This window comes from Bacillus sp. SYZHCR11 (genome assembly GCF_057196865.1).
Genome location: NZ_JBXUND010000003.1, coordinates 56,117 through 171,459 on the forward strand (window position 1 = coordinate 56,117; position 115,343 = coordinate 171,459).

At 47.1% G+C, this 115,343-nt stretch carries 114 protein-coding genes, 2 pseudogenes and 1 other annotated feature (2 of these 117 running past the window's edge); of the genes and pseudogenes, 83 read left to right on the plus strand and 33 right to left on the minus strand.

Annotated elements, in window-relative coordinates:
- The 3 genes in view from AC2CGA_RS12090 to AC2CGA_RS12100 are tightly spaced (at most 41 nt apart) and all read right to left on the minus strand, a layout consistent with a single transcriptional unit that may run on beyond the window.
- On the minus strand, positions 1-683 hold the 5' portion of the coding sequence (locus AC2CGA_RS12090; RefSeq protein WP_003152306.1) for a carbohydrate ABC transporter permease. The gene continues 232 nt to the left of window position 1, outside the view; only the first 683 of its 915 coding nucleotides appear in the window; the start codon lies at positions 681-683; its stop codon lies off the left edge, out of view.
- Positions 680-1,957: an ABC transporter substrate-binding protein gene (locus AC2CGA_RS12095; RefSeq protein ID WP_048368210.1), complete on the minus strand. Its 1,278-nt coding sequence runs from the start codon at positions 1,955-1,957 to the stop codon at positions 680-682. The genes AC2CGA_RS12090 and AC2CGA_RS12095 overlap by 4 nt, the downstream gene beginning before the upstream one ends.
- 41 nt (positions 1,958-1,998) lie before the next feature.
- A complete protein-coding gene (locus tag AC2CGA_RS12100) occupies positions 1,999-3,024 on the minus strand; it encodes a LacI family DNA-binding transcriptional regulator (protein WP_046559987.1) in 1,026 nt (341 codons plus the stop codon).
- A gap of 200 nt (positions 3,025-3,224) precedes the next feature.
- Between AC2CGA_RS12100 and AC2CGA_RS12105 the strand changes: the two genes are divergently transcribed.
- On the plus strand, positions 3,225-3,407 hold the full coding sequence (locus AC2CGA_RS12105) for a sporulation protein Cse60 (RefSeq protein ID WP_003152309.1): 183 nt from the start codon (positions 3,225-3,227) through the stop codon (positions 3,405-3,407).
- Positions 3,408-3,442: 35 nt separating this feature from the next.
- Here the strand turns inward: AC2CGA_RS12105 and opuD are convergent, their stop codons facing one another.
- Both opuD and AC2CGA_RS12115 read right to left on the minus strand, forming a co-directional pair.
- Positions 3,443-4,978, minus strand: a complete 1,536-nt coding sequence (opuD, locus tag AC2CGA_RS12110) for a glycine betaine transporter OpuD (RefSeq protein ID WP_003152310.1) — start codon at positions 4,976-4,978, stop codon at positions 3,443-3,445.
- 177 nt (positions 4,979-5,155) lie between these two features.
- Positions 5,156-6,421, minus strand: coding sequence for a BaiN/RdsA family NAD(P)/FAD-dependent oxidoreductase (locus tag AC2CGA_RS12115; RefSeq protein ID WP_003152311.1), 1,266 nt, complete (start codon positions 6,419-6,421; stop codon positions 5,156-5,158).
- Positions 6,422-6,626: 205 nt separating this feature from the next.
- Between AC2CGA_RS12115 and AC2CGA_RS12120 the strand changes: the two genes are divergently transcribed.
- Positions 6,627-8,264, plus strand: a complete 1,638-nt coding sequence (locus AC2CGA_RS12120) for a putative polysaccharide biosynthesis protein (protein WP_003152313.1) — start codon at positions 6,627-6,629, stop codon at positions 8,262-8,264.
- A 56-nt stretch (positions 8,265-8,320) separates the two neighbouring features.
- Positions 8,321-9,040 (plus strand): pseudouridine synthase, encoded by a 720-nt coding sequence (locus AC2CGA_RS12125; RefSeq protein ID WP_007408795.1) that lies wholly within the window; start codon positions 8,321-8,323, stop codon positions 9,038-9,040.
- A gap of 127 nt (positions 9,041-9,167) precedes the next feature.
- Here the strand turns inward: AC2CGA_RS12125 and AC2CGA_RS12130 are convergent, their stop codons facing one another.
- Positions 9,168-9,389 (minus strand): DeoR family transcriptional regulator, encoded by a 222-nt coding sequence (locus AC2CGA_RS12130; RefSeq protein ID WP_003152337.1) that lies wholly within the window; start codon positions 9,387-9,389, stop codon positions 9,168-9,170.
- 282 nt (positions 9,390-9,671) lie between these two features.
- Here AC2CGA_RS12130 and AC2CGA_RS12135 point away from each other — a divergent pair, with 282 nt between their 5' ends.
- Both AC2CGA_RS12135 and AC2CGA_RS12140 read left to right on the plus strand, forming a co-directional pair.
- Positions 9,672-10,376: an ABC transporter ATP-binding protein gene (locus AC2CGA_RS12135; RefSeq protein ID WP_057080653.1), complete on the plus strand. Its 705-nt coding sequence runs from the start codon at positions 9,672-9,674 to the stop codon at positions 10,374-10,376.
- Positions 10,373-11,533, plus strand: coding sequence for an ABC transporter permease (locus AC2CGA_RS12140; RefSeq protein ID WP_015387835.1), 1,161 nt, complete (start codon positions 10,373-10,375; stop codon positions 11,531-11,533). The genes AC2CGA_RS12135 and AC2CGA_RS12140 overlap by 4 nt, the downstream gene beginning before the upstream one ends.
- 32 nt (positions 11,534-11,565) lie before the next feature.
- Here the strand turns inward: AC2CGA_RS12140 and AC2CGA_RS12145 are convergent, their stop codons facing one another.
- Positions 11,566-12,870: an NCS2 family permease gene (locus tag AC2CGA_RS12145; RefSeq protein WP_349686261.1), complete on the minus strand. Its 1,305-nt coding sequence runs from the start codon at positions 12,868-12,870 to the stop codon at positions 11,566-11,568.
- Between the two features lie 95 nt (positions 12,871-12,965).
- On the opposite strand from AC2CGA_RS12145, the gene pepV reads away from it, so the two are divergent.
- Entirely contained in the window at positions 12,966-14,357 is a 1,392-nt protein-coding gene (gene pepV, locus AC2CGA_RS12150; protein WP_025853330.1) for a dipeptidase PepV, read from the plus strand.
- A 37-nt stretch (positions 14,358-14,394) separates the two neighbouring features.
- Here pepV and cysK read toward each other — a convergent pair whose 3' ends face one another.
- Entirely contained in the window at positions 14,395-15,366 is a 972-nt protein-coding gene (cysK, locus tag AC2CGA_RS12155) for a cysteine synthase A (RefSeq protein WP_014305602.1), read from the minus strand.
- 89 nt (positions 15,367-15,455) lie between these two features.
- Here cysK and thpR point away from each other — a divergent pair, with 89 nt between their 5' ends.
- From thpR to AC2CGA_RS12175, 4 genes are all read left to right on the plus strand, one after another.
- On the plus strand, positions 15,456-16,007 hold the full coding sequence (gene thpR, locus AC2CGA_RS12160; protein ID WP_003152349.1) for an RNA 2',3'-cyclic phosphodiesterase: 552 nt from the start codon (positions 15,456-15,458) through the stop codon (positions 16,005-16,007).
- A gap of 26 nt (positions 16,008-16,033) precedes the next feature.
- Positions 16,034-16,960: a hypothetical protein gene (locus tag AC2CGA_RS12165; RefSeq protein ID WP_044053536.1), complete on the plus strand. Its 927-nt coding sequence runs from the start codon at positions 16,034-16,036 to the stop codon at positions 16,958-16,960.
- 52 nt (positions 16,961-17,012) lie between these two features.
- The gene (locus tag AC2CGA_RS12170; protein ID WP_003152353.1) at positions 17,013-17,942 is read left to right on the plus strand and encodes a YegS/Rv2252/BmrU family lipid kinase; all 930 of its coding nucleotides are present in this window, start codon (positions 17,013-17,015) and stop codon (positions 17,940-17,942) included.
- A gap of 271 nt (positions 17,943-18,213) precedes the next feature.
- Positions 18,214-19,011: a phosphotransferase family protein gene (locus AC2CGA_RS12175; RefSeq protein WP_003152355.1), complete on the plus strand. Its 798-nt coding sequence runs from the start codon at positions 18,214-18,216 to the stop codon at positions 19,009-19,011.
- On the opposite strand, the gene AC2CGA_RS12180 is transcribed toward AC2CGA_RS12175, so the two are convergent.
- Complete coding sequence (locus AC2CGA_RS12180) at positions 19,012-19,290, minus strand: YtzH-like family protein (protein ID WP_003152357.1); 279 nt, start codon at positions 19,288-19,290, stop codon at positions 19,012-19,014.
- Positions 19,291-19,475: 185 nt separating this feature from the next.
- Between AC2CGA_RS12180 and trmB the strand changes: the two genes are divergently transcribed.
- The 3 genes from trmB (at position 19,476) to AC2CGA_RS12195 (ending at position 22,809) form a co-directional block, all read left to right on the plus strand.
- Positions 19,476-20,129, plus strand: a complete 654-nt coding sequence (gene trmB / locus AC2CGA_RS12185; RefSeq protein WP_003152359.1) for a tRNA (guanosine(46)-N7)-methyltransferase TrmB — start codon at positions 19,476-19,478, stop codon at positions 20,127-20,129.
- A gap of 58 nt (positions 20,130-20,187) precedes the next feature.
- Positions 20,188-21,033 carry a YtnP family quorum-quenching lactonase gene (locus AC2CGA_RS12190; RefSeq protein WP_003152361.1) on the plus strand — a complete coding sequence of 282 codons (846 nt, stop codon included), beginning with the start codon at positions 20,188-20,190 and terminating at the stop codon, positions 21,031-21,033.
- Positions 21,034-21,111: 78 nt separating this feature from the next.
- Complete coding sequence (locus AC2CGA_RS12195) at positions 21,112-22,809, plus strand: NAD-dependent malic enzyme (RefSeq protein WP_003152363.1); 1,698 nt, start codon at positions 21,112-21,114, stop codon at positions 22,807-22,809.
- A 55-nt stretch (positions 22,810-22,864) separates the two neighbouring features.
- Here AC2CGA_RS12195 and AC2CGA_RS12200 read toward each other — a convergent pair whose 3' ends face one another.
- Positions 22,865-23,182 (minus strand): PepSY domain-containing protein, encoded by a 318-nt coding sequence (locus AC2CGA_RS12200; protein WP_003152366.1) that lies wholly within the window; start codon positions 23,180-23,182, stop codon positions 22,865-22,867.
- 158 nt (positions 23,183-23,340) lie between these two features.
- On the opposite strand from AC2CGA_RS12200, the gene AC2CGA_RS12205 reads away from it, so the two are divergent.
- Complete coding sequence (locus tag AC2CGA_RS12205; protein WP_043867352.1) at positions 23,341-24,414, plus strand: M42 family metallopeptidase; 1,074 nt, start codon at positions 23,341-23,343, stop codon at positions 24,412-24,414.
- Positions 24,415-24,812: 398 nt separating this feature from the next.
- Here the strand turns inward: AC2CGA_RS12205 and AC2CGA_RS12210 are convergent, their stop codons facing one another.
- Positions 24,813-25,259, minus strand: coding sequence for a YtoQ family protein (locus AC2CGA_RS12210; protein ID WP_003152372.1), 447 nt, complete (start codon positions 25,257-25,259; stop codon positions 24,813-24,815).
- Between the two features lie 197 nt (positions 25,260-25,456).
- Between AC2CGA_RS12210 and AC2CGA_RS12215 the strand changes: the two genes are divergently transcribed.
- From AC2CGA_RS12215 to motS, 12 genes are all read left to right on the plus strand, one after another.
- Positions 25,457-25,780: a thioredoxin family protein gene (locus AC2CGA_RS12215; RefSeq protein ID WP_003152373.1), complete on the plus strand. Its 324-nt coding sequence runs from the start codon at positions 25,457-25,459 to the stop codon at positions 25,778-25,780.
- 15 nt (positions 25,781-25,795) lie between these two features.
- Positions 25,796-26,605, plus strand: a complete 810-nt coding sequence (locus AC2CGA_RS12220) for a DUF1444 domain-containing protein (protein WP_012118213.1) — start codon at positions 25,796-25,798, stop codon at positions 26,603-26,605.
- 14 nt (positions 26,606-26,619) lie between these two features.
- Positions 26,620-27,225 carry a YtpR family tRNA-binding protein gene (gene ytpR / locus AC2CGA_RS12225; RefSeq protein ID WP_003152375.1) on the plus strand — a complete coding sequence of 202 codons (606 nt, stop codon included), beginning with the start codon at positions 26,620-26,622 and terminating at the stop codon, positions 27,223-27,225.
- A gap of 167 nt (positions 27,226-27,392) precedes the next feature.
- Positions 27,393-29,993 carry a DNA translocase FtsK gene (locus tag AC2CGA_RS12230; protein WP_139885361.1) on the plus strand — a complete coding sequence of 867 codons (2,601 nt, stop codon included), beginning with the start codon at positions 27,393-27,395 and terminating at the stop codon, positions 29,991-29,993.
- Between the two features lie 240 nt (positions 29,994-30,233).
- A complete protein-coding gene (gene murC / locus AC2CGA_RS12235; protein ID WP_003152377.1) occupies positions 30,234-31,532 on the plus strand; it encodes a UDP-N-acetylmuramate--L-alanine ligase in 1,299 nt (432 codons plus the stop codon).
- A 155-nt stretch (positions 31,533-31,687) separates the two neighbouring features.
- A complete protein-coding gene (locus AC2CGA_RS12240; RefSeq protein WP_007408777.1) occupies positions 31,688-32,110 on the plus strand; it encodes a DUF948 domain-containing protein in 423 nt (140 codons plus the stop codon).
- Positions 32,111-32,142: 32 nt separating this feature from the next.
- Positions 32,143-32,556, plus strand: a complete 414-nt coding sequence (locus AC2CGA_RS12245) for a YtxH domain-containing protein (RefSeq protein ID WP_003152380.1) — start codon at positions 32,143-32,145, stop codon at positions 32,554-32,556.
- A gap of 25 nt (positions 32,557-32,581) precedes the next feature.
- Positions 32,582-32,908: a bacillithiol system redox-active protein YtxJ gene (ytxJ, locus tag AC2CGA_RS12250; RefSeq protein ID WP_003152382.1), complete on the plus strand. Its 327-nt coding sequence runs from the start codon at positions 32,582-32,584 to the stop codon at positions 32,906-32,908.
- 235 nt (positions 32,909-33,143) lie between these two features.
- Entirely contained in the window at positions 33,144-34,220 is a 1,077-nt protein-coding gene (locus tag AC2CGA_RS12255; protein WP_003152383.1) for a bifunctional 3-deoxy-7-phosphoheptulonate synthase/chorismate mutase, read from the plus strand.
- Positions 34,221-34,499: 279 nt separating this feature from the next.
- The gene (gene ccpA / locus AC2CGA_RS12260; protein ID WP_003152385.1) at positions 34,500-35,504 is read left to right on the plus strand and encodes a catabolite control protein A; all 1,005 of its coding nucleotides are present in this window, start codon (positions 34,500-34,502) and stop codon (positions 35,502-35,504) included.
- Between the two features lie 68 nt (positions 35,505-35,572).
- Positions 35,573-36,388, plus strand: a complete 816-nt coding sequence (motP, locus tag AC2CGA_RS12265) for a flagellar motor protein MotP (RefSeq protein WP_003152386.1) — start codon at positions 35,573-35,575, stop codon at positions 36,386-36,388.
- The gene (gene motS, locus AC2CGA_RS12270; protein WP_003152387.1) at positions 36,378-37,067 is read left to right on the plus strand and encodes a flagellar motor protein MotS; all 690 of its coding nucleotides are present in this window, start codon (positions 36,378-36,380) and stop codon (positions 37,065-37,067) included. Before motP ends, motS begins: the two co-directional genes overlap by 11 nt.
- A 9-nt stretch (positions 37,068-37,076) precedes the next feature.
- On the opposite strand, the gene AC2CGA_RS12275 is transcribed toward motS, so the two are convergent.
- From AC2CGA_RS12275 to AC2CGA_RS12285, 3 genes are read right to left on the minus strand one after another with little or no spacing between them, the layout of a single operon-like run.
- Positions 37,077-38,243: an acetoin utilization protein AcuC gene (locus AC2CGA_RS12275; RefSeq protein ID WP_014305595.1), complete on the minus strand. Its 1,167-nt coding sequence runs from the start codon at positions 38,241-38,243 to the stop codon at positions 37,077-37,079.
- The gene (locus AC2CGA_RS12280) at positions 38,240-38,884 is read right to left on the minus strand and encodes an acetoin utilization AcuB family protein (RefSeq protein ID WP_014305594.1); all 645 of its coding nucleotides are present in this window, start codon (positions 38,882-38,884) and stop codon (positions 38,240-38,242) included. The genes AC2CGA_RS12275 and AC2CGA_RS12280 overlap by 4 nt, the downstream gene beginning before the upstream one ends.
- A 24-nt stretch (positions 38,885-38,908) precedes the next feature.
- Positions 38,909-39,541 carry a GNAT family N-acetyltransferase gene (locus AC2CGA_RS12285; RefSeq protein ID WP_003152390.1) on the minus strand — a complete coding sequence of 211 codons (633 nt, stop codon included), beginning with the start codon at positions 39,539-39,541 and terminating at the stop codon, positions 38,909-38,911.
- A gap of 158 nt (positions 39,542-39,699) precedes the next feature.
- Here AC2CGA_RS12285 and acsA point away from each other — a divergent pair, with 158 nt between their 5' ends.
- The 3 genes from acsA to sr7p all read left to right on the plus strand — a co-directional run bounded on the left by acsA (position 39,700) and on the right by sr7p (position 43,259).
- On the plus strand, positions 39,700-41,418 hold the full coding sequence (gene acsA, locus AC2CGA_RS12290; RefSeq protein WP_003152391.1) for an acetate--CoA ligase: 1,719 nt from the start codon (positions 39,700-39,702) through the stop codon (positions 41,416-41,418).
- Between the two features lie 53 nt (positions 41,419-41,471).
- Positions 41,472-41,704: a binding site (T-box leader), on the plus strand.
- 50 nt (positions 41,705-41,754) lie between these two features.
- A complete protein-coding gene (tyrS, locus tag AC2CGA_RS12295) occupies positions 41,755-43,020 on the plus strand; it encodes a tyrosine--tRNA ligase (RefSeq protein ID WP_003152392.1) in 1,266 nt (421 codons plus the stop codon).
- Positions 43,021-43,139: 119 nt separating this feature from the next.
- Positions 43,140-43,259 (plus strand): small protein SR7P, encoded by a 120-nt coding sequence (gene sr7p / locus AC2CGA_RS12300; RefSeq protein ID WP_003152393.1) that lies wholly within the window; start codon positions 43,140-43,142, stop codon positions 43,257-43,259.
- A 40-nt stretch (positions 43,260-43,299) separates the two neighbouring features.
- Here the strand turns inward: sr7p and AC2CGA_RS12305 are convergent, their stop codons facing one another.
- From AC2CGA_RS12305 to AC2CGA_RS12315, 3 genes are all read right to left on the minus strand, one after another.
- Complete coding sequence (locus AC2CGA_RS12305; RefSeq protein WP_003152394.1) at positions 43,300-43,623, minus strand: AzlD domain-containing protein; 324 nt, start codon at positions 43,621-43,623, stop codon at positions 43,300-43,302.
- Entirely contained in the window at positions 43,620-44,351 is a 732-nt protein-coding gene (locus AC2CGA_RS12310) for an AzlC family ABC transporter permease (RefSeq protein WP_003152395.1), read from the minus strand. Before AC2CGA_RS12310 ends, AC2CGA_RS12305 begins: the two co-directional genes overlap by 4 nt.
- A gap of 72 nt (positions 44,352-44,423) precedes the next feature.
- Entirely contained in the window at positions 44,424-45,230 is an 807-nt protein-coding gene (locus AC2CGA_RS12315) for a TrmB family transcriptional regulator (protein WP_003152396.1), read from the minus strand.
- A 222-nt stretch (positions 45,231-45,452) separates the two neighbouring features.
- Between AC2CGA_RS12315 and AC2CGA_RS12320 the strand changes: the two genes are divergently transcribed.
- From AC2CGA_RS12320 to AC2CGA_RS12335, 4 genes and pseudogenes are all read left to right on the plus strand, one after another.
- Entirely contained in the window at positions 45,453-46,322 is an 870-nt protein-coding gene (locus AC2CGA_RS12320) for a cation diffusion facilitator family transporter (protein WP_014305589.1), read from the plus strand.
- Positions 46,323-46,493: 171 nt separating this feature from the next.
- Positions 46,494-46,544, plus strand: a pseudogene (locus AC2CGA_RS12325) (hypothetical protein); the annotation flags it as partial.
- A gap of 47 nt (positions 46,545-46,591) precedes the next feature.
- On the plus strand, positions 46,592-46,837 hold the full coding sequence (locus tag AC2CGA_RS12330) for a hypothetical protein (protein WP_063174662.1): 246 nt from the start codon (positions 46,592-46,594) through the stop codon (positions 46,835-46,837).
- A gap of 178 nt (positions 46,838-47,015) precedes the next feature.
- Positions 47,016-47,768: an SGNH/GDSL hydrolase family protein gene (locus AC2CGA_RS12335; protein WP_139885360.1), complete on the plus strand. Its 753-nt coding sequence runs from the start codon at positions 47,016-47,018 to the stop codon at positions 47,766-47,768.
- A 15-nt stretch (positions 47,769-47,783) separates the two neighbouring features.
- On the opposite strand, the gene AC2CGA_RS12340 is transcribed toward AC2CGA_RS12335, so the two are convergent.
- The 3 genes from AC2CGA_RS12340 to AC2CGA_RS12350 form a co-directional block, all read right to left on the minus strand.
- Positions 47,784-47,912, minus strand: a complete 129-nt coding sequence (locus AC2CGA_RS12340) for a hypothetical protein (RefSeq protein WP_003152400.1) — start codon at positions 47,910-47,912, stop codon at positions 47,784-47,786.
- A gap of 146 nt (positions 47,913-48,058) precedes the next feature.
- The gene (locus AC2CGA_RS12345) at positions 48,059-48,568 is read right to left on the minus strand and encodes a type 1 glutamine amidotransferase domain-containing protein (RefSeq protein WP_003152401.1); all 510 of its coding nucleotides are present in this window, start codon (positions 48,566-48,568) and stop codon (positions 48,059-48,061) included.
- Positions 48,569-48,722: 154 nt separating this feature from the next.
- Complete coding sequence (locus AC2CGA_RS12350; protein WP_003152402.1) at positions 48,723-48,950, minus strand: hypothetical protein; 228 nt, start codon at positions 48,948-48,950, stop codon at positions 48,723-48,725.
- A 236-nt stretch (positions 48,951-49,186) separates the two neighbouring features.
- Between AC2CGA_RS12350 and hmpA the strand changes: the two genes are divergently transcribed.
- Together hmpA and AC2CGA_RS12360 are read left to right on the plus strand one after the other, a co-directional pair.
- Positions 49,187-50,377, plus strand: a complete 1,191-nt coding sequence (gene hmpA, locus AC2CGA_RS12355; RefSeq protein WP_139885359.1) for an NO-inducible flavohemoprotein — start codon at positions 49,187-49,189, stop codon at positions 50,375-50,377.
- 259 nt (positions 50,378-50,636) lie between these two features.
- Positions 50,637-51,194 carry an SMI1/KNR4 family protein gene (locus AC2CGA_RS12360; protein ID WP_015387850.1) on the plus strand — a complete coding sequence of 186 codons (558 nt, stop codon included), beginning with the start codon at positions 50,637-50,639 and terminating at the stop codon, positions 51,192-51,194.
- A gap of 137 nt (positions 51,195-51,331) precedes the next feature.
- Here AC2CGA_RS12360 and AC2CGA_RS12365 read toward each other — a convergent pair whose 3' ends face one another.
- Both AC2CGA_RS12365 and rpsD read right to left on the minus strand, forming a co-directional pair.
- Entirely contained in the window at positions 51,332-52,702 is a 1,371-nt protein-coding gene (locus tag AC2CGA_RS12365) for an aldehyde dehydrogenase (protein ID WP_014305579.1), read from the minus strand.
- A 340-nt stretch (positions 52,703-53,042) separates the two neighbouring features.
- The gene (gene rpsD, locus AC2CGA_RS12370) at positions 53,043-53,645 is read right to left on the minus strand and encodes a 30S ribosomal protein S4 (RefSeq protein ID WP_003152406.1); all 603 of its coding nucleotides are present in this window, start codon (positions 53,643-53,645) and stop codon (positions 53,043-53,045) included.
- A gap of 290 nt (positions 53,646-53,935) precedes the next feature.
- Between rpsD and AC2CGA_RS12375 the strand changes: the two genes are divergently transcribed.
- Positions 53,936-55,684 (plus strand): sensor domain-containing diguanylate cyclase, encoded by a 1,749-nt coding sequence (locus tag AC2CGA_RS12375; protein ID WP_015387851.1) that lies wholly within the window; start codon positions 53,936-53,938, stop codon positions 55,682-55,684.
- Between the two features lie 34 nt (positions 55,685-55,718).
- Here AC2CGA_RS12375 and AC2CGA_RS12380 read toward each other — a convergent pair whose 3' ends face one another.
- A complete protein-coding gene (locus AC2CGA_RS12380; RefSeq protein ID WP_003152408.1) occupies positions 55,719-56,201 on the minus strand; it encodes a GAF domain-containing protein in 483 nt (160 codons plus the stop codon).
- Positions 56,202-56,326: 125 nt separating this feature from the next.
- Here AC2CGA_RS12380 and refZ point away from each other — a divergent pair, with 125 nt between their 5' ends.
- Entirely contained in the window at positions 56,327-56,950 is a 624-nt protein-coding gene (gene refZ, locus AC2CGA_RS12385; protein WP_007408038.1) for a forespore capture DNA-binding protein RefZ, read from the plus strand.
- On the opposite strand, the gene hisJ is transcribed toward refZ, so the two are convergent.
- Complete coding sequence (gene hisJ, locus AC2CGA_RS12390) at positions 56,940-57,752, minus strand: histidinol-phosphatase HisJ (RefSeq protein WP_014305577.1); 813 nt, start codon at positions 57,750-57,752, stop codon at positions 56,940-56,942. The genes refZ and hisJ overlap by 11 nt on opposite strands.
- A gap of 195 nt (positions 57,753-57,947) precedes the next feature.
- Between hisJ and ezrA the strand changes: the two genes are divergently transcribed.
- Positions 57,948-59,639: a septation ring formation regulator EzrA gene (ezrA, locus tag AC2CGA_RS12395; protein ID WP_003152411.1), complete on the plus strand. Its 1,692-nt coding sequence runs from the start codon at positions 57,948-57,950 to the stop codon at positions 59,637-59,639.
- Between the two features lie 113 nt (positions 59,640-59,752).
- Here ezrA and brnQ read toward each other — a convergent pair whose 3' ends face one another.
- Complete coding sequence (gene brnQ, locus AC2CGA_RS12400; RefSeq protein WP_003152412.1) at positions 59,753-61,093, minus strand: branched-chain amino acid transport system II carrier protein; 1,341 nt, start codon at positions 61,091-61,093, stop codon at positions 59,753-59,755.
- 193 nt (positions 61,094-61,286) lie between these two features.
- Here brnQ and AC2CGA_RS12405 point away from each other — a divergent pair, with 193 nt between their 5' ends.
- The 5 genes from AC2CGA_RS12405 to AC2CGA_RS12425 all read left to right on the plus strand — a co-directional run bounded on the left by AC2CGA_RS12405 (position 61,287) and on the right by AC2CGA_RS12425 (position 67,297).
- Positions 61,287-62,432: a cysteine desulfurase family protein gene (locus AC2CGA_RS12405; RefSeq protein ID WP_057080663.1), complete on the plus strand. Its 1,146-nt coding sequence runs from the start codon at positions 61,287-61,289 to the stop codon at positions 62,430-62,432.
- A gap of 3 nt (positions 62,433-62,435) precedes the next feature.
- Complete coding sequence (thiI, locus tag AC2CGA_RS12410; RefSeq protein ID WP_349686259.1) at positions 62,436-63,641, plus strand: tRNA uracil 4-sulfurtransferase ThiI; 1,206 nt, start codon at positions 62,436-62,438, stop codon at positions 63,639-63,641.
- 80 nt (positions 63,642-63,721) lie between these two features.
- The gene (locus tag AC2CGA_RS12415) at positions 63,722-63,943 is read left to right on the plus strand and encodes an alpha/beta-type small acid-soluble spore protein (RefSeq protein ID WP_007408043.1); all 222 of its coding nucleotides are present in this window, start codon (positions 63,722-63,724) and stop codon (positions 63,941-63,943) included.
- A 148-nt stretch (positions 63,944-64,091) separates the two neighbouring features.
- Positions 64,092-65,678, plus strand: a complete 1,587-nt coding sequence (gene mbcS, locus AC2CGA_RS12420) for an acyl-CoA synthetase MbcS (protein WP_014305574.1) — start codon at positions 64,092-64,094, stop codon at positions 65,676-65,678.
- 23 nt (positions 65,679-65,701) lie between these two features.
- The gene (locus AC2CGA_RS12425; RefSeq protein WP_210601966.1) at positions 65,702-67,297 is read left to right on the plus strand and encodes an amidohydrolase; all 1,596 of its coding nucleotides are present in this window, start codon (positions 65,702-65,704) and stop codon (positions 67,295-67,297) included.
- A gap of 16 nt (positions 67,298-67,313) precedes the next feature.
- Here AC2CGA_RS12425 and AC2CGA_RS12430 read toward each other — a convergent pair whose 3' ends face one another.
- Positions 67,314-68,120: an NAD kinase gene (locus AC2CGA_RS12430; RefSeq protein ID WP_003152418.1), complete on the minus strand. Its 807-nt coding sequence runs from the start codon at positions 68,118-68,120 to the stop codon at positions 67,314-67,316.
- Between the two features lie 181 nt (positions 68,121-68,301).
- Here AC2CGA_RS12430 and sppA point away from each other — a divergent pair, with 181 nt between their 5' ends.
- The 14 genes from sppA (at position 68,302) to AC2CGA_RS12500 (ending at position 80,860) form a co-directional block, all read left to right on the plus strand.
- Positions 68,302-69,309 (plus strand): signal peptide peptidase SppA, encoded by a 1,008-nt coding sequence (gene sppA / locus AC2CGA_RS12435; protein WP_003152419.1) that lies wholly within the window; start codon positions 68,302-68,304, stop codon positions 69,307-69,309.
- Between the two features lie 13 nt (positions 69,310-69,322).
- Complete coding sequence (locus tag AC2CGA_RS12440) at positions 69,323-69,814, plus strand: RDD family protein (RefSeq protein WP_007408048.1); 492 nt, start codon at positions 69,323-69,325, stop codon at positions 69,812-69,814.
- 77 nt (positions 69,815-69,891) lie between these two features.
- On the plus strand, positions 69,892-70,581 hold the full coding sequence (locus tag AC2CGA_RS12445; RefSeq protein ID WP_003152422.1) for a DUF2953 domain-containing protein: 690 nt from the start codon (positions 69,892-69,894) through the stop codon (positions 70,579-70,581).
- A gap of 12 nt (positions 70,582-70,593) precedes the next feature.
- On the plus strand, positions 70,594-71,034 hold the full coding sequence (gene ytfJ / locus AC2CGA_RS12450) for a GerW family sporulation protein (RefSeq protein WP_003152423.1): 441 nt from the start codon (positions 70,594-70,596) through the stop codon (positions 71,032-71,034).
- A gap of 115 nt (positions 71,035-71,149) precedes the next feature.
- Positions 71,150-71,653 (plus strand): thiol peroxidase, encoded by a 504-nt coding sequence (gene tpx, locus AC2CGA_RS12455; protein WP_007408050.1) that lies wholly within the window; start codon positions 71,150-71,152, stop codon positions 71,651-71,653.
- A gap of 61 nt (positions 71,654-71,714) precedes the next feature.
- Entirely contained in the window at positions 71,715-72,701 is a 987-nt protein-coding gene (locus tag AC2CGA_RS12460; protein ID WP_015387858.1) for a class I SAM-dependent methyltransferase, read from the plus strand.
- Positions 72,702-73,012: 311 nt separating this feature from the next.
- Positions 73,013-74,200, plus strand: a complete 1,188-nt coding sequence (locus tag AC2CGA_RS12465; RefSeq protein WP_003152426.1) for an acetate kinase — start codon at positions 73,013-73,015, stop codon at positions 74,198-74,200.
- A gap of 99 nt (positions 74,201-74,299) precedes the next feature.
- Complete coding sequence (locus AC2CGA_RS12470) at positions 74,300-74,812, plus strand: MogA/MoaB family molybdenum cofactor biosynthesis protein (protein ID WP_003152427.1); 513 nt, start codon at positions 74,300-74,302, stop codon at positions 74,810-74,812.
- Positions 74,813-74,963: 151 nt separating this feature from the next.
- Positions 74,964-76,175: an argininosuccinate synthase gene (locus tag AC2CGA_RS12475; protein WP_003152428.1), complete on the plus strand. Its 1,212-nt coding sequence runs from the start codon at positions 74,964-74,966 to the stop codon at positions 76,173-76,175.
- On the plus strand, positions 76,172-77,548 hold the full coding sequence (gene argH / locus AC2CGA_RS12480) for an argininosuccinate lyase (RefSeq protein WP_139885354.1): 1,377 nt from the start codon (positions 76,172-76,174) through the stop codon (positions 77,546-77,548). The genes AC2CGA_RS12475 and argH overlap by 4 nt, the downstream gene beginning before the upstream one ends.
- 74 nt (positions 77,549-77,622) lie before the next feature.
- Positions 77,623-77,751 carry a hypothetical protein gene (locus tag AC2CGA_RS12485; RefSeq protein ID WP_088037449.1) on the plus strand — a complete coding sequence of 43 codons (129 nt, stop codon included), beginning with the start codon at positions 77,623-77,625 and terminating at the stop codon, positions 77,749-77,751.
- Between the two features lie 138 nt (positions 77,752-77,889).
- Complete coding sequence (locus AC2CGA_RS12490) at positions 77,890-78,657, plus strand: SDR family oxidoreductase (protein ID WP_003152431.1); 768 nt, start codon at positions 77,890-77,892, stop codon at positions 78,655-78,657.
- Positions 78,658-78,717: 60 nt separating this feature from the next.
- Positions 78,718-79,404: a metal-dependent hydrolase gene (locus tag AC2CGA_RS12495; protein WP_003152432.1), complete on the plus strand. Its 687-nt coding sequence runs from the start codon at positions 78,718-78,720 to the stop codon at positions 79,402-79,404.
- Positions 79,405-79,543: 139 nt separating this feature from the next.
- A complete protein-coding gene (locus AC2CGA_RS12500) occupies positions 79,544-80,860 on the plus strand; it encodes a CBS domain-containing protein (RefSeq protein ID WP_003152433.1) in 1,317 nt (438 codons plus the stop codon).
- Between the two features lie 28 nt (positions 80,861-80,888).
- On the opposite strand, the gene AC2CGA_RS12505 is transcribed toward AC2CGA_RS12500, so the two are convergent.
- Complete coding sequence (locus tag AC2CGA_RS12505) at positions 80,889-81,191, minus strand: YtpI family protein (protein ID WP_003152434.1); 303 nt, start codon at positions 81,189-81,191, stop codon at positions 80,889-80,891.
- A 116-nt stretch (positions 81,192-81,307) separates the two neighbouring features.
- On the opposite strand from AC2CGA_RS12505, the gene AC2CGA_RS12510 reads away from it, so the two are divergent.
- Positions 81,308-82,249, plus strand: coding sequence for a DHH family phosphoesterase (locus AC2CGA_RS12510; RefSeq protein WP_003152435.1), 942 nt, complete (start codon positions 81,308-81,310; stop codon positions 82,247-82,249).
- Positions 82,250-82,266: 17 nt separating this feature from the next.
- Here AC2CGA_RS12510 and AC2CGA_RS12515 read toward each other — a convergent pair whose 3' ends face one another.
- From AC2CGA_RS12515 to ytrH, 3 genes are all read right to left on the minus strand, one after another.
- Positions 82,267-82,458, minus strand: coding sequence for a YtzJ family protein (locus AC2CGA_RS12515; RefSeq protein ID WP_003152436.1), 192 nt, complete (start codon positions 82,456-82,458; stop codon positions 82,267-82,269).
- A gap of 105 nt (positions 82,459-82,563) precedes the next feature.
- Positions 82,564-83,067 (minus strand): sporulation membrane protein YtrI, encoded by a 504-nt coding sequence (gene ytrI, locus AC2CGA_RS12520; protein WP_003152437.1) that lies wholly within the window; start codon positions 83,065-83,067, stop codon positions 82,564-82,566.
- A complete protein-coding gene (ytrH, locus tag AC2CGA_RS12525; RefSeq protein WP_017418353.1) occupies positions 83,064-83,405 on the minus strand; it encodes a sporulation membrane protein YtrH in 342 nt (113 codons plus the stop codon). The genes ytrI and ytrH overlap by 4 nt, the downstream gene beginning before the upstream one ends.
- A 142-nt stretch (positions 83,406-83,547) precedes the next feature.
- On the opposite strand from ytrH, the gene dnaE reads away from it, so the two are divergent.
- The 7 genes from dnaE (at position 83,548) to AC2CGA_RS12560 (ending at position 93,861) form a co-directional block, all read left to right on the plus strand.
- Entirely contained in the window at positions 83,548-86,886 is a 3,339-nt protein-coding gene (dnaE, locus tag AC2CGA_RS12530; RefSeq protein ID WP_139885353.1) for a DNA polymerase III subunit alpha, read from the plus strand.
- Positions 86,887-87,025: 139 nt separating this feature from the next.
- Positions 87,026-88,258: an NADP-dependent malic enzyme gene (gene ystJ / locus AC2CGA_RS12535; protein ID WP_003152440.1), complete on the plus strand. Its 1,233-nt coding sequence runs from the start codon at positions 87,026-87,028 to the stop codon at positions 88,256-88,258.
- A 327-nt stretch (positions 88,259-88,585) separates the two neighbouring features.
- Positions 88,586-89,458, plus strand: a complete 873-nt coding sequence (accD, locus tag AC2CGA_RS12540; protein ID WP_014305570.1) for an acetyl-CoA carboxylase, carboxyltransferase subunit beta — start codon at positions 88,586-88,588, stop codon at positions 89,456-89,458.
- Positions 89,443-90,420: an acetyl-CoA carboxylase carboxyl transferase subunit alpha gene (gene accA / locus AC2CGA_RS12545; protein ID WP_003152442.1), complete on the plus strand. Its 978-nt coding sequence runs from the start codon at positions 89,443-89,445 to the stop codon at positions 90,418-90,420. The genes accD and accA overlap by 16 nt, the downstream gene beginning before the upstream one ends.
- Before the next feature lie 190 nt (positions 90,421-90,610).
- Positions 90,611-91,570, plus strand: coding sequence for a 6-phosphofructokinase (pfkA, locus tag AC2CGA_RS12550; protein ID WP_003152443.1), 960 nt, complete (start codon positions 90,611-90,613; stop codon positions 91,568-91,570).
- Between the two features lie 39 nt (positions 91,571-91,609).
- Positions 91,610-93,367, plus strand: a complete 1,758-nt coding sequence (pyk, locus tag AC2CGA_RS12555) for a pyruvate kinase (protein ID WP_139885352.1) — start codon at positions 91,610-91,612, stop codon at positions 93,365-93,367.
- A gap of 110 nt (positions 93,368-93,477) precedes the next feature.
- Positions 93,478-93,861, plus strand: a complete 384-nt coding sequence (locus AC2CGA_RS12560) for an FxsA family protein (protein ID WP_012118168.1) — start codon at positions 93,478-93,480, stop codon at positions 93,859-93,861.
- Between the two features lie 32 nt (positions 93,862-93,893).
- Here the strand turns inward: AC2CGA_RS12560 and ytvI are convergent, their stop codons facing one another.
- A complete protein-coding gene (gene ytvI, locus AC2CGA_RS12565) occupies positions 93,894-95,009 on the minus strand; it encodes a sporulation integral membrane protein YtvI (RefSeq protein WP_003152446.1) in 1,116 nt (371 codons plus the stop codon).
- A 97-nt stretch (positions 95,010-95,106) separates the two neighbouring features.
- On the opposite strand from ytvI, the gene AC2CGA_RS12570 reads away from it, so the two are divergent.
- From AC2CGA_RS12570 to coaE, 12 genes and pseudogenes are all read left to right on the plus strand, one after another.
- On the plus strand, positions 95,107-95,571 hold the full coding sequence (locus AC2CGA_RS12570) for a DUF441 domain-containing protein (protein WP_003152447.1): 465 nt from the start codon (positions 95,107-95,109) through the stop codon (positions 95,569-95,571).
- A gap of 124 nt (positions 95,572-95,695) precedes the next feature.
- A pseudogene (locus AC2CGA_RS12575) lies at positions 95,696-95,832 on the plus strand (peptidoglycan-binding domain-containing protein); the annotation flags it as partial.
- Between the two features lie 162 nt (positions 95,833-95,994).
- Entirely contained in the window at positions 95,995-96,405 is a 411-nt protein-coding gene (locus AC2CGA_RS12580; protein WP_015387862.1) for a YjdF family protein, read from the plus strand.
- Between the two features lie 739 nt (positions 96,406-97,144).
- Positions 97,145-98,263: a citrate synthase gene (citZ, locus tag AC2CGA_RS12585; RefSeq protein WP_014305566.1), complete on the plus strand. Its 1,119-nt coding sequence runs from the start codon at positions 97,145-97,147 to the stop codon at positions 98,261-98,263.
- 160 nt (positions 98,264-98,423) lie between these two features.
- Entirely contained in the window at positions 98,424-99,695 is a 1,272-nt protein-coding gene (gene icd / locus AC2CGA_RS12590; RefSeq protein ID WP_003152454.1) for an NADP-dependent isocitrate dehydrogenase, read from the plus strand.
- Between the two features lie 45 nt (positions 99,696-99,740).
- Positions 99,741-100,679, plus strand: coding sequence for a malate dehydrogenase (gene mdh, locus AC2CGA_RS12595; protein WP_003152455.1), 939 nt, complete (start codon positions 99,741-99,743; stop codon positions 100,677-100,679).
- Between the two features lie 215 nt (positions 100,680-100,894).
- Positions 100,895-101,614 (plus strand): response regulator transcription factor, encoded by a 720-nt coding sequence (locus tag AC2CGA_RS12600; RefSeq protein WP_003152457.1) that lies wholly within the window; start codon positions 100,895-100,897, stop codon positions 101,612-101,614.
- Positions 101,607-103,346 (plus strand): two-component system histidine kinase PnpS, encoded by a 1,740-nt coding sequence (gene pnpS, locus AC2CGA_RS12605; RefSeq protein ID WP_015387864.1) that lies wholly within the window; start codon positions 101,607-101,609, stop codon positions 103,344-103,346. The genes AC2CGA_RS12600 and pnpS overlap by 8 nt, the downstream gene beginning before the upstream one ends.
- A 246-nt stretch (positions 103,347-103,592) precedes the next feature.
- Entirely contained in the window at positions 103,593-106,232 is a 2,640-nt protein-coding gene (gene polA, locus AC2CGA_RS12610; protein WP_014305564.1) for a DNA polymerase I, read from the plus strand.
- Positions 106,233-106,256: 24 nt separating this feature from the next.
- Entirely contained in the window at positions 106,257-107,087 is an 831-nt protein-coding gene (gene mutM / locus AC2CGA_RS12615) for a DNA-formamidopyrimidine glycosylase (RefSeq protein WP_015387866.1), read from the plus strand.
- A 136-nt stretch (positions 107,088-107,223) separates the two neighbouring features.
- The gene (gene ytaF / locus AC2CGA_RS12620) at positions 107,224-107,856 is read left to right on the plus strand and encodes a sporulation membrane protein YtaF (protein ID WP_014305562.1); all 633 of its coding nucleotides are present in this window, start codon (positions 107,224-107,226) and stop codon (positions 107,854-107,856) included.
- Positions 107,857-107,871: 15 nt separating this feature from the next.
- Positions 107,872-108,465, plus strand: a complete 594-nt coding sequence (gene coaE / locus AC2CGA_RS12625; protein ID WP_349686256.1) for a dephospho-CoA kinase — start codon at positions 107,872-107,874, stop codon at positions 108,463-108,465.
- A gap of 38 nt (positions 108,466-108,503) precedes the next feature.
- Here coaE and AC2CGA_RS12630 read toward each other — a convergent pair whose 3' ends face one another.
- Both AC2CGA_RS12630 and AC2CGA_RS12635 read right to left on the minus strand, forming a co-directional pair.
- A complete protein-coding gene (locus tag AC2CGA_RS12630) occupies positions 108,504-109,346 on the minus strand; it encodes an aldo/keto reductase (protein ID WP_014305560.1) in 843 nt (280 codons plus the stop codon).
- A gap of 59 nt (positions 109,347-109,405) precedes the next feature.
- Positions 109,406-110,605: an MFS transporter gene (locus AC2CGA_RS12635; protein WP_014305559.1), complete on the minus strand. Its 1,200-nt coding sequence runs from the start codon at positions 110,603-110,605 to the stop codon at positions 109,406-109,408.
- A gap of 183 nt (positions 110,606-110,788) precedes the next feature.
- Between AC2CGA_RS12635 and AC2CGA_RS12640 the strand changes: the two genes are divergently transcribed.
- The 6 genes from AC2CGA_RS12640 to dnaI form a co-directional block, all read left to right on the plus strand.
- On the plus strand, positions 110,789-111,175 hold the full coding sequence (locus AC2CGA_RS12640) for a winged helix-turn-helix transcriptional regulator (protein ID WP_003152469.1): 387 nt from the start codon (positions 110,789-110,791) through the stop codon (positions 111,173-111,175).
- Between the two features lie 207 nt (positions 111,176-111,382).
- Positions 111,383-112,405 carry a glyceraldehyde-3-phosphate dehydrogenase gene (locus AC2CGA_RS12645; protein WP_015387868.1) on the plus strand — a complete coding sequence of 341 codons (1,023 nt, stop codon included), beginning with the start codon at positions 111,383-111,385 and terminating at the stop codon, positions 112,403-112,405.
- A gap of 238 nt (positions 112,406-112,643) precedes the next feature.
- The gene (speD, locus tag AC2CGA_RS12650) at positions 112,644-113,024 is read left to right on the plus strand and encodes an adenosylmethionine decarboxylase (protein ID WP_003152471.1); all 381 of its coding nucleotides are present in this window, start codon (positions 112,644-112,646) and stop codon (positions 113,022-113,024) included.
- Positions 113,025-113,272: 248 nt separating this feature from the next.
- On the plus strand, positions 113,273-113,731 hold the full coding sequence (gene nrdR, locus AC2CGA_RS12655; RefSeq protein WP_003152473.1) for a transcriptional regulator NrdR: 459 nt from the start codon (positions 113,273-113,275) through the stop codon (positions 113,729-113,731).
- Between the two features lie 111 nt (positions 113,732-113,842).
- The gene (dnaB, locus tag AC2CGA_RS12660) at positions 113,843-115,252 is read left to right on the plus strand and encodes a replicative helicase loading/DNA remodeling protein DnaB (protein ID WP_003152474.1); all 1,410 of its coding nucleotides are present in this window, start codon (positions 113,843-113,845) and stop codon (positions 115,250-115,252) included.
- Positions 115,253-115,276: 24 nt separating this feature from the next.
- Positions 115,277-115,343, plus strand: partial view of a primosomal protein DnaI gene (gene dnaI, locus AC2CGA_RS12665; RefSeq protein ID WP_069473534.1) — the 5' portion only. 869 nt of this gene lie beyond the right edge of the window; the window shows 67 of its 936 coding nt (coding positions 1-67); its start codon is at positions 115,277-115,279; the stop codon falls past the right edge of the window.

A 115,343-nucleotide genomic window follows, 5' to 3' on the forward strand; every position in this document is an offset into this window, starting at 1 on the left:
ATGTTGATGGTGACAGCCGGCATCAATAATGGCAGGGTGATGGTGAAAAACGGCTGAAGACCTCCCGCGCCATCCATTTTTGCAGCTTCATAATAATCTTTCGGAATGCTTTGCAGCCCCGCCAAATATACAATCATCGCAATGCCTGCGTATTGATACGTGTTAATCATGACGATAATCCACGGGTTTGCCGCAGGGCTTGCCAAGGCGTTGACAGGACCGATTCCCAGTGCGCCCAGTACATCATTCAGCGCACCCCCGTCATATGAGAAAATAAAATACCAAATGTATCCCATAATCAGCGGACTGATAATGACGGGCAGGTAGACGATCGTTCTTGTGAGCGCCTTCATTTTTAAGCTCTGATTCAAAAGCAGCGCATATAAAAGTCCGAGCATATTCTGAAAAAAAGTGCTTCCGATGCCGTAAAGCAAAGTGTTTTTCACAATAAGCCACGTGTCCGGATCTGTAAAAAGCCTTTTATATTGAGTGACCCCCACCCATTGATACGTCTGTGAGAAGCCGTTCCAGTTTGTGAATGTGATAAAAGCGCCTTTGACAAAGGGAAAAATCATGAAAATAAAAACCGTGGCAAGAGCGGGAACGTACATCCACCACAGTGACGCGGGTTTTACCGGCTTTTGATGCTGAAATCCTTGGGTTTCTCTTGCAAGATCACTCATTCTTTGTCAGCTCCTTGTGAATCAGATTGAAGACGGAGCCGCTTATATTCCCTGCCGAGTTTCGCCGAAATTTCCGCGGGGGTTAAGATATCGGCCGTCAGCTCCTGCCCGGCTGTCCCCATCACATCCCACATTCCGTTCGGCAAATAAAGGCGGTCAAAATAAGGCTGCACCTTAATATGCTGATAGCGCTTATAGTCATTTGCGTAGAAAATGTCCGTTTGCACATTCACTAATCCGGCCGGAAGCGAGGTCGCTTCGGCAATTGATTTCGCATGCTCGGGACGGGCCATAAATGCGATGAACTGTTTCGCTTCTTCAAGCCGCGGGGAATCCTTGAATGCCGCCAGCGTGTAACGTTCGCCTCCGATCCAAACCGGCGCGTCTCCCTTGTGGACGGCCGGGGTCGGTATGATGCCGACTTTTACCTTCGGATTGATTTGAGCGACGTCTTGGCCGAGGGTGCCGCCCTGCAGCGTAAAGGCGATTTTGTTTTGCGCCATCAGTTCAATGAGCTGGGACCGTTTTGCCGTCACGGCATCTATATTGAGCAGGCTTTCCTTTTGCATCTCTTTCAGTTTGTCAGATAAATAGGTGAAGTGTGTCCAGCGGAAGGTTCCGTTTAACAGCTGTTTTTTGTAACGGTGTGCGGGATCTGTGATGAGAAGCGGTGCGGCGAATTGATCGTAATATTGGGCAAATGAGCTTTTCTCATAGCCGGCAAACCAGAAGGGGGTGACTGTTCCGCCGCTTTTTTCTTTAATCTGTCTCAGTGCCTTCATAAAATCATCCATTGTTTCCGGCGGTTTGATTCTGTATTTTTCCAACATTGTGCGGTTGTAGGCCAGTCCGTCCTTTGCCTGATTCAGAGGGAAGGCGTATATTCTGCCTTTGGCGTCTTTGAGCATGCTGTTTAAATTCGGATCGAGCCGCTTCGTCCAAGACATGCCGCTGAGGTCGGCGGTATATTCTCCGTAGCGGATTTTAGCCCAGCCGTGTGTGTCGAAAAGATCGGGCATGTCACCGGCTGCCATTCTGACCCTCATCATATTTTCGTAGTCATTGCCTGGGAAATGAACGTTTACTTGAATGTCCGGATGTTCTTTTTGGAATGAATCAGCCAACTTTCTGAATACGGCGCGTTCGCTGTCTGAGGATATTGTGGAATAGACTGTCAATGTTTTCTGCTTTTCTCCGGCGCCGCTCTGTTCTGCCGAGCAGCCGGGAAGTATCATGCAAGTAAAAGAAAGAAACAAAGCCAGTAAGCGTTTCATCTTTTCCTCCTTTAAATATGATATAAACGCTGCGGGACATGTCACCTCCTTTCTTGTGAGCCGCAGCTTTGTCTGACAATCAATGAAGTGGGGAGCGTCACGGCCAGCGGGACGGTTCTGCCGCTTAAACGGTCGAGAAGCAATTTGACACCCGTCCGGCCCATCTCTTCCGTGTATACTTTTACCGTTGATAACGGCGTGCTGGCGTATTCTGCCTCATCAATTCCGTTGAAGCTGACAATTGCCGTATCGCGCGGGACTTGAAGGCCGGCTTCCTGCAAGGCTTTTAAAGCGCCGACAGCCATCGAATCACTTGCGATAAAAAAGGCATCGGGGAGACTTCCGCCTTTGATGGCTTCATTCATCAGCCGGAACCCTTCGTGCATGCTGTATTCGCCGATCAGTACATGCTCCGGCCCGGCGCCGGCCATTTGTAAGAAAGCGGTCAGACGCTTATCCTCAATCGTTTTATTGCTGTTTACACCGTCTATGACGGTATGCTCCCGCTCCCGGCCGCCGATATAACCGAGCCGCTGATAACCGAGCGACAGAAGATGTTCGATCGCCTTCTGTGCTGCGGCATAAAAATCCACGCTGACGGAATCGTAGCGGGCGGGATCGGGGGTGCCGTTAACAAATACCGCGTGCCTGAAAGCGGCGCTGATATTCGTAAGCGCCTCGTCTTGCAGGCTGCCGATTACGATCACGCCGTCCAGTTCGTGAAACATATGCTCTTGAAAAGAACCGAGATGGATAGAAGATGTGATAAAAACTTTTTGCCGAAAGCATTCTTCCTCAATGCCTTTTCGGATCGCTGAAAAATAAGGATCCTGCCGTTCTTCTTCCGGTGACAGGCAGCTGACAACGCCGATCAGGGGCGCTGAATCGCTGCGGCTGCGGTTCTTCCGTTTTTTTGCCGACGGCTGATAGCCCAGCTCATCGGCGATCCTCAGAACTTTTTCTCTTGTTTCATCAGTCACGGCCAAAGAGTCATCCTTATTCAAAATTCTCGATACTGTCGCGCTGGATACAGATGCCTGTAAGGCAATATCTTTGAGACGGACCATTTCGCATCTCCTTTTTACTAAATATTTACTAAACAGAAATGACCTGGTTATTATTAAAATGATATTATCATATATTAGTAAGCGTTTTCAATAACTATTTTTGGTTACTTTTAGTAAAAATCAGTAAAAAAGAAAATCTGTTTTTCTCTATCATATTTCAATTGAACCGGAATAAATTGATAGAGAAAGGAGAGGGTGATGTGCTGAAGATAGCTGTTTTTGATGAGGAGCATGAAAAGGATCTGCAGACAGAAGTCAATACATTTTTAAAGGGGATTTCTGATGAACAGCTCGTTGATATTAAATATACGGTAGCGGCGGCCTGTGATCCTGAAGGTGAGCAGCTTTATTGTTTTTCCGCTCTCATTTTATACCGAAAATAAAAAAGCCCGGATGAAATACCGGGCTTTTTTATGCATTATGCTTTTTTGACGCGGGGACTTCTCGGTTTTTGGTATTTCTCCGCTTGTTTGATTCCTTTTCTTTCGCTCGCTAATGACTTGTACAGAGACACGATCATCAGAAGGATCACGACTGAAAACGGAACCGCGGCGAGAATAGCCGTATTTTGCAGTGCGGCCAGACCGCCGGAATATAATAATACAGCTGCCACGGCGGACTGGATGACGCCCCAGATGATTTTCACCCGGTTTGACGGGTCCAAAGAGCCGTAAGACGTTTGCATTCCAAGCACAAATGTCGCTGAATCCGCTGATGTAATAAAGAATACAGCAATCAGAATAAGCGTTAATACGGATGTCACCATTGTCAGCGGATAGTGGCTGAGTGCGCCGAACAGCATCGTATCCGTTGACATTCCCGCGACATTGAATACGCCTTTCTGCTGAAGATCCATCGCGGATACACCGAAAATCGCAAACCATAAGAAAGCCAATATACAAGGTGTCACCAACACCCCGATTAAAAATTCCCGGATCGTCCGGCCCCTTGATACACGGGCGATAAAAATGCCGACAAACGGCGACCAGGATATCCACCAGGCCCAATAGAAAATGGTCCAGCTGTTAATCCATTCGCGTTTTTGGGGATCATTCGGAGACAAGCGAAAGCTCATCTGCACGATATTTTGGATGTATTGGCCGATAGAATCGGTAAATGAGTTCATAATCAGCACCGTCGGGCCTGCAATGAGCATAAAGATCATTAAAATACCCGCGAGCGCCATGTTGGTATTGCTTAAGTATTTAATCCCTTTGCCGATTCCGCTCCACGCAGAAATCAAAAATAACACGGTCACGACAGCGATCAGGATAAGCTGAATGGAAAATGTTTTCGGAATGCCGAATAAATAATGCAGACCGCCGTTGATCTGAGTCGCTCCGAGCCCTAAGCTTGTCGCCACACCGACAACGGTCGCAAACACCGCGATACAGTCAATTGCTTTGCCGATCGGGCCGTTTACTTTATCGCCCAAAAGCGGTGTCAGAGTGCTGCTGATCAAACCGGGCGCGTCTTTTCTGAATTGAAAATAAGCGATACATAAAGCGACGACCGCATAGATGGCCCAAGCGTGCAGCCCCCAGTGGAAAAACGTGTACCGGAGCGCATCACGAAATGCTTGGGGTGTTTCTGTTTCACCTGAGGGAGAGCTGATGGCGTAATGGCTGATCGGTTCCGCAGCCCCGTAAAATACCAAACCGATTCCCATGCCCGCGCTGAAAAGCATGGCAAACCATGATAATAAGCCGAATTCCGGTTTTTCCCCGGGTTTTCCGAGTTTTATTGTGCCGATCGGACTCACAATGAGAAAGAGACAGAAACCGACAAATATAGAAACGACCAGCAGATAATACCAGCCGAAAGAATCCGTAATAAATTTTTGTGCCGTATCAGTGACTTGCTGCAGGCTGTCAGGAGAAATGGCCCCCCATAAAACCGCAGCTGCTGTGATGACAATCACAATCCAAAAAACACTGGAGATGTTCTTCTTCAAACGTTCTCACCCTCTGACTATTTTTTTCAATACGCCATTTTTTTAGTATGGTCGCACGATTGCAGATCATTCCTTTCTTCCTGTTCCCTCAATCAGGTGAAACAAAACGCAGAAAACTGTATCATGTTTTTGGTCAATTATCAACGGGGACGCTCAGGTAAATGCGCTTTAAACCATTTACAGCGAGCGTGAGAAACGTCCTGCATTCAAACCGGCGAGACGCCCCGTGACAAAGGCTGAAGTGATATTGTAGCCCCCGGTATAACCGTGAATGTCGAGTATTTCTCCGCAAAAATATAAGCCTTCCATTTTTTTAGACGCCATTTGTTTCGGCTCAATCTCTTTTACGGAAACACCTCCGCCTGTGACAAACGCTTTGTCCAAAGAAAGCGTTCCGTCAGCGGCAACCGTAAATTGTTTGCAGTCTTTGACAAAAGCCCTGAATTGATCCTTCGGCAGTTCCGTAAAGCTTGTCTGCGGATCAAGACCGTTCCGTTCCAGAAGAAAAAGCAGATACCGTTCCTGCATCCACGGCTTCAGTGCGTTTTTGAGCGCTTTTTTCGGTGCGTCTTTCAGTTCCTTGTGCATCTTTTGAAATAACTCTTCCTCGTTGATGCCGGGAAACAGATCGATGCGTAATTTGACATCGGGCTGCTTTTTCAGTTCTTTGACGACAAACTGGCTGCAGCGGAGAATGGCGGGGCCTGACAAGCCGAAATGGGTAAACAGCATGTCCATCACGTGTGTGACAATAGGTTTGCCTTTTTTATTCAGGACGCTGACGGCCGCGTTTCTAAGGGACAGCCCCTGAAGTGTTTTTTGTTTAATAAACGGTTCTGACGACGTAACCGGCACTTCCGTCGGAAAGAGTTCGGTCACGGTATGACCGGCCGCTTCCGCCCATGCATAGCCGTCTCCGGTGCTGCCGGTATGCGGGACTGATTTTCCGCCGACCGCGATAATGACGGCGTCTGCGTTAATGTGTTCGTCATTGTTTGTCGTAATGCCCGCTGTCCTGCCGTTCTCGTACCGCACCTCTTTGATTTTTTCATTTGTGCGGATGGTGACATTCAGTTGTTTTAATCGGTTCAAAAGCGCATCGACAACGCTTTGCGCTTTGTCCGTCACCGGGAACATGCGCCCGTGGTCTTCTTCTTTCAGCTGAATGCCGAGTTTTTCAAAAAAGGCGATGATATCTTCATTATTAAATTCGGAAAACGCGCTGTATAAAAAGCGGCCGTTGCCGGGGATGTGTTTAATGATTTCTTCAACAGGGAGGCGGTTGGTCACGTTGCAGCGCCCGCCGCCGGAAATCGCCAGCTTCCGTCCCAGCTTGTTTCCTTTATCGATTAATAATACGTCCGCCCCTTCTTCGCCTGCCGCAATCGCAGCCATTAAACCGGACGGGCCGCCGCCGATTACAATTACGTCATAATGTTTCATATTTCATCAACAACTTTCTTTTTCACGTATAATAGGCGGAAATGTCCGCTTCCTGCTATTATAGCGAAAGAAGGGGATTCCTTAAACGTATTTTGTTTTTAAGAGCTTTCCCAAAAAGTTTCCCGCTGTAATTATTACCGTCTAATTGCCCAGTTGTGTTAAAATAGAAAAGTTGAATCTTCGTAGAAAATGGTGATGAGGAAACATGTCAAGCAAATTGTTAAGGGGCACGTTCGTGCTGACGCTCGGCACCTATATATCGCGGATTTTAGGGATGATTTATCTGATCCCGTTCGGAGCGATGGTCGGAGCGACGGGCGGAGCTTTGTTTCAATACGGATATAATCAATATACACTGTTTTTAAACATTGCCACGATGGGATTTCCCGCCGCGGTTTCAAAATTTGTCTCGAAATATAACTCCAAAGGAGACTATGAGACGAGCAGGCGGATGCTGAGAGCGGGAATGTCGGTTATGCTCGTAACCGGGATGATCGCTTTTTCAATTCTTTATATTTCGGCGCCGTTTTTTGCGGAAACATCTCTCGGCGGCACGAGTAACAACGGACTTACGATTGACCACGTCGTTTATGTCATCCGGATGGTCAGTCTGGCACTTTTGGTCGTGCCGATTATGAGCCTTGTGCGCGGTTTTTTCCAAGGTCATCAGATGATGGGGCCCACAGCCGTTTCACAGGTTGTGGAGCAGCTTGCCCGGATCATCTTTTTATTGGGCGCAACGTATTTGATTTTAAGAGTGATCAACGGAGGCCTTGTCATCGCAGTCGGATACGCGACTTTCGCGGCGCTGATCGGATCATTCGGAGGGCTTGTCGTCCTTTATATTTACTGGAATAAGCGGAAGGGCGATCTTCTGGCGATGAAGCCGAATCTCGTCCCGTCTGCGAACTTAAGTTATAAAAAAATGTTCATTGAGCTTTTCAGTTATGCCGCTCCTTACGTATTTGTCGGACTGGCGATTCCTTTGTATTCATATATCGATACGAATACGTTTAATAAAGCGATGATCGCGGCGGGCCATAAGGATATCAGCCAGGACATGCTTGCGATTGTCACCCTTTATGTGCCGAAGCTTGTGATGATCCCGGTTTCTCTGGCGACCGCTTTCGGTCTGACGCTGATTCCGACGATTACTGAATCGTTTACGAGCAGGAATTATAAGCTTTTGAATCAGCAGATTAACCAGACGATGCAAATCATTCTGTTTTTGGTTATTCCCGCCGTTGTCGGGATGTCCGTGTTATCGGGTCCGGCCTATACGTTCTTCTACGGCTCTGAAAGTCTTCGCCCGGATATCGGACAGGATATATTGTTCTGGTACGCGCCTGTCGCGATTCTGTTTTCTCTGTTTACCGTAAACGCCGCGATCCTGCAAGGGATTAATAAGCAGAAATTTGCTGTCGTGAGCCTTTTCATCGGCGTCATTATAAAAGTGGTGCTGAACGTGCCGCTGATCAAGCTGTTTCAGGGAGACGGGGCCATCTTGGCAACGGCGCTCGGTTATATCGCTTCTCTTCTGTACGGTTTTATCATGATTAAGCGCCATGCGGGCTATTCGTATACGGTACTTATAAAACGGGTCATTTTAATCGCAGTCCTGTCCGTCGTGATGGGAGTCGCGGTCAAGCTGACTCAATGGCTGCTCAGTTTCTTTGTAACATACCAAAGCGGCCAGGTGCATGCGGCGATTGTCGTCTTTGTCTGCGCCGCTGTCGGCGGTGCGGTGTACATGTTTGCCGCGTACCGAATCGGATTTTTACAGAAAATGTTTGGAAACCGTCTGCCCCGCGTTTTGAGGAGAGGCAGGCATTCCGCCCATTGAGAAATAATGAATAGTCCGCTTATCGCGGGCTTTTCTTTTTAAAGGAGAGGATCAGGATGAGACTTGATAAGCTGCTTGCCAACAGCGGATTCGGCTCAAGAAAAGATGTGAAAAAAATCGTCAAGGCCGGGGCTGTCATGATTGACGGAGAGCCGGCGAAAGATGTGAAAACCCATGTCGATCCGGAAAAACAGGACATCACGGTATACGGAGAGCCGGCAGACTATCGTGAATTTATTTATGTCATGATGAATAAGCCGCAAGGAGTGCTGTCCGCTACAGAAGACAGCCGCCAGCAAACGGTGGTTGATCTGCTGACGCCTGAAGAACAGCGATTTGAACCGTTTCCGGCGGGACGTCTTGATAAGGATACGGAAGGCTTTTTGCTTCTCACCAATGACGGGCAGCTCGCTCATCGCCTGCTTTCTCCGAAAAAGCATGTGCCTAAAACATATGAGGTCCGGTTAACTTCACCTCTGTCACCGGAAGACATCGTTCATCTGGAAAGAGGCGTCGTCATTGAAGGAGGCTATAAGACGAAGCCGGCAGCCGTTGAAATCATTACAGAAAGCCCGGATGAAACGGTGATTCACTTGACCATTACAGAAGGCAAATATCACCAGGTGAAGCTGATGGCAAAGGCTGTCGGAAATGAAGTGGCTTATTTGAAGCGGCTTTCGATGGGGGCTGTTTCTCTTGACCCGGATCTTAAACCGGGAGAATTCCGCGAGCTGACTGAAGAGGAGCTCGAAACGCTGAGAGGCGCTGAAGTGTAATCGATATCAGAAAAGCCCAAAACAGATTTGTTTTGGGCTTTTTATATAGAGGAACAAAAAACAAGGCAAAGACGCTGCTTTGCCTTGCAGCATGTCAGGCCGAAAAGGGCCTTATGTAATTGTTCGCTTAAGATGTAATTTTCACTTTTTTTCGTGTTGTCTCCCACTTGCCTCGGCTAGGACTATGAACAAGATCATTGTATGCTAACACATTTAAGTCTCGCTGAATGGTTCTAGGTGTAATGCCGAATTCATCAACCAGTTCCTGTGTTGTCACAAGGCCTTTTTCCTGGATGAACATGTAAACTGATTTAATCCGAGTCAGCATACGATTTGTTGAAGGTTTCAAAAAACCACTCCCTATCATAAGATCGGATGGACTTGATATACCACAACTTTCGACTCTAAAACTTCGTACGAATAAGCAACAAAGGATGACATTCTGTTTTTTTTCTCTTTTAACTGCCTCCATTATACACGATATGGACGACATGAATCTAGGAATAAGCGCAGATAATTTTTTCCAAATGGGTGCAGCCTTGGTGCATTACTATGTCCGGACCGCTTTTAATATTATGGAAACTGAAACTTTTTTTATACATGTCCGTATGAAAACGGGGGAGTGAGAAGTTTGGGAGAATTATTGAATGCAAACATTGTCTGCGCCGGTTATGCTGACAGGCCGAAGGTGATTTCTGATGTATCTCTGTCAGTCAACGCTGGTGAAATTGCCGGTTTAATCGGAGCGAACGGCGCGGGGAAAAGTACAGTGATAAAGGCGGTTCTCGGGCTGTCCCGGGATATTGAAGGCGGTATTGAGTGGAATGATTCAACTTATGCTTACATACCGGAGCGGCCGAGTTTTTACGATGAACTGACGCTTTGGGAGCACCTCGAGCTGACCGGGTCATTGCGGGGTATAGAAGGGGAAGAGTGCCGTGAGCGGGCAGGGCGGCTGCTTGAAGAGTTTTCGCTGACGTCTGTAAAACATGATTTGCCTTCCGGTTTTTCAAAAGGGATGCAGCAAAAGCTGATGCTCATACAGGCATTTTTGGCGAAGCCGGATATTTACATCATTGATGAGCCTTTTATCGGACTTGATCCGATCTCAACGAAGCTGTTTACCGACATGCTGATTGCTGAGAAAGAAAGAGGCGCGGGGATTTTGATGTGCACGCATGTTCTGGATACGGCGGAAAAAATCTGCGACCGGTTTTATTTGCTGGATCAGGGCGCTCTGCTTCTTCAAGGCACGTTAGAGGAGCTTCAGGAAAAAACGGGGAGCCGTTCACTGCTGGATTGCTTTTATTCAGCGGTTCGGAGCAGTCAGCGATGACCGGGCGGGCTTTGTTTTTTCAAAGGCTGTTTCATTATTGGCGGTATCAATGGAAGGTGTTTCAGACGGTCATTGATTGGACGGTCGCGCTGTACATCGTTCTTCCCGCTGCCGCATTTGCCGTTTATCAATATGCTGAATGGCTGAACGGCAGGGGGCTTCTTAATGGAGCGGCAGGAGTATTAGGATGGGGCTGGCTGTATGTATTCAGTGCCCTGCTGTTGTGCACGGGTTTTATTCATACCTTTTTGCTGGAAGCGGATCACGTGTTTTTGGTGCATGCAAAACATCTGATGCAAAAGCTGAAACGGTACGCGCTTTTGTATTCGATGTTCCTTTCCCTTATCAAATGGGGTGCGCTTGCCGTATTGTTATTTCCCTTATGGCGCCAGTACGGTGACTGTACCTTACCGGCATATTCAGGTATGTTTTGCTGTCTGTTCGGCTTCCATACCGCGATATTAGCGGTGCACCGGCACAGAAAAAACAGCAGGCGGACATTCGGGAATCAGGCGGCGGGCTGGCTGAAAGTGATGGTTCTGACGGCGGGTGCGTTTTTTATGATCACCTTTGCCGCCGAATGGTATTGGCTTTGGCCGGCGGGATGTATATTGTTCATCTGTTCCGCTTTTTTGACTTGGAAAGGGACGGAGACATTATCAGCCTTTGAGGAAGAAGTGCTTGAGGAGAACAGGCGGAAGCTTTCACTCGCCGCCTCAGTTTTGATGCTCAGCCATGATGTGCAGCTCCCGAATGGTAAAAATAAAGGGCGGAGCAAGCCGTTTTTATATCCCGGCTCAAAGCACATCTTTACAAAACGGTCGGCGTATACGGCGTGGAAAGAATTGTTTTTTAAAGTGCTGATCCGAAACGGCGGGTATCTCCGGCAGCTTTACCTTTTAACCGCGGCTTTTACGGCTCTTATTCTCGTTCTTCCGCTCTTAGTGAAGCCGGCAGTCCTTATTTTATTTGCGATCGTCAGCCGCTATGCCGCGTCACTTTTATTTGACCGGATCACGGATAAACCGGTTTTAAGCGGTATCAAGAGAGACAGTGATGACTATTTCCGGGCGCGAAACAGTGCATTAACCGTCATTCAAATCATCTGTTCCGCCTGGTGTCTCATTGCCGCGATTCTTTCCGTTCTTTATATGTAAAAATCCCTTTCCGAAAAGGAAAGGGATTTTTCTTAATGTCCGTTCAAAATAAAAAGCTGAATAAAAAACAGCACGGCGAAGATGAGGATTAGAGGATGGATCTCGCGCCATTTTTTCTTAGCTGCTTTAACAAGCGGATATGAAATGAAGCCGAGTGCGATTCCGGTTGAAATACTGGACGTTAAAGGCATCGCCAAAATGACGAGAAAGGCCGGGAACGCTTCATCAAGCTCATTCCAGCGGATATTCGACACAGCACCCATCATCAGGCTGCCGACAATAATCAGAGCCGGTGACGTAATCGCGGACACTTCCGATAAGACGCTGACAAGCGGGCTGAAAAACATGGAAACGGCAAACATAACGGCAATCGTCAGCGCCGTCAGACCTGTTCTTCCGCCGGCGGCCACACCTGCTGAAGATTCAACGAACGCGGTCGTCGGGCTGGTGCCGAAGATGCTTCCGACCGTCGTAGCCGTCGAATCAGCCAACAGCGCTCTTCTGGCATTCGGCAGCTGATTGTTTTTGATCAATCCCGCCTGTTCGGCGACACCGATCATGGTGCCGGTTGTGTCAAAAATCGTAACGAGAAGAAAAGAAAACACAACGGCGTACAGACCGTGATGCACGACATCCCCGAGGGCACCGAACGGATTTGTGATCAAAAGACCCTCCGGCAGGCGCGGGAATGAAATGAACCCTTTCGCAAAATGGATCTGTCCGGTCAAAAAGGCAATGACGGCGGTCAGCGCCATTCCGATGAACAGAGCGCCGTTTACATTCAGCACCATCAGCACGATACTGATGATAAGTCCGATAAGCGTTAAAATGACGGCGGGCGAATGAAGATCGCCGAGTGCGACCAGATTGGATTTATCAGCCGTGATGATTCCGGATTGGCGTAGGCCGATAAAAGCGATAAATAAGCCGATGCCGGTCGTAATTCCGTATTTTAAATTGTCCGGAATCGCTTCTATAAGTTGTTTTCTTAAAGGCGTTAACGATAAAATAATAAAGATGACTCCCGCGATAAAAACGGCGCTGAAAGCCGTCTGATACGTAATGCCGCTGCCTGTGCCGACAACGTGAAAGGCGAGATACGCGTTTAAGCCCATGCCGGGGGCAATGGCGATCGGAAAATTCGCAGCGAGAGCCATCCATAAAGTTCCGACAATGGAAGCGATAATCGTCGCGGTGAACACCTGGTCAAACGGAATTCCCGCATTGGATAGGATCACCGGATTGACGACAATGATATACACCATTGTGAAAAAGGTGGTCAATCCCGCGGTAATTTCTCTTTTTATTGTCGTTTGATGCTTGTCGAGATGAAACATAAGTACCTCCAATGACGAACATTTTTTCAAAACATCATCTATATTATTCGTTTTATCGACATTTTGCAAGTCTTTATCAAGAAAGGGGATTTGTGATGAACTGGGAAGTTGAAGTCATCAGAAACAAAGAAGATCTGATCCGTGACACGCAGAAGTTTTTGCAGATCAACAGCGTAATGGACGAATCAACAGCCGGTCCCGGCCGGCCGTTTGGAGAAGGCGTCAATGCCAGCCTGACGTCACTGCTGGAATTCGGTAAAAAAGAAGGCTTCACCGTAAAGAATCTTGACGGCTATGCGGGCCATATTGAATGGGGAACGGGTGACGAAATCGTCGGCGTTTTGTGCCACGTCGATGTCGTTCCGCCCGGAGACGGCTGGACGAGCGATCCGTTTTCAGCCGATATCAGGGACGGCCGGATATATGCCAGAGGCGCCATTGATGATAAAGGGCCGACAATGGCCGCGTTTTATGCGCTGAAAATCGTCAAAGACATGCAGCTTCCTTTATCCAAACGCGTGAGAATCATCATCGGAACGGATGAAGAAAGTGATTGGAGATGCGTGGATCACTACTTCAAACACGAAAAAATGCCTGACATCGGTTTTGCTCCTGACGCAGATTTTCCGATCATTAACGCGGAAAAAGGAATTATAGATGCATCACTGCGCATTGTAAAAAACGCTTCTGAAAAAGACGCAAAAAACGTGCTTCTGTCATTCCGTTCAGGACTGCGCTTGAACATGGTGCCGGATGCGGCTGAAGCGGTTATTGAAGGGAACGGTCTTGATGCCGTGCACGCATATTTCAGCAAATGGCTTGAGCAGTCAAAAACACAAGGTGAAGCAGTTTCGGAAAATGGAAAACTGACGCTTCGGGTATACGGGAAATCATGCCACGCGATGGAACCGGATAATGGTATCAATGCCGGCTTAAAGCTTGCTGAATGCCTTAACGGAACAGAGCTGGATGGAGCCGGAAAGCACTTTGTCAAAACCGTCAGTGACTATTTTTTAAATGATACACGAGGCAAAAAGCTGAAAATTGATTGCAGGGATGACATCAGCGGAGAGCTTACATTGAATGTCGGCACCTTTACATACAGAAAGGGTGAGGATGGAGAACTCGGCATCAACATCCGTTATCCCGTCACTTCAGACAGCAAAGTCATCCGTGATGCTTTTACGTCTGCTGAAGAATTCCGGCTTGAAGAATTTAAAGACAGCAAACCGCACCACGTTTCTGCCGATCATCCGCTCGTAAAGACGCTTCAAAAGGTTTACGAAGGACAGACGGGAAAGAAAGCGGATCTGATTTCAATCGGCGGAGGAACGTATGCGAGATCCCTTTCGGCGGGCGTCGCGTTCGGTCCGCTGTTCCCCGGCCGGCCTGACAGCGCGCATCAAAAGGATGAGTACATTGAAATCGATGACCTTCTCAGGTCAACGGCTTTATATGCCGAAGCCATTTATGAACTTGCCAAGTGATAATAAAAAGGGACGCCGAAAGCGGCATCCCTTTTTATCATTCAAATGACCATAAATCCGTTGATAAATAACGTTCTCCCGTATCGGCCGTCATACAGATGACGATCTGTTCGGGAGGGAGGCGTTTGGCGGTTTCAATGGCGGCGAAGCAGGCGGCGCCTGAAGACGGGCCGACGAGTATGCCTTCTTCCCGGGCCAGACGACGTGTTGTCGTATACGCATCTTCATCAGATATTTTCATGATTTCATCGTAAACGTCCTGATTCAGTATGCCGGGAATAAATCCGGGGCTTGTCCCGACAAGCTTATGAGCGCCGGGTTTTCCGCCAGACAGGACGGGAGATCCCGCAGGCTCGGCGACATGAACAATCATATCCGGGAAAAGCTCTTTCAGCGTTTCTCCGGTTCCGGTAATGGTCCCGCCCGTTCCCGCCGTTGCCACAAAAGCACCGAGCGGTCTGTTGAGCTGCTGAACGGCCTGATAGATTTCAATGGCGGTCGTTTTTCGGTGGGCATCTGGATTTGCGCCGTTATCGAATTGCATCGGGATAAAACTTCCCGGAATCTGTTCGGCGAGTTCTTTCGCTTTTTTGATGCTGCCGGGCATTCTTTCCGCCCCCGGTGTTAACACAACCTCCGCGCCGTACGCTTTCAGGAGGTTGATGCGTTCTTTCGTCATCGTGTCAGGCATGACGAGGATTGCCTTGTAGCCGCGCGCCGCCGCGTTCATCGCCAGGCCGATGCCTGTGTTGCCGCTTGTCGGTTCGATGATGACAGAGCCGGGTTTTAAATGCCCGCTGTTTTCCGCTTCAATGATCATATTGTAAGCCGCTCTGTCTTTGACACTGCCGCTCGGGTTAAACGATTCTAATTTTAAATAGACCTGTGCTGCATGTTCTGGCTGAAGGCGATTGAGCTTTACGATCGGTGTGCCGCCGATCAGCTCCGCCGTGCTGTTTACGATTTTCAAGGCCGGCTCATTCCTTTCTGTATAAAACGTTCGGTACATAATATCCTATCATAATGAGCGGACAGGGTTCTCCTCTCCGCTTATCCGTTTTATAATAACACCATAACCAAAGAGGGGGAGATCCTCGTATGAAAGCTTCATTGCCGCATTATTTTATCGGCATTCCGATTCCGGCTGACATTGCTGAACCGATTTGGGAAGCAGCCAAAAAGGAGCCGGCGTTATCATTCAAAAAATGGGTGCACCCGCATGACTATCATATTACGCTCATTTTTCTCGGAGCCGCGGATGAAGAACGGCTTGCGAAATTATCGTCTTTGCTCGCAGATGCTGCGTCGGCAGCGCAGCCGTTTACTGTACAGTTTCAGCATCTGGATATTTTCGGCGACCGCAGACAGCCGAGAGTGCTTCACCTTGAGCCCGAACGGAATGAACTGCTCTTTGATTTGCGGGAAAAAACAAAACAGGCTGTTTTGAAAGCCGGTTTTCAAGTGGAAAAACGGCCGTATCACCCTCATATGACGATGGCGCGGAAGTGGGCGGGAGACCGGCCGTTTTCTGACGATGTGCCGTTTGAAAGCGGCAGGGTGCAAAGTGCCGTCAGCCGGTTTTCCCTGTTTCAGACCCATCTTGACCGGTCGCCTAAATACGAAGAAATCGCACAGTTTCAATTGACATAAACAAATATTCGGAGTGGAGAAATCACATGGCACAGATCATCAAAATTCACGACTGCATATCCAGATATGAACTTGATCCATACCATTATATGAACCAGTTTATCCGGCTGAAGAAAGAACGCTGGGAGGCGCTTCTTGAAGCGTTTGACCGGATAACGGGAGAAACGGAAACGGCTGCCGGCGGGGAAACCGATCAAGCGCCGGCCAGGAAAAAATTTTCCTTAAAAAAGAGAAAAGAAGAAAATACGGCCGATATAAATGAAAAGAGGCACCAATGGTTTGATGAACCGGAGGGAGAAGAGGCGCTGTTCGGGAATCTTCCGTCTCAAAAGTCTGAGCTCGCCCCTTTTTTCAAAGATCAGCTGTATGACTTTCAATTAAAATGGGCGAGCTCCACGCTTTCTCAAAAGTCTGAGCTTTCGCAGGCGGTCAAAAGGGACAGGATGTTAAAAATGCTGGCTCAAAAACTGCCCGATTCCTATTTTGTGATGTATCATCCGGTTCTGCAAATTCAGCAGGCGTCCGTCGAACTGAGCATTATCATCATCTCGCCGCTGGAGATTTTCTGCGCCGCTTTTATGGAAGCGGAAGAGGACAGTGTATATATCGGATCAAAACACCGTTTTTGGGAAGAAAGAGGCTCCGGCAGCACGCGCCAAGTATTGAATCCGTCTCTCAGCCTGCACCGGACGGGCTCGGTCGTTTCGCAAATCGTAAAAGAAAAGCATGCCGACATTCCCGTGCGGAAGCTTTTGCTCAGCAGAACGTCTTATATTGATTACCCGGAGCCGCCGTACGGGCTGGAAATAGCTGATAAACGGACTGCCGCAGGGTGGCTGGAAAAGCAGCAGAAAAATACGGCGCCGATCAAGCACCACCAGCTGAAGGCGGCGAAGGCTCTTTTGTCTTACGGCTTGAGCGATTCAAGCCGGAGACAGGAATGGCTTGATTAAAGCGGACGTTTGCCGGCTGTCTCTTCATCTATGAAGCAGGTGAAAACAAACGATGAGTCAATGGTTTTTTATTATTAATCCGGTCTCAGGAGGCGGGCGGGGCCGGCGTGTCTGGAAATCAGTTCAAAAAGAGCTGACCAGGCGCGGGGTCAGCCACCGCTCTTTTTTGACCGGGCATCCCGGACATGCGGAGGTGCTGGCAAGACAGATTTCAATGATGCAGGATCATAAGCTTAAGCGGCTGTTCGTCATCGGCGGTGACGGGACGATGCATGAAGTCATTAACGGACTGAAAGGAACGGATCAGATTGAGCTGACCTTTGTGCCCGCCGGTTCGTACAATGACTTTTCCAAAGGGCTCGGTATTAAGAAGTCGGCGCTCCTCCAAGAAATCAAAAGTCTGCACCGCCCGCTCACACGGAAATTTTTTGCGGGAAACATCAACTTTTTTCATGACAAAGCGCAATCACTCTATTTTATTAACCACCTGTCTGTCGGCTTCGATGCCTCAGTTTTGAAGGCAGCCGCGAATTTTCCGTTTTCGCGCGTTCTTCGGTTTTTGCGTCTCGGCTTTGTGATTTACCCGCTCGCGCATTTACATACGGCCTCGGGGTTTCAGCCGTTCAGATTTGTTTGCACGGCAGACGGCCAGAGACGTGAATTCCGCAATGTCTGGTTTGTTATTGCGGCTAATCACCCTTATTACGGAGGCGGCATGAAAGCGGCGCCTTCAGCAAATCCCCGTCAAAACTATTTTGATATTGTCATTGCAGAAAACCTGTCCTTTTTTTCGCTGTATCGTTTTTTATGGGCGATGAGCTTCGGCCGGCATATCAAAATGGACGGAGTGACGATGATAAAGGGGAAGGAATTCGTTTTTGAAACAGATGGGAAAATTCCGTTTCACGCTGACGGCGAGCTGATCGGAACGACGCCGTTTCGGCTTATGCCGGGCGGTGCGCCATTGAAAATAAAAACATAATAAACAAATGAAACCCGTCAATTGTTTCACGGCAACAGAGCGGTTCGCGGCATAAATCTTCAGAATTCACAGGTGTTCTTGCTAGTTTTGCTTGACGAAGTTTGTGCTGTAGCGCTAAAATTTATAGGACGGCTATTGATTAGCATATGAGACTCTCAATAGCTGTCTTTTTTATTCTCATGAAATTGTTTATGACAGGCCGCTCCGCCAATAGAGAAAGGCTGGAGGCCTATTCTAAAATATTTTAAGAAATGATGGGTTGAACATTGATATGAACTGGTTGGGACAATTACTAGGTAGCGATTGGGAGATCTTCCCCGCCGGAGGAGCTACAGGAGATGCATATTATGCGAAACATAACGGCCAACAGCTTTTTTTAAAACGTAATAGCTCGCCCTTTTTAGCCGTGTTATCCGCCGAAGGCATTGTTCCGAAGCTGGTTTGGACAAAACGGATGGAAAACGGAGACGTCATTACGGCTCAGCATTGGATGGCGGGCAGGGAGCTGAAGGCAAAGGATATGAGCGGACGCCCGGTGGCTGAGCTGCTCCGCAAAATCCACACATCAAAAGCTTTGCTCGACATGCTGAAAAGATTGGGAAAAGAACCGCTTGATCCGGGCGCCCTTTTGTCGCAGCTGAAGCAGGCCGTCTTTGCCGTGCGGCAATTTTCGCCGCTTATTCAGGAAGGCCTTGCTTATTTGGAAGCTCATGTGGATCAGGTGCAATTCGGTGAAAAAGTTGTTTGCCATTGTGATGTGAATCATAATAACTGGCTTCTGTCTGAAGACAACCAGCTGTATTTAATAGATTGGGACGGCGCCATGATAGCCGATCCGGCCATGGATCTCGGCCCTTTATTGTATCATTACGTCGAAGAGCCAGCGTGGGACAGCTGGCTTGGGATGTACGGCATGAAGCTCACGGAAGGGCTTCGGCTGCGGATGGCGTGGTACATGTTATCGGAGACCATCACCTTCATCGCCTGGCACAAATCAAAAGGAAACGACAAAGCGTATCATGATGCCATGGAAGAGCTTCATGCCCTGATGAAGCGGATTGTCAAGTAGTCAGGAGTACGAATCCATCTGCTCCACCCATTGGGACAAATGGTTTTGGTGCTCCTGAATATGCGTGTCGATGGAATCGGCCGTGATGCCGGACTGGCTGTAGCGGTAGACATCCTCGAGCACGTTTTTTATATTTGAATCAAGCCCGGTGTTGGCCATCAGTGATTTGATGACGCGCTCCAGCTGTTCATACTCGGCAACCGTGCCGCAGCAATCCAATTGATGGTCGGCCAATATGTCCTTTAATAACCGGACCTGATGTTCGCTTGTTAAGCCCATGATTCATATACACATCCTTTCTGTGTCATACATTGTGCAAAGCGGTGCGGTTTTATGCATCACATGAGTGTTCCGGACCGGGGAGCCTCTTTTTTTATGCGGCCGGCGCCTTTAAAAGGCGCTTGCGGCTCTTTATGTTTCATGGTATGTTGTTACTCGAAATTATAGATAGAGGTGTCAATCATATGAGAATGCGCCATAAACCTTGGGCGAATGATTTTCTGGCAGAAAACGCTGACATCGCCATCAGTGATCCGGCCCAGTATAAAGGGCGGTGGAATACGGTCTTTGGCAATGACAACCCGATCCATATTGAAGTCGGTACGGGAAAAGGGCAGTTCATTTCAGGAATGGCCAAGCAGAATCCGGATATCAACTATATCGGAATTGAGCTGTTTAAAAGCGTCATCGTCACTGCCGTCCAAAAAGTAAAGGACAGCGGGGCTCACAATGTCCGTTTGTTAAATATAGACGCGGAAACACTGAATGACGTATTTGAACGGGGAGAAATCAAGCGTGTTTATTTAAACTTTTCTGATCCGTGGCCGAAAAACCGTCACGAAAAGCGCCGTTTAACATTTAAAACGTTCTTGAAAAAATACGAAGAAGTGATGGGCGAAACAGGTGAGATTCATTTCAAAACCGATAACCGCGGTTTATTCGAATACTCTCTGAAAAGCTTTTCCGAATACGGCCTGCTTCTGACAGAAGTCAGCCTAGATCTGCACAACAGCGATCCGAAGGGCAATATTATGACAGAATACGAAGAAAAATTCTCCGCACTCGGCCAGCCGATTTACCGGGCCGAAGTTGAATGGAGAACAAAAGACAGACTCTGATGCGGGAGTCTGTTTTTTTATGCCGCCATTTGCTACCATTATATCAGGAGGGATCAAGATGGAGACATTGAATATTGGGAATATTTCATTAACATGGCTGGACGGGGGTGTAACGCATATGGACGGCGGAGCGATGTTCGGCGTTGTCCCGAAGCCTTTATGGTCGAGAAAATACCCCGTAAATGACAAAAACCAGATTGAATTAAGAACAGACCCGATTCTGATCAGAACAAACGGCCTGAATATATTGGTTGACGCGGGTATCGGCAGAGGGAAATTTTCTGATAAACAAAAAAGGAATTACGGTGTAACACAGGAATCCAATTTAAAACACTCTCTTCGTGAACTCGGGCTTTCCTGTGAGGACATTCATATTGCGGCGATGACCCATCTTCATTTTGACCATGCATGCGGCTTGACGGAATACAGCGGAGAGGAGCTTGTCTCTGTTTTCCCGAATGCCCGCATTATCACTTCTGCAACAGAGTGGCGCGAAATGAGAAACCCTAATATCAGATCGAAAAATACATATTGGAGAGAAAATTGGGAGGCGGTACAAGATCAGGTCGAAACCTTTGAGAACGAGTATCAGCTGACAGAAGGCATTACGATGCACCACACCGGAGGCCACAGCGACGGCCACAGTGTCATCGTCTTAGAAGACGGCGGGGAGACGGCTGTGCATTTTGCCGACCTGATGCCGACGAATGCGCATAAAAATCCGTTATGGGTGCTGGCCTATGATGATTATCCGATGACCTCCATTCCGCAAAAGCAGAAATGGCAGACGTTCGCGGCAGAAAAAGGCGCCTGGCTGATCTTCTATCACGACGCGATTTACAGAGCGGTAAAATGGGGAGAAGACGGCGAAGTGGCTGCATCTGTCAAACGGGAGAGAAAATAAGCGGATCGATGATTTACCTGTATGAATTTCGGGAATAAAAGCAAACCTAAGACAAATTGCTTTGAAAGGAAGAGACAGGTGAATCAATTTCAAGTGACGAAAGATGGAGAAATCAAAACAACTCTGCGCGGATTAGAAGTGCTTTCTACGCCTTTTTTAAATAAAGGGGTGGCCTTTACACAGGAGGAAAGAAAGGAACTCGGGCTCGAGGGATTTCTGCCGCCGAAAGTATTGACAATCGAAGAGCAGGCGAGGCGGGCCTACGAACAATTCAGTTCGCAGCCTGATGAGCTGAGCAAAAATGTGTACTTGACCGCTCTCCATGATCGGAATGAAACATTATTTTACAGGCTGTTAAATGATCATTTAGGCGAAATGCTGCCGATCGTATATACGCCGACCGTCGGCACCGCGATCCAGCGTTACAGCCACGAGTACAGAAAACCCCGCGGTCTGTATTTGTCAATAGATGACCCTGAAGGAATGCGCGCCGCATTTCAGCAGTTCGGAAAAAATGAAAACATTGACTTGATCGTTGCGACAGATGCGGAGGGCATTCTGGGAATCGGTGACTGGGGCGTCGGCGGCATCGCCATTTCTGTCGGAAAACTCGCGGTGTATACGGCGGCCGCCGGAATTGATCCGTCACGAGTGCTTGCGGTCGTTTTGGACGCGGGGACAAATCAAGAAAGCCTCTTAAATGACCCGCTGTATGTCGGAAACCAGCATTCAAGAGTGCGCGGCGAGAAATATGACCGCTTTATTGATGAGTATGTCTCGCTTGCCCGGGAAACATTCCCGAATGCGCTGCTTCATTGGGAGGATTTCGGCACGGCTAACGCCCGCGGCATATTAAAACGGTATAAAGATAAAGTCTGTACGTTTAACGATGACATTCAAGGAACAGGCGCGGTGTCGCTTGCAGCTGTTTTAGCGTGTGCGAAAGCATCAAAAGTGCCTTTAAAAGAGCATAAAGTCGTCGTCTTCGGCGCGGGAACGGCCGGTATCGGAATTGCTGAGCAGCTGCGCGAAGCTATGGTGCATAACGGATTAAGCGAAGAAGAATCATACAGCCGCTTTTGGTGTATCGACAGAAACGGATTGTTGACGGATGATATGAAGGACTTGCGTGATTTTCAGGTTCCGTACGCCCGCCCTGCTGATGAAGTGAAAGAGTACGGCCGCAGCGGTGAAGGCGGATCAATTGATCTGGCGGAGACGGTGCGACAGGCCAAGCCGACGATCCTGATCGGCACATCTACCGTTTCAGGCGCATTTACGGAAGAAATCGTCAAAGAAATGGCCTCACATGTCAAACGGCCGGCTATTTTGCCTATGTCAAACCCGACGACATTATCAGAAGCAAAACCTGAAGATTTAATTAAATGGACGGAAGGCCGCGCGCTTGTCACAACGGGAAGTCCGTTCCCGCCTGTTGCGTATAACGGCGTTACCTACCATATCGGACAGGCGAACAACGCGCTCGTATTCCCGGGACTCGGGCTCGGAACGATTGTGACAAAAGCAAGGCTCATTACGGACAATATGTTCGTTGCCTGCGCGAATGCCATCGCCGGTATGGTGGACGTCGGCAAGCCGGGCGCGCCGATGCTTCCGAAAGTGGAGGATCTCAGGACGGTATCGGCAACCGTGGCGGTAGCTGTAGCTAAAGCTGCGATTCAGGACGGTGTAGCGGAAACGGAACCCGAGGATCTGATCCAAGCGGTTCAGGACGCGATGTGGAACCCCGTATATAAACGAATTCGGCCGATGTAACCGAATAAAGCCCAAAACGCTGATGGTTTTGGGCTTTATTTTTTGCTTGTCCGAATTATGAGGCGACAGAATCAATGACATCGACAATCTGGCCTGTTTTTGCATTGACCATAACTTCATATTGCTCCAGTTCGCCGAATGCCGAACGTGTCACGCCGGTTTTGTATACCTGGATGGTTTCTCCGTTTACCTGGTAGGGCTCCGGCTCTGTGTAAATCCATGATCCGTCTATCGGCCCGCGCTGTTTAAAAGCCGCTTTCACGATACGGAGCGCTTTTTCTGAAGAGATATAAGGTTTCATCGCATACTTTTTCACTGCGATGGCAGCGCATAATCCGACTCCTGCACCTAAGAGAAAATGACGTAATTTCAATATGAAGCACCTCCAATTATGTCGTAGTTTTTATTATACAGAAGATGCCAGACGGTGTTAAGTAAAGCGGCGGTTTTACAGCCCATTCAATCTGAGCGCTTGGAAAACGGTTGTTTTTCTAATAAAATAAAAGCATTACATAGAAATGAGGGGAAAATATGAATGAGGAAACGAAAACGCTTTTCCGGACGCTGACGCAGCTTCCCGGCGCACCGGGAAATGAACATCAGGTCCGCTCTTTTATGAAACGGGAGCTTGCGAAATATGCGGATGACATCGTGCAGGACAGACTCGGAAGTGTTTTCGGAGTAAGGCGCGGCGCTGAAGATGCGCCGACCGTTATGGTAGCCGGGCATATGGACGAAGTCGGGTTTATGGTGACACAGATTACGGATAACGGCATGCTGAGATTTCAGACGCTCGGCGGCTGGTGGAGCCAGGTGCTGCTTGCCCAGCGCGTCGAGGTGCAGACGGATAACGGACCGATTATCGGCGTCATCTCAAGCATCCCGCCCCACATTTTAACGGATGCCCAGCGCGCAAAGCCGATGGAGATCAAAAATATGATGATTGATATCGGTGCCGATGACAGAGAGGACGCGGCCAAAATGGGGATCAGACCGGGACAGCAGGTCGTGCCGGTCTGCCCGTTCACCCCGATGGCCAACGAGAAGAAAATATTGTCCAAAGCGTGGGATAACCGCTACGGCTGCGGGTTAAGCATTGAACTATTAAAAGAGCTGCACGGAAAAGACCTGCCGAACAATCTGTACGCCGGGGCCACCGTTCAGGAGGAAGTCGGCTTGAGAGGGGCGCAGACAGCGGCCAACATGATTCAGCCTGATCTCTTCTTCGCGCTTGATGCCAGCCCGGCAAATGATATGAGCGGCGATAAGGAGCTGTTCGGCCGTCTCGGCGAGGGGGTGCTGCTCCGCATTCTCGACAGAACGACGGTCATGCACCGCGGGATGAGAGAGTTCGTCCTTGATATGGCGGAAACGCACAATATCCCTTATCAATATTTCGCTTCAGGCGGAGGAACGGATGCCGGACGCGTCCACATATCAAACAGCGGGGTTCCGTCTGCCGTCATCGGCATTTGTTCAAGATACATTCATACAAATGCCGCTATCATCCATGTCGATGATTATGCCGCGGCGAAAGAAATGCTCATTAAGCTGGTCATGGCGAGTGACAAACAGACGGTCGAAACGATCAGAGAAAATGTGTAAAAAAAATAAGCAGTCAATAAGTCCCTTTGAATACTTATTGACTGCTGTTTTTACATTCTGTTTTAAGCCGCATGATCGAGACAGTTCTTTGTTGTGAATATAAGTGTAAAGCGTATTGTAAATAGAATTAGGTAACACATATTATTTTTCAATATTATTATCAAAATGGTTCCGATCCAGATAAACAACCTTCGAACCTTTATTGCAATGATAAACGTTTTTAAATCAAAAACATGCTGCAAGCATTGAGATGAGCAGCGATTTCACAAAGTCGAGTCATTTGCATTTTTATTTGTTCTGCAAGAAGGTATGATTATGACAAAAAAGACAAATATAAACTTTCCTCTTGAACTGATTAATACTGAAGTGGTGAGTTTGACCGCATAAAAGCGGCCTGCTTATTCTGTTTCAAATAAATAAGAGAGTGCTTTCATCGCTTGATTTACGGTTTCGACCGTGATATTCGCTTTTCCGGAAAGCTCTTTCAGCGGATGATGAAGTTCTTTCGGACGGATGAGAATGAGCGGCTTTCCTTTTGCGATGGCATAAGAAGCATCCATCGCGGTATTCCACTGTTTATATTTCTCGCCAAACAGGGCGATCACAAAATCGGCTTTTTCCATCAGCACCTCTGTACGGAAATTGTTGATATCAGAAGCTCTGGCGTCTTTTAAAACAGAATCGGGCTGCACGCCCATAATCTCTTCTCCGATATTGTCTGAGCGTTCATGGTTTTCCATCGGACCGACAAACGTAATCGGCAGGTTCAGCGCTTTTGCTTTTTGTTTGATTTCATCCCGCCAATCACTGTGGATTTCACCCGCTAAATACACGACAAACTGCATCTTTTGCCCCTCCTTATGTACATATTCAGATTTTCGTACGGCTACAAGCAAAATGGTAAACGAAACTTGCTTGATAATGCAAATGAAATATGATAATGATATTGCATATAGTTGGTCTTGCCGTAAACAGTCTGGTATGATCCAATTGGACAAACATCAGCATATAAAAAACTCATAATCCAGATGGAGGAATGACAATGAAAAAGATTGAAAGCACGGAAGAATTGCAAAAAGCGGTACAAGACGATTGGGCGGTATTTATGTTTTCAGCGGATTGGTGCCCGGACTGCCGCTTTGTGGAGCCGTTTCTCCCTGAGCTGGAAGCGGACTTTCCTGAATTCACTTATTACTACGTAGACCGCGATCAATTTATTGATACATGCGCGGAATGGGAAATTTACGGCATTCCGAGCTTTGTTGTGTTTAACGGAGGAAAAGAAGTGAACCGCTTCGTCAGCAAAGACCGTAAAACAAAAGAAGAAATTGAGCAATTTTTAACCGATTCCCTTGCTAAAGCATAAAGGAGGCCACGGGCTTTGAAAATGACGTCAAGGAAGCTGGCGGATTTATTAAAACAGCGCCTGCAGCACGAGAACCGATCCTTCTTTTTTGACAGAGAAAAAGACACCCTCCGTGTTGAGGATCAAACGACCAAAAAAGGCATCACATTGGAGCTCCCGCCGATCATTGCGAAGTGGGAGACGAAAAAAGAAGAAGCGATCGACGAAATCGTCTACTATGTGTCAGAAGCGATGGAGGCGATGGAAGGAAGCGGACAGGAGATGTCCGGAAAGGAAGCCGGAATCTATCCGGTCATCCGCTCCACGTCATTTCCCGATCAAACGAGCGACGGCATTCCGCTCGTGTATGATGACCATACGGCCGAAACGAGAATCTACTACGCGCTTGACCTCGGCAAGACGTACCGCCTAATTGACAGCCGTATGCTCGAGAAAGAAAACTGGACAAAAGAACGGATCAGGGAGACGGCGTCATTCAATCTCCGCTCTCTTCCTTCGGTCGTGAAACAGGATACGGTTGCGGATAATTATTTTTATTTTTTCAGGGCGAATGACGGCTATGACGCCAGCCGGATTCTCAATGATTCGATTCTTCATGAATATAAGCAGGCCGCTGAAGGCGAATTGGCGATTTCCGTCCCGCATCAGGATGTATTAATACTTGCTGACATTCGAAATGAATCGGGTTATGATATTTTAGGGCAAATGTCCATGAGCTTCTTTGCAAGCGGCACGGTGCCGATTACGGCCCTTTCATTTCTGTATAATGAAGGCAGACTGGAACCTGTGTTTATCATGGCGAAAAGCCGGCCGAAAAAGGATTAGAAAGGATTTTTCTTATGAACGCTTTTTACAATAAAGAAGGTGTGGGAGATACGCTTCTGATCTCTCTTAAAGATGCAGCACGCGAAGAAATCGGCTATGAAAGAGAAGGCGATGTCGTCAGAATCTTTAACAAAGAAACAAAAGAAACGACGGGCTTTAACATTTTTAACGTGTCTTCTTACTTACAGATTGAAGACAACGGCCCCGTCGCTTTGTCTGAGACTTTCGTACAGGATGTGAATGAAATACTGAACAGAAACGGCGTTTCAGAAACGCTGACGGTTGACCTTTCTCCGAAATTTGTTGTCGGTCACGTTGAATCGAAAGAAAAACATCCGAATGCGGATAAACTGAATATCTGCCAAGTGAATGTCGGAGAGGAAACCCTTCAAATCGTTTGCGGCGCGCCGAACGTGGACAAAGGGCAAAAAGTCGTCGTCGCTAAAGTCGGTGCGGTAATGCCGAGCGGACTTGTGATTAAAGACGCTGAATTAAGAGGCGTTCCGTCAAGCGGCATGATCTGCTCCGCGAAAGAACTCGCTTTGCCGGATGCGCCGGCGGAAAAAGGGATTCTTGTTCTTGAAGACAGCCGCGAGGCCGGCGAAGCATTTCAATTCTAACTCCCATAAATAAGCGCACAGAATCGAATGATGTGAGAGAAAGCCGTTAAGCAGGCCTGCTTAACGGCTTTCTTCAGTTGGGAGCTTAATCTTTTCTGAGCCGCCCGGCAATGGTATACTAAATATCGTCCCAGACTACTAAAAAGGGAGTTAGAGAGTGATTAAACATGAGTTGGCTGAATAAATTTTTTGACTTATTTTTAGGTGAAAAAGAAGAAGAGCATGAACGTGAACCGAACACGCATGCCCAAATCCAGAAACAGCACATACCGGATCAGCCAGAAGGCAAATTAACGCGCATGGAAGATCCTAAAATATATTACGAATATCCGAAAGGGAATTTCCGCTTCCCGGTCGTTCCGGACGGCTATAAGCGAACGGAGCAAAACCAAAGACAGCGGGAAAGGCACGAACGCCGCCAGCCGTCCCGGGGTTATGCCGCCGGGAAGGAGCAAACGGAGCGGAAACAGCATACACATAAAGAGCCTGATACGGTGAAAAAGCCCTTTAAACCGTCATCCATTCCTTCACCGGTTTACGGCTTTCAATCTCAGCACAGCATCAAAAAAGCGCCTATTTCCGAAAAGCGGCGTGAAGAGAACGTAACATTGCTGTCAGAGGAGCAATTTGTTCCGCCAAAATCCGGTCAGGAAACGGAAAAAGAGCCCGTCTTCACAACATCCGGTATAACAAAACAGACGAATGACCGGCCAGAACCGTTTGCGAAACAAGAAACGGAAGAAATTCCGGCCGTTAAAAAAGAGGAGCTTCACACCGAGGCTGAGAATGCAAAAGAGCAAGTGTTTGCAGCACCAGAACCGCAGCAGGCTGAAGAGCTGGAGCACACCGAAAGCGCGGAGTCTGCCGGCTTTACAGAAGAACAAGAGCATGAACAAACCCGCCCGCAGCCTATAAGAGAGCCTGAGTATGAAGCATCCCGCACGGCTGAAATCACAGAGGAACAAGCGGCGCCGGAGGGGGAACATCAGGAGCCTGAGCCGGAAAAAGCACCGCCTTTTGAAACCGCAGAAGAACCGGTGTATACATACACAGAACCCGGATACGAGGAAATTCAGCCGCAGTCTGAAGACAAGCCCGAATCAGCTGAACCCGACGCGAAACAGGAAGCAGACTCTCAGCCTGAGTACAATGAAGCAGAGCGGCATTCAGACCCCGAGCCTGAACCTGTAAGCATTGAGACGGCCGATGCCCCGTCCCGGCCTGCCGAAGAAAAAACGGAGCATCACGGACAGCCTCAGACTGTGAGAAAAGCGGAGCAGCCGAAAGAGCGCAATGTTCCGTTTAACGTCATGATGCTTAAAAGCGATAAACACAAGCAGACGAAGACGCCAGAGGGCGGAGCGAGCTATGTCTTTCCGAATCTGTCGCTTCTGGACGTACCGCCGGCGCAAAGACATGACGACCAATCGTGGATTGAAGAACAGCGCGAGCTTTTAAACGTTACGCTGAAAAACTTTAATGTGCGCGCCCAAGTCGTTCATGTCACACAAGGCCCGTCCGTCACACGTTTTGAAGTGCATCCTGAGCCCGGAGTGAAAGTAAACAAAATTACAAACTTAGCAGATGATATTAAACTGAGCCTGTCTGCCAAGGATATTCGGATTGAGGCGCCGATCCCCGGTAAAAACACGATCGGCATTGAAGTTCCGAACCGCGTAAGCAAAGTCGTCGATTTAAGGCAGATGATCAGAAGCGCCGCTTTCAGGACGAATCCGTCTCCGCTTACAGCCGCGCTCGGTGTCGATATTTCCGGAAACCCGGTCGTCATTGATTTGAAAAAGATGCCGCACGGGTTGATAGCGGGTGCGACAGGATCGGGAAAAAGCGTCTGCATCAATACCATTTTGGTCAGTCTGCTTTATAAGGCGGATCCGAGTGATGTCAAAATGCTTCTGATTGATCCGAAAATGGTCGAGCTTGCGCCTTATAACCAAATTCCGCATTTGGTCAGCCCCGTCATCACGGACGCCAAAGCCGCGACCGCCGCGTTAAAATGGGTTGTGGAAGAGATGGAACGGCGGTATGAACTGTTTGCCCATTCGGGTGTGAGAGATATCGGACGCTTTAATGAATTAACGGCCGATCATAAGACAGGCGAAAAGCTCCCTTACCTCGTAGTGGTCATTGATGAGCTTGCCGATTTAATGATGGTCGCGCCGAACGATGTGGAAGAAAGCATCGCCAGAATCGCGCAGAAAGCGAGAGCCTGCGGCATTCATCTGCTTGTCGCGACACAGCGTCCGTCTGTCGATGTCATTACCGGAATGATCAAGGCGAACATACCGACGAGGATTGCATTCTCCGTCTCAAGCCAGGTAGATTCCAGAACGATCATCGACATGGCGGGAGCGGAAAAGCTGCTCGGAAAAGGCGACATGCTGTACTGGGAAAACGGTACCGGAAAACCGGTGCGCCTGCAGGGCAACTTTGTATCCGACAGAGAGATTGACCGCGTCGTCTCTCATGTCAGAAAGCAGCTGCCGCCTTCTTATTTGTTTGAACAGGAAGAACTGATCAGGCAGGGAACCGCCCTTAAGGAAGAAGACGAACTGTTTCCTGAGGCGTGCCAATTCGTCGTGGAGCAAAACAGCGCCAGCACCTCAAGCCTTCAAAGAAGGTTCAGAATCGGTTATAACCGCGCCGCGAGGCTGATTGACATGATGGAAGCCGAAGGCATGATCTCAGAAGCGAAGGGCAGCAAACCGCGTGAAGTGCTGATTACGGCCGCTGACATTTCTCAAGAATAAGAATATCGTTCATTTTTCTCACAAACATGGTATGATAGTGGATGGACCATCAAAACTGCATCACTGTCACGCGCTGAAATATCATGCGGCAGGTTTAATCAAAAAGAAAGTTACAGATACTGACGATAACGTAAAAATAAATGGAAGCGCCGCTGTGCGGGCTTTTCGCCCGCTGCGGTCGCAAAATGAAATGAGCGTCATATACTGGGGAACAGATAGACGTTTGTTGGAGGTACGATTATGACTGTTTATCATTTTGTTGGAATAAAAGGGACAGGTATGAGCCCGCTTGCTCAAATCCTGCATGATACGGGGTATCAGGTGCAGGGATCGGATATCGAGAAGCAGATTTTCACTCAGGCTGCCCTTGAAAAAAGAAACATCCCGATCTATCCGTTCAGCGCCGATAACATCAAACCCGGCTTAACGGTAATCGCCGGAAACGCATTCCCTGATTCTCATCCGGAAATTGCAAAGGCGCTCGATGAAGGGATTCCTGTGATCAGATATCATAAATTTTTAGCTGAATATATGAAAAAATACACAAGTGTCGCGGTAACGGGCGCACACGGCAAGACGTCCACAACGGGCCTCTTGGCACACGTGATGCAGCAGGCGAAGCCGACTTCGTTTCTTATCGGGGACGGAACGGGCAGAGGAAATGAAAGCAGCGAATACTTTGTATTTGAAGCTTGCGAGTACCGCCGTCATTTCTTAAGCTATCAGCCTGATTATGCGATTATGACGAATATTGATTTTGACCACCCTGATTATTTCGCCAACATTGACGATGTGTTTGATGCTTTCCAAAACATGGCGCTTCAAGTCAACAAAGGCATCATTGCCTGCGGTGATGACGAGTACCTGCCGAAAATTCACGCCAATGTGCCTGTCGTTTATTACGGCACGGGAGAAGAAAACGATTTTCAAGCGAGAAACATCGTAAAAAATACGGAAGGCACGACATTTGACGTCTTTGTCCGCAATACGTTTTACGATACGTTCTACATCCCGGCATACGGCCATCATAATGTCCTCAATTCCTTAGCGGTCATTGCGCTCTGCCACTATGAAGAGATAGACGTGAACATGATTAAGCTCGGACTTGAATCATTCGGCGGCGTCAAACGCAGATTCAATGAAAAAGTGATCGGCAGCCAGGTACTGATCGACGACTACGCCCACCATCCGACTGAAATCAAAGTCACGATTGAGGCGGCGCGCCAAAAATATCCCGAACGTGAAATCATCGCGGTATTTCAGCCGCATACGTTTACACGGACGCAATCATTCCTGGATGAATTCGCAGAAAGCTTAAGCGCGGCCGACCGCGTGTATCTGTGCGACATTTTCGGCTCTGCCCGTGAGAACGTCGGCAAGCTCACGATCACGGATCTTCAGGAAAAAATCGATAACGCAGAACTCATTGAAGAAAATGACACTTCCGTGTTAAAAGCGCATGAAGGCGCAGTACTGATCTTCATGGGCGCCGGAGACATTCAAAAATATATGAGGGCCTATGAAAACGTCATAGCGTAACGAAAAAGCAGTGGGGCTCTCACTGCTTTTTTGCGCGTGCTGCAAAGGGATTTACCGATAAACGGAGAAATAGTATACATACAGACCTTTCATATATGTTTATCATTTTAAGAATTGGGTATATACCACTATATCCTGCATTAAGGAGGTATTAGATGATCATCATTCTTTACTTAAGCGTCGCACTCATTGCCGTTGCATTTCTCATCCTCGTCATCTATCTGTCCAAAACATTAAAGTCCGTGCAGATGACTTTAACAAACGTAGCCTCGACTTTAGACGGCCTTGAAGGGCAGATGAAAGGCATTACCGCAGAGACAACCGAGCTGTTACATAAGACAAACCGTCTCGCGGAAGACATTCAGGAAAAATCAGAGAAATTAAATACGGTTGTCCATGCTGTCCAGGAAGTGGGAACTTCCGTCCAGCAGTTTAATACATCCATAAAGCAGGCAGCAGGTTCCGTTACGGCCTCTGTAAGAGAGAATCAGGACAAGATCAGTCAGGTTGTCACCTGGAGCCAGGCCGCTATGGAAATATGGGACAAGTGGAAGCAAAAGAAAAAAACATCGCTTTAATCATAAGAAAAATCCACTAAGGAGGAATCATAATGAGCAAAGATGGAATCAATAGTAAGGATTTTTTAATCGGAACGCTGATCGGGGGAATTATCGGCGCGACAACGGCGCTGTTTCTGGCGCCTAAATCAGGTAAGGAGCTGCGCGACGATCTCGGCAGTCAGGCTTCTGCGTTAAAGGATAAGACGGACAGAATGACGGCCGACGCGAAAGAAAAAGGCTCTCAATATGTCAGCATCGCCAAGGACAAAACATCTAATATCACCCAGCTGGTAGCTGATCAGTCAGGTCAGATTATGAATAAAGTGAAGGATTTAAAAGACCGTTCTAAGAGCACACTAACCGAGAAAGCCGAAGAGACGAGAAGCGAAATGCAGGACACGGCCCAAAGCATCAAGGCCGAAGCGGAAGACGCCGGGGAAAAAGCCGGTCAGGCAAATCGCTGATCTTCAATAAGGAGAGATAACCGACATGACAAAACAGCTGATATCGTCTGAAGAAGAGTTCAAAAATGCCGCTGAGAAAGAAAACACGCTCGTGTTTTTAAAACACAGCACAACCTGCCCGATCAGCCAAGCCGCGTTTCAGGAGTTTGACGCCTTTGCATCGGAGCATTCAGAAGTACCTTCTTATTACCTGCATGTGCAGGACAGCCGGCCGCTTTCAAACTATATCGCCGAGGCATACGGCGTGAAACATGAAAGCCCGCAAGTATTCGTTATTACAAACGGCGAAGTGAAATGGCACGCGTCTCATTCACAAATCACAAAAAACGCAATAGAGCAGCACCTTTCATAATTGCTGGCCGCCGGTTGATACCGGCGGTTTTTTTTTGAAAAAAACTATTGATCATTTCAGCCGGATCATGTAGGATATCAATATATACTGCTTCAACGCATAAAAGCTTAAAAGCGTTTTTGTGATAAAGTCGAATGTGAAAAAATTTATTATTTCATATTCCTATTTTCGCATAACTGTAGTAAGATGCATGTTAACCATTAAAATAAAACATAGCATAGAAGGGATGAAAAAGATGAGCAACAAGGAATTAGAGAGTCTAAGACAGCAAGCAGACGCACTAAACTTAGAAATCCTTAAATTAATCAATGAACGCGGAGCCGTTGTAAAAGAAATCGGTAAAGCAAAGGAAGCACAGGGTGTCAACCGATTTGACCCTGTCAGAGAGCGTACAATGCTTAACCGCATTATTGAAAGCAATGACGGCCCATTTGAAAACTCAACGATCCAGCATATTTTCAAAGAAATTTTCAAAGCCGGACTTGAACTTCAAGAAGAGGATCACAGCAAAGCGTTGCTCGTCTCCCGGAAGAAAAAAGCAGAAGATACGATCGTTGACATTAAAGGTGAAAAAATCGGTGACGGCGATCAGAGATTCATCGTCGGACCTTGTGCCGTAGAAAGCTATGAGCAGGTTGCCGAAGTCGCGGCCGCAGCGAAAAAACAAGGCATTAAAATCCTGCGCGGGGGCGCGTTTAAACCCCGCACAAGTCCGTATGATTTCCAAGGTCTCGGCGTAGAAGGCCTGCAAATTCTTAAACGCGTCGCTGATGAATATGACCTCGCGGTGATCAGTGAAATCGTAACGCCCGCCCACATTGAGCAAGCGATTGATTACATTGACGTCATTCAGATCGGCGCGCGGAACATGCAAAACTTTGAATTGCTGAAAGCCGCCGGTTCCGTTAAAAAGCCGGTATTGTTAAAACGCGGTCTTGCCGCAACAATTTCAGAGTTCATCAATGCAGCTGAATACATCATGTCACAAGGAAACGACCAAATCATTCTTTGTGAGCGCGGAATCAGAACGTACGAAACGGCAACGAGAAACACACTCGACATTTCTGCCGTGCCGATTTTGAAACAGGAAACTCACTTGCCGGTGTTTGTTGACGTCACACACTCAACAGGCCGCCGCGATCTCCTGCTTCCGACAGCAAAAGCGGCGCTTGCGATCGGCGCTGACGGCGTGATGGCCGAAGTACACCCTGATCCTTCCGTTGCCCTTTCAGACTCTGCGCAGCAGATGGATATCCCTGAATTCGAGAAATGGCTGAACGAATTAAAGCCGATGCTGAAAGTAAAAGCATAATACAACGTTCCGCTCTTTAAAGGCCGCCTCGCGCGGCTTTTTTTTCGTATCTTCATTTTATTTAATTATAAAATGAAAGTGAACGTTTTCATCATTGGGAAAAACGTGTATAATTTCATGAGAGATATTTAAATTTGATGAATAATGAAAAATAATGTACACTACTGACTTACGCTTACAATCATAAACGACAGAATGCGAAATCGTACGACATTTCTTTACATAAAGTGTTTATGCTATAGATAAGGATAAGTGTATCCAGTAAAAGGAGTGGTTTCAGTGAGCAACATTACGATATACGATGTGGCCAGAGAAGCAAATGTCAGTATGGCGACTGTTTCCCGCGTCGTGAACGGCAACCCGAATGTAAAACCGACGACCAGAAAAAAAGTATTGGAAGCCATTGACCGGCTCGGCTACCGCCCGAACGCGGTGGCAAGAGGGCTTGCAAGCAAAAAAACGACAACGGTCGGCGTCATCATCCCTGATATCTCAAGCATTTTCTACTCGGAACTTGCGCGTGGAATTGAAGATATCGCGACGATGTACAAATATAATATTATTTTAAGCAACTCGGATCAAAATCTTGAGAAAGAACTGCATCTGTTAAATACGATGCTCGGCAAACAAGTGGACGGTATCGTATTTATGGGCGGCAACATTACGGACGAGCATGTCGAAGAATTTAAGCGCTCTCCTGTGCCGATCGTCTTGGCTGCATCAGTGGAAGAACAGGGCGAGACGCCTTCTGTCGCCATTGATTATGAACAGGCGATTTATGATGCCGTTAAGCTTTTCATTGATAAAGGGCATCGTGATATTGCATTCGTCTCCGGACCGATGCAAGAGCCAATCAACCGTTCGAAAAAACTGCAAGGGTACAAACGGGCGCTTGAAGAAGCGGCGATTCCGTTTAACGAGCAATTCGTAGCGGAAGGCGATTACACTTATGATTCCGGTATGGAGGCGCTTCAAAGCTTGATGGGCCTTGACCGGAAACCGACGGCGATTCTTTCTGCGACGGATGAAATGGCCCTCGGCATTATCCATGCGGCCCAAGATCAAGGTCTTTCGATACCTGATGATCTTGATATTATCGGTTTTGACAATACGAGATTGAGCCTGATGGTCCGCCCTCAGCTTTCAACAGTCGTGCAGCCTACGTACGATATCGGCGCCGTGGCGATGAGACTTTTGACAAAACTGATGAACAAAGAGCCGGTTGAAGAGCATATCGTCGAATTGCCTCACCGCATCGAATTAAGACAATCAACCAAGTCATAAAAAAACGGAAAAGCAAGCTTCACTCTGAGGGGTGGAATCTTGCTTTTTTACTTGAGTAAGGAGAAGATATGAAACGTTTTGATTATCTGACGCCCGTTGGCTTTATGTTAGGCTGTATTATTGTCGCAATCGGTATTCTGTCAGGGACGGGACTGGCGGGAATCAGTTCATTTTTGGATCTGACTTCTTTTTTAATCGTCACAGGCGGCCTTGCCGCGGCGGTCTTTATCAGCTTTCCGCCGAGGGATTTAAAGAAAACCCCTTCTGTTCTGAAACAGGTATTCTCCCGTCAGGATGACAATGTGAAAGAGCTTGTCAGAGTATTTGTCAGCCTTTCGGAGCAGGCGCGCAGGCAGGGGCTTCTGTCTCTGGATGACCAGGCGCGGGAGATCAAAGATCCGTTTTTAAAAAAAGGGCTTTTGCTTGCGATTGACGGCTGGGACGAGGAAACGATCCGGCTGGTGATGGATTCTGAGATCGCCGCAATGGAAGAAAGACACAGAAAAGGAAGACGCGTTTTTGAAAAAGCCGGTGATTTCGCACCCGCCTGGGGAATGATTGGGACGCTTGTCGGACTCGTTCTCATGCTCAAAAACTTAAATGATCCGCATACCCTCGGACCGAACATGGCCGTTGCGCTATTGACGACGCTGTACGGAGCGCTGCTTGCCAATTTGGTGTTTATCCCAATCGCGGCAAAGCTTGAAGAAAAAACGGAAAGTGAAATTTTCATCAAACAGGTCATGATCGAAGGGGTTGTCGGCATCCAATCGGGCAAAAATCCCCGCAACCTCGAAAGTCAGCTCGTCGTCTTCAGCTCAAGAGAAGACTGGCGTAAAGGACAGCCTGCGAACAAGAAAAAGGGCGCTGTCCATGAAGCTTAGAAAAGAGCGTTTTGAAAGAAGAAACAAACCGGAACATTCCGGCGGTTCACCGAGATGGATGGTGACGTTCGCTGACTTGATCACGCTCATTCTCGTGTTCTTTATCTTGCTTTTTTCGATGTCGCAAATAGACGCGGAAAAATTTCAATCTGCCGTTTCATCGATTCATACAAACGGCAGCGGAGGTGAACCGGCGTCATCAGACAAAGCAAACGAAAATAAAGAACAGGATTTGCTGTTACAAAACGTGAAGACATACATAAAAGCGCATCATTTGAGTTCCAAATTGACGGCGAAGCGCGATGAGCGCGGAGTGGTTCTTGTGCTGCAGGAGGCCGTTCTGTTTCAGACGGGAAAAGCGGATGTGCTGAAAAACGCCGAGCCGGTTCTGCATCAGATCGCGGTGCTTTTAAAAACAATTCCGAATGACATACAGGTAGAAGGCCATACGGACAGCCGCCGGATTTCCACCTATCAATTCCCGTCGAACTGGGAGCTGTCGTCTGCAAGAGCGGCGAGTGTGATCCGGTATTTTACCGCGAATGAAGACTTTTCCGCCAAACGGTTTATCTCTGCCGGGTATGCGGATACGAAACCTGTGAAGGACAACAAAAGTCCCGGACATATGAAAGAAAACCGCCGTGTAGAAATCGTGATCAAAAAAACGACCTCCTCATAAGGTCGTTTTTTATTTTGTTTTATACCGCTGCTCAGACCGGATGGCAAAAAGTGCTTTTTCCACGGTTTGGGCATTTTTTTCTGAAATTTCTTCTTTGCGTGGAATCGGAGGATATAATTGTTCAGGATCACTCCAAAAAGCGGGCAGCGTGCAGGGGGAATGCTTCTGCCATTTATCAATCCATTTCTGCGGTATGCGCTCCCCGGGATCAATCCCTTTCATCTCAAGCCAAATGCGGCTCCATGCTCTCGGGACGACTCTCCAAATATCGTATCCGCCGCCGCCGACCGCGATCCATCTGCCGCTGCAATATTGATGGGCTAATGAATGAGCGAGCCGCGGGATCTCCTGATAAATGGAGATTGTATTGGACAGGTGTGTCAATGGGTCGTAATAATGGGCGTCCGCACCGTTTTGGGTAAGAATCACATCCGGCTTAAAAAAAGCCGCAATTTCAGAGGCGGCCGTTTTGTAAGCGTGGAGAAAGGAATCGTCCTCTGTAAAAGCGTCCAGCGGAATGTTAAAAGAATAGCCGTAGCCTTGTCCGCTTCCTTTTTCCAGTACCTGCCCCGTCCCGGGAAATAAATAACGCCCGGTCTCGTGAAAAGAAACAGTGCAGACATCAGACCTGTCGTAAAACGTAAATTGAACGCCGTCGCCGTGGTGGGCGTCTGTATCAATGTATAACACTTTTGCCCCGTAGTTCTTCTGGATGTATTGGATGGCCACGGCGCTGTCATTATAGATACAAAAGCCTGACGCCCTGCCGCGGAAGCCGTGGTGAAGGCCTCCTCCTAAATTGCAGGCATGCCTGGCTTGTCCCGTCATGACATAATCTGCCGCTGTTAAGGTGCCGCCCACCAGAAGCGACGCAGCTTCATGCATGCCGGCAAAAACGGGGGTGTCTTCCGTTCCGAGACCGTAGCTTTCTCCTTCTGCGGCAGGGAGCCGGCCCGCACCCGCAAGTTCCACCGCCTGTATATAATCCTCCGTATGAACGAGAGCCAGCTCTTCTTTAGTGGCCGTGCGCGGTGTGACGATGTCTCCATCGTCAAACGCGTCCGCCGCCTGAAGCAGATCGTATGTTAAAAGCACGCGCTGCTGATTGAACGGATGATCCTGATGAAATTGATACGTCTGATAAGAAGGCGAGTAAACAAAAACGCTGTCTCTCATGGCTGATCCCTCAAATGTTTCGGCCATAAGACATTGTATCCGGCTTCATGAACGGCACGGATAAAAGGGAGCGGATTCATCGTCTTCACCCGGAAGACGAGAATGTTCGACCCGGCGGAATCATGGGGATAGACGAGCACACTCAGGATTTGCAGCTGAAGATCACGGCACATGCAGCTGAGATCAGCAAGGCTTTTTGTCATATCCGTCACCAGGATTTCCACCTGTGATCCCGGCTGGGCCGCGCCTGTCAGGCTGACGAAAGTCCGTAGCACGTCGGTTTTCGTTAAAATGCCCGTCAGCTTATGATTTACCGTAATCGGCAGACAGCCGATGCCGTGCTCATAAAAGGAAGCGGATATTTCTTCCACAAAATCAAGCGGATGGGCGCAGATGACATTCCGCTTCATAATGGTCTCCACTTTGTTTGTCAGAAACGCGCCGCGTTCCTTTTGTTCGAAGCTGCCGGGGCCGGCCTGTTTAATGTCTCTGTCTGTGACAATACCGATGACATGCAGCTCGTCGTTGATGACAGGGAGATGGCGGATATGATATACCTTCATTTTACGGACGGCTGTTTCAACGGAGTCGTGTTTTGAGACGGTGATGACGTCCCGTTTCATGATTTGTTCTGCAATCATCTTTTTATCCCCTTTGTATGTCAGTCAATACATAAACCGCTGATAAAAACGAAGCCTGTCGAACTGTTCAATTGACTCCTGACTGACGTGCCTGCCGATGCGGGCCATCAGACAATTGGCCGGATGAGAGCTGATTTCCGGTTCATCCGTTGCAAACCAGACAAGACCCCCGGCATTCATCATCTTTTCCATGATCTTTCTGTATTCCCACACATCTTTTTTCATTCCTTTTAAATCCCAATGCCAGTAATATTCCGTCGTCATGATGATGTAGCGTTCCATCTGTTCATCCATCATGCTGACTGTCAGCAACGTTTTTCCGACAGAACAGCCCCTGTAGCCGGGAGCGACCTCGATCGCCCCGAGCTCAAGGAGATCTTCCATATTGCCGTCAGACCACCGTTCAAGCGGATCAGGATATAAATACGTCACATAGCCGATAATCGTCTGTCCGTCCCTGGCGATAATGATCCGACCTTCAGGAAGCCCGGCGATCTCGATTAACGCTTTGTGCTGTTCATGAGGAAGGCGAAAGGCTGTCAGGCCTTCATGAAACTCATACTGTGCTAGGTCCTTTGGAGGAACGGGCCCTTCTACCAATAGAGGGCCGGCTGCTGTCTGAATTGATGAAGAATGGTACGTTTTATGATGTTTCACTGATTCACCGCCTGTCGGTTCTTAATAAAAACACATCTCTCTTAAGCATAACAAAATATAAAGCGTTTTCAATAGTGTTGTAATTTATATTTTAAAAATTGAGAAAACTGTGAACATCTACTATAATTAGTCTATAGATAAGCAAAGGGGGATGTTGCATGAATTTGAAAGCGTTGCCGGCGGAAAAGGGGAATTATCATCTGCGAAATTATGAGGAAACGTACCGCAGCTTCGATTGGAAAGAGGTCGAAGCGGAGTTTTCCTGGCATCAGACGGGGAAGCTGAATGCGGCGTACGAAGCAATTGACCGTCATGCCGAATCATTTCGAAAAAACAAAGTAGCGCTGTATTACAAGGACGCAAATCGGAATGAAAAATACACATTTAAAGAAATGATGGAGGAATCGAACCGGGCGGGAAATGTACTGAGACGGTATGGAAACGTGGAAAAAGGGGACCGCGTTTTTATTTTCATGCCGCGTTCGCCGGAGCTGTACTTTATCATGCTCGGCGCAATTAAAATCGGTGCGATCGCCGGCCCTTTATTTGAAGCGTTTATGGAAGGCGCCGTCAAAGACCGCCTGTTGAACAGCCAGGCAAAGGTTGTCGTGACGACACCTGAACTGGCCGAACGGATTCCGGCGGACAGCCTGCCCGACCTCGAGCATATTTTCATTGTCGGCGGCAGCAAAGAAGCGGGAGATAAAATCATTCATTATGATAAAGCGGCTGAGGGAGAAAGCACGAGACTTGATATTGAATGGATGGACAGAAGAGACGGCTACCTGCTTCACTACACATCAGGATCTACCGGAACGCCAAAAGGTGTGCTCCACGTTCATGAAGCCATGATTCAGCAATACCAGACCGGCAAGTGGGTGCTTGATCTTAAAGAAGACGATATTTATTGGTGCACTGCGGACCCGGGCTGGGTGACCGGGACGGTGTACGGGATATTTGCGCCGTGGCTGAACGGAGCGGCGAATGTGATCGTCGGCGGCAGATTCAGTCCGGAAAACTGGTACGGCACGATTGAGAAGCTTGGTGTCAGCGTCTGGTACAGCGCTCCGACGGCTTTCAGAATGCTTATGGGCGCCGGAGATGAAATGGCATCCAAATTTGACCTTACTTCACTTCGTCACGTCCTGAGTGTCGGAGAACCTTTGAACCCCGAGGTCATCAAGTGGGGACATAAAGTATTCGGCAAGCGCATCCACGACACGTGGTGGATGACAGAAACGGGCGGACAGCTCATCTGCAATTATCCTTGCATGGAGATCAAGCCGGGCTCAATGGGGAAACCGATTCCGGGAGTGGAAGCGGCGATCGTTGACAATCAGGGAAATGAGCTTCCGCCGTACCGAATGGGAAATCTCGCCATTAAAAAGGGCTGGCCGTCGATGATGGATTCCATTTGGAACAACAAAGAGAAATATGATTCTTATTTTATGCCGGGCGGCTGGTATGTTTCCGGAGATTCTGCTTATATGGATGAAGACGGTTATTTTTGGTTCCAAGGCAGAGTCGATGATGTCATCATGACATCCGGCGAGCGCGTCGGCCCGTTTGAAGTCGAAAGCAAACTTGTTGAACATCCGGCGATTGCCGAAGCCGGCGTCATCGGAAAGCCGGACCCTGTCCGGGGAGAAATTATTAAAGCGTTTATCGCGCTCAGAGAAGGGCATGAGCCATCTGATCAGCTGAAGGAGGACATTCGCCTCTTTGTAAAACAGGGGCTTGCCGCGCATGCCGCACCGCGGGAAATTGAATTCAAAGATAAACTTCCGAAAACACGGAGCGGAAAAATCATGAGACGTGTGCTGAAGGCATGGGAGCTGAACCTGCCGGCAGGCGACCTGTCAACAATGGAAGATTAAAGACGGCGTTGACATCGTATTTTATTTATGTTAAAAATGAGTAAGCTTCATAAGAAAAGGTTTTGATTGAGACAAGTAGGATATCTGATTGTTCCAGAGAGCTGATGGCCGGTGAAAATCAGCACATAAGATATGCCGAATACACTCATGAACCGCTTTTGCGAACAAAGCTATTCCAAGGCTTTCAGTAGTGAAAGAACGGACACGGTCCGTTATCAAAAAGAGTGATAAAAGCTTTTTTATGTTTTTATTAGTAGGGTGGTACCGCGATTATATCGTCCCTTCGTTTTAAACGAAGGGGCGTTTTTTATTTTCATAAACAAAGGAGCAGACAAAATGACTAACTTATTAGAGGATTTATCATTCCGCGGCTTAATCCAGCAAATGACGGATGAAGAAGGACTGAATAAACAGCTGAGCGAAGAAAAAATCCGTTTATACTCAGGGTTTGACCCGACGGCTGACAGCCTGCACATCGGACACCTTCTGCCGATATTGACACTGCGCCGTTTCCAGCTTGCAGGCCACCATCCGATTGCGCTTGTAGGCGGCGCGACGGGACTGATCGGCGATCCGAGCGGCAAAAAAGCGGAGCGTACGTTAAATACTCAGGATATCGTTGTCGAATGGTCGCAAAAAATTAAAAATCAGCTTTCCCGATTTTTAGATTTCGAGGCAGGAGAAAACCCCGCTGTCATAGCGAACAACTTTGATTGGATCGGAAAGCTGAGCATCATTGAATTTCTCCGTGACGTCGGAAAGAACTTCGGAATTAACTACATGCTTGCGAAAGATACTGTAAGCTCAAGAATTGAAACCGGAATTTCTTACACGGAATTCAGCTACATGATCCTGCAATCCTACGATTTTCTGAATCTGTACAGAGAAAAGAACTGCAAACTCCAAATCGGAGGCAGTGACCAGTGGGGCAACATCACGGCCGGTCTTGAACTGATCAGAAAATCAGAAGAAGAAGGGGCGAAAGCTTTCGGTCTTACCATTCCGCTCGTCACAAAAGCTGACGGCACGAAATTCGGCAAAACGGAAGGCGGCGCCATTTGGCTTGATAAAGAAAAAACATCGCCGTACGAATTCTACCAGTTCTGGATCAATACTGATGACCGCGACGTCGTCAAATACTTAAAATACTTTACTTTCTTGTCAAAAGAGGAAATTGAAGCTTATGCTGAAAAAACGGAGACAGCTCCTGAGAAAAGAGAAGCGCAGAAACGTCTCGCTGAAGAGGTGACGGTTCTTGTACACGGCCGTGAAGCGCTTGAGCAGGCCGTTCATATCTCCCAGGCGCTGTTCAGCGGCAATATTAAAGAGCTTTCCGCTCAAGACGTCAAGGTAGGATTTAAAGATGTACCTTCGTTTGAAAAAGACCGCTCTGAAGAACTGTCTTTAGTAGACGTGCTAGTGGAATCTAAATTGTCGCCTTCAAAACGGCAGGCCCGCGAAGACATTCAAAACGGAGCTGTTTACATTAACGGCGAGCGCCGGACGGACATCGGGCATCTTCTGACTGCGGAAGACCGCATTGAAGATCAATTTACCGTACTGCGCCGCGGAAAGAAAAAATACTTCCTGATCACGTACTGAAAATAAAAAGCAGTCCGGCCGCTCCATGCGGCAGGCTGCTTTTTTATGTTTTGTGAATACTGCACGGGGAAATGAGTACAGTACATAGTATAAGCAAAACAGGGAAGGGGTGCTGCGCCGTGAATTTCATGTTTACCATCGCCAAAGAAAGATTGCAGCGGGATCATTGGGAACAGCAGCAAAGCATAAACGCCGAAGCCGAGGAATCAGAGACGGAAGAAGAAAATCCGACATCATAAAGGTAAAGCCTCCATTCTATGGAATGGAGGCTTTTGATTGTCACCATATCAGCCTGACGGCGGCCATCAGCACGACTCCCGTGATGACCGTGATGGATAAGCTTTTTGTCAGCATCGCGCAAAGCAATGTCGGAATGAGAACGATCATTGCTTTCCAATCAAAGGTCAAAGCGCTGTTTGTTTTCACAATCATGCTTTCCGTTACCAGAGCCGTCAAAATGCAAAGCGGAATAAAGGAGAGCCATTTTAAAGCCAATTCAGGCATCTGAATGTTCCGGACAAATATAAACGGAACAATGCGCGGCACAAGTGTAACAATCATGCAGCCGAGTATAATCCAGATCATTTGTGTGCTGATGCTCATTTGTCCGTCACCACCCCGATCGTTGCCACAATCACGGTTGAGACGATGACCGCGATGTGTGACGGGACGAAATACGATAACAAGACCATAAAAATGATCATATAGAGAATTAAGGAGAGGCTGTGCTTCAGCTTTTCCGAAGCGGACGACTGCAATTGCAGCACAAGCAGCGCCGCAAACATAGCGGGCAAAGCAAAGTCCAGGCCGAGAGCGTAAGGATCAGATATCCATTGTCCGAGAAGCCCGCCCATCACGCAGGAAATAACCCAGCACATGTAAGCGGTTATATTGAGGCCGTTCATCCACTTATCGTATAACCTGCCGTTCTGAGCCGCTTTGTTCACCGCTACTCCGAAAGATTCGTCAGTAAGCAGAGCCCCGAAGCCGATATTTTTCGCCAGAGAGTATTTCGTGAAATACGGCGCGATGGTCAGGCTCAGCAGAAGGTGACGCAGATTGACGATAAACGTCGTTAAAATAATGGCGGAAATCGGACTCCCGGAAACAAGGAGCGAGCAAATAATAAATTGGGCGGCGCCGGCATAGACACACAAGGATAACAAACAGATTTCAAGAATGCTTAGATGAGAGGCAACCCCGACGATGCCGAAAGCAAAACCGATGCTCATATAGCCCAGCAGCGTAGGCACACAATCCCGCACCCCCTGTAAAAACGTATCGTTCATTTCCCGGGAAACGGCGGTTTTTTGCACTTCTGTGTTAATCATTTTTTATACTCCTTTCATAGAGATTATAATGATAACGACTAATGAAAAAATCAAAGAAAATACGGTTCACATTTATATGAACCGATTTCCGGTGACGACATGAAATAACGAATGGTTTTGTTTCATCAGGCCTTCAACTTTTTCAGCTCCGACTTCTTTCACAAGCTCTGCGAACATCAGATCGTGCCTCATATATTCCATGGCCACGAGAACGAGAGCGGGGTCTTCTGATTTAATGGCCCAGGCATTCGTCTGCGGAGAAAAATTGGCGATTAAGACTTCTTTATTATCTCGGGCAGCTATCGTTAATCTTCCGCCCATCCGTTTCTCCGCCACTTCAGGAGACATATTATGATTTGTCGTATTTCCGAGCTTCACTTCCGGAGGGCCGAACACAATCGAAAAGACGGGCAATTGTTCGGCGGCGCGTTTATTAGCGGCTTCTTGAATAAAGGGAATCTGCTGTTCCCAGACAGACAGCCACAACTCTTCCTCGGCTTTTTCAATCATTTCCTTCATCTCATTGATGACATGATCATTTGTGCTGATGCGGCGGATGACATTCATCTCCTGCTCGCTTTCCAGCGCCAATAACTTTTCCTCAAGGTAGCCGAATGAGCTCTCGAAATCGTGCCGGAGCCGGTCGATTAATTCCTTTCCGGCCAGCGGGGCATATGTAACCGGATCAGACGGCACAATATGGACAGCGCCTTTATCAACTAATTTCCCCAATACCTCATAGATCATTGAGCGGGGGACGCCTGACCTTTTGCTGATTTCATATCCGGTAACAGGCGAGTGTTTCAACAAGCCGATATATGCTTTACATTCATATTGAGAAAATCCAAACTTCTGTAATTCTTTCAGAACATCGTCCATAAACATCCTCCGTAGTGGTTATTCATGAAACTACTATAATGTAAGCGGTTATATCTTGTCAATGGGACTTGAGTGCTGAAAGAAAGGTTCGCCTGTTTTGTCGCTTTCCAACTTAGTTTATAGTGAGTTACATGTATGGCTTTTGTGAAAAACGTTGCCGTAGACCCACACGAATGCCGTTTGATACGATAAATACAAGAAGTCAAAAAGAGGAGGATCACGGTGGAAAACACCTCTAAAATCGCTTTTTTATCGGTTATAAGTAATTCCCTGGTCGTCATGCTCAAAATAGTGGTGGGGATAATAACCGGATCTGTCGCGATACTTTCGGAAGCCATTCATTCTTTTTTAGATTTGATCGCCGCCTTCATCGCCTTTATCTCCGTCAGGATTTCAAAAAAGCCGGCTGATACAGGGCATCCGTACGGTCATGGAAAAGTCGAGAATCTGTCGGGGACCATCGAGACGATGCTGATTTTTGCGGCAGGGATTTGGATGATATATGAATGCGTTCAAAAACTGGTCAACCCGGCTCCGGTTCATCTGCCCGTATTGGGAATCGTTGTGATGCTTGCGGGGGCTCTCATTAATTTGATCGTTTCGAAGTTCGTAAAAAGAGAAGCCGAAAAGGTTAATTCCGTGGCAATGAAATCGAATGCCCTGCATTTACTGACTGACGTGTACACATCATTAGGCGTAGCGGCAAGCCTTTTGGTCGTTACCTTAACGGAGTGGTACATACTTGATCCTATTATAGGTATGGTGCTGGCGGTGTATATCATATATGAAGCGTTTAAGTTAATGAAAGAAGCATTCCCGCCGCTGATTGATACCCGTTTGTCGGAAGAGGAAGAAAAAACAATTTTAAAGATTATCGAAACATTTCAACAGGAATTTATTGAAATTCACGATTTTCGTACAAGACGCTCCGGCCCGCAGGAGTATATTGATTTTCACTTGGTCGTAGCCTCTCACGTGGCGATTAAAGACGTGCACGACCTGTGTGACCGCATTGAAAGAGCTATTACGAATGAATTCAAACAAGCACAGGTAATGATTCACCCCGAGCCGGAGAGCGAGAGGAAGAAATAAATCGATCTTAAGTTTGCGTTTGTTCCCTGCAAAATGCCTGCAAAAGGCCCGTTTCCACGGGTCTTTTTGTTGTATAAATGACTATTTCTCGCTCATATGAGAGAGAAGCTTATACACGTGAGGGGTACATTTCATACGTTATGTTGTAAAGAAAAAGGGAGGTGAACAGAATTGAACGCTATTTCTGTTAAAGAAATTGAACATGGAGTTGCCGTTGCGGAAAGAGAAGGTTTAGGGGAGTATTTATACCAAGAACCGGTTTCCAAAAAATGTTCGCGCCGTTCCCGCAGCAGAAAACGGACACACCGTTCCCGCAGCAGAAGACGGAGTCATCACCGGACACACCGCTCCCGCAGCAGAAGACGGACCCATCACCGGACACACCGTTCCCGCAGCAGAAGACGGACGCATCACCGGACACACCGTTCCCGCAGCAGAAGACGGACGCATCGCCGGACACACCGTTCCCGCAGCAGACGGTCACATCAAAAACGTACCCGCAAGCGCTGTTTTAAATGCTGAAGCAGACTCTATTACAAGTAATGGAGATCTGCTATAATGGCAAGAGAACTGCATAAAAGATCCGGTATCATCATCTGCGGACACTGAACTGACAACATGGCGCTGTTTGTTCGTGTCCGTTTTTTATGTCAAAAAAGATGCCGGAGGATAAAAAGGAAGGGATGACGCCGAATGAAGCTGAATGAGGAATTTTATAACTCTGAAGGAAAGACAGTCTCTTCGCAAAACATAAGCAGCAAGCTTTTGCATATCACGGACAGCGGGCATATCAGCATTGACTTCATCAGCATAAGCAGGCTGCGGAAGGCTTCAAAAATCGCGATCTTAGGTGACAGCGTCGCCCGGGGGCTGCGCGCGGAATACGGCTTTGGTGACATTCTGAAAGACCGGACAGACGCTGAAATAACCAATCTGTCTGTCAGCGGCGTTAATATGAGCAACCACGGAAGCGATAACATTTATCAGCAAGCGCTTAAAACAAAGGGACATGATGTCATCATTGTCCAGGGAACAGATGATGATTGGTGCAACCACATTCCCATCGGCACAGATGAAAAGGATATCACCACATTTTACGGAGGCTTCTGTCAAGTGATTCAGCAGCTGCGAAGCGGAAATAAAGGCGCGAGCATCATTGTGGTGACCCCAACGAGACAAGCAAAAATATCAAAAGGAAAAATCGTCCGCCGTGATACTGATAAAAATAAACTGGGCCTGAAGCTGGCTGACTATGTGAAAGCCCAAAAAGAAGCCTGCACAATCCTCTCTGTACCGTATGCCGACCTGTTTGATACAGACCTCATCGACCCGTATAATCCCGCTTTCCGCAGCATGTGCATGTCAGAAGGTCTTCATCCGAACGAGAAAGGGCATCAAATCATATTTCAGGAAATCTGCCGGAATTATTATTACTATTACGGGTAACACAACGCTAACAGATTATTTTCGGCCTTGCTTTTCTAAAAGCTCAATTATTCTTTGAGATGCGTGTTTTTGCGCTCTCAAAAGCGAAATGATATTACCGGTAAAACCGATTAAAATGATCAGCAGCAAAATGATCATCCACATCAGTGAACCTCCCGTCGAGTGTTGAAAAACCCACTCTTTATTTTACTTATTATGGATGGGGAAGAGAATAGGTCTAACTATTGGTGTTTCTTTATCAATCCATAAAAAAATGCACAGACTGAACGGGTCTGTGCATTTTTATTCGCTTATTTCAGCAGGTTCAATGATTCACGATTAAAGGCTTCCAAATCGTCAGGCGTTCTGCTCGTTACGATGTTATGGCTCACGACGACTTCTTCATCTTTATAATGTGCGCCGGCATTGATTAAGTCTTTGCGGATGCTGCGGAATCCCGTGATATCTTTTCCTTTAAGAAGGTCGGTATCAATCAGCAGCTGCGGGCCGTGGCAGATCGCGAAAACGGGTTTCTGATTTTCCACGAATGATTTAGTGAATTCACCCGGGCGGTCATCTCCGCGCAGAAGATCCGGTGAAAAGCCTCCGGGAATCAATAACGCATCGAATTCCTTGGGGTCTGCGTCTGAGATCGCTTGATCGATCTTTACTTTCTCACCGTGCTTGCCCGTCACTTCTTTCCCTGCTTCTAAATCTATTGTCACCACACTGTGGCCCGCTTCTTTAAATGCTTCCGCCGGGCTTGTATATTCAATATCCTCAAATTGATCTGTCATCAGAACTGCGATTTTTTTGCTCATCATCATGCCTCCTGTGAATTTGTATATGACAAGAATATCAGGCGGATTGCCGCCTCACAACGTATTTGCTTGAAGATACGGCATGAAAAAAGACCCCTCTGAAAAAGAGGAGCCAAAAGGTACGGAGGTCTGCTGAGGCAAGAAATCGAACCAATTACTTTTTGCGTCTTTTTTTATCCTTTTTACACCCGCATTTCCCCGGATCGCCCGGATCAATGACTTCGTGAATTGTTTCTTCCTGATAAACGTGGCGGGGAACATAACGGATATGTTCTCTGTTAATGTGTTTGATGGGATGGACGTAAACCACTTCTTTGTCAGTATACTTGTCAGTCACAATATACTTAGGGTCACAGTAATACACTTTCGATTTTTTACCCATTCATCTCACCTCCCGTACTTTATTAAATGCTGAAAAGGAGGATTTTGCATCGGACAAGTACACTATGGCAAGTCCACAATTTTCCATCTGCAATTTCGTTTATCTGGTTTTTCCTGAATCCGTCTCAAATTGGAATGGCTAACCCTTTTTGAACGGGGAAATCTATAAAAAAGAATTCAAAAACGATTCTTTTCTCAGGTCAATCGAGATGCATACATCTTTAGGGGGATTTCAGAATGCTCGATGAAAAAACGATTGAAATCATTAAAAGCACAGTGCCGGTCTTAGAAGAGCATGGTGAAGAAATCACAGGCCGATTTTATGACCTGCTTTTTCAGCATCACCCTGAGCTGCTGAATATCTTTAATCAGACGAATCAAAAGAAAAAAACACAGCGTACGGCCTTGTCGAATGCTGTGATTGCGGCCGCAGCCAATATTGACCGGCTGGAAAACATAGTCCCCGTCGTCAAACAAATCAGCCATAAGCACCGGAGTATCGGTGTTAAGTCCGAGCATTATCCAATCGTTGGAAAGTACTTGTTAATCGCGATAAAGGATGTGCTAAAAGACGGGGCTGCTCCTGAGGTCATTCAGGCATGGGAAAAAGCATACGGCGTCATTGCAGACGCTTTTATCGGAATTGAGAAGGACATGTATGAACAAGCGGAAACGCAAAAAGGCGGCTGGAAAGACGATAAGGCGTTTAAAATTGATAAAAAGGTAAAAGAAAGCAAAGAGATAACGTCGTTTTATTTAAAACCGGAAGACGGACAAGTTCTCCCCGAATTCAAAGCGGGACAGTATATCAGTGTAAAAGTATACATTCCGGACACGGGTTATACGCATATCCGCCAGTACAGTTTGTCGGATGTATCCGGTAAGGATTATTACCGGATTTCCGTGAAAAAAGACGGAATTGTTTCTTCATATCTGCATGACCAATTACACGAAAAGGATTCAATTGAGATCAGCGCTCCGGCCGGGGATTTCGTATTAGACCCTGATTCCAAAAAGAATCTGGTTCTGATCAGTGCCGGTGTCGGAATTACCCCGGTGATCAGCATGTTAAAGACGGTTGCCAAAACCCAGCCGCAGCGAAACGTTCTCTTTATCCATGCGGCAAGGAGCGGAGAGTATCATGCGCTGCGGCATGAAGCTGAAGAAGCCGCGGAACACTCATCCGCTGACACCGTCTTTATTTACAGTGAACCGTCCGAACAAGACCGTTCAGAAAATATTCGTTTTCGGGAAGGCCGGATTGACAAACAGCTGTTAGAAGAAGTGATGACAGATAAAGATGCTGATTTTTACCTGTGCGGATCACCGTCGTTCATTAAAGAAATGAAAAAGCTGATTTCTGAATTCAATATAACGCCGGAATCCATTCACTATGAATTATTTGAACCGCAGCTGAGTATGGTGTGATGTAACAACATCTTAGACAGTCTGTTTAACAGACTGTCTTTATATTTTTAATACGAAAGGTTTTCCCCATAACATAGAATTTTCAAGCAGGTAAATCATATTCAAAGTCGTAATATTATCCTAAAAAGACAAAGTTTTTTATGTCCCAACATACTTCAGTAGCCGGATGGAAAGGTTCTCTTCCTGATACTTCAACTGGAACATTGGCTCCTGCTCTTGTGAATAAAATAGCAATGCTCTAATAATAAGAGGTGGCTCAATGGCAGTTTTTGTTGAAAAAACGCTCCAAGGTCTAAAAGAATTAATTGATGAAAAAGGCCGCTTGAACATTTTAGGGAATGAAGGAACGCTTTTAGAAACAGAATGTACTTTCTTTAAAGGTGCAACAGATCTGGAGATTGAGAGTTTTGAGAAGAAAATAAAAGTCTCACTTCCTGAAGATTATAAAACCTTTTTAAAATTGCATAACGGAGCCAGAATATTTGATTTGTTGATTTACGGTGAGAATGTAGGTGGGGGTTTGCATATTCTTGATTTAGAAGAGATTGAAAAGTATATGCAAAATGGTTTTTTAGAGCCTCAGTTTATTCCTGTCGCACATCTGTTAGACGGATGTTATTTGTTAATTGACAAAACCAAAATTTCTACAGATCCAAACTATTTATGGTTCCGCGGATTTATTGAGTATGAACCAATGAAACTTAATTTTGAGATATTTTTAGATCGGTATATTTTGTGTCAAGGAGCAAATTTTTGGGAGTGGAATATCTATACCGCTGAAAATTATTATAGGACTCACCAGGGTGATAAGGATTAACCTTTCCTACAGTTGGGTTGGTTCATTTTTGCGGTTAGACTTCGATTTGAACTTTTAAAAATAGGTTTAATTTGGGAGACGAACCGATTAATTGGTGTATAGATGATTTATAAAAAGCGCAGATACTCTGCGCTTTTTTATTTAAGTATTTTCCGGATCATTCGCAGCCCGTTTTTGGAAGAAGGATAACGGAAAGCGAGGTCGAAGCGGTTCGTTTGTTTGACGACGCTTTTTTTGTGCGTAAATGCGTTAAAGCTGTTAAATCCGTGATAGCTGCCGATGCCGCTTTCTCCGACGCCGCCGAATGGCAAATACGGTGTCGCGACGTGCATTAACGTATCATTGACACAGCCGCCGCCAAATGACAGATTCTCTAAAACAGTTCGCTCGATTCCTTTGTTTGTTGTGAAGACATAAAGAGCGAGCGGCTTTGGGCGTGATTGGACTTTCTCGATGACTTCATCGATATCGCCGTATGTAAACAGCGGAAGAATCGGCCCGAAAATCTCCTCCTGCATTACTGGAGAGTCATCCTTCACTTGATCTAGAATCGTCGGCGCTATTTTGTGGTGTTCAGGATTAAATTGTCCGCCTGTAAGCGGGACGCCATCATTCAGAAAGCTGAGCAGCCGCTGATAGTGGCGTTCACTGACGATTTTGCCGTACTGCGGATTTTGTTCAGGCTGAGGGCCGTAAAATTCACTGATCGCATGCTTCATTTCTTCTATGAGCTTCGTTTTGATATCTTGGTGGACAAATAAATAATCCGGTGCGATGCAGGTTTGCCCTGCATTTGTAAATTTCCCGAAGACGATGCGTTTGGCGGCAAGCTGTATATCAGCATCCTTATGGACAATGCAGGGACTTTTGCCGCCGAGCTCCAAGGTAACGGGAATTAATTGTTTGGAGGCGGCCTCCATAACGATTTTTCCCACGGCAACGCTTCCTGTGAAGAAAATATAGTCAAAGGGCTGCTGTAATAAAACAGTGCTGACGTCGGGCCCGCCCTCCGCCATAGCGACATAATCACTCGGAAAAACGCTGCTGATAAGTTTAGAAAGAACAGCGGAAACCGCAGGCGTATATTCTGACGGTTTGAGAACGACTGTGTTTCCGGCCGCAATGGCTCCAATCAAGGGTGAAAGCGCCAGCTGCAAGGGATAATTCCAAGGCGCAATCACCAAAACGGTTCCATATGGCTCAGGGATAATCATGCTTTTCGAGCCCAGGTGAGTCAGAGGCGTTTTGACTCGCTTCGGTTTGACCCATTTTCTCAGCCGCTTCATCACAAAACTGATTTCTTCCAGAACAATTCCGATTTCTGTCGTGTACGCCTCCTGTTCGGATTTGTGGAGATCCTGATAGAGAGCGGCTGCTATATCGGCTTCTTGTGTTTTGATGGCTTGTTTCAGCTTTTGCAATATGTTCAGCCTTGATTCTAGCGGTCTCGTATGCCCCGCCGCAAAATAGGCTTTGTGCTTGCTGACGATAGAGGGGATGCTGTTCATTCCGTCTCTCCTTTTTGTAAGGTATGATGATTCATTATGTAAAAAATCGCTTCTGCCTGTCAAATGATTAAGGTGAGTCAGAAAAAATAACAAACTCATTTCTGCGTTTGCGGCAGGAATTTGATGAAAAAGAGAATTCTTTTTGCGGCATTATCTGTTGCAGGCATTATGGGGTTTTCTAATGTACATGTAGCTGAAAAGCCGGTTGGCACATAAAAAAAAGCCCCGGACAGGGGCTTTTTTAATAAAGAGAGGGAACAGCCCAAAAGAAAAACCCCGGAAACATTGTCATCACAACATGTCCGGGGTTTAATCCAATGCTCTTTAAAGAGCGTTTTACTTAACGGGAGTAGAACTCAACGATAAGCGCTTCGTTAATTTCCGGAGCAAGCTCAGAGCGCTCTGGAAGACGAGTGAATGTACCTTCAAGCTTTTCAGCGTCGAAAGTAAGGTACTCAGGAACGAAGTTGTTTACTTCTACAGATTCTTTGATGATAGAAAGGTTTCTTGATTTTTCGCGAACACCGATTGTTTGACCAGGTTTTACTTGGTAAGACGGAATGTCAACTCGGCTTCCGTCAACAAGGATGTGACCGTGGTTAACTAATTGGCGAGCTTGACGGCGAGTGCGTGCAAGACCGAGCTTGTACACAACGTTATCAAGACGTGCATCTAAAAGAATCATGAAGTTTTCGCCGTGTTTACCAGTCATTTTTGCAGCTTTGTCAAACAATGTGCGGAATTGACGTTCGTTTACACCGTACATGTGACGAAGTTTTTGCTTTTCTTGCAATTGCAAACCGTATTCTGATAGTTTTTTACGCTGTCCCGGACCGTGGGGACCTGGTGCGTAAGGGCGTTTTTCTAATTCTTTACCTGTACCGCTAAGAGAGATTCCTAAACGGCGGGACAGTTTCCAAGATGGACCTGTATAGCGAGCCATAATGTGACTCCTCCTTTGGTTTTATTTTGTGGAAAATAAAAACCGTCTGTTCGATCCGACCGTGCACATTTTGTTTTCATGTATCCTCGCTCCAGCAGCAGAGAGTTACACGATACACCTTACAGCTAAGGAACAAAATGCAAACACAGAAGCTGAACAAAAAGGCTGCAATATTTCACACAAAGAACATTATATGATTTTTCCCCGCCGCCGTCAACCATTTCTCCATGAAGAGTGCCGGTTTATGATATAATGTACAAAAATGAGTAGTACATGTTTAGGTGATAAAAATGAAAAAACAAACAATTGATGAAGTGACGGCCTTTCATCAGAAAATGCTTTCTTTTTTCTTAACGAAATCTGAATCCGTCTCATTATCCGACTCGCTGTTATGGCTGGCCTCAGCTCTAGAATCCTGCTTTACATCTCTTTCATTGACCCTTTCACCGGCAGAATCAACACGTTTCACCATAAAAACAGAAGATGAACCGCATTATGCTCCGCTGAAAGAGAGTGACGGCCGTTTTATGATCAGGAATCAGACGTCCGGCAGATCCTTTTATCTGTGCTCGGAAGGCGGGCTGCCGATCCCGGAATCATTGCCTGAGATCGTTACTCAGTTTATCAATCAATCTGTGAGACAAAGCGGGCTGTTTGACAAAACGAAGCATCAGCGGAAAATTCACAGAATGACAGAAATGTTCCATTCGCTTTTGGATCAAAATGAGGTTTTGGAAAAACTGCAGGCAAGTTTGAGTACGGCTTTCCGGTCTTTCCGCTTTTCACTGTTTATCACGCAGGATCAGGATACGGACAGACAGCTTCCCGCAAAAGAATTACATATGGACGGAAAAGATGCCGACCCGTCTGCCCTGAAGGTTTATTTATCGGGGAGACTGCTCAGAAAAGGCAGGTCATCTGCTTACCTGCCGATCAAAGGCCAGCAGGGGACTTACGGGGTTCTGAAGACGGAGGGGCTGCAGGATGCCGTTCTTTCGTGCAGTACTCTCAGTGAAATGCTGCTGCTTGCGGGCGCAGCGGGAAAAGCATTTGAAAATGCGCAGCTCTATGAGCAATCGAAAAAAAGCATTGCGAATCTGGAGCTCATTAATGAAACATCGCGCCAGCTGAATCAGCGCCTCAGACTCACTGACACGATGCGGGAACTCGCCGCCATTATGACCCAATCATTTCATGCGGAAGAAGTGGCTTTTTTTCATATTGATCATTTTGAGACGCAAAATCTGCTTCCGGGACATACCGCTTTTTTTAAGACAGAACGTGCGAACCCCTATATCAGCATTGTGAAAGAAAAGCTGTTCGAGGGAGAAAAGGGCGTGTTTATCGGCAGCGGAAAGACTGTATTCGGCGAAAACGGCTTCGGCTCGCTGATGGCGGTGCCGATGATCGAAAATGACACCGTCTTCGGGTTCGCGATTTTATTGAAAAAGGATTTGTATGCTTTTACGTTTGAAATGTATAAGCTTTTTCAAGCGCTCATTCACCATGCGACATTGGCGGTCACGAACTCCATGCTGCGCGACAGGCTTGAGCATCTTGTTCAGACAGACCAGCTGACGGAGCTGTATTCAAGAACCTATTTGGATGAGAAAATTCAATACAGCATGAAAATTCATAAACGGGGTGTATTCATCCTCGTTGATATCGATAATTTCAAAACCATTAATGATACATACGGTCATCAAACGGGAGATTCGATCCTGATTCAGGTGGCCTCCGTTATGAAAAACCATATTCGTGAGCATGATGTCGCTGCAAGGTGGGGGGGCGAGGAGCTGGCTGTCTATCTGCCGAATATCAACGTGTCATCCGGAGAACGCATCGCTAAAAGGCTGGTTCGCGCCATCCGGGAAAACACCGAGCCGCGCGTGACGATTTCCTGCGGCGTTTCCTGCTGGTCAAAGACAGGCCCGATGCCGTTGAAAATGCTCGTTCAGCAAGCGGACGAGGCGCTTTATATCGCCAAACGGAACGGCAAAAACCGGCTGATCATCCACCAAAACAGCACGACGACATAAAAAAGGAGCCGGCCTGCCGGCCGGGCTCCTTTTTTTATCCTAATCGTTTTTCAAGCGTTTCAACAAACTTTGCTAAATAGGTTTCGTCCGTTTCATCAAAACGGTTTTTCACAGGGCTGTCAATGTCCAGCACACCGATCACTTCACCGTTTACGCGGATCGGGAGGACGATTTCTGACTGGGAAGCCGCGTCACAGGCGATATGTCCCGGGAACGCATTCACATCGGCAATCCGCTGCACGGCGCCGTTAGAGTAGGCAGTGCCGCATACGCCTCTGCCGAACGGGATGCGCACACAGGCAGGAAGTCCTTGAAACGGTCCGAGCACGAGCTCGCCCTCTTTAGCGAAGTAAAACCCCGCCCAGTTGACTTCATGTAATGAATGGTATAAAAGCGCTGATGCATTCGCGTAATTTGCGATCGCATCCGTTTCATCTTCTGTCATGGCTTCGAGCTGTTTAAGCAGAAGCTGATAACTTTTTTCTTTATCTCCGGATTGTTTTTCGACATGAAACATGGAAAACCCTCACTTTTTCTATAATATCAAACAAAGTTCCGGCCGTTCTGCCGGCATTTGTCGAGAAGTTCTTACAGGAACGGCGCCTTTCTGCTTGAATTGTTACACATAAAGGGGTGAGCCGTATGAAAGTAAGCACCAAAGACAAAATTATTAACGCCGCTGTCCAGCTGTTTAACCAAAAAGGTTATTCCGGCACGTCCGTCCGTGAAATCGCAAAGTCAGCTGATGTAAATGTTGCGCACATCTCCTACTATTTTAAAGGGAAAGGCGGATTAATGGAACATTTAGTTTCCGAGTTTTACGAAGGCTATACTGAAGCGCTGGAAAAAGCCGCCGTCAGTATGAACGGTGAAGACGCGCAGGAACGCATCCTGCGGGTGATTTTCGATATTTTATCCTATCAGCACGATAACCGTCAACTAACGCGGTTTGTGTACCGGGAAGTGACGATTGATTCCGTGCTTATCAGGGAAATTATGTCTACTTACTTAATGAAAGAAAAATATATTTTCCAGCTGGTGATTGAAGAAGGGCAGTCACGCCACAGACGGCTGACGCTGCCCGTGCCGCATTTTATTCTGCAATTGAAATCCCTCTTGATGATGCCGTATCTTCAGCCTCAATACATTACAGAGGTGCTCTATATGCAGCCTCATGAACCGTACTTTTATAAAAGGTATTTTGAAGAGGTGAAGATCTGGATCGAAAGCGTGTTCCGACGGCCTGATGCGGCGCTTATGAAGTAATGATGCTTTTGTACGTTTCATAGGAACTGCCGACATCTTCCGCTTGATGGGCGTCCGACCCGAATATGAGCGGGATTTTTTTTTGCTTCGCCGTCTCAGCCATCCAATCCTCCATGTATACTTCCCCGGCAAACTTCTTTCTGAGCCCGGATGTATTCACATCCAGCTCCATTCCGTGTTCTTTCACGGCGTCAAGACAGCGGGCCGCAAGCTCTCTTATTTGAGGTGACATGCTGTAAGGGAAAAGGCGCGCGAATTTTTTGACGAGCGTGATATGGCCGACCCGTTTTGGCTTAAAGGGGCCGAGCGGTGTTACAATGGAAGAATACACAGTTTCATAGTATTGTTCATATACGGCTTCAACGCTTCCGAAGTGCGCGGCGAGCTGCTGAAAGGCGTGCTCGTCAAAATCGAGGCAGATATAAGACGGACCGGTCTTCAAAAAATGAACGGATAAAATGCCGTCATCCAGTGAGGGGCCGTACGTGTTCAGAAACGCCGCGGTTTCCTCTTCATACCCTGTGATAAAATCAGTTTCGAGCCCGGTCAGAATGCTGATTTGTCCATCGTATTCCTTTTTCAGCTGTGACAGCCGCTCCAAATAAACCTCCATCTGTCTGAGATCCATCGCGCTGTCCTGAAGCGGTACGGGATCTTGAAATGACGGAGGAAGGGGGGCGTGCTCTGTAAATGTGATCGAGTCAAAGCCTCTTTCCAGGGCCTTTTCGACATATTCTTTCAGCGCATCCTTCGAGCCGTGAGGGCAAAAAGGCGTGTGGATATGAGCGTCTCGTTTTTCCATTTGTGTCACTCCATTAAAAAATTGCAGAATCCTGCCGAAATTATGCAAAAAGTTTTTGATTTCTGGTCAAAAAATGTTGGTTACATGGTATCATAATAACAATGAAAACGACAGATTTTCTCAATACATATATTGAAATCTTTCTGAATACATAAAACACCCTGACAGATTAAGAGAACAACAAGGGGGCTCATTATGGAGTTAGTCATCGGATTATTGGTTATACTGCTCGCGCTCTTTGCGGCGGGCTACTTTTTCAGGAAAAAAATTTATACGGAAATTGACCGGCTGGAGTCATGGAAGATTGAAATTTTAAACCGTTCGATAGTGGAAGAAATGTCCAAGATCAAACATCTGAAAATGACCGGAGAGACGGAAGAGTTCTTTGAAAGATGGCGCGAAGAGTGGGATGAAATTGTCACAGCCCATCTGCCGAAAGTAGAAGAGCTCCTTTATGATGCCGAAGAGAACGCCGACAAATACCGGTTTAAAAAAGCGAATCAGGTGCTTGTCCACATCGACGACCTCCTCACTGCAGCCGAATCAAATATAGAAGGCATACTGCGTGAGATCAGCGATCTTGTGACGAGCGAGGAAAAAAGCCGCGGAGAGATTGAACAGGTGCGTGAGCGGTATTCAAAAGCGCGAAAAAACCTTCTGGCGTACAGCCATCTCTACGGAGAGCTATATAACAGTCTGGAGACGGATCTCGACGAAATCTGGAGCGGCATAAAAAAGTTCGAAGAAGAGACGGAAAGCGGCAATTACATCAAAGCGAGAAAAGTGCTGCTTGAACAGGACCGCAGACTGGATCAGCTTCAAACATACATAGATGACGTTCCGAAACTGCTCGCTGACTGTAAACAGACCGTGCCTAACCAAATTGCCAAGCTGAAAGACGGCTACCGGGAAATGACGGAAAAAGGCTACAAATTGGAGCATATTCAAATCGAAAAAGAGCTGGAGACACTCACCAATCAATTGAAACGGGCCGAAAGCGCGCTTTTGGAAGAATTAGATGTCGACGAAGCGTCCGCCATTCTTCAGTTGATTGATGAAACCATTCAATCGATGTATGAACAGCTGGAAGGCGAAGTGGAAGCCGGACAGTCCGTATTAAGCAAAATGCCTGAGCTGATCATCGCGTATGAGAAGCTTGAGGAAGAAAAAGACCGCACAAAAACCGAAACGGAGCTCGTCAAGGAAAGCTATCAGCTGACGGCGGGAGAAATCGGCAGACAGCATGCTTTCGAAAAACAGCTGGAAACGATCGGCCGGCTCCTTGAGCAGGCGAGAGAAAAGCTTGACGGTGAGCATGTCGCTTACTCTCTGCTGATTGAAGAAGTCGAGGCCATCGAAAAGCAGATGGAAGAAGCTCAGAAAGAACATGCCGAATACCGTGAAAATCTGCAGGCGCTCAGAAAAGAAGAACTGCAGGCGCGGGAAACGCTGATGAATCTTCGGAAAACCATTTCTGACACGGCCCGAATGCTGCAAAAAAGCAACGTGCCGGGAATTCCTGAACAAGTCAAGGACAAGCTCGAGACGGCAAATCATCATATAGAAGAGACCGTCAGCCAATTGGAAGAGCTGCCGTTAAACATGGAGGAAGCCGCCAAACATCTGACCGAAGCTGAAAAGGTGGTTGCGGAAGTCAGCGAAGAGGCGGAAGAACTTGTGATTCAGGTGAAGCTGATTGAGCGGATCATCCAGTACGGCAACCGTTTCCGAAGCCAGAATCATATTTTATCCGAACAGCTGAAAGAAGCGGAACGGCTGTTTTACGCTTACAGCTATAATGAAGCTTATGAGATGGCGGCAGATGCTGTTGAAAAAGCAGCTCCCGGCGCCGTGAAAAAAATTAAAGCTGATCAATCTGCTTCATAGACGCACAAGCAAAAACTGCACCCTGATGGAAATCAGAGGTGCAGTTTTTTTGTTTCTCACGGAATATAAAAAGCGCCTATGGCTGATATACATCAAACCGCAGGCGCTGAATGTTACGATTTTGCTTTATTTAATTCGATGGGCGGGCTGATAAAAAACGTGATGATGCAGCCGATGATCGCTCCGGCAATGCCCGGAAGCACCCAGCCGATTCCCATGCTGTAAAGCGGAAGATTTGCGTTTAAGAATGAATCTAATGATCCGAGCGGAATGCCGGCTGCCTTCAAACCGTCCAGGATACTGAACAGCCCCGTTCCGATCAGGCAGGCGATATAGACTTCGCGTCTTTCCTTAAAGATTTTATCAATAAAGGAAAGGACGATAATGACAATCGCCAGCGGGTAAATGGCTGATAAAATAGGAACTGAAAATGCAATAATCTCAGCAAGTCCGAAATTTGAAATCGCCAGACTGAACAGCGTGACAATCGTAACCACCATTTTGTATGATAAAGCGGGAATCAATTTTGAAAAATATTCGCCGCAAGATGTGACAAGCCCGATGCTTGTCGTTAAACACGCAACGGTGATGGCGGCACCGAGAACAATGTTTCCCAGTGAACCGAACAGGTAATCAGATGAAGCTGATAAAATCTTTGCGCCTTCGCCGAGCGGCCCGACAGCGTCCGTGCTTGTCGCTCCCAAATAGGCCAAAGATAAATAAATGAATGTCAAACCCGCCGCTGCAATCAGACCCGCTTTAATACAAGCGGCCGCGAGCGCTTTACGCTGGGTGACGCCCCTGCTTTTAACAGCGTTGACGACAACGACGCCGAAGACGATTGAGGCGAGCGCATCCATTGTTTTATAGCCTTCCAAAAATCCTTTGAACACCGGCGTTCCGGAATATGCCTGATGTACGGCGCCCAGCCCGCCCATCGGAGTGACGATGGCTTTTACGACAATGATTAAAATGATACCGAATTTAATGGGGGTCAAAATTTTTCCGACTCTGTCCACGATTTTGGACGGGTTAAGAGCTAAATAATACGTAATAGAAAAAAAGATCAACGTGAAAACAAATAAAGATAATCTTTCCGGAATGCCGCTTAAAAACGGAACTGCACCGATTTCATATGAAACGGTTCCGGTTCTCGGAATCGCGAAAAGCGGCCCGATTGATAAATAAAGCACAACGGTGAAAATAGTGCCGAATACCGGGTGAGCCTTATCGGCAAGTCCTTTCGCGTCTTTGCCCGTTAATGCGATGGCGATAATACCTAAAAGCGGCAGTCCTACGCCGGTCAGTAAGAAACCGCCCATCGCTTTCCAGACATTATGCCCCGCCGCTTGCCCAAGCTCCGGCGGATATATCATATTTCCTGCCCCGAAAAAAAGTGCGAAGAGCATGAAACCGATAATAACGGTATCTTTGACAGGTAGTGAGTGTTTCATAAAAGTCCTCCTAAATACTATGTTGAAATATTCTGTCAATTAATTGTCAGATAATATAACAAAACGAACATTACTTATTATATGGCAATGTACAGAGAAGTCAATACTCGATTTATTGCGAATTTCTATTTACTTTTGTTATGGTAGCATAAATATCATACGATGTACCGTTTTCATAAAAGGAGTAAAAAAAATGATATATTTAGACAACAGCTCAACGACCGAGCCGTATGAAGAGGTTTTGGAAGTGTATAAACAGACGAGCAGCCGTTATTTCGGCAATCCTTCGTCTCTGCACCAGTTAGGAACTGAGACGGAGCAGCTCCTTGAAGCGGCCGCTCAGCAAATAAAAAGAACCTTACGTTTAAAAAATTATGATATTGTATTTACATCAGGCGCGACTGAAGCGAATAACGCTGCGTTAAAGGGAGCGGCCTGGGCAAACATGAGTAAAGGAAGACATATCATTGCTTCGGCGATTGAGCATCCTTCTGTGACGGAGACGCTTGATCAGCTGACAGAGCTGTTCGGCTTTGAAGTCACATATCTTCCGGCCGATCAAAACGGCTTCGTTTCTTTGAAAGACGTCAAATCGGCTATCAGGCCGGATACGATAATCGTCAGCGTCATGCATGTCAATAACGAAGTCGGCTCCATTCAGCCCGTAAAGGAAATCGGCGGGTTTTTGAAGCAGCACCGGAATATTCTGTTTCATGTTGATCATGTGCAGGGCATTCATAAAGTTCCTCTGTCTATAGAAGAAGCGGGCATTGACCTTTGCACTGTTTCAGGGCATAAGTTTCACGGCTTAAAAGGGACCGGAGCGCTTATCGTCAAAAAAGGAACGCGGCTCATTCCGCTTATAACGGGCGGCTCGCAGCAAAAAGGCGTCCGGGCCGGAACAGAACACACGGCAGGCGCCGTTTCCCTTGCGAAAGCGATCAATCTTTCCGCGCGTGACATGAATGAGCGGCTTTCTTCCGTGGAGGCTGCCAAGAATGCGCTCATGGAAAGGCTGAGCGGGGCGGACGGGGTCGTCATCAACACTCCCGCCGAAAACAGCGCTCCGCATATCATTAATTTTTCCGTTCCGGGCGTGAAGGCCGAAGTGCTGCTGCACATGCTTGAGGAAAAAGGAATATATGTCTCCACAACCGCGGCATGTTCGGCAAGAGAGCATAAACCGAGCCGTGTTCTTCTGCAAATGAATAAAGGCGAACAGATTGCATCAAGCAGCATCAGAGTCAGCCTGAACTTCATGCATACGGCTGACATCACGGAGCCGTTTATGGCCGCGCTGGTGCCGGCTGTTCAAAAACTAAAAAAAATGATGAGGTAGCATATGAATTACGATCATATTTTAATCCGTTTTGGTGAAATATCCACAAAAGGAAAAAACAGACGCAGTTTTATTGAAAGATTAAAACAAAATATCCGCCTGGTATTAAAGGATTATAAAAAAGTAAAATACTTTTCAAACCGGGACCGGATGTCAATTACACTTAATGGAGAAAACCCGGAGGAAATTTGTTCCTTATTAAAGAATATATTCGGCATTCAAAGTTTCAGTCTCGCAATTAAATGCGAAAGCAAGCTGGAAGACATTAAAAAAACGGCTTTAGCCGCGATAGAAGGAGAATATAAACCGGGGAATACGTTTAAGGTCGAGACCAAACGGGCTTACAAGCAGTTTGAATTAGATACGAATGCGATGAACGCTGAAATCGGCGGCCATATTTTGAAAAACACGGATGGATTAACCGTCGATGTGAAAAATCCCGATATTCCGCTTCGGATTGAAATCAGGGAGGAAGCGACATTCCTGACCATTCGTAACGAAAAAGGCGCCGGAGGCCTTCCTGTCGGTTCCGCGGGTAAAGCGATGCTGATGCTTTCCGGCGGTTTTGACAGTCCGGTCGCCGGTTTTTACGCGATGAAACGGGGATTATCAGTTGAAGCCGTACATTTCTTCAGTCCGCCGTATACGAGCGAACGGGCAAAGCAGAAAGTCATGGATCTCGCGGGATGCCTCGCGAAGTTCGGCGGCAGTATGACGCTTCATATCGTGCCGTTTACAAAGACGCAGGAACTCATCCAAAAACAAATCCCGGAAAACTATACGATGACGGCGACGCGGCGTCTTATGCTGCAAATCGCGGACAGAATCAGAGAAGAACGAAAAGCGCTCGCGATCATTACGGGAGAAAGCCTCGGGCAGGTAGCAAGCCAGACGCTTGAAAGCATGTATGCGATCAATGCCGTGACGGCAACGCCGGTTTTGCGCCCTTTAATCGGAATGGACAAAACAGAAATCATCGAGAAATCAAAACAAATCGGCACTTATGAAACAAGCATTCAGCCGTTTGAGGATTGCTGCACCATCTTTACGCCGCCAAGTCCGAAAACACGTCCGAAAAAAGAAAAAATCGAGCACTTCGAAAGCTTCGTTGATTTTGAACCGCTGATTGCAGAGGCCGCTGCCGGCATCGAAACCATCACTGTTTACTCAGAGCAGGAAGCTCACGATAAGTTTGCCGGCCTGTTTTAAAACTGTATACAATTACCAAAGTTTTTTTGAATGAAGACATGTGTTTTATCACATTCTATACTCACAAGGAGGTGATACACATGTCACAACAATCAAACAGCGGAAACAGCAACCAGCTTTTAGTGCCAGGCGCTGCTCAAGCTATCGACCAAATGAAGTATGAAATCGCTTCTGAATTCGGTGTAAACCTTGGACCGGAAACAACTTCTCGCGCCAACGGTTCTGTCGGTGGAGAAATCACAAAACGTCTTGTCTCTTTTGCTCAGCAAAGCATGGGCGGAAGCAGCCAGCAGCAGTTTTAATCACAACTTCACATAATGGCTAAGAGAGCGGGGAATTCCCCGCTCTTTTTTCATGAGTATAGATAGAAGGCTGGAAGCAATTTATGCATATTTTTATTGTAATGGCCTATGTTTATGTATAATGGGGAAAGAAAGTGAGGAGTTGTTCGTGTTAAAACGAGAAGATTTAATCGCCCCAAAGAACTATAACCTTGTAAATGAAATCGAAAAGTTCAGCCGTTCCAAAGAGAAGAACGCGCTTATTTGGGAAGATCAAACAGGCGGCAAGAAAGTCTGGACGTATGAAAAATTGATGGAAGAAACGAATAAAATCGGAGCCCGCCTGAAAGGTCTCGGATTTGAAAAAGGCGATAAGCTGATTGTCATGGTTCCGAGAGTGCTTGAAGCGTATGCCGTTTATTTAGCGATCTTAAAAGCGGGGATGGTCGTCATTCCTTGCTCGGAAATGCTGCGCGCCAAAGACCTTGAATACCGGATCAAACACGCCGAAGTGAAAGGCGCTATCGTTTATCCTTCATTTATAAACGCATTTGACGAGGTGAATACCGAGCAGCTGGTGACATTGTCAATCGGTGAAAATGATGCCGGCTGGAAAAACCTCTTAACGATTGAAGCGGACGGAAACAGTTTTCAAACAGCTGATACAACAAGAGAGGACATGGCGTTTTTGTCCTATACTTCAGGGACGACCGGCCAGCCTAAAGGCGTTGTACATACACACGGCTGGGCCTTTGCCCATTTAAAAACATCAGCCGGTGCATGGCTGGATATTTCCGAAGACGATACAGTGTGGGCCACCGCGGCGCCCGGCTGGCAGAAATGGGTGTGGAGCCCGCTGCTCGCCGTTCTGGGAAGCGGCGCGACAGGATTCATTTATCACGGCAGATTCAACGCCAAGACGTATTTAGAGCTGCTGGAGCGCCATCAAGTAAATGTCTTCTGCTGTACCCCGACGGAATACCGCCTGATGGCAAAAGTGGAGGAGTTGGACAAATATGATCTTTCTGCCCTTCACAGCGCAGTTTCTGCGGGTGAGCCATTAAACCGGGAAGTCATTGACGTATTCCGGAAGCATTTCGGTATTAAAGTGAGAGACGGATACGGCCAAACGGAGAGCACCCTGTTAGTCGGCGTCCTGAAGGATATGGATATTAAGCCGGGAAGCATGGGCAAACCGACCCCCGGAAATCAAGTAGAGATTATAAACGATAAGGGCGAAATATGCGAAACAGGCGAAACGGGCGATATCGCCGTGCATTTGAGCACACCGGCCTTATTCAAGGAATATTATAAAGATCCCGAAAGAACGAAAAAGCAGATTCGCGGAGATTATTTTCTTACAGGAGACCGCGCGAAAAAAGACGAGGACGGCTACTTTTGGTTTGAGAGCCGCAATGATGACATTATCGTCAGCTCCGGATATACAATCGGGCCTTTTGAAGTAGAGGACGCGCTCGTGAAGCATCCGGAAGTGAAAGAATGTGCAGTCGTGGCAAGCCCGGATGAAATCAGAGGTTCAATCGTAAAAGCTTATGTCGTTTTACAAGACGATGAAAAGCGCAGTGGCGAACTTGTCAAAGAACTGCAAAACCACGTAAAAACGATTACGGCGCCTTACAAATATCCGAGAGAAATTGAATTTGTCGAAAGCCTGCCGAAAACGGCGTCCGCAAAAATCAGACGTGTGGAACTGAGACAGCGTGAAGAACGGCTGAAGGCTGATAAAAAAGCATAATACAGGATAAAGGGTGAGCGGGGATGAAAGCGATTTGGCACGGCGGCACCATCTATACAATGCTTGACAAGAATCATGTCACTGAATCCGTTTATACCGAAGAAGGCGTCGTCAGGCAGACGGGCAGCTATCGGGAGCTCCAAGGAACATACGGTTCGCCTGATACGGAGGAAATCGATTTACATGGAGCTGTCATGTTCCCGGGGTTTACGGACAGTCATATGCATTTAATCGGACACGGGGAAAAACAGCTTCGCCTCGATTTGTCGCAGCTGACGTCAAAAGAAGCGATCCTGCGGGCCGCAAAAGAAGCAGAGCGTGAATTGGAAGATGGCGAATGGCTGATCGGCGAAGGCTGGGATGAAAACCTGTTTGAACGGCCGGATTACGTCACGAAGCATGACCTTGACCCGCTCTTTCCCGACCGCCCCGTCCTGCTGAAGCGGGTATGCCGGCACGCCGTTGCGGTTAATTCAGCCGCATTGCGCGCGGCGGGGATTACAAACGAAACACCTGATCCAAACGGCGGGATTATCGTCCGGGACGGCACCGGTCCGACAGGCCTTCTGCTGGATAAAGCCCAAGAGCTTGTGACACAGGCCCTGCCGCCCGTCTCACTTCACTATGTCAAACGCGCGCTTCAAACGGCGATTACGGACTGCTGGTCAAAAGGCCTGACAGGCGGGCATTCAGAAGATCTGGCATACTACGGAGACCCGTCCGTTCCCGTTGCCGCGTACGAGTCTTTAACCGGCAGCGGCCTTTATCCTTTTCGCGCCCATCTGCTCGTTCATCACGAAGCCGTCGACAGCTGGAGCGCTCTGGATAAATCGACCGGACCTTACCTGGAATACGGAGCGATGAAAATTTTTGCTGACGGCGCGCTCGGAGGCAGAACCGCTCTGTTGAAAAAGCCTTATCATGATGATCCGTCAGTTTCCGGCGTTCAGGTGCACGATGACGAGACCCTTGCCGCTCTTGTTTATAAAGCGAGAGAGAAAGGGATGGAGATCGCCGTGCACGCGATTGGCGACCTTGCATTTGAAAAGGTGCTCGATGTTATCGAAAGATACCCGGCAAAGCCCGGACAGCTAGACAGGCTCATTCATGCGCAAGTATTAGATGCTGCATTGATTGAAAGAGCCGCCCGGCTGCCGATCGGACTTGATCTTCAGCCGCATTTTGTGGCCAGTGATTTTCCGTGGGTGATTGACCGGCTCGGAGAAGAGCGGATGAAAACGGCTTTCGCCTGGAAAACACTGCTGTCAAAAGGGCTGCTGTGCGCCGGAGGCTCAGACGCCCCGATTGAGCCGGCCGATCCGCTTCTGGGCATTCAATCGGCTGTGCTCCGTACAAGCAAGCAGCATCCGGAAGGTCCGGCCTATTATGAAAAAGAGTGCCTGACCGTGTACGAAGCCATTCAGCTTTACACGGAGGGAAGCGCGGCCATCATCCATAAAGAACATAGCCGCGGACGGATCGCCCCCGGCTATGATGCCGACTTTACCGTACTCAGCGGTGATCCGTTCGGGACGGATCCGAAAAAGCTTCATGAATTGGAAGCTGTCAAAACCGTCGTCGGCGGCCGTATCGTATATGAAAAAGAGGACAGGCAGTGATGCCCGTCCTCTTTTTTTATGATAAAAATGATCGCTTTACTTTTTCCCAGAAAGAGTTGTCTTTCAGTTTCACCGTTTTGATTTTTTTATCGGATAGTGTAATCTCAACCTTTTTGACATTCCGCGTGCTGAGCGCTTCATTATCAAGCCCGATAATCGGATGCTCATTGCCGTCCTGGACCACCTGCAGTGTCAGCTTCCGGTCTGAGCTTAAAATAAACGGAGATCCGAGTGTACGGTATGTGTTGTTGTTCAACGACGCCAGTTCGGATACCTGCATGCAGGAAATCAAAGGATCAACAACGGCGCCTGAGACAGACTTATTGTAGGCGGTGCTGCCCGTCGGGGTGGAAATGATCATCCCGTCTCCTCTGAACGTCTCAAAATGAAGATCATCAATTAACACATCCATCACAAACGTTTTAATAATGCTTGAACGGATGGAAACCTCGTTTAAACAGTGAAAATGATTGCTGCCGTCCACCGTTACGTGAATGAGCGGGTATTTTCTGACCTCAAGCTGTTCCGCGGTCATGCTGGCCGCCATTTTTTCAGGCTCATCGCTGTGAAAATCACAGTACAAATGGGCTTTCCCTTTTTTAGCGATGCCGACATACAGGCAGTCATCACGGAATCCGGTTTTTCTGACGGCTTGCAGAAATGAGCCGTCGCTGCCGATGCTGGCGATAATACCGGCATCCTCCGGGTGAGCCGCAACTGTAAAACCGTGCGATTCAGCAAGCTGCTTCAAAGAGCTGACTTGTTCTTTTGTTTCGTTGTTTTGTTTGTGAAAAAAATAAACATTGCGGCGAAGATCGGTCATATCCCCATTCCCCTTTGCTGTCATATTTACGTTTTTCTCCCAGCAGGTATTGTGTTAAAATACCTGTGGCAATAGTGTAACATGTTTCCTGTTTATCCGTTAAGAGAAAGCGCTTCATGAAAAAAATGAATCTTTTTTTACGGGGGAACGTACGAATATTGACAGAAAAGGAGGAGAACACATGAATGCAAAAAGATGGATTGCGCTCGTCATCGCGCTCGGCATTTTCGGCGTATCGGTCATTGCAAGTGTGACCGTCGGGGTGCTGAAGAATATCGGAGATACAGGGTCTGACTTTGCATCACTGACAGATGACACAGAGGAAGTGACGCTGGATAAGGGCAGCCCCGGCAGTAAAATCGCCGTGCTTGAAGTGGACGGCACGATTGAGGATAACGGCGGGTCCGCTGGCCTGCTCAGCTCAGGCGGGTATGATCACAGATCATTTTTAAAACAGGTTGAGCGTGCGAAAGAAGATAAAAGCGTCAAAGGAATTGTACTGAAAATCAATTCCCCGGGCGGAGGCGTGTACGAAAGCGCGGAAATACATAAAAAACTGGAAGAACTAAAGAAAGAAACGAAGAAACCGATTTATGTATCCATGGGCTCCATGGCGGCATCGGGAGGCTACTATATTTCAACGGCCGCCGATAAAATCTATGCTTCACCGGAAACGCTCACGGGTTCACTGGGCGTCATCATGGAAAGCGTCAATTATTCCAAGCTCGCCGATGAACTCGGCATCAAGTTTGAAACCATTAAAAGCGGCGCGCATAAAGACATCATGTCCCCGACCCGCGACATGACGAAGGAAGAAAGAAAGATCATGCAGACAATGGTCAACGATTCTTATGAAGGATTTGTCAATGTCATTTCAAAAGGCCGGCACATGTCAAAAGCGGATGTGAAAAAAATTGCCGACGGCCGTGTTTACGACGGCAGACAAGCGAAAAAAATCGGCCTCGTTGATGAGCTCGGTTTTTACGATGATACGATCAGCGCGATGAAAAAGGACCATAAAAATATGAAAAACGCTTCAGTCATCACATACGAGGAAGGATTCGGATTAGGCTCGCTCTTTTCCATGAGCGCAGCGAAAATGTTTAAAAGCGAAATTGATTTTCTGAATATGAAAGAACTCATTTCGCAATCCGGTTCGCCGCGGATGATGTATCTCTATGCAAAGTAGGGGGGAAGAAAGAATGGACGCGACTTACGAAGGCTTTCACGGCAAAGAAGAGGAAGCCGAACAACAGAGGGCGCCCGAGCAGGCATATGCGGGCTTTTGGATCAGGTTTTGGGCGTTTCTTCTTGATTGGCTGGTGGTCTGGGGACTTAACCATCTCATCGTTTCACCGATTTTCACGCTGATGAAGCTCCCGGCAACAAGCGGAATGTTTACAATCTCAGCTTATTCCGTCACAACCCTGATCGTCTACCTCGCCTATTTTGTGTTCATGACGAAATGGTTTCATCAGACACTCGGCAAGATGGTCTTCGGGTTAAAGGTTACTTCTTTGACGCCCGGAAAGCCGCTGACTTGGAGCACCGTCATTTTCAGAGAAGCGGTGGGGCGTTATATCGATAAAATCTGGATTCTCTATATCGTCATCGCGTTTACGCCCAAAAAGCAGGGCATTCACGATCTGATCGCCGACACAACGGTGATTCACGAAGCGCTGTACCGCAAATAAATGCAGTAAACCCGGAATAAACGTCCGGGTTTATTTTTTTTGGTTTTGGCGATAATGCTGCTAAGGAAGTGAAGCCTATGGGATATGCCGCAGCAGCTGTTATTCTCATTCTCATTTTGGTCTGGCTGCTCATGAGGATGAAAATCCATCTGACTTTCGAATATCTTCACGATAAAGATAACGACAAACTGACGTTTAAACTCTCGGCCTTATACGGGCTGGTCCGTTTTAAAAAAACGCTGCCCGTCATTAAAGTAAACAGCGAAGACGCGTCTATTGATGTCAAACAGGACACGAAATCAGAAATGAAAGGTCAGAAAAAAGAGAAGAAAAAAATCACATATGAAGATGTCAAACAGAGCATTCACAGAATAGAAATGATTCTGCACCAAGTCTTGCAGATGCGCCAAATCGCCGCCTCATTTCTTGCGGGAGTCCGTGTTACGAAGTTTGAATGGGTGACGGTTATCGGAATAAAGGACGCCGCCGTTACGGGAATCGCCGCCGGCGGATTGTGGGCCGTAAAGGGAGGCCTTACGGCGATGCTGTATGATCATCTGCGTTTCATACATAAACCGGTGTGCGAAGTCATTCCGTCTTTTCAAGTGCCTGCATCCAAGACGCATTTGCAGTGTATATTCTTTTTTCGTTTTGGACATCTTATAGGTGCAGCTTTCAAATTGCTCAAATACGGGCGGAACGGACTTTCTATCATACGAAAGAAACAGCCGGTTCCGGTTGCTTCAAAGAATGATTCATCAGTTTAAGGAGGAGCGCATATGGCAGACCACCCCATTCAAGGTTTAATGAAAACCGCTATGGAAAATTTAAAAGAAATGATTGACGTGAATACAATCATCGGCGACCCTGTTGAAACGCCTGACGGCAGCGTAATCTTAACGGTTTCAAAGGTCGGATTCGGATTTGCGGCGGGCGGAAGCGAGTTTGGAGGAAAGCCGGCTGAAAAAAGAACCGATGATGATGAAAGAAAAGAGCAGAAGCTCCCGTTCGGCGGCGGAAGCGGCGGCGGAGTATCCATTACGCCGATTGCGTTTCTGATTGTCGGAACAAACGGCGTGCGTATGCTTCATTTAGACGAAAACACCCATCTGATTGATAAACTGTTAGACTCCGCGCCTCAAACGATTGAACGCATCCAGCATATGTTTAAAAAGAATGAAAAAGGCCGGAACCAAAAAAGAACGGATATCGATTTATAACAGAAAAGTTAACTGCCGCCCGCAGTTAGCTTTTTTTACGATGCGGCATAACCTTTGCAGTTTGCATAAAACTCGACTATGATAGAGCTATACATAGATAAAGGGAGGAATCAGAATGGCTGAAATTACATTTAAAGGCGGAGCCGTGACGCTGATCGGACAAGAAGTGAAACCGGGTGACCAAGCTCCTGACTTCACGGTTTTGACAAACGGATTAGAAGAGAAGACATTAGCAGATATGAAAGGGAAAGTAACGATCATATCCGTTATTCCTTCCATTGACACAGGCGTATGTGATGCGCAGACACGCCGCTTTAACGAAGAAGCCGCAAAACTCGGTGATGTGAACGTTTATACAATCAGCGCCGACCTTCCGTTTGCACAAGCGCGCTGGTGCGGAGCGAACGGAATTGATAAAGTGGAAACATTATCGGATCATAAAGAGATGTCATTTGGTGAAGCATTCGGTGTTTACATCAAAGAACTTCGTCTTTTGGCGCGTTCCGTATTCGTCCTTGATCAGGACGGAAAAGTCGTTTACGCGGAATACGTAAGCGAAGCGACAAACCACCCGAATTATGAAAAGCCTATCGAAGCTGCAAAAGCGTTAATCAAGTAAAGAGAGAAAAAGAGCTCCGGGTGCTGCCGCGGAGCTCTTTTCATGGCAAGGAGGAAACAGCATGCAACACGATCATGTCGGTCAGATTTATGAACTTTTAGATGAAGCCGCCCAAGTGATAGCAGAAGGCCTTGAGATTTCTTATATTGAGGGGCTTGCGGAGGCGGGAGAGATGTATTTTCTTGAAACAACGGACCAGCTTCCGCTTCAGGAAAAACAAACCGGCGAGCTTAAAAGCCTGCTTGCGAAAGCAGACTTCAGAAAATGGGAGCATGAATGGATCCGCAAGGCGTTCCAGCTCGCCATTTTAAAAGGACTGAAAGATAAGTCCCATCCGAACAGACAGATGACGCCTGATACGATCGGCCTTTTCATCAGTTACCTCGTGAATAAATTTACGGGCGGCCGAAAAGGCCTGACGTTGCTGGACCCCGCCTGCGGCACCGGAAATCTTCTGCTGACCGCGGCAAACCAGCTTTCTGACAAAGCGGGAAAAAGCTTCGGCATTGAAATCGACGATGTCCTTCTGAAGATCGCATATGCGCAGGCGAATCTGCAGGAAAAAGAAATGGAGCTGTTCTGCCAGGACAGTCTTCAGCCGTTATTTATCGAACCGGCCGATGCGGTTATCTGCGATTTGCCGGTCGGCTACTATCCCAATGACGAAGGCGCTGAAGCGTTTGAGCTGAAAGCGGATGAAGGCCACTCATTTGCCCACCACTTATTTATTGAGCAGAGCGTCAAACATACAAAACCGGGCGGATACTTATTTTTTATGATTCCGAACCATCTGTTTGACAGCGCGCAAAGCGATAAACTGAAGCGGTTTTTTGCGGAAAAAGTATATATCAACGCCCTGCTTCGGCTGCCGGCTACTATGTTTAAAGATGAAGCGCAGGCAAAGAGCATTTTAATCCTGCAGAAAAAAGGCGAAGACGCAAAGCCGCCGAAACAAGCGCTTTTGGCGAATCTTCCTTCTTTTGCGAACCAGCAGGCGATGCGGGAGATGATGGCAAAATTGGATCAGTGGATTCAAAAAGAAAAATAATGGCGAAAAAGCAGTGTGAGACGCAAAATTCCGCGCTGCTTTTCGCTTTTTAAAATGAATGGAAATCAGGGCGAAAACACAAATTAAGGAAAGAAAATAACATTCCGTAAGGCCGTGCCGTCCATTTGGCACAAATGAGATTTATCAGAAAATATCGACTTCGTATTGTAAGCGGTGCCAATGTGGATGTTGACTTGAAATGCTGAGTTGACAATGTTTAAATGGAAAAGTCAGATATTTTTTGGACCGCAGTTATGGTCTGGGAAAAAAGAACGAACAAACGAAGAAGAATTTTGATAGGAGCGTCATTTATGTCTAAAATTATTGCAATTAACGCAGGAAGCTCATCTTTAAAATTTCAGTTATTCGAAATGCCTTCAGAAAAGGTGCTAACAAAAGGTTTAGTAGAACGGATCGGTATCGCCGACAGCGTTTTCACTATCTCTGTTAACGGCGAAAAAAATACAGAAGTGACAGATATTCCGGATCATGCGGTTGCGGTGAAGATGCTGCTTCACAAGCTGACTGAATTCGGTATTATAAAGGATTTAAACGAAATTGACGGAATCGGCCACCGTGTGGTTCACGGCGGAGAAAAATTCAGCGATTCTGTTTTGCTTACGGATGAAACAATCCGTGAGATTGAAGAGATTTCAGAACTTGCGCCGCTTCATAACCCGGCTAACATCGTCGGCATTAAAGCCTTTAAAGAAGTGCTTCCGGATGTGCCTGCGGTTGCAGTGTTTGATACGGCGTTCCACCAAACGATGCCTGAGCAATCTTACCTGTACAGCCTTCCGTACGAATACTACGAGAAATACGGCATCCGCAAATACGGTTTCCACGGCACTTCTCATAAATACGTGACACAGCGCGCAGCTGAGCTTCTCGGCCGCCCGCTTGAAGATTTGCGTCTGATTTCCTGCCACCTCGGTAACGGCGCAAGTATCGCGGCCGTAGAAGGCGGAAAATCCATTGATACGTCAATGGGCTTCACACCGCTTGCGGGTGTTGCGATGGGAACACGTTCAGGAAACATCGACCCTGCATTGATCCCGTACATTATGGAAAAAACGGATCAGACGGCAGATGAAGTATTAAATACATTAAATAAAAAGAGCGGACTGCTTGGCATATCCGGTTTCTCAAGCGACCTCCGCGATATCGTAGAAGCTTCAAAAGAAGGAAACGAAAGAGCGGAAACGGCTCTTGAAGTGTTTGCAAGCAGAATCCATAAATACATCGGTTCTTACGCTGCGAGAATGAGCGGCGTTGACGCGATTATTTTCACTGCGGGTATCGGTGAAAACAGCGTTGAAGTCAGAGAACGCGTGCTTCGCGGCTTAGAATTCATGGGTGTATATTGGGATCCTGCGCTGAACAACGTGCGCGGCGAGGAAGCGTTTATCAGCTACCCTCACTCTCCTGTCAAAGTCATCATCATTCCGACTGACGAAGAGGTCATGATCGCACGTGACGTCGTCCGTCTTGCACAGTAATGAGCGAAAAAAGCACATCCTTTAGGGTGTGCTTTTTTATTGAATGCCCCAGAATCAAACGTTACGATATGTTTAATACATAAACGATGAGGTGAAGCAATGAGTGTGCATGAACATAAACAAGAAGCCCCGTCAGCCGTGCGCTGCAAGGTGATAACAGTCAGCGACACGAGAACGAAAGAAACCGACAAAAGCGGGCGCGTCATGATGGATTTCATCAGAGAAGCGGGATTTGAAACGGTCGCTTATGACATTGTAAAAGATGAAAAAGATGAATTGCAGAAAGCCGTTTTATCCGGCTGTATGGATGAATATACAGATGCGGTGCTGTTAAACGGAGGGACGGGCATTGCCGAAAGGGATGTCACAATTGAAGCGGTCACGCCGCTGTTTTCAAAAGAACTCCCGGGGTTCGGCGAGCTGTTCCGCATGCTGAGCTATACGGAGGACATCGGCTCCGCCGCCATTTTGTCCAGAGCGGCAGCGGGTGTGATCCGAAATACCGCAGTCTTCTGCACGCCCGGCTCCTCAGGCGCCGTAAAGCTTGCAATGAGTAAACTGATTATTCCTGAACTGCCTCATGTGCTCCGGGAAATCCGAAAAGATTTATAAATGTATAAAAAGGCTCCGCTCCGCTCAAAAAATTGGGTGGGGTTTTTTTTATAAAAGGCTTGAAAAAACAGAATTTACTTGTTACAGTGTATACATACAAAATGCATTTTTATTAATTAAAACTAATTTTTATACAAAGGGAGCTTTTAACATGGCAGAACAAAAAAAGGTTGTATTGGCATACTCAGGAGGTCTTGATACTTCTGTAGCGATAAAATGGCTGCAAGAACAGGGATACGATGTTGTTGCCTGCTGCTTAGATGTTGGGGAAGGAAAGGATTTGGCATTCGTTCAGCAAAAAGCGCTGGAAGTTGGCGCCGTAAATTCCTATGTGATTGATGCGAAAGAAGAATTCGCCCGGGAGTACGCGCTCATTTCTATGCAGGCCCATACAATGTATGAAGGCAAGTATCCGCTCGTATCTGCACTATCCCGTCCGTTAATCGCGAAAAAACTCGTGGAAGTGGCGGAAAAGGAAAACGCGGTGGCCGTAGCGCACGGCTGCACGGGAAAAGGAAACGATCAGGTTCGTTTCGAAGTATCCATTAAATCATTAAATCCTGATCTGGAGGTCATTGCTCCGGTCCGTGAGTGGCAATGGTCGCGTGAAGAAGAAATTGAATACGCCGCAAGCCGCGGCATACCGATTCCGATCAATCTTGACAGCCCGTATTCCATCGACCAGAACCTATGGGGACGCGCCAATGAATGCGGTATACTAGAAGATCCGTGGGCGGCGCCGCCTGAAGGGGCATATGACCTGACAGCATCTCTTGAAAACACGCCGGACGTTCCGGAAATCATCGAAATCGCATTTGAAGCCGGTGTTCCGGTTTCAATCGACGGCGTAACCTACCCGCTCGCTGATTTAATTCTCAAGCTGAACGAGACTGCCGGAAAACACGGCATCGGCCGGATTGACCATGTGGAAAACCGCCTGGTCGGCATTAAGTCCCGTGAAGTTTATGAGTGCCCGGGCGCCATGACTTTGATTACGGCTCACAAAGAGCTTGAGGATCTGACTTTAGTGAAAGAAGTGGCCCATTTCAAACCGGCAATTGAACAAAAACTGTCTGAAATCATCTATAACGGTTTATGGTTCTCGCCGTTAAAAGACGCGCTGCTTGCATTCCTGAAAGAAACCCAAAAACACGTCACCGGCGTCGTGCGCGTCAAGCTGTTTAAAGGCCATGCCATTGTAGAAGGACGTAAGTCGGAATATTCTCTCTACGACGAAAAACTTGCGACATATACAAAAGACGATGCGTTTGACCATCACGCGGCAATCGGCTTTATCGAGCTTTGGGGACTGCCGACAAAAGTAAACAGCATTGTGAAAAAAAAGGAGCAGATTGAAGCATGAAGAAGCTTTGGGGAGGCCGTTTTCAAAAAACACCGGAAAAGTGGGTCGATGAGTTCGGCGCATCCATCACATTCGACCAAAACTTAGTCAAAGAGGATATTACAGGGTCTCTCGCTCATGCGGCAATGCTGAAAAAATGCGGCATTCTGACGGAAGAAGAAGAAGGTGCCATCCGTCAAGGGCTGCAGACTCTCCTGCAAAAAGCAGAGGAAGGAACGCTTGAATTCTCTGTTGATTATGAAGATATCCATTTGAACATTGAAAAAATGCTGATTGAAGAAATCGGACCGCTAGGCGGCAAACTCCATACCGGAAGAAGCCGGAACGACCAGGTGGCGACTGACATGCATCTATATTTGAAAGATCATGTCTCGCATATCATCGTGCTGATTGAACAGTTCCAAAAAGCGCTGATTGAAAAAGCGGAGGCCAATGTCGAGACCATTCTGCCGGGGTACACTCATTTGCAGCGGGCCCAGCCGATTTCTTTCGCCCACCATCTGCTTGCTTATTTTTGGATGCTTGAACGGGATAAAGAGCGTTTTCGGGATGCTATGAAGCGGATTAACATATCGCCGCTCGGATGCGGGGCGCTTGCCGGAACTACGTTTCCGATAGACCGTTACTATTCGGCGGAGCTGCTCGGTTTTGACTCCATTTACGAGAACAGTCTTGACGGAGTCAGTGACAGAGATTTTATTCTCGAGTTTTTAAGCGGCAGCAGCATGCTGATGATGCACCTTTCACGTTTGTCAGAAGAAATCATTCTATGGTGCTCGCAGGAATTCAGATTCATTGAACTGGATGATACGTACGCGACGGGAAGCAGCATGATGCCGCAGAAGAAAAACCCCGACATGGCGGAGCTGATCCGCGGTAAAACCGGACGCGTATACGGTGATATGATGGGTCTTTTCACGATTATGAAAGGGCTGCCGCTCGCTTACAACAAAGACCTGCAGGAAGATAAAGAAGGCATGTTTGACACGGTGAAAACCGTAGAAGGAAGCCTTCAGATTTTCACGGGCATGATTGAAACGATGAAAGTAAACAAAGACATCATGAAACAAGCGACAAAACAAGATTTTTCAAACGCGACGGAACTTGCCGATTATTTAGCAAAAAAAGGCATGCCGTTCAGAGAAGCGCATGAAGTGGTCGGCAAGCTTGTGTACAGCTGTATTGAAAAAGGAATCTATTTAAGTGACATGGCATTTGAAGAATTCCTTCAAGCCAGCAGTCTCTTTGAAGAAGATATCTATACCGTGCTCGATCCGCATCATGCGGTTGAAAAAAGAATGAGCGCCGGCGGAACTGGTTTTCAGCAGGTAGAACAGGCGCTCGTAAAAGCAAAAGCCTGCGCCGGTATTTAATTTGCTGAAATTTCCTTTATATTTTCCCGTCATATCAGACACCCTACATCTATAAAAGATGGGAGGTAGAAGGAATGCGCAAAGAACAAGAACGTTACATCTATGATGAAAAAGAAAGTGAAGAAACGGCCAGGCTTATCTCAGAGGCATACCAAAGCGGTTATGTCGGCATGGAGGAAGCCTCTGCTCCTTCAGAAAATTAAGCTGTCTGTAAAGACGGCTTTTTTTTTCGTGCGGACGAAGTGCAAAAAAGTGATATTGCCGTTTGTTTATAGTAAAGTAGAGGGAGAAACGTCTTGATTTTATTGAAGCGGCTACGTTGCCTGGGGAGGGTATTCAATGTGCGACATGCTCTAATCACTGCCGGTACAAAGGGATTGGGCCGAAAAGTGACTGAAATGCTTCTGGAAAAAGGCTTTTCTGTCACAGTGAATTACAGACAGGACGAAGAAGCGGTCGCTTGTCTGAAGGCGGATTATCCCGGGTGCCATGACAGATTGCAATTCGTTAAGGGCGATGTAACCCGGAAAGAAGATCTCATGCGGATCGCCGATGCAGCCCTTCAGCGGTTTGGAAGGATTGACATACTGATTAACAATGCCGGGCCGTACATATTTGAGCGCAAAAAGCTTGCCGATTACTCCGATGACGAATGGTATGGCATGCTTGAAGGGAATTTAAGCGCCGTTTTCCATCTGTTTAAAGCGGTTATCCCGGTCATGAGACAGCAGCGCTTCGGCCGGATTATTACATACGGTTTTCAAGGAGCGGACCATGCCCCCGGCTGGCTTCACCGTTCCGCTTTCGGAGCGGCTAAAGTCGGATTGGCTTCGTTAACGAAAACCATTGCGATTGAAGAAGCCGAATCAGGCATTACAGCCAATATGGTCTGCCCGGGTGATATTGTAGGAGATATGAAAGAAGCGTCTATAGAGGAAGCAAGACGGAAAATCGGCAAAGAAAAGACGCCGATCGGCAGGTCCGGAACCGGAGAGGATATTGCGAGAATCATCGCGTTTTTATGTGAAGAAGATTCCGATCTTGTAACCGGAACGGTCATTGAAGCAACAGGCGGGCTGAATGTGATTAACAGGCATCAATCCCTGTAAGTTTTTTCGTTTGTCAAAAAGGGAACTTGATAAATATTAATTTTTTATGAGGTGAAAACGATGAAAGTGACTTATCACGGACATTCTGTCATTCAAGTGGAAACGAAAACCCATAACATTATTTTTGATCCGTTTCTGACCGGAAACAGTCTGACAAATTTGAAACCGGAAGAAGTGAAAGCGGATGTCATCCTGCTTACTCACGGACACAATGACCATGTCGGAGATACAGAGCAGATCGCCAAACAAAACGATGCGCTCGTCATTGCGCCGAACGAGCTGGCCGTTTATCTCGGCTTTAAAGGTTTAAAGGTCCACCCGATGCATATCGGAGGGGCGCACCAATTTGATTTCGGCAAAGTAAAACTGACACAGGCGTTCCACGGATCGGCGGTCACTGATGAAGAAAACAAAACCATCACATACACCGGGATGCCGGCCGGGATTTTATTAACGATTGACGGCAAAACGATTTTCCACGCCGGCGATACGGCGCTGTTCTCAGATATGAAACTGATCGGGGAACTGAATCACATTGACCTGGCGTTTCTGCCGATCGGTGATAACTTCACCATGGGGCCTGAAGATGCGAAACTCGCGGCTGAATGGCTGAGAGCGAAACAGGTCGTCCCCGTTCATTACAATACATTCCCCGTCATTGAACAGGACCCTGACGCTTTCGCAGAAAGTCTGCCCGGAGGCGTCGGCAAAGTCATGGCGGTCGGCGAGACCATTGAGCTTGCCTGACATATGTGTCGAAGACCTTCTGAATCAAGCATTCAGAAGGTCTTTTTTGTGATGCCGCCTTTTTTCGGGCGTCTCATTGCGAATGAATCCCCCGTACCCTTATAATAAAAGCAGAAGACTGTCCTTAGAGGTGAAACGCTTGGCAACAAAGCATGAACAAATCCTATCATACATAGATTCGCTTCCTGTCGGTGAAAAAATTTCGGTCAGAAGAATTGCGAAAGAAATGAAAGTCAGTGAAGGAACGGCTTACAGAGCCATTAAGGAAGCCGAAAACAAAGGATTCGTTTCCACTATTGAACGTGTGGGGACCATCCGGATTGAACAGAAGAAAAAAGAAAATATTGAAAAGCTGACATACGCTGAGGTCGTCAATGTGATCGACGGCCAGGTGCTCGGCGGAAAAGCCGGTCTGCATAAAACGTTGAATAAGTTTGTGATCGGGGCGATGGAGCTTGACGCGATGATGCGTTATACGGCCGCGGGGAACCTGTTAATCGTCGGGAACCGAATCAACGCCCACCGCCAGGCGCTTGAAGCGGGCGCGGCCGTTTTGGTAACAGGAGGGTTTAATACCGACGACAGCATTATCGAGCTGGCCGATATGCTTGAGCTTCCGATTCTCTCCACGAGCTACGATACCTTTACGGTAGCCGCGATGATCAACCGGGCGATCTATGATCAGCTCATAAAAAAAGAGATTGTGCTCGTGGAAGATATTTTGACGCCCGCAGATCGGACAGTGACGCTGTTCCCTAAGGATAAACTGGAGAAATGGTACGAAAAGAACTATGAAACCGGACACGGCCGCTTTCCGGTTATCGATCAGCAGATGAAAATCCACGGAATCCTCACACCGAAAGATATCGCGGGGCATGACCGGTCAGTTCCCATTGAAAAAGTAATGACCAAAAACCCTGTCACGGTGATCGGAAAAACATCTGTCGCCTCAGCGGCTCAAATGATGGTTTGGGAAGGAATTGAAGTGCTTCCGGTGACAGACGGGCATCACAAACTGATCGGAATGATCAGCCGTCAGGATGTCTTAAAAGCGCTTCAGATGGTTCAAAAGCAGCCTCAGGTCGGAGAAAAGCTGGATGATATTGTTTCAAGGGGATTTAAAGAAGAGGAAGATAACAAAACGCCGGCCGTTTATCAATATGAAGTCACGCCGCAAATGACCAATCAGCTCGGCACGATTTCTTACGGGGTGTTTACAACGATTTTAACCCAGGCCGCCAGCCGATTTTTACGCTCCCGCAAACGCGGCGAGCTGGTCATTGAAAGCATTACGATTTTCTTCCTGAAGCCCGTACAGATGGAGTCGGTCATAGAAGTGAAACCGCGCATTTTAGAGGCGGGCCGGAAATTCGGGAAAATGGAAGTGGAAGTGTCAAGCCAAAGCGGCATCGTTTCAAAAGCGATGCTCATGGTGCAGCTGATGGAGAGAAGTTAAGGGACACACCCGGGTCCCTTGGCATTCATTATGCGTGGTCCCTCTCCGCTTCCTTTGCATGGATGGGTTCATAATGCTTATAGGCTTTATACCCGGCCCATGCGCTGCCTGCTCCGATTAAAATGAAGACGCCGCCGATGACCAGGGTCAGGACGGAGTGGAACAGAATCATTTGGTTTACTCCGTACAAAAGCACCAGCGCGCCTAATGCCATACTTGATTTAGCCGAAAAACATTCCTTCTCCAGCGCCCGTTTCGTCTGGATTCCTTTTACTTTGTAATACACGTAAAAGCAGGCAGAAAGCCCGATGAGAAAAACAAAAACCAGCATAAATGAAATCCTCCATTATATGAGTTTGCAAAACCGTTTATACCGTTGCTGAAAGATTTTCCTTTTCCATGGATAAAGAGTATGATTAAATGAATAAAAACGAAAAGGAGAAAACGATGAAATCCGAACTGATCAGAACCATATCATTATATGACACCATTATCTTACATAGACATGTGAGGCCTGACCCGGACGCCTACGGTTCACAGTGCGGCCTTACGGAAATCCTGCGGGAAACGTATCCCGAAAAAAATATTTTTGCCGTCGGACAGCCTGAACCGTCCTTGTCTTTTTTATATTCCCTCGATGAGGTGGATGACGAAACCTATAAAGATGCTCTTGTCATCGTGTGCGACACCGCAAACCAAGGCAGGGTCGACGATCAGCGCTACCATTCCGGCGCAAAGCTCATGAAAATAGACCACCATCCAAATGAAGATCCGTATGGCGATCTGTTATGGGTCGATACGAATGCAAGCTCCGTAAGCGAAATGATCTATGAGCTGTACCTGGAAGGAAAGCAGCACGGCTGGAAACTGAATACGAAAGCAGCTGAGCTGATCTACGCTGGTATCGTCGGTGATACGGGGCGCTTCTTATTCCCGAACACCACAAAAAAGACATTAAAATACGCGGGAGAGCTCATTGAGTTCCCATTTTCATCGTCAGAGCTGTTCAATCAATTGTATGAAACAAAATTAAATGTGGTGAAGCTTAACGGCTTTATTTATCAAAATGTGTCACTGTCTGAAAACGGCGTCGCTTCCGTTTTCATTAAAAAAGACATTTTGGAGACATATGGAACCACCGCTTCTGAAGCGTCGCAGCTTGTCGGAACACTCGGAAATATTTCGGGTATCCGCGCTTGGGTGTTTTTCGTAGAAGAAGACGATCAAATCAGAGTCCGGTTCCGTTCAAAAGGTCCGGTCATCAACGGAATTGCCCGGAAATACAATGGCGGCGGACATCCGCTTGCGGCCGGCGCATCCATCTTCAGCTGGGATGAAACCGATCAGATTCTTGCTGATCTGGAAGAGGTATGTAACGAACACAAGTAGAGGGGAGACCCTCTTTCTTAGTGTTCATCTGTCACGGGGATGAACCAGCAGCCGAATTCAGTCAGGTCTTCGTAGACGCGGAGATTACAGATTTGGAGTTCTTTTTTTATGAGGGAAGCGAGTGTGTCTGTTTCTGCATATGCGGAATAGCCTTGTCTGATTCGGGCTGCATGATCTTTTGCCAAGCGGCGTTCACTAAAAACCTCCATTTTCCCTTCCTCCCTTCAGAATCGTTGAAAATGTCTCATCTACAGTTTATAAAAAAGCGGAGAAAAAAGCGACAGATCTATGGAAAATTTTTAAAAATGACATAATTACGTCGCAAAAGAAATATGAATTTCGACAGACAATCTCGTATAAATCGTCAGTTCCTTTACTTCAGCTTTAAATTCCTTCTCATTTATGGTGTATATTTTGTTTTCAATCGTCCGTTTTAAAAGCTCCTTTGTTTTATACACGCTTTCAATATCCTTTGTGATGACTTCAGAAATATTATCTTTCACCTGTTCCTCAAATTTCATCTTGTCAGGCTGGGCGATTCTGTATTTTTCCCAATTAATCAGCTTCACATCAACACTTTGGATGAGAAGTCTTTGCTTATTATCCTCATTTAATTTATGAAGATCTTTCTGATAGATGGAGATTTGGTTTTTTAAATCCCGCGCGTGCTCCCGCTGCTTTTCAATTAACGTCACCTGTTCTTCCTGAAACGTTCCGTATGTAAACAGAAAGAACAGCCAGCTGATGATGGCTCCGCACATCATTCCCGCAAAAAAACGCTGCCATCCCGGTTTTTTATAATACTCGGGAATTCTCATGATGACATATTCTCCTGGGTCAGCCATGAAATAATCAGCCAGCCGGTCTGCGCGCCGCCCATTGCTGAAATAATTAAAAGAAGCTGTTTGAAGATGTCGCGCGTGTTGCCTTCCCACAGCCCCCGCTCGAAACTGTATACCGCGTCAAATGTTCCCCCTATGGCCGCGACAAGCGCCCAGATCTTCAGCCTGTTCGCCAATTTTGTGATCGCCGTCAGCGGGGGCTCGCCTGATAAATAAGCTCCGAGGCCGCCGATCAGCGCGCCGCCGAGCAACACACCGAGGGCGATAAAATAACTGCTGATGAAATTCGCCATAAAGCCGGCTTCCTGATCCATATATACACCACCTCACTTTTCTATCATATTGAGCGAAACGGACAAGTATGATGATGAGTCAAAAAAGAACATTTGTTTCTTAAGAAAACCCGTCTTATAATGTAGAAAGGCAAAATGAACGAATGGGAAAGGAGTGGCGGCATTGTCTTTTGTTCACCTGCAAGTACATAGCGGCTACAGCCTGTTAAACAGCGCCGCTTCTGTAAAAGAGCTTGTTACACAAGCGAAGGAACTCGGATATTCATCATTGGCGCTGACGGACGAAAATGTGATGTACGGCGCCATTGAGTTTTATAAAGCATGCAAATCAAACGGAATTAAGCCGATTATCGGTCTGACGGCTTCTATATACACGGACGATACGGAGCTTGAAGCACACCCGCTCATTCTTTTAGCGGAGACAAACACCGGTTATCAGAACCTGGTGAAAATCTCAAGTGCGCTGCAATCCATGGCAAAGGGCGGCATGAAGCGAAAATGGATGAAGAGCTATCATGAGGGGCTGATCGCCATTACGCCCGGTGAAAACGGGTACATTGAAAGCCTGCTTCAAGCCGGGAAGTTTGAAGAAGCGGTCCGGGCTGCCGAAGGATTCCGGGAGCTGTTCGGAGACGGCCGTTTTTATTTAGGGTACCAGCCGTTTAAAGGACATGAGACGTTATCAGAAGAGATTCTCCGCCTGTCAGCCGAGACGGAAATCGCTGTCTGCGCTGCGGGAGATGTCCGCTATATCAAGAAAGAAGATCAAGATGCGTACCGCTGTCTGTGCGCTATTAAAGCCGGAGAGAAATGGGAGGATCAGAGCGGGAATCTGCCGGACTTATACTTGAGGACGCCTGAAGAAATGGCAGAGCTTTACACGCGGCATCCGGAAGCGATTGAAGCGGCCGCCCGTATCGCCCGGCAATGCCGGGTCGATGTCAGCCTCGGACAGACACAGCTTCCGTCTTTTCCGGCGCCGGACGGCAAATCAGCCGATGACTATTTGGCGGAAGTCTGTCACGAGGGGCTGCGCCTCCGTTTCGGCACTCCTGATGAGCGCGCTGTCCGCCGGCTTGAATATGAGCTGGACGTCATCAGGCGCATGAAATTCAGTGATTATTTTCTCATCGTATGGGACTTTATGAAGTACGCGCATGAAAAGGGCATTGTGACAGGTCCGGGAAGGGGGTCCGCGGCAGGCTCGCTTGTCGCTTACTCGCTTTTCATTACCGACGTGGATCCGCTTAAACATTCTCTGCTGTTTGAGAGATTTCTTAATCCCGAGCGGATCAGCATGCCGGATATTGATATCGATTTCCCTGATACGAGAAGGGATGAGGTCATTCAGTATGTACAAAATAAGTACGGGGCCATGCACGTCGCCCAGATTATCACCTTCGGGACATTGGCCGCAAAGGCGGCGTTAAGGGATACCGGGAGAGTGTTCGGAATCAGCCCGAAAGAAGCCGACCAGCTTGCCCGCCTGATCCCGTCGAAACCGGGAATGACGCTTGAGGAGGCAAGGCGGCAGTCCGCTCAGCTGAACAGGCGGCTGTCCGAATCCGCCGTTCTTCATAAAGTGTTTCAGATCGCAAGGAAAATCGAAGGTCTTCCGAGACACACGTCAACACACGCGGCCGGGGTCGTTCTCAGTAAAGAGCCGCTTTCGGAAGTTGTCCCTCTTCAAGAAGGGCATGACGGCGTGTATTTAACGCAGTATGCGATGGATCACCTGGAGGATCTCGGTCTTTTGAAAATGGACTTTTTAGGTTTGCGCAACCTGACGCTTATTGAATCCATTAAAACGATGATTGAAAAAGAGACGAATACGAAAATTGATTTTTCCGAGATTTCTTATCAGGATGAAAAAACGTTCTCGCTATTGTCAAACGGTGATACGACGGGTATTTTCCAGCTGGAATCATCAGGAATGAGAAACGTGCTGAAGCGCCTGAAGCCGTCAAGACTGGAAGACATTGTCGCGGTTAACGCGCTTTACAGGCCGGGACCGATGGAAAATATTCCGTTATTTATCGATCGGAAGCACGGACGGGCGCGTGTGGAAGTGCCGCACGAGGACGTAAGAAATATTCTCAGTGACACTTACGGCGTCATCGTCTATCAAGAACAGATAATGATGATCGCCTCGCGCATGGCAGGGTTTTCATTAGGTGAAGCGGATCTGCTCAGACGGGCTGTCAGCAAGAAGCAAAAGGACATTCTGGACAGAGAGCGAAGCCATTTTGTTGAAGGGTGCTTAAAAAAGGAGTATTCTGTAGTCACTGCAAACGAGGTCTACGATCTGATTGTAAAATTCGCTAACTACGGATTCAACAGAAGCCATGCTGTCGCATACAGCATGATCGGCTATCAGCTCGCCTATTTAAAGGCGCATTATCCGCTATATTTTATGTGCGGGCTGTTGACGAGCGTCATCGGCAATGAGGACAAAATATCGCAATATCTGCATGAAGCGAAGGGGAGCGGGATTCAAGTCCTTCCGCCGTCAATAAACAAAAGCGGTTTTCCGTTTGCGCCGGAAAACGGAGCCGTCAGATACAGTTTGCGGGCCGTTAAAAACGTAGGCGTCTCGGCAGTGAAAGATATTTATAAAGCAAGAACACATAAACCGTTCGAGGATCTTTTCGATTTCTGCTTTCGCGTACCTGCAAAAAGCGTGAATCGGAAAACCATCGAAGCCCTTATATTTTCTGGCGCCATGGACGAATTCAATCAAAATCGCGCCGCCTTGCTGGCCTCCGTTGATGTGGCTTTAGAGCACGCTGAACTTTTTCGTGCAGACGATGACCAAATGGGATTGTTTTTGGAAGAATCGTTTTCCATTAAGCCAAAATATGTAGAGGCTGAGGAATTTCCGCTCGTGGACAAGCTTCGGTTCGAAAAAGAAGCTCTCGGTGTTTATTTCTCAAGCCATCCTTTGTCTGCTTTCAGGGATCTCCTGAAAAAACGGGGGGCGCAAACGATCACAGCAGCGCGGCAGATGCCGAAGGGACAGCTGTCAATCGGCGCTTTGCTCGCGGGCATTAAAACGATTCGGACAAAGACAGGTCAGCATATGGCGTTTCTCACATTAAGCGATGAAACGGGAGAAATGGAAGCCGTCGTGTTTCCTGACCAATATAGAAGGCTGTCTCCGCTGTTAAAAGAAGGCGCGCTTTTATTCGCCGCCGGAAAAATGGAAGAGCGTCAGGAGAAGACACAATTCATCATGTCATCCGCCTCTCTTCTTGAACAGACGGAGACAGACAGAGCGCCGTCTGTTTACATCAAAATCGAAGGCAGCCGGCACAATCAGGAGTTTTTGGAAAAGATGAAGCGTATTTTACTGGAGCATAAAGGGGAAACCGGCGTTTATCTATATTATGAAAAAGACAAGCAGACGATCAGGCTGCCGGATACTTTTCATATTGAGGCGGACCATCAGGCGTTATACCGTTTAAAAGAGCTGCTGGGCCGCGAAAACGTCGTGTTAAAATAGTGGTAACAATAATCGTTTTGTTATACAATTGAAACAATTGTGCTATCTTATTTAAAGATTCTGAAATTTTTCACCTCCAGCGATTGTACCAGTCTATGCGGCAGAATATGTAACAAAGTACTTAAAAGGAGTGTTTAGAATGTCATTAAGAGAAGAAGCGTTACATTTACACAAAGTAAATCAAGGAAAGCTGGAATCAAAAGCAAAGGTAGAAGTCAGAAACGCGGACGACTTAAGCCTTGCCTACTCTCCCGGAGTAGCTGAGCCTTGTAAAGAGATTTATGACGATAAAAATAAAGTATATGATTATACAATGAAGGGGAACATGGTAGCAGTCGTAACAGACGGATCAGCCGTTCTCGGTCTCGGTAATATCGGGCCTGAAGCTTCACTTCCGGTCATGGAAGGGAAAGCGGTGCTGTTTAAAAGTTTCGCGGGCGTGGATGCATTCCCGATCGCGCTTGACACAAACGATGTGGACAAAATCATTGACACTGTGAAGCTGCTTGAACCGACATTCGGCGGTGTCAACCTTGAAGATATTGCGGCGCCGAACTGCTTCATTATCGAAGAGCGCCTGAAAAAAGAAACAAACATTCCGGTTTTCCACGATGATCAGCACGGCACTGCCATCGTAACCGTTGCCGGACTTGTAAACGCGCTGAAATTATCAGGAAAATCCATGTCATCCATTAAAGTTGTGGCAAACGGAGCGGGAGCGGCAGGCATCGCGATCATTAAGCTTCTTTACCATTTCGGCGTACGCGACATCGTGATGTGCGACTCTAAAGGAGCGATTTACGAAGGGCGTCCGGCCGGCATGAACGCGGTGAAAAACGAAGTGGCCAAGTTTACAAACCAAGACCGCAACGATGGCTCGCTGCAGGATGTCATTAAAGATGCAGACGTCTTTATCGGCGTATCAGTCGAAGGCGCGCTGACGAAAGAAATGGTGGAGAGCATGGCGAAAGATCCGATTATCTTCGCAATGGCCAACCCGAATCCGGAAATCATGCCTGAAGACGCGCGCGCAGCCGGCGCTAGCGTAATCGGAACAGGCCGTTCTGATTTCCCGAACCAGGTTAACAACGTGCTGGCATTCCCTGGAATTTTCCGCGGGGCGCTTGACGTTCGCGCGACTCACATCAACGAAGAAATGAAAATTGCTGCGGTTGAAGCGATTGCTTCCCTTGTTTCAGAGGAAGAATTAAGCGCTGATTATGTCATCCCGGCTCCGTTTGACAAACGCGTGGCTCCTGCCGTTGCGAAAGCTGTTGCGAAAGCAGCGATGGAAACGGGCGTCGCCAGAATTACGGTCGATCCTGAAGAAGTGGCTGAAAAAACAAGACAGCTCACAGTCATCGGGGAATAATAACACAAAAATGAAATGGCAGCGCGTTGGAAAAAACAACGCGCTGCTGTTCAATATACGGACTGCTGGCATTTTTTTAAGGGCAGGTCTTAAAAAAATTTCAGCAGAATCCTTATTTCTTTTGAAAACGCTGACAGATAAGGCTGAACAACGCTTTTTACGGTATGAAATCCGTCCGTTTCCGTCTGTTTTGCAGCAAAAAATGTCGAATGGAGGATGACACCGTTTGACAAAAAAAGTACAATAGTTTCGGTAAAGTTATTATTAAGTCTATCTAATCGGAAGACATGCAGTGAAGAGAACCCTTCACAAAAGGGAGGTAATCATTTGTTAAAGGATATATTCACAAAAAAGAAAAAATATGCTTCCGTGCCGTCTGAGCAGGCAAAACATGATGTTCCGGAAGGCATTATGACAAAGTGCCCCAAATGTAAAAAAATCATGCTCACAAAAGAGTTAGATAAAAACCTGCGCGTCTGCATGAACTGCGGGCACCATTTCCCGATGAATGCAAAGCAGCGCATTGAAAGCCTCCTGGATGAAGATTCATTCGAAGAATTCAACCAGGGAATGATATCTGAAAACCCGCTCGGTTTCCCGGAATACTTAGAAAAAATCGAAAAAGACCGTGAGAAAACATCGCTGAATGAAGCGGTGGTTACCGGAAAAGGAACCATCAGCGGATTCCCTGCCGTGATCGCGATCATGGATTCAACATTCCGAATGGGCAGCATGGGTTCGGTTGTCGGCGAAAAAATCACGCTTGCAATTGAAAAAGCAAAAGAGGAAAAAGTCCCGTTTATCATCTTTACCGCTTCCGGCGGCGCACGTATGCAGGAAGGGGTCTTAAGTCTTATGCAAATGGCAAAGACAAGCTCTGCATTAAAACTGTTCAGTGAGGAGCAGGGACTGATTATTTCTGTCATGACCCACCCGACGACAGGCGGCGTATCGGCCAGTTTCGCGTCTCTCGGTGATTATAATTTCGCTGAACCGGGCGCCTTGATCGGATTTGCAGGAAGACGTATTATTGAACAGACGATCGGGGAAAAACTGCCGGAAGATTTCCAGACGGCGGAATTTTTATTAAAGCACGGCCAGCTTGATGCGGTGATTCACCGAAACGACATGAAAGAGAAACTCGCATTTCTGCTGGACATGCACCAAACAGGAGGTGAGCATGAGTGGCTGCAAGATTAGAATTTGAAAAACCGGTGATTGAACTGCAGACGAAAATTGCCGAACTGAAAAAATTCACCCAAGATTCGGAGATGGATTTAAGCGCTGAAATCGCAAGGCTTGAAGACCGGCTCAGCAAGCTCCAGGATGAGATTTATAAAAACCTGAAGCCGTGGGACAGAGTGCAGATCGCACGCCTTCCCGACCGGCCGACGACGCTTGATTACATTCAATATCTGTTTACCGACTTTTTTGAGTGCCACGGAGATAGAACATACGGAGATGATGCTGCGATTGTCGGCGGAGTCGCCAAATATCACGGCATGCCGGTCACCGTCATCGGACATCAGCGCGGAAAAGACACGAAAGAAAACCTTGTCCGCAATTTCGGGATGCCTCACCCTGAGGGCTACCGCAAAGCGCTTCGTCTCATGAAGCAGGCGGATAAGTTCAACCGCCCGATTATCTGCTTCATCGACACGAAAGGAGCGTACCCGGGTAAAGCGGCGGAGGAACGGGGACAAAGTGAAGCCATCGCCAAGAACCTGTTCGAGATGGCCGGCCTGACAGTGCCTGTCGTTTGTATCGTCATCGGGGAAGGCGGCAGCGGAGGCGCGCTTGCGTTAGGTGTGGGCAACCGCATGCTGATGCTTGAGAACTCGACGTATTCCGTTATTTCTCCTGAAGGAGCCGCGTCCATTTTGTGGAAAGACTCCAGCCTTGCGAAAAAAGCGGCCGAAACCATGAAGATTACTGCGCCCGATTTATTAGAATTAGGAATTATTGATGATATGATTAAAGAAGTGAAGGGCGGAGCTCACCATGATATCAAGCAGCAGGCGGGCTACATTGACGGTATTCTTAAAGAAACGTTAAAATCTCTTCTTCGATTGAACGCCGAAGAGTTGATCTCACAGCGCTATGAAAAATATAAAGCAATCGGGAAAGTTTCGGTTGAGGATCAATATATCGGGGTAAACTGAATAGACGTGAAGCCTATGGCTCACGTTTATTTTTTGTGATTTTTGTGATATTCCTTAAATTTTATTTAAAAACAATTTATTTAATTGTATAATAGGTAAGGTTTCATGGGAGCTCAGGCGTCCCTTTTCATTGTTTTAGGGCAATGATCATGATATGTTTAACATATATAGTTGCTGAGGTGAATAGGAAATGAAGCGTATAGGAGTTTTAACGAGCGGCGGGGATTCCCCGGGTATGAACGCTGCGGTGCGCGCGGTTGTGCGGAAAGCTATCTACCACGACGTCGAAGTGTACGGAATTTATAACGGTTATTCAGGATTAATCAGCGGGAAAATAGAAAAACTGGAGCTGGGTTCGGTCGGTGACATCATCCACCGCGGCGGAACAAAGCTGTATACGGCCAGATGTCCTGAATTCAAAACAGTTGAAGGCCGTGAAAAAGGAATCGAAAATTTAAAGAAACTCGGCATTGAAGGTCTTGTCGTCATCGGCGGAGACGGTTCATACATGGGTGCGAAAAAATTAACGGAACACGGGTTTCCGTGTGTAGGTGTACCGGGTACGATAGATAATGACATCCCGGGAACTGATTTTACGATCGGATTTGATACGGCGTTAAACACCGTAATTGATGCGATTGATAAAATCCGTGACACCGCTACGTCTCATGAGCGTACATACGTTATTGAAGTGATGGGGCGCCATGCGGGCGACATTGCTTTATGGGCAGGTCTTGCAGGCGGAGCGGAATCAATCTTAATTCCTGAAGCGGACTACGATATGGAGGAAATTATCGGCCGTTTGAAGAGAGGGCACGACCGCGGCAAAAAACACAGTATCATCATCGTTGCAGAAGGGGTAGGCAGCGGGGTTGAATTCGGAAAACGCATCGAAGAAGAAACGAACCTTGAAACACGGGTATCCGTTTTAGGGCACATCCAGCGCGGCGGATCTCCAAGCGCTTCTGACCGGGTTCTTGCAAGCCGCCTCGGCGCTTACGCGGTTGAGCTTCTGCTTAAAGGAAAAGGCGGACGCTGCGTAGGTATACAAAACAACAAGCTTGTAGACCATGATATTATAGAAATTTTAGAATCAAAACATACTGTTGAACCAAACATGTATCAGCTTTCAAAAGAACTGTCTATTTAAGGCGGAAGAAGCTGAAGATTTCAGAAGGAAGTGAACGAGTTGAAAAAAACAAAAATCGTTTGTACAATCGGTCCGGCCAGTGAAAGTGTAGAAATGCTGACAAAATTGATGGAAGCGGGTATGAACGTTGCTCGTCTGAATTTTTCACACGGTGATTTCGAAGAGCACGGCGCAAGAATCAAAAACATCAGAGAAGCCAGCAAAAAGCTCGGCAAAAACGTGGGGATTCTCCTCGATACGAAAGGTCCGGAAATCCGCACGCACGATATGGAAAACGGCGCGCTTGAGCTTCAGGCGGGAGATGAAATTATCGTTTCTACGAAACAGGTGCTGGGAACGCTTGAAAAATTCTCAGTTTCTTATGAAGGCCTGGCAGACGACGTGTCAGCAGGGTCTATCATCCTGCTGGATGACGGTTTAATCGGATTGGAAGTGCTGGAATCAAATCCGGAAAAACACGAAATCAAAACAAAAATCTTAAACAGCGGCACGCTGAAAAATAAAAAAGGCGTAAACGTTCCCGGCGTCAGCGTCAACCTTCCCGGAATTACTGAAAAAGACGCCAAAGACATCATATTCGGTATCGAGCAAGGCGTTGATTTCATCGCTGCGTCATTTGTACGCCGTTCTACGGATGTCCTGGAAATCCGCGAACTGCTTGAAGAGCATAACGCGTCTGACATTCAAATCATTCCTAAGATCGAGAACCAGGAAGGCGTGGACAACCTGGATGCGATCCTGGAAGTATCTGACGGCCTAATGGTAGCGCGCGGAGACCTCGGCGTAGAGATTCCGGCCGAAGAAGTGCCGCTCGTGCAAAAAGAAATGATCAAAAAATGCAACGCGCTGGGCAAACCGGTTATTACTGCGACACAAATGCTAGACAGCATGCAGCGCAACCCTCGTCCGACACGTGCTGAAGCAAGTGACGTTGCCAACGCCATTTTCGATGGCACAGATGCGATCATGCTTTCCGGTGAGACGGCTGCGGGACAATATCCTGTTGAGGCGGTTCAAACAATGTTTAACATCGCCACACGCACGGAAGAATCTCTGAACTATAAAGAAATTCTGTCTAAACGCAGAGATCAGGTCGGCATGACGATTACTGATGCGATCGGCCAATCAGTTGCGCACACGGCGATCAATCTGAGTGCGGCAGCTATCGTGACGCCTACAGAAAGCGGCCATACGGCGCGTATGATCGCGAAATACCGTCCGCAGGCTCCGATTGTAGCCGTTACGGTTAATGAGTCTGTATCACGCAAACTCGGCCTTGTATTCGGTGTATTCCCGTCAAGCGGCCAAAACGCGAATTCTACAGATGAAATGCTTGAAGACGCGGTTCAAAAATCACTTGACAGCGGCATCGTGAAACGCGGTGATCTGATTGTCATTACAGCAGGTTCTGTCGGTGAATCAGGCACGACGAATCTGATGAAAGTCCACACTGTCGGCAGCATTATCGCGAAAGGGCAAGGCATCGGACGCAAATCTGCATTCGGTCCGGTCGTTGTTGCAAAAAATGCGAAAGAAGCTGAACAAAAAATGACAGACGGCGCAGTATTGGTTGCTTCAAGCACTGACCGCGACATGATCGCTTCACTTGAAAAAGCATCAGCGCTCATCACTGAAGAAGGCGGTCTGACAAGCCATGCAGCCGTTGTCGGTTTAAGCTTGGGCATTCCGGTTATCGTCGGCCTTGAGAACGCAACTTCAGTTTTAACAGAAGGACAGGTTATCACAGTTGACGCTGCCCGCGGCGCTGTGTATGAAGGCCGCGCAAGCGTTCTTTAAACAGCTTTAAAAAAGAGAGGGGGGTTCTCCCTTCTCTTTTGTCTTTAGGTTGATTTTCCTATTCCCATGCGGGCGGTGACGCGCTTTTAGAAGGGCAGGAGGGCAGAAAAATGAGAGTGTTATTCTTACTGTTTATCGTATGTCCGGCAATTGAAATCGGTTTGTTTCTGCTGGCGGGAAAATGGCTCGGTATTTTTCCGACCTTCCTTCTCATCATTTTGACAGGCGTGTTAGGCGCTTTGGTGGCAAAAAGACAGGGAACCGATGTGTATCATCGGGTGATGCGCGACCTGCAGCACGGCAAAATGCCGGGGGAAGCGCTTCTTGACGGAATATGCGTCTTTTTCGGAGGCCTGCTTTTGATGCTTCCGGGTTTTCTGTCCGATATTGCAGGGGCCTGTCTTCTGATTCCGTTCACTCGGAACCGCATGAAGCCGCTTTTGTTCAAATGGCTGAGAGGGATGTCAAAAAACAAGCGGATCATTATCAAATAAAAAACGGCAGCCTTCTTACAGGGCTGCTGTTTTTATTTGGATTGAACAGTAATATAGGCCCATATTTCTTTTAGAGCGCCCGTTGTGATAAAGGCCTGAATGAAAACGAGCAGCGCGGGCCCGGCAGCCAGTCCTAAAATTCCGAACAATTTAAAGCCGGCAAACAGGGCGATTAAGGTCGCAAGCGGATCAAGTCCGATTGACTTGCTTAAAATTTTCGGCTCCGTCAGCTGGCGCTGAATGAGAACCACAATATATAAAACACCGAGACCGATCGCTTGAGGAAGCTGACCGGCAATGGCCAAATACATAATCCAGGGAACAAAGACCGACCCGGCGCCGAGATACGGGAGCAGATCAACCAGGCCGATAAAAAAGGCGATGGTTGCCGCATGCTCAATCCCTAAAAGAAAAAGTCCGATAAAGACAATGATCATCGTGAAAAGTATGAGCACGGCCTGCGCCTTAATGAAACCTGCCATCGCTTTTTTCAGCTCTCCCGATACGGCCTTGGCGTTTGCCGAAACCCGTTCCGGAAAAATGGAATAAAGCAGCGCCTTCAGCTTATGCCAGTCCTTTGTCATAAAAAAAGTCGCCAGCATTGCGAAAATGAAGACGGCAGCTGTATTGGGAAGGAAGGCAATCCATTTCGGCACCAGCTCCAAAAGATGTGAAAGCATGAGCCCCGCATTTTTAGCGGCTGTATCACCGAGGGTCTGAATATGCGTCACGATGGAGGCCTGCTGATTGGTTTCCAGCCCGTTAAATAGGACGGTCAGCTCGTGGTACAATGGCTGAATGCGGGAAGTGAACAGCTCTTCGCAATACGTCATAAAGGCGCTGATATGGGGAGGGAGCGTTTTGGCCAGATAGGCGGTTCCCGAAATGATTTCCGCAACGAGAAATGTTGCCGCGCCGAGAAGAATAAGCAAAAAGAAGACCAGGACAATGACTGTATTGACTGACCGGGGCAGCCCCGTCAGTTTGTCCAGCCAGTCAACAACGGGAATGATCGCTGATGACAGAATAAGGGCGATCAGAAACGGATAAGTTAACGGAAATGAGGCGTAACCGGCCGCTAAAGCGCCGCCGGCCGCAGCGAGTACAAACAGCGCGCGGAAAAAAACAGTTGCATAGTGCGGATTCACATCGATCCTCCTCTCGGTCGGCACGTCCTATTACATTAGTTTATTCGTCAAAAAAAAGGATATGATTACAGATATGATGAAAGAGGGTGCTTTCAGGATGTTTACACAGGCGAATTTATTTTTACTATTATTGCTGGCCATCGCATTGGTAGCCAAAAATCAGTCATTGCTTTTTGCCGTCGGCTTTCTCATTGTGATAAAAGCTGTCGGTCTTGATCAGAAACTATTTCCGGTTATTCAGTCAAAAGGCATCAACTGGGGGGTCACCGTCATTACAATCGCCGTTTTAGTGCCGATTGCCACAGGTGATATCGGTTTTAAACAGCTCGGAGAAGCGATGAAATCATATTATGCGTGGATCGCTCTCGGTGCCGGGATCGCGGTTGCCTTAATCGCCAAAAACGGTCTCACTTTATTGGAAAACGACCCTCATATTACAACGGCGCTGGTCATCGGCACGATACTTGCCGTCGCGCTTTTCGGAGGCGTCGCCGTCGGCCCGTTAATCGGCGCCGGAATCGCCTACTTGGCCATGCAAATCGTTAAAATATTCACTTCATAAAGTAAAAAAGCGGCGTAAAGCTGCTTTTTTTTGCGGGTGAAAATAAGAGTTTGCAGGGCATTTTGTAGTTCAGACAAATGCCATTTGCATTATTCCGAGGAATGAAGTGGCTTACCATGTAACAAAGAACTTCGGAATCGCCGGCGCATATTGTGCGATGACAGCGGATGCAGTAAGGCGGTTCCAATTGATGAATGGATTAAAAGCTGATGGAATTTATGCACTTGAACCAAATCAAAACTTGAAGTGTTGTTAAAATAAGCGGAGACCCTTTCCTTCAATTTGAAAGTTTGTTAAATTTATAATGAGAATGAAAAAACACAATTCGGTTGGTAGTCCGGATGCATTATTTAAAATGTCAGTAACCTTCCCCTCCTCGGGATGTCCATCATTCTTCAGTAAATTTAGGAGGAGGGAATCGTTATGAAATTAACGGTTTACTACGATGGTCAGTTTTGGGTAGGAGTCATTGAAGTTGTGAATGATGGGAAATTAAGAGCAGTTCGTCATTTGTTTGGAAAAGAGCCCAAGGATTCAGAAATCATGCATTTTGTTCATAATCAACTTTTACAGACTCTCTCCCGCACTGAACAAACAGGGGTTTGTGTTAAAGCAAAATCTAAGAAGTTAAACCCAAAAAGATTACAACGGCAAGCTTCTAAAGAGATGAAAAATATCGGGATATCAACTAAGGCGCAAAAAGCGATAAAACAGGAGCTTGAAGCAAGAAAAGAAAAGAAAAAACAACTGAACAGAAAACAAAGAGAAAAAATAAAGGAACAAAAATATTTAATCAGAAAACAAAAAGCAAAAGAAAAGCATAGGGGCAAATAGTTGGAGAACCCGAAGCCCTTCGATTAAAAAGTTGAGCGGCATCAGTTTTTTCTTCGGACTGATTTAGAAAAAAGAAGCAGAAATCGAGCCCTTCTCGAGATGAGGAGGGTTTTTCTGCATTTATTTAACTTCACCTACATCAGTAAATGAGTCAGTTTCAATTGATGAACGGTTTGATGAGGATATTTACGGGCCGACAACAGCGCAAATGCAGTCAAACGATTCCAGTCCATGTACGGGGAGCCAACTAAAACCAAGACATGGATTTCCGAAGCTGATCCGGACATTGATTCAGTCAAGTAAACAAAATACCCCCCTTCTCCGGTAAAGAAGGGGGGGTTAAATTTGCGGTGAAGTTGTTGCGCCTGTCCTTTTAAAGTTTCCCCAAAGCTCCCCCAAATGAAAACATGAGAATACATGGTTTTACAAAGCATCTGAAAGCAAGCGATTAAATTTATCAACGCCAAGCCTTGATATATAGGGCTTTTAAAACATTTTTAGTTAAAAGTCTACAAATTAATCAGATTATTGTTTATAATAAGAATAGGCTTAAACTTAAATAAGCTTATAAGAATTTGTTATGTTCCTCTATAAGCATACCGGTTATGTAACCGCAACCAGTGAAATGTAAGCATTTTCTTAAAGGGGAAAGGGATTGTTTGCATGACTCATTTTAAGTAAGCCGTATGTTTTATATACTCTTTAAAGGGGAATTTTGATTGAAAAGGAGAGGTTGAATATGACAGCAACACGCGGTCTTGAAGGGGTTGTAGCAACAACATCATCTGTAAGCTCTATTATCGACGATACCCTTACATATGTAGGGTACGATATTGACGACTTGACAGAGAATGCAAGTTTTGAAGAAATCATTTATTTGCTGTGGCATCTGCGCCTGCCGAATAAAACGGAACTTGCTGAACTGAAAAAACAGCTTGCGAAAGAAGCTGCCGTTCCACAAGAAATCATTGAGCACTTCAAATCCTATCCCCTCAATAACGTACATCCAATGGCTGCGCTCCGGACGGCGATTTCATTACTCGGTCTGACTGACAGTGAAGCCGATGTCATGAATCCGGAAGCGAACTACAGAAAAGCCATCCGTCTGCAGGCGAAAGTGCCGGGCATTGTCGCCGCTTTCTCAAGAATCCGCAAAGGACTTGATCCTGTTGAACCGAAGGAAGAGTACGGAATCGCGGAGAACTTCCTTTACACCTTAAACGGTGAAGAGCCTTCTCCGATCGAAGTGGAAGCGTTTAACAAAGCGCTCATTCTTCATGCGGATCATGAGCTGAATGCATCAACATTTACGGCGAGAGTATGTGTCGCCACCTTATCTGATATTTACTCAGGCATCACTGCCGCAATCGGCGCTTTAAAAGGACCGCTTCACGGCGGAGCCAATGAAGCCGTCATGAAAATGCTGACAGAAATCGGCGAAGTGGAAAACGCCGAGCCTTATATCCGCAGCAAAATGGAGAAAAAGGAAAAAGTAATGGGCTTCGGACACCGTGTGTATAAGCATGGAGACCCGCGCGCCAAACACTTAAAAGAAATGAGCAAACGCCTGACCAATCTGACGGGTGAAAGCAAATGGTACGAGATGTCAATCCGTGTCGAAGAAATCGTGACGTCGGAGAAAAAACTTCCGCCTAACGTTGATTTCTATTCCGCATCTGTATACCACAGTCTCGGCATTGATCACGATCTGTTCACGCCGATCTTTGCGGTCAGCAGAATGTCAGGATGGATCGCCCATATTCTTGAACAATACGATAACAACCGCCTCATCCGCCCGCGCGCTGATTACACGGGTCCGGATAAGCAGACTTTTGTTCCGCTTGATGAAAGAGCCTGATCAAACGGGAGGCTGGTGATTTTCATGTCGTTAGCCTCTTGTTAATCAAGCCCGGATTGGTTTACAATTTTGATAGAATCTTGAGAAAAGTCATTTTATTTTTTATACAAGAAAAATAAAATGTTTTCTAAATATGAATTACATACTGGGAGGTAATATTGTGTCACAAGGTGAAAAAATTACAGTCTCTAATGGAGTATTAAACGTACCAAATAATCCGATTATCCCGTTTATTGAAGGCGACGGCACAGGCCCTGATATTTGGAATGCCGCTTCTAAAGTATTGGAAGCCGCTGTTGAAAAAGCATATAAAGGCGAGAAAAAAATCACGTGGAAAGAAGTTTATGCCGGTGAAAAGGCTTATAATAAAACAGGTGAGTGGCTTCCTGCCGAAACACTGGAAGACATCAGAGAGTACTTCATCGCCATCAAAGGTCCTCTGACGACGCCGGTCGGCGGCGGTATCCGTTCTCTGAACGTGGCGCTGAGACAGGAGCTTGATTTGTTTACGTGCCTGCGCCCTGTCAGATATTTCACGGGAGTGCCTTCTCCGGTCAAACGTCCTGAAGATACGGATATGGTCATTTTCCGCGAGAATACGGAAGATATTTACGCCGGAATTGAGTATGCGAAAGGTTCTGAAGAAGTTGAAAAGCTGATCAGCTTCCTGCAAAATGAAATGGGCGTTAACAAAATCCGTTTCCCTGAAACGTCAGGAATCGGGATCAAGCCTGTTTCTGAAGAAGGCACAAGCCGCTTAGTCAGAGCTGCCATTGAGTATGCGATCGAAAACGGCCGTAAGTCTGTCACGCTTGTCCACAAAGGAAACATCATGAAGTTCACTGAAGGGGCATTTAAAAACTGGGGCTACGAGCTTGCCGAAAGAGAATACGGAGATAAAGTATTCACTTGGGCTGAATATGACCGCATTGTCGAAAAAGACGGAAAAGAAGCGGCTGATAAAGCGCAGAGCGAAGCGGAAGCGGCAGGAAAAATCATCGTCAAAGACAGCATCGCTGATATTTTCCTTCAGCAGATCTTGACCCGTCCGAGCGAATTCGACGTCGTGGCGACAATGAACTTAAACGGAGACTATATCTCTGATGCGCTTGCCGCTCAGGTAGGCGGAATCGGAATCGCGCCGGGAGCGAACATCAACTATGAAACAGGGCATGCGATTTTCGAAGCGACTCACGGAACGGCTCCTAAATATGCCGGCCTTGACAAGGTCAACCCGTCATCCGTCATCCTTTCAGGAGTGCTTCTTCTGGAACACCTGAACTGGAATGAGGCTGCTGACTTGATCATTAAATCTATGGAAAAAACGATTGCTTCAAAAGTAGTAACGTACGATTTTGCTAGATTAATGGACGGTGCAACCGAAGTGAAATGTTCAGAGTTCGGTGAAGAGCTCATCAAAAACATGGACTGAACCTAAAGCAGACTTCTAATGAAGCCAAAAAAGGAGAAGAGAATCATGGGAAAAACACGCAGTAAAGTTTCTGTTATCGGAGCAGGATTTACGGGAGCGACAACAGCCTTTCTTACAGCTCAAAAAGAGCTTGCGGACGTTGTGCTCGTTGATATTCCGCAATTAGAAAACCCGACAAAAGGAAAAGCGCTAGACATGCTCGAAGCAAGTCCGGTTCAAGGATTTGACGCGAAAATCACAGGCACGTCCAACTACGAGGACACAGCCGGTTCTGATATCGTCGTCATCACAGCCGGAATTGCGAGAAAACCAGGCATGAGCCGTGATGATCTCGTATCTACAAACGAAAAAATCATGAGAAGCGTCACACGTGAGATCGTGAAATATTCTCCTGACTGCATTATCGTCGTATTGACAAACCCTGTTGATGCGATGACATATGCGGTGTACAAAGAATCAGGCTTCCCGAAAGAACGCGTCATCGGACAATCCGGAGTGCTTGACACTGCGCGATTCAGAACATTCGTCGCTGAAGAATTAAACCTGTCTGTAAAAGATGTGACCGGTTTTGTTCTTGGCGGACACGGTGACGACATGGTTCCTCTCGTCCGTTATTCCTATGCGGGCGGCATTCCGCTTGAAACGCTTATCCCGAAAGACCGTCTTGATGCGATTGTAGAACGCACAAGAAAAGGCGGCGGGGAAATCGTCAACCTTCTCGGAAACGGAAGCGCCTACTACGCGCCTGCTGCATCACTGACTGAAATGGTAGAAGCCATTTTGAAAGATCAGCGCCGCGTGCTTCCGACCATCGCTTACTTAGAAGGCGAATACGGTCATGAAGGCATTTACTTAGGCGTACCGACGATTATCGGAGGAAACGGCCTGGAGCAAATCATCGAGCTTGAACTGACAGACTATGAAAAAGCGCAGCTGAGTAAATCAGTTGAATCTGTCAAAAACGTGATGAAAGTATTGTCATAAGAAAAAAGGGAAGGCTTCCGAATCAGAAGCCTTCCTCTTTTTACAATTAATGAAAGCGTTTTCTTTTTCTCTGAGCGATCCTTTCTCTGAAAATGATCAAAAAGGCGAATTGTCTGAACGGGCAGTATTGGATAAAATGAAATCATAAAGTGATATGCAGCACATAAAATAGAGAAAATTGGATGTCGGGGAAAATAGACAGCGGAGGGCGCAGCATGAACAAAAAAATTTTAGTTGTAGATGATGAACAATCTATCGTTACTCTTTTACAGTATAATCTGGAACGGTCCGGCTATGATGTCATAACCGCATCAGACGGTGAAGAGGCTCTGGAGCTGGCAGAGAATGAAAATCCGGATTTAATCGTACTGGATGTCATGCTGCCGAAAGTGGACGGAATCGACGTCTGTAAACAGCTCAGACAGCAGAAAATGATGGTTCCGATCTTGATGCTGACAGCAAAAGATGAGGAATTTGATAAGGTGCTGGGACTGGAGCTCGGAGCGGATGATTACATGACAAAGCCGTTCAGTCCGCGGGAAGTCACTGCGCGGGTGAAAGCCATTTTAAGAAGGGCTGACATTTCTTCGCTGTCACAAGGCAGAGAAGAGGAAAAGGACGGACAGATCCTCATCGGCGAGCTGAAAATTCTTCCGGAGCATTACGAAGCGTACTTCAAGTCAGAACAGCTGGAATTGACGCCTAAAGAATTTGAACTGCTTCTGTATTTGGGAAAACACAAGGGAAGAGTGCTGACGAGAGATCTTCTGCTGAGCGCGGTCTGGAACTATGATTTTGCCGGGGATACCCGGATTGTTGACGTTCATATCAGCCATCTGCGCGACAAAATCGAATCAAATACCAAAAAACCCATCTATATTAAAACAATCAGAGGTTTGGGGTATAAACTGGAGGAGCCAAAAATGAATGAATAAAGTCCGTGTGCGTCTGTTCGCTTTACTCGTTGTATGTATCATATTGGTTTTCAGTGTTCTCGGCCTTTTTTTACAGCAGCTTATTTCTTCATCCGCTGAAGAAAGAACGGCGGATCAGCTGAAAAAGGAATCGGTATACATAGCGGGCCTTCTTGACACCGGCCGAATCGGCAATAAAAGCAATGAAACGGTAATCCGTGACGCCGGCCGCACCCTCGGTATAAACGTCTCCTTGCTCAACGAGAAGGGTGACGCCGTATATCATTCCGGCAGTCGTGGTGATGATTCAGCCGTAAAGGAGTTCATTTCTCACAATAAAAGCGAGGAAGCCGTACAGTCGAAAAGCAGAGTCATCCGCGGCACTGCCGTAAAAAATGACGCCGGGAAAATTGCGGGGTATGTACTCGTTTCCTCGGATATCAACGGCGGTTCAAGCGTTACCGGAGAAATGTGGGGCATGCTGGCAGCAAGTCTTTGTACCGCTTTTATCATTATCGTTTTCTTTTATACAAACATGACGTCGCGTTACAAAAAATCAATCGACGCCGCGACAAAGGTGGCGACGGAGCTGTCCAAAGGGAATTACGACGCCCGCTCCTACAGCGGTTACGCAAGGCGGTCGGACCGTCTCGGGCGTGCGATGAACAGCCTGGCGGTCGATTTAATGGAAATGACAAGAACGCAGGATATGCAGCGCGATCGTCTGTTAACCGTCATTGAAAATATCGGATCCGGTTTGATTTTAATAGACGGGAGAGGTTTTATCAATCTCGTGAACCGGTCATACACGAAGCAGTTTCATACAAAGCCTGAACGTCTGCTTCGGCGCCTTTACCACGATGCGTTTGAACATGAGGAGATCATTCGGCTTGTCGAAGACATTTTTATGACGGAGACGAAAAAATGCCAGCTGCTCAGACTTCCCATCAACATTGAGCGGCGCTACTTTGAAGTTGACGGCGTTCCGATCATGGGCCCTGATGATGAATGGAAGGGCATCGTCCTCGTTTTTCACGATATGACGGAAATTAAAAAATTGGAGCAGATGAGAAAGGACTTCGTCGCCAATGTCTCCCATGAACTGAAAACACCGATCACCTCGATTAAAGGATTTACGGAAACACTGTTAGACGGAGCGATGAAAGACGAAAAGGCGCTTTCAGACTTTCTGTCTATCATTCTGAAAGAAAGTGAGCGGCTCCAATCTCTCGTGCAGGATTTATTGGATTTATCCAAGATGGAGCAGCAAAACTTTACGATGCGCGTAGAGTCCTTTGATGCTGCAAAAATTCTGCATGAAATTGAGGCGCTTTTGCAGCATAAGGCTGAGGAAAAAGGCATCAGCTTTCAGCTCGATCTCCCGGAAGAGCCGATTTTTGTGACGGGTGATGCGCACAGGCTGAAGCAGGTATTTTTGAATCTGGCGAACAATGCCCTGACCTACACGCCTGAAAAAGGGACGGTGGGGATTTCGGTACATGTGAAAGAAACCGTTGTCGATATCAAAGTGTCCGATACGGGAATCGGCATTCAGAAAGAAGAGATCCCGCGGATATTTGAGAGATTCTACCGCGTGGATAAAGACAGAAGCCGCAACTCGGGAGGAACCGGCCTCGGCCTCGCCATCGTGAAGCACTTAATAGAAGCCCATGAAGGTAAAATCGAAGTCACAAGCGAGCCTGGACAGGGAACTGTGTTCACTGTGACGCTGAAGCGGCCGCCGGCAGCGTGATCAGCTTTACAAAGGATTAACAATTTCTTCATGACCTGTTAAACCTATCTTGTTAGGATATAACAGAACCCCTTCATCCAAGGAGCCAATTTTGACGGCGGGAACGCGTTTTCTTGTTCCCGTCCTTTTTTGCGTTTTCACGGGGTCCGCTCATTTTCCTTTCAAATTGAACTTTGTTAAAATAAGAGAAGCTGTGAGATTAAAAAACAGAGGAATGACGAGCTTTTGCTCTTAGGAGGATATTGAATGACGGAACGAAAAAAATTAGTGCTTGTCGACGGAAACAGTCTGGCGTACCGGGCGTTTTTTGCATTGCCGCTTTTAAGCAATGAAAAAGGCATTCATACAAATGCCGTATACGGGTTTGCGATGATTTTAATGAAAATGCTGGAGGATGAAAAACCGACCCATATGCTGGTGGCTTTTGATGCGGGAAAAACCACTTTCCGCCACAGCACGTTTAAAGAATATAAAGGCGGAAGACAAAAAACGCCGCCGGAGCTTTCAGAACAGATGCCGTTCATCCGTGAGCTCCTCGATGCCTACAACATCAGCCGCTACGAGCTTCCTGAATATGAAGCGGACGATATTATCGGCACGCTTGCCGTATCTGCTGAAAAAGACGGCTTCGAAGTGAAGGTCGTTTCGGGGGACAAGGACTTAACCCAGCTTGCAACCGGGAAAACGACCGTTGCCATTACGAGAAAAGGCATTACCGACGTAGAAGATTACACGCCGGAGCACGTGCGGGAAAAGTACGGTCTGACTCCTTTGCAAATCATTGATATGAAGGGATTAATGGGAGATTCATCCGATAACATACCGGGCGTCCCCGGCGTCGGAGAAAAAACCGCGATTAAGCTCTTAAAGCAGTTCCATTCGGTTGAGAAACTGCTTGATTCCATTGATGAAGTCAGCGGAAAAAAATTAAAAGAAAAGCTTGAAGAATATAAGGAACAAGCCCTGATGAGCAAAGAGCTGGCGACGATTATGACAAATGCGCCGATTGAAGTCAAGCCCGAAGATTTAGATTACCAAGGGTTTGACCGTGAACAAGTTGTTGCCATTTTTAAAGACCTCGGTTTTAATACGCTTCTTGAGCGGCTCGGTGAAGAAAGCGGGGAAACGGCGGAAGAAAATTTTGAAGACATCAATGTCGAAACGGCAGAAGAAATCACCGAAGATATGCTTGTTTCGCCGTCCGCTTTGGTCGTCGAACAAATCGGTGATAACTATCACGAAGAACCGATCCTCGGCTTTTCCATCGTGAATGAAACAGGTCTTTATTATATTCCGAAAGAAATCGCCATTCAGTCTGAAGCTTTTAAATCTTGGGCTGAAGATGAATCGATGAAAAAGTGGGTGTTCGACAGCAAACGTTCCGTCGTCGCTTTGCGCTGGCAGGGAATTGAGCTGAAGGGAACGGAATTTGACGCGCTTCTTGCTGCCTACATTATAAACCCGGGCAATTCGTACGACGATGTCGCGAGCGTAGCGAAAGAATACGGGCTGAATATCGTTTCAAAAGATGAAGCAGTATACGGAAAAGGCGCAAAACGCGCCGTTCCCGCTGAAAAAGAGCTTGCCGATCATCTCGCGCGGAAAGCGTCTGCCGTTAACAGCCTCCGTGACAAACTGCTTGACGCTTTGGAAGAAAATAATCAGCTTGAGCTTTATGAAGATCTTGAACTCCCGCTTGCGCTAATTCTCGGAGAAATGGAATCAATGGGCGTCAAAGTGGATGTGGAAAGACTGAAGCGAATGGGAGAAGAGCTCAAGGCAAAACTGAAAGAATATGAAGAAAAAATCCATGACATCGCCGGTGAGCCGTTTAACATCAATTCACCAAAACAGCTCGGCGTCATTCTGTTTGAAAAACTCGGTCTGCCGCCAGTAAAGAAAACAAAAACAGGCTATTCCACTTCAGCTGATGTGCTTGAGAAGCTCGCAGACAAACATGATATCGTCGCATACATTCTGCAATACAGACAAATCGGCAAACTCCAATCGACTTATATTGAAGGGCTGCTGAAAGTCACGCGCAAGGATTCTCATAAGGTGCATACACGATTCAATCAGGCATTGACTCAAACCGGACGCCTCAGCTCAACGGATCCGAACCTGCAAAATATTCCGATCCGGCTGGAGGAAGGGCGGAAAATCCGTCAGGCTTTCGTACCGTCCGAACCGGACTGGCTTATTTTCGCCGCCGATTATTCACAAATAGAATTAAGGGTGCTTGCGCATATTTCAAAAGATGAAAATCTGATCGAAGCGTTTACGAATGACATGGACATTCACACAAAAACCGCCATGGACGTGTTTCATGTCAGTGAAGATGAAGTGACACAAGCGATGCGCCGCCAGGCAAAGGCCGTCAATTTCGGGATCGTTTACGGCATCAGTGATTACGGGCTGTCGCAAAACCTCGGCATCACCCGGAAAGAAGCGGGCGCTTTTATTGACCGCTATTTGGAGAGCTTCCCGGGCGTCAAGGCGTATATGGAAGAATCGGTGCAGGAAGCGAAACAAAAAGGATATGTGACGACACTTATGCAGCGCCGCCGCTATATCCCTGAGCTGACCAGCCGCAACTTCAACCTGCGGAGCTTTGCGGAACGGACGGCCATGAATACGCCGATTCAGGGAAGCGCCGCCGATATTATTAAAAAAGCCATGATTGACATGGCAGCTGAGCTGAAAGAAAAAAACCTGAAGGCGCGGCTGCTGCTTCAGGTGCACGATGAATTGATTTTTGAAGCGCCTAAGGAAGAAATTGAAATATTAGAGAAGCTGGTTCCTGAAGTAATGGAGCATGCTTTGGCATTAGACGTGCCGCTGAAGGCGGATTATGCTTCAGGGCCGTCTTGGTACGATGCAAAATAAACAGAAAAAAAGGAAGTGATGATTGTGCCGGAATTACCAGAAGTTGAAACGGTCCGGCGCACTCTGACCGGTCTTGTGAAGGGGAAAACGATTGAATCGGCGGATATCAGATGGCCGAATATCATCAAAAAACCCGCCGAGCCGGAGGAATTCGCGCGGCAGATTGCAGGAGAAACGATCCGATCCATCGGAAGAAGGGGAAAGTTTTTGCTTTTCCATTTGGATCATTATGTCATGGTGTCCCACCTGCGTATGGAGGGGAAATACGGTCTTCATCAGGCCGATGAGCCTGACGATAAACATGTGCACGTCGTGTTTCACATGACGGACGGAACACAGCTCCGCTACCGGGATGTCCGGAAATTCGGCACGATGCATTTGTTTGCGCCGGGAGAGGAACGGAATGCATTACCGCTTTCACAGCTCGGGCCCGAACCCGATGATGAAGCATTTACCGCCGCTTATTTAAAAGAGCGGCTTGCAAAAACGAACCGCGCGGTAAAAACCGCCCTGCTCGACCAAAAAGCGGTCGTCGGCCTCGGCAATATTTATGTCGATGAAGCTTTATTCCGGGCGCGTATTCATCCTGAAACAAAAGCGAACAGTCTGTCGGACGGGCAGATAAAAACGCTTCATACAGAAATTAAAGACACCCTTCAGGAAGCGATTGACGCGGGCGGGAGCACCGTCCGGTCTTATATCAATTCTCAAGGGGAGATCGGAATGTTTCAGCTCAAACATTACGTATACGGCAAAAAGGATGAACCGTGCAAAACGTGCGGCACGATGATTTCTAAAATCGTGGTCGGCGGAAGGGGCACTCATTTTTGCGCCCGCTGCCAAAAAAAATCATAAACTGAAGCTGTTCAAGCAGGCGGCAGCAGAATGACTTTTTTCTAACACAGTTGATGACCTTTCTCCATATATATATTGTGATTCACCCAATAGGCATATGTCACAATTGCCGATCAAGAGAAAGGGAGAAACGGATATGGAGATTGTTTCTTTGCTGCTTTTGGCTTTTGCTGTCAGCTTGGACAGTTTTTCAGTCGGGTTTACGTACGGTTTGAGAAAAATGAAAATCCCGTTCAAAGCGATTGCCGTGATCGCCTGCTGTTCAGCCTCTGTGATGTTTATATCCATGCTGATCGGCCATTTTCTGACAAAGATTTTTCCCGTATCCGTCACGGAGAAACTGGGCGGGCTGATCTTAATCGGAATAGGGGCATGGGTCATCTGGCAATTTTTTAAACCGGCTAAAGAGCCGGATTACTTATTGCATGAAAAAACGCTGCTTAATCTTGAAGTGAAATCGCTCGGCATCGTCATTCATATTTTGAAAAAACCGACCAGCGCCGATATTGATCAATCCGGAACCATTAACGGAGTCGAGGCGCTTCTGCTCGGTATCGCCTTATCCATTGACGCGTTTGGCGCCGGGCTGGGAGCGGCCATTCTCGGCTTTTCTCCGGTTATGATGAGCGTGACTGTCGGGGTGATGAGCTCGCTGTTTGTTTCACTCGGCATAAACGCGGGGCATTTGCTTTCAAGGTGGAATTGGATAGATAAAATGACATTTTTGCCGGGAGTCCTGCTGATTATCATCGGGATTTGGAAAATGTAAGAAGGAGTGGGCTTTTTGAGCTTGGTCATCGGTTTAACGGGAGGCATCGCAAGCGGCAAAAGCACGGTAGCGCGTATGCTGATCGACAAAAAAATAACAGTCATTGATGCGGATGCCATCGCGAAACAGGCGGTGGAAAAAGGAATGCCGGCTTACGGACAAATTGTGGAAGCATTCGGAAAAGACATCCTGCTGGAAAATGGCGATATTGACAGAAAAAAACTCGGTTCTATCGTTTTCACTGACGAACAGAAGCGTCTGAAGCTGAATCAGATCGTTCATCCGGCAGTGCGTGCGGAAATGCTGAAACAGCGGGATGAAGCCATTGCGAGAAAAGAGCAGTTCGTCGTTTTGGATATACCGCTTTTGTATGAAAGCGGGCTTGATTATCTTGTCGGCAAAGTGCTCGTCGTCACCGTACCGGCAGACATTCAGCTCAAACGGCTGATGGAGCGGAATTCCCTGACAGAAGAAGAAGCGATGAGCCGGATAACGTCGCAAATGCCTTTAGCGGACAAAGCAAAAAAAGCTGACGCCGTCATTGATAACAGCGGCAGTCTTGAATATACAAAGCACCAGCTTGAGGAAGTATTGAGCGGCTGGGCATAAACAAACACCGTTCGGAAAGCCGAACGGTGTTTTTCTGGTTAAAAATCAAAATTGTCAGGGTCCGGACCGACACGGAGATTTTCGTTCAGATCATCAATCCGCTTCATATCTTCAGCTGACAGTTCGAAATCAAAGACATTTGCATTTTCTTCAATACGGTGTTTTTTAGTTGATTTCGGAATGGTGATGACACCGTTTTGCAAATCCCAGCGCAAAATCACTTGAGCGGCTGATTTGCCGTATTTCTCAGCAATCTCCTGTAAGACGGGGTGATCAAGCAGCTGCCCTTGCATCAATGGCGACCACGCTTCAAGCTGAATGCCTTGTTCAGTGCAGAAAGCAAGCAGTTCTTTCTGTGTCAGGCGCGGGTGGTACTCCACCTGGTTGATCATCGGCTTGATTTCCGTTTCTTTCATGAGATGTTTCAGGTGGTGAATTTGGAAATTGCTGACCCCGATCGCCTTAATGCGTCCATCCCGGTAGAGGGTTTCGAGCGCCCGCCACGCATCGATGTACTTTCCTTCGACAGGCCAATGGATCAAATATAAATCTAAATAATCTAAACCGAGTTTTTCTAAGCTTGTGTCAAACGCTTTTAACGTTTCTTCATATCCTAAATCGGCATTCCATACTTTTGACGTGACAAAAATGTCTTCACGTTTTAATCCCGCTTCTTGCAGCCCTTGGCGGATCCCTTCGCCGACACCTTCTTCATTTCCGTAAATCGCGGCGGTATCAACGCTGCGATAGCCGTGCACCAATGCCGTTTTCACCGCGTTGACGAGTTCCGCGCCTTCCTCTACTTTGAAAACTCCGATGCCGAACCAAGGCATCTCTACTCCGTTATGCAATGTTGCTTTTGCTTGTAAATGTGTTGTCATGTATATATTCCTCCTATTATTTGTCTGTTGAAAAAAATCAAAATGCGCTGAAGAAAAACTCACCTCCTTTCAAGGGCAGTGCGATCCCGCTTTTCCAGCTTCCTGCTCCATCCGGTTAATACGACCGCGCTGAGCACCATCAGCGCCCCGATCCAAGCGGTATGAATGATTCCGATTGAGTCTGTAATGATTCCGCCGGCAAACGAGCCGATCGCGATTCCGGCATTAAATGCCGCGATATTTAAGGCTGAAGCTGTATCAACGGCGCTTGGCGCAAAACGTTCACTCAGCATCACGACATATACCTGAAGCCCCGGCACATTCATAAACGCCAACAGCCCCATGAAAATAATGGTGATCAGCCCGGCTGTTTTAAACGGCGCGGTAAAAGTCAGGACAAACAGCACAGCAGCCTGGACAATGAACATATAAAACAAGGCTTTCAGCGGATTACGGTTTGATAAACGGCCGCCAATCATGTTTCCGATGGCAATCGCAATTCCGTAAATGAGCAGGATGGCCGCGACGGTTTCTTTCTGAAAACCGGTTACCTCCTGAAGAAGCGGAGATAAATACGTAAACACGACAAACGTTCCGCCGTAGCCTAACGCTGTAATAATAAATAAAAGCAATAACCGGCCGTTTGTGACGAGTTTGACCTGCTCGGAAAATGCGGTTTTCGTCCCTTTGCGCAAATGAGACGGAACGAGAAGCGCGTTTGTGAGGAATGCGATGATTCCTACCGCCACAATCACGGCAAATGCGATTCTCCATCCGAATTGCTGGCCGAGATAGGTGCCGAACGGAACGCCGGTCACCGTAGCCACCGTCAGCCCCGTGAACATAATGGAAATCGCGCTTGCTCTTTTATGCTCCGGCACGATATTGGCGGCGATCGTTGCCCCGATTGACATGAAAATGCCGTGGGAAAAAGCCGAAATGACCCGTGCCGCCAGTAAGACGCCGATTGAGGAAGCGCTCGCTGCGAGTGTATTTCCGGCGATAAAAATCAACATCACCCAGAGCAGCAGCGTTTTCCGCGACATGCCGGATGTGAGAGACGTTAAAACCGGCGCGCCGAATGTCACGCCCAGAGCATACATGGAAACGGTAAGTCCCGCCGTTGTCACAGGTATATGCAGATCTTGAGATATAAGCGGCAGCAGTCCGACGCTGATAAATTCGGTTGTGCCGATCGCAAAAGCGCTGACGGCTAATGCCAGCAGCGCTGGTAAATAGCTTTGGCGATGTGAAGACATCTGTTTTCCTCCTTAAACGATAATGTATGGTTGAAATGATGCCGGGTAAACGATATAAGTATAAGAGTACATTCCTTTTCAGCCGGCAAATGTCATTATGATTGATAGAAGTGTCATTGAAAAGAACGTACTTTTAAGTGCCATAGGCACTTTTTAGTTCCTATAGATGAGGAGGAATTACCGTTGCTGAAGAAAAAATACAATATATCCGTAGAGGCGGCGCTTGAAGTGATCGGCGGAAAATGGAAGTGTGTGATCCTCTGCCACCTTATGCGCGGGAAAAAACGGACAAGCGAATTGAAGCGGCTTATGCCGGACATCACCCAGAAGATGCTGACACAGCAATTGCGGGAGCTGGAAGCTGACGGCGTCATCAACCGGATCGTGTACAATCAGGTGCCGCCGAAAGTGGAATACGAGCTGAGTGAATACGGGCACAGTCTGGAAAGAATTTTAAATGCGCTGTGTGACTGGGGCGCGATGCATATTGCTAAACGGTACGGCGAGGTGTCTTCCGTTTTAGAGGACAGCATTTTAAATGACAAATTTAAAGAACCGGGACAAATATAAGAAAAAAGCAGGCAGCCTGAGACGCTGATCCTGCTTTTTTTATGGAAGAAAGATCATTTTATATGCAAAAAAACCGATTGAACAACATATTGATCGGTATAAGGGTGGATTTTTATCAAGTTGTACTGGCGGATTTCTTTTAATGTGTTATACTATATATAAATAAAGGTAAATTAGAGTGGCATATTAAAAAGGGGTGACCTGAGCATGAAGGTAAAAGTAGCAATCAACGGGTTTGGAAGAATCGGAAGAATGGTGTTCAGAAAAGCAATGGAAGATGATCAAATTCAAATAACAGCCATTAATGCAAGCTATCCCCCGGAAACGCTTGCTCATTTGATAAAGTATGACACAATTCACGGCAAATACCATCAAGAAGTTGAGACCGCCGGCGACAGCCTGATCGTCAACGGAAAACATATTATGCTGTTCAATCGCCGGGACCCGAGAGAGCTTCCGTGGAAAGAATGCGGAATAGACATCGTCGTAGAGGCAACGGGGAAATTTAATTCAAAAGAAAAAGCGATGAGCCATATTGAAGCAGGGGCGAAAAAAGTCATTTTAACGGCTCCGGGCAAAAATGAAGACGTTACCATTGTCATGGGAGTAAATGAAGAGCAGTTCAATCCCGATGAACATGTCATTATTTCAAATGCATCCTGCACGACAAACTGTCTTGCGCCGGTCGTCAAAGTGCTTGATCAGGAATTCGGGATTGAAAGCGGCCTGATGACGACTGTTCACGCTTACACGAATGATCAAAAAAATATCGACAATCCGCATAAAGATCTGCGGAGGGCGAGAGCGTGCGGAGAATCCATCATTCCGACTTCTACAGGCGCCGCTAAAGCGCTGTCGCTCGTGCTGCCTCATTTGAAAGGAAAACTTCACGGTCTCGCTTTGCGTGTTCCCGTTCCGAATGTGTCATTAGTGGACCTTGTCTGCGATCTGAAAACAGATGTGTCGGCCGAGCAAGTGAACGCCGCTTTCCAAAGAGCCGCAAAAACGTCGATGTACGGAATTCTTGATTATTCGGATGAGCCGCTCGTTTCTTCGGATTATAATACGAATTCACACTCTGCGATCATCGACGGACTGACAACGATGGTGATGGAAGACCGAAAAGTAAAGGTGCTCGCCTGGTATGACAATGAATGGGGATATTCCTGCCGGGTCGTTGATCTTATCCGTCACGTCGCCGCGCGAATGAAACACCCGTCAGCTGTGTAGACTAAAGTTCATGGACATTTGTTAGAAAAAAACCCTTAACGGCATATTCGCAAAAAACACACCTTGCAAAATAAACTTAAACACAGTATACTATCTTTCGTGAACTTCTTGCTCGTGACTGCTTCGGAATTACTTAAAGGGTTAGGACCTCTCCGGACTAACTTTCCCCCGTGGTAAATGGCCGGGTCAGTTCTCGGAAATTCACTTTTTTAATTCTTGTTAAGGGGGGTCCATGATTATGGAAACAATGGGGCGTCACGTCATCTCCGAGCTGTGGGGATGCGATTTTGATAAGCTCAATGACATGGATTTTATTGAAAAAACGTTTGTAAATGCTGCTTTGAAATCAGGAGCTGAAGTGCGCGAGGTCGCATTTCACAAATTTGCACCGCAAGGCGTAAGCGGAGTCGTTATTATCTCTGAGTCACATTTAACGATTCACAGTTTTCCTGAACACGGATATGCAAGCATTGATGTTTATACTTGTGGAGACCTGGATCCTAATGTGGCTGCGGATTACATTGCGGACGCATTACATGCAGATACAAGAGAAAACATTGAAATACCGAGAGGAATGGGGCCTGTACAGATTAAACAGGCACAAGCGAAAGTACTGTAATTTTCAAAACGCAAACACAAGGGAGCTAAGCTGAAAAAGCCATTACGCGCTTTGAAGCTGATGCTCCTTTTCTAATGTAAAAAAACAGCATTGCTTTTTCTTTAAGCATTTTTTTTGTAAAATAGAAAAGATAAGGCCGGTCTATCGGCTCTCCCAACAAATAGGCTCATCCTAGAAACGTTGGCGGGCATTTACCGGAAGCTTGCGAACCGCATTACAGCAACGAAACAGATGGGAGCTGATCCAATTTGAAATGTCCTTCATGCCAGCATAACGGTTCCCGCGTACTTGATTCACGGCCTGCGGACGAAGGGAAATCAATCCGCAGAAGGCGGGAATGCGAAGCCTGCCATTACCGCTTCACTACATTTGAGAAGTTTGAAGAGATGCCTCTGATCGTCGTGAAAAAAGAAGGCGTCCGGGAAGAATTCAGCCGTGAAAAAATGCTGCGCGGGTTAATTAAAGCTTGTGAAAAAAGGCCCGTTCCTTTGAAAACATTGGAAGACATGTGCTTTGACATTGAAAAAGAGCTGAGAAACCAAGGCGTATCTGAAGTCAAAAGCGAACTTGTCGGTGAAATGGTAATGGACCGCCTGGCGAAAATCGATGAGGTGTCTTATGTCCGCTTTGCCTCCGTCTACCGGCAGTTTAAGGATATAAACGTGTTTATCGATGAATTGAAAGATTTAATAAAGAAAGAACGCTGAGAGAGCTAAGAGATTGTGTCTGGCTCTTTTCTCATGAGCAAAATTGGCATTTGATAGATCGCAGAAACGGTGTAAAATGAGAGTAGAAACATATCGGAAGGTTTGAGAATCATGGCTGACTATTGGAATGACGTATTGCCTGTAGATCCTTATACGGTCAAAAGCCGTTCGCTTCTTCAGGATGTCGACAGACAGGTTTTGACACATCTGTACCAGCCGCTGATCGGTTCTTTTGCATTCTCCCTTTATATGACCTTGTGGGGGGAGCTTGAGCAGAACCGCTTGTGGGGAGCGGAATCCACGCACAGGCAGCTGATGGGCATGATGCAGTCAAATTTAAAAAAGATTCATCATGAACAGGGAAAGCTTGAAGGAATCGGACTGCTGAAAGTGTATATCCGGGAGTCCGAGCAAAAAGAGCGGATGTTTATTTATGAGCTGCTGCCCCCGCTCAGGCCGAATGATTTTTTTGAAGACGGCATGCTGAATGTCTTTCTTTATAACAGAGTCGGTAAAACGAAATACCAGCAGCTGAGACAATTTTACACGCACCCTTCCGTCGGCGCGGGCGCAAGGGAAATTACCCGTCCGTTTAATCACGCTTTTGCCTCTTTTCAGCCGAGTGAATGGAAAATGACGCCTGATATGGAAGAGGCGATGAAGCTCCCCGAGGACTATGAGACGGCGTCTGTCGGACAAGCGCCTTCCTATACGGTGACGGAGGAAGTGTTTGATTTTGAGCTGTTTTTGGCGGGGTTATCAGAAACGATGATACCGCGCAAATCAATCACACAGGATGTGCGGGAGAGCATTAAAAAGCTTTCATATTTATACGGAATAGATCCTATCTCCATGCAGCACGTCGTCATGACCGCAATTAATGAACAGGATACGATAACGGCCGAAGCGCTGAGGAAAGCGGCCAGCGACTGGTACCAAATTGAAAGAAGCGGCAAGCTTCCCGAACTGATTGATAAAACACAGCCTGTCACCTTGAGAGAAAACCGGACGGAAAAGGACGATTCATTGAACGGCGAACTCATCGCACAGCTTGAGACCATATCACCGAGAAAGCTTCTCCAGGACATTGCGGACGGGACCGAGCCGTCAAAAGCCGACCTGCAGATTATCGCCGATATTATGTTCGAACAAAAGCTTGAGCCCGGCGTCACCAATGTGCTGATTTATTATGTCATGCTGAAAACGGATATGAAGCTGTCCAAAAACTATATCCAAAAAATCGCCGCCCACTGGGCCAGAAAGAAAGTCAAAACGGTACGGGAAGCAATGAAGCTCGCAATCGAAGAGCACAGGCAATATCTTGATTGGGCGGACGGCAAAACAAACGGCGCGGCGCGCGGCAAAAAAACCGTCCGGGAAGAAAAGCGCCCTGATTGGATGAAAGAAGAAGAAACCGGGAAGAAACAAGAACAGACGGCTCTTTCCGCACAGGATCTTGAAGAACAGAAGAAAAAAATGATGGAAGAAATGAAAAAACTGAAAAAATACTCTGCCTATTGAGACAGAGAAGCGGGGTGATATTGAATGGAACCGATCAGCCGATCCTTAGAAGGCGTGACGAAAAGACCTGACTTTCAAAAACGCCTGGAAC

Bases quoted from the DNA above. Each gene is read 5' to 3' on its own strand.
- hmpA (WP_139885359.1), top strand. From the start codon at position 49,187: ATGCTCGATGAAAAAACGATTGAAATCATTAAAAGCACAGTGCCGGTC.
- ezrA (WP_003152411.1), top strand. From the start codon at position 57,948: ATGGAGTTAGTCATCGGATTATTGGTTATACTGCTCGCGCTCTTTGCG.
- polA (WP_014305564.1), top strand. From the start codon at position 103,593: ATGACGGAACGAAAAAAATTAGTGCTTGTCGACGGAAACAGTCTGGCG.
- thiI (WP_349686259.1), top strand. From the start codon at position 62,436: ATGAATTACGATCATATTTTAATCCGTTTTGGTGAAATATCCACAAAA.
- rpsD (WP_003152406.1), bottom strand. From the start codon at position 53,645: ATGGCTCGCTATACAGGTCCATCTTGGAAACTGTCCCGCCGTTTAGGA.
- AC2CGA_RS12645 (WP_015387868.1), top strand. From the start codon at position 111,383: ATGAAGGTAAAAGTAGCAATCAACGGGTTTGGAAGAATCGGAAGAATG.
- AC2CGA_RS12210 (WP_003152372.1), bottom strand. From the start codon at position 25,259: ATGCAGTTTGTCGTGTATTTAGCGGGTGAAATCCACAGTGATTGGCGG.
- AC2CGA_RS12100 (WP_046559987.1), bottom strand. From the start codon at position 3,024: ATGGTCCGTCTCAAAGATATTGCCTTACAGGCATCTGTATCCAGCGCG.
- AC2CGA_RS12630 (WP_014305560.1), bottom strand. From the start codon at position 109,346: ATGACAACACATTTACAAGCAAAAGCAACATTGCATAACGGAGTAGAG.
- AC2CGA_RS12515 (WP_003152436.1), bottom strand. From the start codon at position 82,458: ATGGAGGTTTTTAGTGAACGCCGCTTGGCAAAAGATCATGCAGCCCGA.
- AC2CGA_RS12170 (WP_003152353.1), top strand. From the start codon at position 17,013: ATGAGTCAATGGTTTTTTATTATTAATCCGGTCTCAGGAGGCGGGCGG.
- murC (WP_003152377.1), top strand. From the start codon at position 30,234: ATGACTGTTTATCATTTTGTTGGAATAAAAGGGACAGGTATGAGCCCG.
- AC2CGA_RS12415 (WP_007408043.1), top strand. From the start codon at position 63,722: ATGTCACAACAATCAAACAGCGGAAACAGCAACCAGCTTTTAGTGCCA.
- citZ (WP_014305566.1), top strand. From the start codon at position 97,145: ATGACAGCAACACGCGGTCTTGAAGGGGTTGTAGCAACAACATCATCT.
- tpx (WP_007408050.1), top strand. From the start codon at position 71,150: ATGGCTGAAATTACATTTAAAGGCGGAGCCGTGACGCTGATCGGACAA.
- AC2CGA_RS12205 (WP_043867352.1), top strand. From the start codon at position 23,341: ATGAATGAGGAAACGAAAACGCTTTTCCGGACGCTGACGCAGCTTCCC.
- AC2CGA_RS12375 (WP_015387851.1), top strand. From the start codon at position 53,936: ATGAAAAAACAAACAATTGATGAAGTGACGGCCTTTCATCAGAAAATG.
- AC2CGA_RS12445 (WP_003152422.1), top strand. From the start codon at position 69,892: ATGGGATATGCCGCAGCAGCTGTTATTCTCATTCTCATTTTGGTCTGG.
- dnaB (WP_003152474.1), top strand. From the start codon at position 113,843: ATGGCTGACTATTGGAATGACGTATTGCCTGTAGATCCTTATACGGTC.
- AC2CGA_RS12360 (WP_015387850.1), top strand. From the start codon at position 50,637: ATGGCAGTTTTTGTTGAAAAAACGCTCCAAGGTCTAAAAGAATTAATT.
- ytrI (WP_003152437.1), bottom strand. From the start codon at position 83,067: ATGAGAATTCCCGAGTATTATAAAAAACCGGGATGGCAGCGTTTTTTT.
- ytfJ (WP_003152423.1), top strand. From the start codon at position 70,594: ATGGCAGACCACCCCATTCAAGGTTTAATGAAAACCGCTATGGAAAAT.
- AC2CGA_RS12255 (WP_003152383.1), top strand. From the start codon at position 33,144: ATGAGCAACAAGGAATTAGAGAGTCTAAGACAGCAAGCAGACGCACTA.
- ytxJ (WP_003152382.1), top strand. From the start codon at position 32,582: ATGACAAAACAGCTGATATCGTCTGAAGAAGAGTTCAAAAATGCCGCT.
- mdh (WP_003152455.1), top strand. From the start codon at position 99,741: ATGGGAAAAACACGCAGTAAAGTTTCTGTTATCGGAGCAGGATTTACG.
- motS (WP_003152387.1), top strand. From the start codon at position 36,378: ATGAAGCTTAGAAAAGAGCGTTTTGAAAGAAGAAACAAACCGGAACAT.
- AC2CGA_RS12165 (WP_044053536.1), top strand. From the start codon at position 16,034: ATGGCACAGATCATCAAAATTCACGACTGCATATCCAGATATGAACTT.
- AC2CGA_RS12425 (WP_210601966.1), top strand. From the start codon at position 65,702: ATGAAAGCGATTTGGCACGGCGGCACCATCTATACAATGCTTGACAAG.
- AC2CGA_RS12505 (WP_003152434.1), bottom strand. From the start codon at position 81,191: ATGCTGGTTTTTGTTTTTCTCATCGGGCTTTCTGCCTGCTTTTACGTG.
- AC2CGA_RS12125 (WP_007408795.1), top strand. From the start codon at position 8,321: ATGAGACTTGATAAGCTGCTTGCCAACAGCGGATTCGGCTCAAGAAAA.
- tyrS (WP_003152392.1), top strand. From the start codon at position 41,755: ATGACTAACTTATTAGAGGATTTATCATTCCGCGGCTTAATCCAGCAA.
- thpR (WP_003152349.1), top strand. From the start codon at position 15,456: ATGAAAGCTTCATTGCCGCATTATTTTATCGGCATTCCGATTCCGGCT.
- AC2CGA_RS12350 (WP_003152402.1), bottom strand. From the start codon at position 48,950: ATGGGTAAAAAATCGAAAGTGTATTACTGTGACCCTAAGTATATTGTG.
- AC2CGA_RS12310 (WP_003152395.1), bottom strand. From the start codon at position 44,351: ATGATTAACACAGAAGTGCAAAAAACCGCCGTTTCCCGGGAAATGAAC.
- AC2CGA_RS12580 (WP_015387862.1), top strand. From the start codon at position 95,995: ATGAAATTAACGGTTTACTACGATGGTCAGTTTTGGGTAGGAGTCATT.
- AC2CGA_RS12315 (WP_003152396.1), bottom strand. From the start codon at position 45,230: ATGGACGATGTTCTGAAAGAATTACAGAAGTTTGGATTTTCTCAATAT.
- AC2CGA_RS12600 (WP_003152457.1), top strand. From the start codon at position 100,895: ATGAACAAAAAAATTTTAGTTGTAGATGATGAACAATCTATCGTTACT.
- AC2CGA_RS12380 (WP_003152408.1), bottom strand. From the start codon at position 56,201: ATGTTTCATGTCGAAAAACAATCCGGAGATAAAGAAAAAAGTTATCAG.
- AC2CGA_RS12145 (WP_349686261.1), bottom strand. From the start codon at position 12,870: ATGTTTCATCTCGACAAGCATCAAACGACAATAAAAAGAGAAATTACC.
- AC2CGA_RS12175 (WP_003152355.1), top strand. From the start codon at position 18,214: ATGAACTGGTTGGGACAATTACTAGGTAGCGATTGGGAGATCTTCCCC.
- AC2CGA_RS12440 (WP_007408048.1), top strand. From the start codon at position 69,323: ATGGACGCGACTTACGAAGGCTTTCACGGCAAAGAAGAGGAAGCCGAA.
- acsA (WP_003152391.1), top strand. From the start codon at position 39,700: ATGAATTTGAAAGCGTTGCCGGCGGAAAAGGGGAATTATCATCTGCGA.
- AC2CGA_RS12240 (WP_007408777.1), top strand. From the start codon at position 31,688: ATGATCATCATTCTTTACTTAAGCGTCGCACTCATTGCCGTTGCATTT.
- AC2CGA_RS12140 (WP_015387835.1), top strand. From the start codon at position 10,373: ATGACCGGGCGGGCTTTGTTTTTTCAAAGGCTGTTTCATTATTGGCGG.
- AC2CGA_RS12340 (WP_003152400.1), bottom strand. From the start codon at position 47,912: ATGTGGATGATCATTTTGCTGCTGATCATTTTAATCGGTTTTACCGGT.
- speD (WP_003152471.1), top strand. From the start codon at position 112,644: ATGGAAACAATGGGGCGTCACGTCATCTCCGAGCTGTGGGGATGCGAT.
- AC2CGA_RS12180 (WP_003152357.1), bottom strand. From the start codon at position 19,290: ATGGGCTTAACAAGCGAACATCAGGTCCGGTTATTAAAGGACATATTG.
- AC2CGA_RS12280 (WP_014305594.1), bottom strand. From the start codon at position 38,884: ATGATTGCAGAACAAATCATGAAACGGGACGTCATCACCGTCTCAAAA.
- AC2CGA_RS12475 (WP_003152428.1), top strand. From the start codon at position 74,964: ATGGCAGAACAAAAAAAGGTTGTATTGGCATACTCAGGAGGTCTTGAT.
- argH (WP_139885354.1), top strand. From the start codon at position 76,172: ATGAAGAAGCTTTGGGGAGGCCGTTTTCAAAAAACACCGGAAAAGTGG.
- AC2CGA_RS12190 (WP_003152361.1), top strand. From the start codon at position 20,188: ATGGAGACATTGAATATTGGGAATATTTCATTAACATGGCTGGACGGG.
- pepV (WP_025853330.1), top strand. From the start codon at position 12,966: ATGAACTGGGAAGTTGAAGTCATCAGAAACAAAGAAGATCTGATCCGT.
- AC2CGA_RS12120 (WP_003152313.1), top strand. From the start codon at position 6,627: ATGTCAAGCAAATTGTTAAGGGGCACGTTCGTGCTGACGCTCGGCACC.
- refZ (WP_007408038.1), top strand. From the start codon at position 56,327: ATGAAAGTAAGCACCAAAGACAAAATTATTAACGCCGCTGTCCAGCTG.
- AC2CGA_RS12215 (WP_003152373.1), top strand. From the start codon at position 25,457: ATGAAAAAGATTGAAAGCACGGAAGAATTGCAAAAAGCGGTACAAGAC.
- AC2CGA_RS12485 (WP_088037449.1), top strand. From the start codon at position 77,623: ATGCGCAAAGAACAAGAACGTTACATCTATGATGAAAAAGAAAGTGAA.
- motP (WP_003152386.1), top strand. From the start codon at position 35,573: ATGAAACGTTTTGATTATCTGACGCCCGTTGGCTTTATGTTAGGCTGT.
- AC2CGA_RS12430 (WP_003152418.1), bottom strand. From the start codon at position 68,120: ATGACCGATCTTCGCCGCAATGTTTATTTTTTTCACAAACAAAACAAC.
- AC2CGA_RS12330 (WP_063174662.1), top strand. From the start codon at position 46,592: ATGTTCGCGCCGTTCCCGCAGCAGAAAACGGACACACCGTTCCCGCAG.
- AC2CGA_RS12570 (WP_003152447.1), top strand. From the start codon at position 95,107: ATGTTTACACAGGCGAATTTATTTTTACTATTATTGCTGGCCATCGCA.
- AC2CGA_RS12335 (WP_139885360.1), top strand. From the start codon at position 47,016: ATGAAGCTGAATGAGGAATTTTATAACTCTGAAGGAAAGACAGTCTCT.
- AC2CGA_RS12460 (WP_015387858.1), top strand. From the start codon at position 71,715: ATGCAACACGATCATGTCGGTCAGATTTATGAACTTTTAGATGAAGCC.
- ytrH (WP_017418353.1), bottom strand. From the start codon at position 83,405: ATGGATCAGGAAGCCGGCTTTATGGCGAATTTCATCAGCAGTTATTTT.
- AC2CGA_RS12230 (WP_139885361.1), top strand. From the start codon at position 27,393: ATGAGTTGGCTGAATAAATTTTTTGACTTATTTTTAGGTGAAAAAGAA.
- AC2CGA_RS12345 (WP_003152401.1), bottom strand. From the start codon at position 48,568: ATGAGCAAAAAAATCGCAGTTCTGATGACAGATCAATTTGAGGATATT.
- AC2CGA_RS12495 (WP_003152432.1), top strand. From the start codon at position 78,718: ATGAAAGTGACTTATCACGGACATTCTGTCATTCAAGTGGAAACGAAA.
- pfkA (WP_003152443.1), top strand. From the start codon at position 90,611: ATGAAGCGTATAGGAGTTTTAACGAGCGGCGGGGATTCCCCGGGTATG.
- hisJ (WP_014305577.1), bottom strand. From the start codon at position 57,752: ATGGAAAAACGAGACGCTCATATCCACACGCCTTTTTGCCCTCACGGC.
- AC2CGA_RS12365 (WP_014305579.1), bottom strand. From the start codon at position 52,702: ATGAACAGCATCCCCTCTATCGTCAGCAAGCACAAAGCCTATTTTGCG.
- AC2CGA_RS12465 (WP_003152426.1), top strand. From the start codon at position 73,013: ATGTCTAAAATTATTGCAATTAACGCAGGAAGCTCATCTTTAAAATTT.
- brnQ (WP_003152412.1), bottom strand. From the start codon at position 61,093: ATGAAACACTCACTACCTGTCAAAGATACCGTTATTATCGGTTTCATG.
- AC2CGA_RS12095 (WP_048368210.1), bottom strand. From the start codon at position 1,957: ATGAAACGCTTACTGGCTTTGTTTCTTTCTTTTACTTGCATGATACTT.
- AC2CGA_RS12115 (WP_003152311.1), bottom strand. From the start codon at position 6,421: ATGAAACATTATGACGTAATTGTAATCGGCGGCGGCCCGTCCGGTTTA.
- sppA (WP_003152419.1), top strand. From the start codon at position 68,302: ATGAATGCAAAAAGATGGATTGCGCTCGTCATCGCGCTCGGCATTTTC.
- ystJ (WP_003152440.1), top strand. From the start codon at position 87,026: ATGTCATTAAGAGAAGAAGCGTTACATTTACACAAAGTAAATCAAGGA.
- pnpS (WP_015387864.1), top strand. From the start codon at position 101,607: ATGAATAAAGTCCGTGTGCGTCTGTTCGCTTTACTCGTTGTATGTATC.
- AC2CGA_RS12510 (WP_003152435.1), top strand. From the start codon at position 81,308: ATGAAATCCGAACTGATCAGAACCATATCATTATATGACACCATTATC.
- AC2CGA_RS12275 (WP_014305595.1), bottom strand. From the start codon at position 38,243: ATGAGAGACAGCGTTTTTGTTTACTCGCCTTCTTATCAGACGTATCAA.
- cysK (WP_014305602.1), bottom strand. From the start codon at position 15,366: ATGTACCGAACGTTTTATACAGAAAGGAATGAGCCGGCCTTGAAAATC.
- ytpR (WP_003152375.1), top strand. From the start codon at position 26,620: ATGAACGCTTTTTACAATAAAGAAGGTGTGGGAGATACGCTTCTGATC.
- ytaF (WP_014305562.1), top strand. From the start codon at position 107,224: ATGGAGATTGTTTCTTTGCTGCTTTTGGCTTTTGCTGTCAGCTTGGAC.
- trmB (WP_003152359.1), top strand. From the start codon at position 19,476: ATGAGAATGCGCCATAAACCTTGGGCGAATGATTTTCTGGCAGAAAAC.
- AC2CGA_RS12560 (WP_012118168.1), top strand. From the start codon at position 93,478: ATGAGAGTGTTATTCTTACTGTTTATCGTATGTCCGGCAATTGAAATC.
- AC2CGA_RS12405 (WP_057080663.1), top strand. From the start codon at position 61,287: ATGATATATTTAGACAACAGCTCAACGACCGAGCCGTATGAAGAGGTT.
- AC2CGA_RS12245 (WP_003152380.1), top strand. From the start codon at position 32,143: ATGAGCAAAGATGGAATCAATAGTAAGGATTTTTTAATCGGAACGCTG.
- AC2CGA_RS12635 (WP_014305559.1), bottom strand. From the start codon at position 110,605: ATGTCTTCACATCGCCAAAGCTATTTACCAGCGCTGCTGGCATTAGCC.
- AC2CGA_RS12305 (WP_003152394.1), bottom strand. From the start codon at position 43,623: ATGAGCATCAGCACACAAATGATCTGGATTATACTCGGCTGCATGATT.
- AC2CGA_RS12470 (WP_003152427.1), top strand. From the start codon at position 74,300: ATGAGTGTGCATGAACATAAACAAGAAGCCCCGTCAGCCGTGCGCTGC.